This is a genomic window from Prescottella agglutinans, from assembly GCF_004011865.1.
Taxonomy (GTDB): Bacteria; Actinomycetota; Actinomycetes; order Mycobacteriales; family Mycobacteriaceae; genus Prescottella; species Prescottella agglutinans.
In genome coordinates, this window is the sequence record NZ_RKLP01000008.1 from 56,131 (window position 1) to 168,955 (window position 112,825).

107 protein-coding genes, 2 tRNA genes and 1 other RNA gene (2 of these 110 running past the window's edge) are annotated in these 112,825 nt (G+C 68.8%); 61 read left to right on the plus strand and 49 right to left on the minus strand.

Going from position 1 to position 112,825, the window contains the following annotated elements:
• Nucleotides 1-653: the 5' portion of a glycerophosphodiester phosphodiesterase family protein gene (locus tag EGT67_RS15845; protein WP_127917051.1), read on the minus strand. 448 nt of this gene lie to the left of the window's left edge; only the first 653 of its 1,101 coding nucleotides appear in the window; the start codon lies at nt 651-653; the stop codon falls past the left edge of the window.
• Between the two features lie 107 nt (nt 654-760).
• On the opposite strand from EGT67_RS15845, the gene EGT67_RS15850 reads away from it, so the two are divergent.
• The 5 genes from EGT67_RS15850 to EGT67_RS15870 all read left to right on the plus strand — a co-directional run bounded on the left by EGT67_RS15850 (nt 761) and on the right by EGT67_RS15870 (nt 4,904).
• Nucleotides 761-1,216 carry a hypothetical protein gene (locus EGT67_RS15850; protein ID WP_127917052.1) on the plus strand — a complete coding sequence of 152 codons (456 nt, stop codon included), beginning with the start codon at nt 761-763 and terminating at the stop codon, nt 1,214-1,216.
• A gap of 21 nt (nt 1,217-1,237) precedes the next feature.
• The gene (locus EGT67_RS15855) at nt 1,238-2,041 is read left to right on the plus strand and encodes an aldose epimerase family protein (RefSeq protein ID WP_127917053.1); all 804 of its coding nucleotides are present in this window, start codon (nt 1,238-1,240) and stop codon (nt 2,039-2,041) included.
• Between the two features lie 120 nt (nt 2,042-2,161).
• Entirely contained in the window at nt 2,162-3,034 is an 873-nt protein-coding gene (locus EGT67_RS15860) for a CPBP family intramembrane glutamic endopeptidase (protein ID WP_127917054.1), read from the plus strand.
• Nucleotides 3,031-4,242, plus strand: coding sequence for a sensor histidine kinase (locus EGT67_RS15865; RefSeq protein ID WP_127917055.1), 1,212 nt, complete (start codon nt 3,031-3,033; stop codon nt 4,240-4,242). Before EGT67_RS15860 ends, EGT67_RS15865 begins: the two co-directional genes overlap by 4 nt.
• A complete protein-coding gene (locus tag EGT67_RS15870; protein ID WP_127917056.1) occupies nt 4,239-4,904 on the plus strand; it encodes a response regulator in 666 nt (221 codons plus the stop codon). Before EGT67_RS15865 ends, EGT67_RS15870 begins: the two co-directional genes overlap by 4 nt.
• Before the next feature lie 22 nt (nt 4,905-4,926).
• Here the strand turns inward: EGT67_RS15870 and EGT67_RS15875 are convergent, their stop codons facing one another.
• The gene (locus EGT67_RS15875; protein WP_127917057.1) at nt 4,927-5,757 is read right to left on the minus strand and encodes an NAD-dependent epimerase/dehydratase family protein; all 831 of its coding nucleotides are present in this window, start codon (nt 5,755-5,757) and stop codon (nt 4,927-4,929) included.
• A gap of 170 nt (nt 5,758-5,927) precedes the next feature.
• On the opposite strand from EGT67_RS15875, the gene EGT67_RS15880 reads away from it, so the two are divergent.
• A complete protein-coding gene (locus EGT67_RS15880) occupies nt 5,928-6,917 on the plus strand; it encodes an esterase/lipase family protein (protein WP_421958138.1) in 990 nt (329 codons plus the stop codon).
• A gap of 579 nt (nt 6,918-7,496) precedes the next feature.
• Here EGT67_RS15880 and EGT67_RS15885 read toward each other — a convergent pair.
• From EGT67_RS15885 to EGT67_RS15900, 4 genes are all read right to left on the minus strand, one after another.
• Nucleotides 7,497-7,901 carry a very short patch repair endonuclease gene (locus EGT67_RS15885; protein ID WP_127917059.1) on the minus strand — a complete coding sequence of 135 codons (405 nt, stop codon included), beginning with the start codon at nt 7,899-7,901 and terminating at the stop codon, nt 7,497-7,499.
• Between the two features lie 48 nt (nt 7,902-7,949).
• Nucleotides 7,950-9,113, minus strand: a complete 1,164-nt coding sequence (locus EGT67_RS15890) for a DNA cytosine methyltransferase (protein ID WP_127917060.1) — start codon at nt 9,111-9,113, stop codon at nt 7,950-7,952.
• Between the two features lie 89 nt (nt 9,114-9,202).
• Nucleotides 9,203-9,721 (minus strand): hypothetical protein, encoded by a 519-nt coding sequence (locus tag EGT67_RS15895; RefSeq protein WP_127917061.1) that lies wholly within the window; start codon nt 9,719-9,721, stop codon nt 9,203-9,205.
• A gap of 91 nt (nt 9,722-9,812) precedes the next feature.
• A complete protein-coding gene (locus EGT67_RS15900) occupies nt 9,813-12,293 on the minus strand; it encodes an ATP-dependent Clp protease ATP-binding subunit (RefSeq protein WP_127917062.1) in 2,481 nt (826 codons plus the stop codon).
• Nucleotides 12,294-12,457: 164 nt separating this feature from the next.
• On the opposite strand from EGT67_RS15900, the gene EGT67_RS15905 reads away from it, so the two are divergent.
• Nucleotides 12,458-13,558 (plus strand): hypothetical protein, encoded by a 1,101-nt coding sequence (locus EGT67_RS15905; RefSeq protein ID WP_241566060.1) that lies wholly within the window; start codon nt 12,458-12,460, stop codon nt 13,556-13,558.
• 28 nt (nt 13,559-13,586) lie between these two features.
• A complete protein-coding gene (locus tag EGT67_RS15910; RefSeq protein ID WP_127917063.1) occupies nt 13,587-14,171 on the plus strand; it encodes a putative glycolipid-binding domain-containing protein in 585 nt (194 codons plus the stop codon).
• 6 nt (nt 14,172-14,177) lie between these two features.
• Here the strand turns inward: EGT67_RS15910 and EGT67_RS15915 are convergent, their stop codons facing one another.
• Both EGT67_RS15915 and EGT67_RS15920 read right to left on the minus strand, forming a co-directional pair.
• On the minus strand, nt 14,178-15,515 hold the full coding sequence (locus EGT67_RS15915; protein ID WP_127917064.1) for an amidase: 1,338 nt from the start codon (nt 15,513-15,515) through the stop codon (nt 14,178-14,180).
• The gene (locus EGT67_RS15920) at nt 15,512-16,477 is read right to left on the minus strand and encodes a prephenate dehydrogenase (RefSeq protein ID WP_127917065.1); all 966 of its coding nucleotides are present in this window, start codon (nt 16,475-16,477) and stop codon (nt 15,512-15,514) included. Before EGT67_RS15920 ends, EGT67_RS15915 begins: the two co-directional genes overlap by 4 nt.
• 49 nt (nt 16,478-16,526) lie before the next feature.
• Between EGT67_RS15920 and EGT67_RS15925 the strand changes: the two genes are divergently transcribed.
• The 16 genes from EGT67_RS15925 (at nt 16,527) to EGT67_RS16000 (ending at nt 27,167) form a co-directional block, all read left to right on the plus strand.
• The gene (locus EGT67_RS15925; protein ID WP_127917066.1) at nt 16,527-17,066 is read left to right on the plus strand and encodes a tRNA adenosine deaminase-associated protein; all 540 of its coding nucleotides are present in this window, start codon (nt 16,527-16,529) and stop codon (nt 17,064-17,066) included.
• Nucleotides 17,067-17,082: 16 nt separating this feature from the next.
• Entirely contained in the window at nt 17,083-17,541 is a 459-nt protein-coding gene (locus tag EGT67_RS15930) for a nucleoside deaminase (RefSeq protein ID WP_127917067.1), read from the plus strand.
• 149 nt (nt 17,542-17,690) lie between these two features.
• Nucleotides 17,691-17,888, plus strand: a complete 198-nt coding sequence (locus tag EGT67_RS15935) for a CsbD family protein (RefSeq protein WP_127917068.1) — start codon at nt 17,691-17,693, stop codon at nt 17,886-17,888.
• 51 nt (nt 17,889-17,939) lie between these two features.
• A tRNA-Ser gene (locus EGT67_RS15940) sits at nt 17,940-18,030 on the plus strand.
• Between the two features lie 378 nt (nt 18,031-18,408).
• Nucleotides 18,409-18,543 carry a hypothetical protein gene (locus tag EGT67_RS25475; RefSeq protein WP_277750156.1) on the plus strand — a complete coding sequence of 45 codons (135 nt, stop codon included), beginning with the start codon at nt 18,409-18,411 and terminating at the stop codon, nt 18,541-18,543.
• Between the two features lie 280 nt (nt 18,544-18,823).
• Nucleotides 18,824-19,231, plus strand: a complete 408-nt coding sequence (locus EGT67_RS15945) for a YciI family protein (protein ID WP_127917069.1) — start codon at nt 18,824-18,826, stop codon at nt 19,229-19,231.
• A gap of 8 nt (nt 19,232-19,239) precedes the next feature.
• The gene (locus EGT67_RS15950; protein ID WP_206612420.1) at nt 19,240-20,385 is read left to right on the plus strand and encodes an RNA polymerase sigma factor; all 1,146 of its coding nucleotides are present in this window, start codon (nt 19,240-19,242) and stop codon (nt 20,383-20,385) included.
• A gap of 52 nt (nt 20,386-20,437) precedes the next feature.
• Nucleotides 20,438-20,983, plus strand: coding sequence for a hypothetical protein (locus EGT67_RS15955; RefSeq protein ID WP_127917071.1), 546 nt, complete (start codon nt 20,438-20,440; stop codon nt 20,981-20,983).
• 85 nt (nt 20,984-21,068) lie between these two features.
• Entirely contained in the window at nt 21,069-21,803 is a 735-nt protein-coding gene (locus EGT67_RS15960; RefSeq protein WP_127917072.1) for an MBL fold metallo-hydrolase, read from the plus strand.
• Between the two features lie 76 nt (nt 21,804-21,879).
• Complete coding sequence (locus tag EGT67_RS15965; RefSeq protein ID WP_127917073.1) at nt 21,880-22,296, plus strand: GlcG/HbpS family heme-binding protein; 417 nt, start codon at nt 21,880-21,882, stop codon at nt 22,294-22,296.
• A gap of 145 nt (nt 22,297-22,441) precedes the next feature.
• Nucleotides 22,442-22,774, plus strand: coding sequence for a histone-like nucleoid-structuring protein Lsr2 (locus EGT67_RS15970; protein WP_127917074.1), 333 nt, complete (start codon nt 22,442-22,444; stop codon nt 22,772-22,774).
• A 2-nt stretch (nt 22,775-22,776) separates the two neighbouring features.
• Nucleotides 22,777-23,646, plus strand: a complete 870-nt coding sequence (locus EGT67_RS15980) for a hypothetical protein (protein ID WP_241566061.1) — start codon at nt 22,777-22,779, stop codon at nt 23,644-23,646.
• A 143-nt stretch (nt 23,647-23,789) separates the two neighbouring features.
• On the plus strand, nt 23,790-24,248 hold the full coding sequence (locus tag EGT67_RS15985; protein WP_127917075.1) for a MarR family winged helix-turn-helix transcriptional regulator: 459 nt from the start codon (nt 23,790-23,792) through the stop codon (nt 24,246-24,248).
• On the plus strand, nt 24,245-25,576 hold the full coding sequence (locus tag EGT67_RS15990; RefSeq protein WP_127917266.1) for an MFS transporter: 1,332 nt from the start codon (nt 24,245-24,247) through the stop codon (nt 25,574-25,576). Before EGT67_RS15985 ends, EGT67_RS15990 begins: the two co-directional genes overlap by 4 nt.
• A 33-nt stretch (nt 25,577-25,609) precedes the next feature.
• The gene (locus tag EGT67_RS15995) at nt 25,610-26,662 is read left to right on the plus strand and encodes a DNA polymerase III subunit beta family protein (RefSeq protein ID WP_127917076.1); all 1,053 of its coding nucleotides are present in this window, start codon (nt 25,610-25,612) and stop codon (nt 26,660-26,662) included.
• Nucleotides 26,663-26,681: 19 nt separating this feature from the next.
• Nucleotides 26,682-27,167, plus strand: a complete 486-nt coding sequence (locus tag EGT67_RS16000) for a hypothetical protein (RefSeq protein WP_421958143.1) — start codon at nt 26,682-26,684, stop codon at nt 27,165-27,167.
• 588 nt (nt 27,168-27,755) lie between these two features.
• Here EGT67_RS16000 and fumC read toward each other — a convergent pair.
• The 3 genes from fumC to mdlC form a co-directional block, all read right to left on the minus strand.
• Entirely contained in the window at nt 27,756-29,204 is a 1,449-nt protein-coding gene (fumC, locus tag EGT67_RS16005; protein ID WP_127917078.1) for a class II fumarate hydratase, read from the minus strand.
• Entirely contained in the window at nt 29,204-30,856 is a 1,653-nt protein-coding gene (locus EGT67_RS16010; protein ID WP_127917079.1) for an NAD-dependent malic enzyme, read from the minus strand. The genes fumC and EGT67_RS16010 overlap by 1 nt, the downstream gene beginning before the upstream one ends.
• 213 nt (nt 30,857-31,069) lie before the next feature.
• Nucleotides 31,070-32,689 carry a benzoylformate decarboxylase gene (gene mdlC / locus EGT67_RS16015; protein WP_206612410.1) on the minus strand — a complete coding sequence of 540 codons (1,620 nt, stop codon included), beginning with the start codon at nt 32,687-32,689 and terminating at the stop codon, nt 31,070-31,072.
• 252 nt (nt 32,690-32,941) lie between these two features.
• Between mdlC and EGT67_RS16020 the strand changes: the two genes are divergently transcribed.
• Nucleotides 32,942-33,628 carry a YceI family protein gene (locus EGT67_RS16020; RefSeq protein ID WP_127917080.1) on the plus strand — a complete coding sequence of 229 codons (687 nt, stop codon included), beginning with the start codon at nt 32,942-32,944 and terminating at the stop codon, nt 33,626-33,628.
• Here the strand turns inward: EGT67_RS16020 and EGT67_RS16025 are convergent.
• Nucleotides 33,560-34,522 (minus strand): sterol desaturase family protein, encoded by a 963-nt coding sequence (locus EGT67_RS16025; RefSeq protein WP_127917081.1) that lies wholly within the window; start codon nt 34,520-34,522, stop codon nt 33,560-33,562. The two genes, EGT67_RS16020 and EGT67_RS16025, sit on opposite strands and share 69 nt — an antisense overlap.
• Before the next feature lie 123 nt (nt 34,523-34,645).
• Between EGT67_RS16025 and EGT67_RS16030 the strand changes: the two genes are divergently transcribed.
• Nucleotides 34,646-35,101, plus strand: a complete 456-nt coding sequence (locus EGT67_RS16030) for an RrF2 family transcriptional regulator (protein ID WP_127917082.1) — start codon at nt 34,646-34,648, stop codon at nt 35,099-35,101.
• Between the two features lie 126 nt (nt 35,102-35,227).
• On the opposite strand, the gene EGT67_RS16035 is transcribed toward EGT67_RS16030, so the two are convergent.
• From EGT67_RS16035 to EGT67_RS16070, 9 genes are read right to left on the minus strand one after another with little or no spacing between them, the layout of a single operon-like run.
• Nucleotides 35,228-36,427: a cytochrome P450 gene (locus tag EGT67_RS16035; RefSeq protein WP_127917083.1), complete on the minus strand. Its 1,200-nt coding sequence runs from the start codon at nt 36,425-36,427 to the stop codon at nt 35,228-35,230.
• A 22-nt stretch (nt 36,428-36,449) separates the two neighbouring features.
• Entirely contained in the window at nt 36,450-37,442 is a 993-nt protein-coding gene (locus EGT67_RS16040) for a PDR/VanB family oxidoreductase (protein WP_421958139.1), read from the minus strand.
• Nucleotides 37,439-38,083 (minus strand): NAD(P)/FAD-dependent oxidoreductase, encoded by a 645-nt coding sequence (locus EGT67_RS25215; protein ID WP_206612411.1) that lies wholly within the window; start codon nt 38,081-38,083, stop codon nt 37,439-37,441. Before EGT67_RS25215 ends, EGT67_RS16040 begins: the two co-directional genes overlap by 4 nt.
• Nucleotides 38,080-39,429, minus strand: coding sequence for a flavin-containing monooxygenase (locus EGT67_RS16045; RefSeq protein WP_206612412.1), 1,350 nt, complete (start codon nt 39,427-39,429; stop codon nt 38,080-38,082). Before EGT67_RS16045 ends, EGT67_RS25215 begins: the two co-directional genes overlap by 4 nt.
• Complete coding sequence (locus EGT67_RS16050) at nt 39,426-40,256, minus strand: alpha/beta fold hydrolase (protein ID WP_127917084.1); 831 nt, start codon at nt 40,254-40,256, stop codon at nt 39,426-39,428. Before EGT67_RS16050 ends, EGT67_RS16045 begins: the two co-directional genes overlap by 4 nt.
• 46 nt (nt 40,257-40,302) lie before the next feature.
• Nucleotides 40,303-40,992 carry an SDR family NAD(P)-dependent oxidoreductase gene (locus EGT67_RS16055; RefSeq protein WP_164877584.1) on the minus strand — a complete coding sequence of 230 codons (690 nt, stop codon included), beginning with the start codon at nt 40,990-40,992 and terminating at the stop codon, nt 40,303-40,305.
• An 11-nt stretch (nt 40,993-41,003) separates the two neighbouring features.
• Nucleotides 41,004-41,768, minus strand: coding sequence for an alpha/beta fold hydrolase (locus EGT67_RS16060; RefSeq protein WP_164877585.1), 765 nt, complete (start codon nt 41,766-41,768; stop codon nt 41,004-41,006).
• A 43-nt stretch (nt 41,769-41,811) separates the two neighbouring features.
• Nucleotides 41,812-42,009, minus strand: coding sequence for a tautomerase family protein (locus EGT67_RS16065; RefSeq protein ID WP_127917087.1), 198 nt, complete (start codon nt 42,007-42,009; stop codon nt 41,812-41,814).
• Nucleotides 42,010-42,059: 50 nt separating this feature from the next.
• Nucleotides 42,060-43,421 (minus strand): MFS transporter, encoded by a 1,362-nt coding sequence (locus tag EGT67_RS16070; RefSeq protein ID WP_338324862.1) that lies wholly within the window; start codon nt 43,419-43,421, stop codon nt 42,060-42,062.
• A gap of 133 nt (nt 43,422-43,554) precedes the next feature.
• Here EGT67_RS16070 and EGT67_RS16075 point away from each other — a divergent pair, with 133 nt between their 5' ends.
• Nucleotides 43,555-44,328, plus strand: a complete 774-nt coding sequence (locus EGT67_RS16075) for an IclR family transcriptional regulator (RefSeq protein WP_127917089.1) — start codon at nt 43,555-43,557, stop codon at nt 44,326-44,328.
• A gap of 97 nt (nt 44,329-44,425) precedes the next feature.
• Nucleotides 44,426-45,304, plus strand: a complete 879-nt coding sequence (locus EGT67_RS16080) for an SDR family NAD(P)-dependent oxidoreductase (protein WP_241566062.1) — start codon at nt 44,426-44,428, stop codon at nt 45,302-45,304.
• On the opposite strand, the gene EGT67_RS16085 is transcribed toward EGT67_RS16080, so the two are convergent.
• Nucleotides 45,276-46,058, minus strand: a complete 783-nt coding sequence (locus tag EGT67_RS16085; RefSeq protein ID WP_127917090.1) for a class I SAM-dependent methyltransferase — start codon at nt 46,056-46,058, stop codon at nt 45,276-45,278. The two genes, EGT67_RS16080 and EGT67_RS16085, sit on opposite strands and share 29 nt — an antisense overlap.
• A gap of 131 nt (nt 46,059-46,189) precedes the next feature.
• On the opposite strand from EGT67_RS16085, the gene EGT67_RS16090 reads away from it, so the two are divergent.
• From EGT67_RS16090 to EGT67_RS16110, 5 genes are all read left to right on the plus strand, one after another.
• On the plus strand, nt 46,190-46,789 hold the full coding sequence (locus EGT67_RS16090) for a TetR/AcrR family transcriptional regulator (RefSeq protein WP_127917091.1): 600 nt from the start codon (nt 46,190-46,192) through the stop codon (nt 46,787-46,789).
• Between the two features lie 29 nt (nt 46,790-46,818).
• The gene (locus EGT67_RS16095) at nt 46,819-49,152 is read left to right on the plus strand and encodes an MMPL family transporter (RefSeq protein ID WP_127917092.1); all 2,334 of its coding nucleotides are present in this window, start codon (nt 46,819-46,821) and stop codon (nt 49,150-49,152) included.
• 100 nt (nt 49,153-49,252) lie between these two features.
• Nucleotides 49,253-50,986, plus strand: coding sequence for an ABC transporter ATP-binding protein (locus EGT67_RS16100; protein ID WP_127917093.1), 1,734 nt, complete (start codon nt 49,253-49,255; stop codon nt 50,984-50,986).
• 26 nt (nt 50,987-51,012) lie between these two features.
• Complete coding sequence (locus EGT67_RS16105; RefSeq protein ID WP_127917270.1) at nt 51,013-52,911, plus strand: ABC transporter ATP-binding protein; 1,899 nt, start codon at nt 51,013-51,015, stop codon at nt 52,909-52,911.
• A 1-nt stretch (nt 52,912) separates the two neighbouring features.
• Nucleotides 52,913-54,088 carry an acyl-CoA dehydrogenase family protein gene (locus tag EGT67_RS16110; RefSeq protein WP_127917094.1) on the plus strand — a complete coding sequence of 392 codons (1,176 nt, stop codon included), beginning with the start codon at nt 52,913-52,915 and terminating at the stop codon, nt 54,086-54,088.
• A 17-nt stretch (nt 54,089-54,105) separates the two neighbouring features.
• On the opposite strand, the gene EGT67_RS16115 is transcribed toward EGT67_RS16110, so the two are convergent.
• Entirely contained in the window at nt 54,106-55,272 is a 1,167-nt protein-coding gene (locus EGT67_RS16115) for a low temperature requirement protein A (protein WP_127917095.1), read from the minus strand.
• Between the two features lie 89 nt (nt 55,273-55,361).
• Here EGT67_RS16115 and EGT67_RS16120 point away from each other — a divergent pair, with 89 nt between their 5' ends.
• Complete coding sequence (locus EGT67_RS16120) at nt 55,362-55,823, plus strand: PPOX class F420-dependent oxidoreductase (protein ID WP_127917096.1); 462 nt, start codon at nt 55,362-55,364, stop codon at nt 55,821-55,823.
• 97 nt (nt 55,824-55,920) lie between these two features.
• Nucleotides 55,921-56,343 (plus strand): hypothetical protein, encoded by a 423-nt coding sequence (locus tag EGT67_RS16125; protein ID WP_127917271.1) that lies wholly within the window; start codon nt 55,921-55,923, stop codon nt 56,341-56,343.
• Nucleotides 56,344-56,347: 4 nt separating this feature from the next.
• On the opposite strand, the gene EGT67_RS16130 is transcribed toward EGT67_RS16125, so the two are convergent.
• On the minus strand, nt 56,348-57,526 hold the full coding sequence (locus EGT67_RS16130; protein ID WP_127917097.1) for an acyl-CoA dehydrogenase family protein: 1,179 nt from the start codon (nt 57,524-57,526) through the stop codon (nt 56,348-56,350).
• A 370-nt stretch (nt 57,527-57,896) separates the two neighbouring features.
• On the opposite strand from EGT67_RS16130, the gene EGT67_RS16135 reads away from it, so the two are divergent.
• Both EGT67_RS16135 and tgt read left to right on the plus strand, forming a co-directional pair.
• The gene (locus tag EGT67_RS16135) at nt 57,897-58,736 is read left to right on the plus strand and encodes a class I SAM-dependent methyltransferase (protein WP_127917098.1); all 840 of its coding nucleotides are present in this window, start codon (nt 57,897-57,899) and stop codon (nt 58,734-58,736) included.
• Between the two features lie 43 nt (nt 58,737-58,779).
• Complete coding sequence (tgt, locus tag EGT67_RS16140) at nt 58,780-60,045, plus strand: tRNA guanosine(34) transglycosylase Tgt (RefSeq protein ID WP_127917099.1); 1,266 nt, start codon at nt 58,780-58,782, stop codon at nt 60,043-60,045.
• Here the strand turns inward: tgt and EGT67_RS16145 are convergent.
• The 4 genes from EGT67_RS16145 to gluQRS all read right to left on the minus strand — a co-directional run bounded on the left by EGT67_RS16145 (nt 60,012) and on the right by gluQRS (nt 63,399).
• Nucleotides 60,012-60,764, minus strand: coding sequence for a queuosine precursor transporter (locus EGT67_RS16145; RefSeq protein WP_127917100.1), 753 nt, complete (start codon nt 60,762-60,764; stop codon nt 60,012-60,014). The two genes, tgt and EGT67_RS16145, sit on opposite strands and share 34 nt — an antisense overlap.
• Nucleotides 60,765-60,891: 127 nt before the next feature.
• Nucleotides 60,892-61,392 carry a DUF4282 domain-containing protein gene (locus tag EGT67_RS25220; protein WP_206612413.1) on the minus strand — a complete coding sequence of 167 codons (501 nt, stop codon included), beginning with the start codon at nt 61,390-61,392 and terminating at the stop codon, nt 60,892-60,894.
• A 75-nt stretch (nt 61,393-61,467) separates the two neighbouring features.
• Nucleotides 61,468-62,067, minus strand: a complete 600-nt coding sequence (locus EGT67_RS16160; protein WP_338324863.1) for a hypothetical protein — start codon at nt 62,065-62,067, stop codon at nt 61,468-61,470.
• Nucleotides 62,068-62,484: 417 nt separating this feature from the next.
• Nucleotides 62,485-63,399, minus strand: a complete 915-nt coding sequence (gluQRS, locus tag EGT67_RS16165) for a tRNA glutamyl-Q(34) synthetase GluQRS (RefSeq protein WP_127917104.1) — start codon at nt 63,397-63,399, stop codon at nt 62,485-62,487.
• A 210-nt stretch (nt 63,400-63,609) separates the two neighbouring features.
• Here gluQRS and ctaD point away from each other — a divergent pair, with 210 nt between their 5' ends.
• Entirely contained in the window at nt 63,610-65,400 is a 1,791-nt protein-coding gene (gene ctaD, locus EGT67_RS16170) for an aa3-type cytochrome oxidase subunit I (RefSeq protein WP_127917105.1), read from the plus strand.
• A 23-nt stretch (nt 65,401-65,423) separates the two neighbouring features.
• Here the strand turns inward: ctaD and EGT67_RS16175 are convergent, their stop codons facing one another.
• A complete protein-coding gene (locus tag EGT67_RS16175) occupies nt 65,424-65,981 on the minus strand; it encodes a TIGR03086 family metal-binding protein (protein ID WP_127917106.1) in 558 nt (185 codons plus the stop codon).
• Complete coding sequence (locus tag EGT67_RS16180) at nt 65,978-66,787, minus strand: helix-turn-helix domain-containing protein (RefSeq protein WP_127917107.1); 810 nt, start codon at nt 66,785-66,787, stop codon at nt 65,978-65,980. The genes EGT67_RS16175 and EGT67_RS16180 overlap by 4 nt, the downstream gene beginning before the upstream one ends.
• Nucleotides 66,788-66,865: 78 nt before the next feature.
• Here EGT67_RS16180 and EGT67_RS16185 point away from each other — a divergent pair, with 78 nt between their 5' ends.
• Entirely contained in the window at nt 66,866-67,360 is a 495-nt protein-coding gene (locus EGT67_RS16185) for a COG4315 family predicted lipoprotein (protein WP_127917108.1), read from the plus strand.
• Nucleotides 67,361-67,363: 3 nt separating this feature from the next.
• On the opposite strand, the gene EGT67_RS16190 is transcribed toward EGT67_RS16185, so the two are convergent.
• Nucleotides 67,364-67,759, minus strand: coding sequence for a DUF2510 domain-containing protein (locus EGT67_RS16190; protein ID WP_206612414.1), 396 nt, complete (start codon nt 67,757-67,759; stop codon nt 67,364-67,366).
• A 654-nt stretch (nt 67,760-68,413) separates the two neighbouring features.
• Nucleotides 68,414-68,501 (minus strand) — tRNA-Ser (locus tag EGT67_RS16195).
• Nucleotides 68,502-68,597: 96 nt separating this feature from the next.
• Here EGT67_RS16195 and ffs point away from each other — a divergent pair.
• Nucleotides 68,598-68,692, plus strand: an RNA gene (gene ffs, locus EGT67_RS16200) — signal recognition particle sRNA small type.
• A 41-nt stretch (nt 68,693-68,733) separates the two neighbouring features.
• The gene (locus EGT67_RS16205; RefSeq protein WP_127917109.1) at nt 68,734-70,026 is read left to right on the plus strand and encodes an aspartate aminotransferase type Ic; all 1,293 of its coding nucleotides are present in this window, start codon (nt 68,734-68,736) and stop codon (nt 70,024-70,026) included.
• A gap of 82 nt (nt 70,027-70,108) precedes the next feature.
• Here the strand turns inward: EGT67_RS16205 and fepB are convergent, their stop codons facing one another.
• Nucleotides 70,109-71,140, minus strand: a complete 1,032-nt coding sequence (gene fepB, locus EGT67_RS16210; RefSeq protein ID WP_127917110.1) for a Fe2+-enterobactin ABC transporter substrate-binding protein — start codon at nt 71,138-71,140, stop codon at nt 70,109-70,111.
• A 71-nt stretch (nt 71,141-71,211) separates the two neighbouring features.
• On the opposite strand from fepB, the gene fes reads away from it, so the two are divergent.
• The 5 genes from fes to EGT67_RS16235 all read left to right on the plus strand — a co-directional run bounded on the left by fes (nt 71,212) and on the right by EGT67_RS16235 (nt 75,818).
• Nucleotides 71,212-72,372, plus strand: coding sequence for an enterochelin esterase (gene fes, locus EGT67_RS16215; RefSeq protein WP_127917111.1), 1,161 nt, complete (start codon nt 71,212-71,214; stop codon nt 72,370-72,372).
• Between the two features lie 137 nt (nt 72,373-72,509).
• Nucleotides 72,510-73,838 carry a hypothetical protein gene (locus EGT67_RS16220; protein WP_127917112.1) on the plus strand — a complete coding sequence of 443 codons (1,329 nt, stop codon included), beginning with the start codon at nt 72,510-72,512 and terminating at the stop codon, nt 73,836-73,838.
• Nucleotides 73,839-73,884: 46 nt separating this feature from the next.
• Nucleotides 73,885-74,469: an HhH-GPD-type base excision DNA repair protein gene (locus tag EGT67_RS16225; protein ID WP_127917113.1), complete on the plus strand. Its 585-nt coding sequence runs from the start codon at nt 73,885-73,887 to the stop codon at nt 74,467-74,469.
• Between the two features lie 10 nt (nt 74,470-74,479).
• On the plus strand, nt 74,480-75,319 hold the full coding sequence (locus EGT67_RS16230) for an ankyrin repeat domain-containing protein (RefSeq protein WP_127917114.1): 840 nt from the start codon (nt 74,480-74,482) through the stop codon (nt 75,317-75,319).
• 58 nt (nt 75,320-75,377) lie between these two features.
• On the plus strand, nt 75,378-75,818 hold the full coding sequence (locus EGT67_RS16235) for a VOC family protein (RefSeq protein ID WP_127917115.1): 441 nt from the start codon (nt 75,378-75,380) through the stop codon (nt 75,816-75,818).
• 39 nt (nt 75,819-75,857) lie between these two features.
• Here the strand turns inward: EGT67_RS16235 and EGT67_RS16240 are convergent, their stop codons facing one another.
• The 4 genes from EGT67_RS16240 to EGT67_RS16255 form a co-directional block, all read right to left on the minus strand.
• Entirely contained in the window at nt 75,858-76,256 is a 399-nt protein-coding gene (locus EGT67_RS16240) for a VOC family protein (RefSeq protein WP_127917116.1), read from the minus strand.
• 141 nt (nt 76,257-76,397) lie between these two features.
• The gene (locus EGT67_RS16245; protein ID WP_206612415.1) at nt 76,398-76,694 is read right to left on the minus strand and encodes a MerR family transcriptional regulator; all 297 of its coding nucleotides are present in this window, start codon (nt 76,692-76,694) and stop codon (nt 76,398-76,400) included.
• Nucleotides 76,695-77,906: 1,212 nt separating this feature from the next.
• On the minus strand, nt 77,907-78,110 hold the full coding sequence (locus EGT67_RS16250; protein ID WP_127917118.1) for a cold-shock protein: 204 nt from the start codon (nt 78,108-78,110) through the stop codon (nt 77,907-77,909).
• A gap of 897 nt (nt 78,111-79,007) precedes the next feature.
• Nucleotides 79,008-80,324, minus strand: coding sequence for an ammonium transporter (locus tag EGT67_RS16255; protein ID WP_127917119.1), 1,317 nt, complete (start codon nt 80,322-80,324; stop codon nt 79,008-79,010).
• A 186-nt stretch (nt 80,325-80,510) separates the two neighbouring features.
• Here EGT67_RS16255 and EGT67_RS16260 point away from each other — a divergent pair, with 186 nt between their 5' ends.
• Both EGT67_RS16260 and EGT67_RS16265 read left to right on the plus strand, forming a co-directional pair.
• Nucleotides 80,511-82,739, plus strand: coding sequence for a DNA polymerase III subunit gamma and tau (locus EGT67_RS16260; RefSeq protein WP_127917120.1), 2,229 nt, complete (start codon nt 80,511-80,513; stop codon nt 82,737-82,739).
• Nucleotides 82,740-83,777: a DUF6670 family protein gene (locus EGT67_RS16265; protein ID WP_127917121.1), complete on the plus strand. Its 1,038-nt coding sequence runs from the start codon at nt 82,740-82,742 to the stop codon at nt 83,775-83,777.
• On the opposite strand, the gene EGT67_RS16270 is transcribed toward EGT67_RS16265, so the two are convergent.
• The gene (locus EGT67_RS16270) at nt 83,708-84,268 is read right to left on the minus strand and encodes a dioxygenase family protein (RefSeq protein WP_127917122.1); all 561 of its coding nucleotides are present in this window, start codon (nt 84,266-84,268) and stop codon (nt 83,708-83,710) included. The genes EGT67_RS16265 and EGT67_RS16270 overlap by 70 nt on opposite strands.
• Nucleotides 84,269-84,632: 364 nt before the next feature.
• On the opposite strand from EGT67_RS16270, the gene EGT67_RS16275 reads away from it, so the two are divergent.
• On the plus strand, nt 84,633-84,995 hold the full coding sequence (locus EGT67_RS16275; protein ID WP_127917123.1) for a YbjQ family protein: 363 nt from the start codon (nt 84,633-84,635) through the stop codon (nt 84,993-84,995).
• Between the two features lie 16 nt (nt 84,996-85,011).
• Here EGT67_RS16275 and EGT67_RS16280 read toward each other — a convergent pair whose 3' ends face one another.
• Nucleotides 85,012-86,163, minus strand: coding sequence for a site-2 protease family protein (locus EGT67_RS16280; protein WP_127917124.1), 1,152 nt, complete (start codon nt 86,161-86,163; stop codon nt 85,012-85,014).
• 233 nt (nt 86,164-86,396) lie between these two features.
• On the opposite strand from EGT67_RS16280, the gene EGT67_RS16285 reads away from it, so the two are divergent.
• Genes EGT67_RS16285 through EGT67_RS16295 form a run of 3 tightly spaced genes read left to right on the plus strand, consistent with a single transcriptional unit; the run spans nt 86,397 to nt 89,720 of the window.
• Nucleotides 86,397-87,086, plus strand: coding sequence for a hypothetical protein (locus EGT67_RS16285; RefSeq protein ID WP_127917125.1), 690 nt, complete (start codon nt 86,397-86,399; stop codon nt 87,084-87,086).
• 43 nt (nt 87,087-87,129) lie between these two features.
• Nucleotides 87,130-89,085 carry a sensor histidine kinase gene (locus EGT67_RS16290; RefSeq protein WP_127917126.1) on the plus strand — a complete coding sequence of 652 codons (1,956 nt, stop codon included), beginning with the start codon at nt 87,130-87,132 and terminating at the stop codon, nt 89,083-89,085.
• Nucleotides 89,082-89,720 carry a response regulator transcription factor gene (locus EGT67_RS16295; protein WP_127917127.1) on the plus strand — a complete coding sequence of 213 codons (639 nt, stop codon included), beginning with the start codon at nt 89,082-89,084 and terminating at the stop codon, nt 89,718-89,720. The genes EGT67_RS16290 and EGT67_RS16295 overlap by 4 nt, the downstream gene beginning before the upstream one ends.
• Nucleotides 89,721-89,723: 3 nt before the next feature.
• Here the strand turns inward: EGT67_RS16295 and EGT67_RS16300 are convergent, their stop codons facing one another.
• Nucleotides 89,724-91,430, minus strand: a complete 1,707-nt coding sequence (locus tag EGT67_RS16300; protein ID WP_127917128.1) for an amidase — start codon at nt 91,428-91,430, stop codon at nt 89,724-89,726.
• Between the two features lie 159 nt (nt 91,431-91,589).
• Nucleotides 91,590-92,873 (minus strand): trypsin-like serine peptidase, encoded by a 1,284-nt coding sequence (locus tag EGT67_RS16305; RefSeq protein WP_127917129.1) that lies wholly within the window; start codon nt 92,871-92,873, stop codon nt 91,590-91,592.
• 339 nt (nt 92,874-93,212) lie between these two features.
• Between EGT67_RS16305 and EGT67_RS16310 the strand changes: the two genes are divergently transcribed.
• The 4 genes from EGT67_RS16310 (at nt 93,213) to EGT67_RS16325 (ending at nt 98,365) form a co-directional block, all read left to right on the plus strand.
• Nucleotides 93,213-94,427 carry an acetyl-CoA C-acetyltransferase gene (locus tag EGT67_RS16310; RefSeq protein WP_127917130.1) on the plus strand — a complete coding sequence of 405 codons (1,215 nt, stop codon included), beginning with the start codon at nt 93,213-93,215 and terminating at the stop codon, nt 94,425-94,427.
• A gap of 31 nt (nt 94,428-94,458) precedes the next feature.
• Nucleotides 94,459-96,600, plus strand: coding sequence for a 3-hydroxyacyl-CoA dehydrogenase NAD-binding domain-containing protein (locus EGT67_RS16315; RefSeq protein WP_127917131.1), 2,142 nt, complete (start codon nt 94,459-94,461; stop codon nt 96,598-96,600).
• 207 nt (nt 96,601-96,807) lie between these two features.
• Nucleotides 96,808-97,572: an SDR family NAD(P)-dependent oxidoreductase gene (locus EGT67_RS16320; protein ID WP_241566064.1), complete on the plus strand. Its 765-nt coding sequence runs from the start codon at nt 96,808-96,810 to the stop codon at nt 97,570-97,572.
• Nucleotides 97,573-97,597: 25 nt separating this feature from the next.
• Nucleotides 97,598-98,365, plus strand: a complete 768-nt coding sequence (locus tag EGT67_RS16325) for an IclR family transcriptional regulator (protein WP_241566065.1) — start codon at nt 97,598-97,600, stop codon at nt 98,363-98,365.
• A 52-nt stretch (nt 98,366-98,417) separates the two neighbouring features.
• On the opposite strand, the gene EGT67_RS16330 is transcribed toward EGT67_RS16325, so the two are convergent.
• The 3 genes from EGT67_RS16330 to EGT67_RS16340 all read right to left on the minus strand — a co-directional run bounded on the left by EGT67_RS16330 (nt 98,418) and on the right by EGT67_RS16340 (nt 102,868).
• Nucleotides 98,418-99,719 carry a class I SAM-dependent methyltransferase gene (locus tag EGT67_RS16330; RefSeq protein WP_127917133.1) on the minus strand — a complete coding sequence of 434 codons (1,302 nt, stop codon included), beginning with the start codon at nt 99,717-99,719 and terminating at the stop codon, nt 98,418-98,420.
• Nucleotides 99,716-101,146 (minus strand): FAD-binding oxidoreductase, encoded by a 1,431-nt coding sequence (locus tag EGT67_RS16335; RefSeq protein ID WP_127917134.1) that lies wholly within the window; start codon nt 101,144-101,146, stop codon nt 99,716-99,718. The genes EGT67_RS16330 and EGT67_RS16335 overlap by 4 nt, the downstream gene beginning before the upstream one ends.
• 120 nt (nt 101,147-101,266) lie before the next feature.
• On the minus strand, nt 101,267-102,868 hold the full coding sequence (locus EGT67_RS16340; protein ID WP_127917135.1) for an ABC transporter substrate-binding protein: 1,602 nt from the start codon (nt 102,866-102,868) through the stop codon (nt 101,267-101,269).
• A gap of 173 nt (nt 102,869-103,041) precedes the next feature.
• Between EGT67_RS16340 and EGT67_RS16345 the strand changes: the two genes are divergently transcribed.
• The 3 genes from EGT67_RS16345 (at nt 103,042) to recR (ending at nt 104,469) form a co-directional block, all read left to right on the plus strand.
• Nucleotides 103,042-103,476, plus strand: a complete 435-nt coding sequence (locus EGT67_RS16345) for an SRPBCC family protein (RefSeq protein WP_127917136.1) — start codon at nt 103,042-103,044, stop codon at nt 103,474-103,476.
• A gap of 74 nt (nt 103,477-103,550) precedes the next feature.
• Nucleotides 103,551-103,850, plus strand: coding sequence for a YbaB/EbfC family nucleoid-associated protein (locus EGT67_RS16350; RefSeq protein ID WP_241566066.1), 300 nt, complete (start codon nt 103,551-103,553; stop codon nt 103,848-103,850).
• Nucleotides 103,851-103,860: 10 nt separating this feature from the next.
• Nucleotides 103,861-104,469 (plus strand): recombination mediator RecR, encoded by a 609-nt coding sequence (gene recR, locus EGT67_RS16355; RefSeq protein WP_127917138.1) that lies wholly within the window; start codon nt 103,861-103,863, stop codon nt 104,467-104,469.
• A gap of 10 nt (nt 104,470-104,479) precedes the next feature.
• Here recR and EGT67_RS16360 read toward each other — a convergent pair whose 3' ends face one another.
• On the minus strand, nt 104,480-105,418 hold the full coding sequence (locus EGT67_RS16360; RefSeq protein ID WP_127917139.1) for a LysR family transcriptional regulator: 939 nt from the start codon (nt 105,416-105,418) through the stop codon (nt 104,480-104,482).
• A gap of 155 nt (nt 105,419-105,573) precedes the next feature.
• On the opposite strand from EGT67_RS16360, the gene EGT67_RS16365 reads away from it, so the two are divergent.
• Nucleotides 105,574-106,899 carry an NAD(P)/FAD-dependent oxidoreductase gene (locus EGT67_RS16365; protein WP_241566083.1) on the plus strand — a complete coding sequence of 442 codons (1,326 nt, stop codon included), beginning with the start codon at nt 105,574-105,576 and terminating at the stop codon, nt 106,897-106,899.
• A 66-nt stretch (nt 106,900-106,965) separates the two neighbouring features.
• Here the strand turns inward: EGT67_RS16365 and EGT67_RS16370 are convergent, their stop codons facing one another.
• The gene (locus EGT67_RS16370) at nt 106,966-108,507 is read right to left on the minus strand and encodes an acyl-CoA synthetase (protein WP_127917140.1); all 1,542 of its coding nucleotides are present in this window, start codon (nt 108,505-108,507) and stop codon (nt 106,966-106,968) included.
• Nucleotides 108,508-108,601: 94 nt separating this feature from the next.
• Nucleotides 108,602-109,540, minus strand: a complete 939-nt coding sequence (locus EGT67_RS16375) for a DMT family transporter (RefSeq protein WP_241566067.1) — start codon at nt 109,538-109,540, stop codon at nt 108,602-108,604.
• 74 nt (nt 109,541-109,614) lie between these two features.
• On the opposite strand from EGT67_RS16375, the gene EGT67_RS16380 reads away from it, so the two are divergent.
• Complete coding sequence (locus EGT67_RS16380; RefSeq protein ID WP_127917142.1) at nt 109,615-110,529, plus strand: LysR family transcriptional regulator; 915 nt, start codon at nt 109,615-109,617, stop codon at nt 110,527-110,529.
• Here the strand turns inward: EGT67_RS16380 and EGT67_RS16385 are convergent.
• Together EGT67_RS16385 and EGT67_RS16390 are read right to left on the minus strand one after the other, a co-directional pair.
• Nucleotides 110,511-111,368, minus strand: coding sequence for an oxygenase MpaB family protein (locus EGT67_RS16385; protein ID WP_127917275.1), 858 nt, complete (start codon nt 111,366-111,368; stop codon nt 110,511-110,513). The two genes, EGT67_RS16380 and EGT67_RS16385, sit on opposite strands and share 19 nt — an antisense overlap.
• Nucleotides 111,369-111,447: 79 nt before the next feature.
• Nucleotides 111,448-112,825, minus strand: partial view of an aldehyde dehydrogenase family protein gene (locus EGT67_RS16390; RefSeq protein ID WP_127917143.1) — the 3' portion only. Its footprint extends 140 nt past the window's final position; 1,378 of the gene's 1,518 nt are visible here — the last part of the coding sequence; its start codon lies off the right edge, out of view — the gene reads right to left on this strand; it ends in the stop codon at nt 111,448-111,450.

A 112,825-nucleotide genomic window follows, 5' to 3' on the forward strand; every position in this document is an offset into this window, starting at 1 on the left:
ATCGTGACGCGGTCGAGCATGCCGGCGTCGCGGATGGTGCCGAGGACGACGCGGACGAACTGGTCCCGCGGTGCGGTCTCGGACGGCGCACCGGCCTCCACCTTCGTCTCGATGTTCATCTTCACGTTCGGGGCGTCGTACGACTTCACGAGGTCGAACACCTCGGTCAGTGTCTGCATCTTCGCGCCCGGAACGGTCTGCTGCTCGGGATGATCCGCGAGCCGCAGCGAACCGCAGTCCATCGTCTTCACCTGTTCGAGCGTCAGGTCCTTGATGTACTTGCCGACGTACGGGAACTCCGGGTCGCCCGGGGTTGCCGGGGCGGTGTCCTGACACTTCTTGTCGGAGATCTTGCGGTCGTGCGTGACGACGGCGATCCCGTCCTCGGTGATCTGGGTGTCGAGTTCGAGCGTGGTGACCCCCATTTCGAGGGCGTTGGCGAACGCCGCGAGGCTGCTCTCGATGTAGAGGCCCAGCCCGCCGCGGTGCGCCTGGACGTCGAAGGTGGGTTCGGTCAGCGACCCGGTGTCACCCAGCGAACCGGGCCAGTCGAGGCTTCCGGTCGCGGAGGCGGTGGCCGGGGTGAGGCCTGCGATCGGCACAGCGGCGAAGGAGGCAACGGCAAGAGCGGAAACGGCCCGACGGAAATTCATGTCCGGGACGGTAGGAGGCGGCGGTGGCCGGGCAGCCATCAGTAGGTAAATGAAAAGTAATGACTGAGACTATTCTCCGGGTGCTGCCGCCCCGGCATCATGGGTTCATGATCATCGAGAGGGCTTCCGTGGTCGACGGCCCGGCAGATCGGGTCTGGGCGCGGGTGGTGACTCCGGAGGGCATCAACGACGAGATGCGGCCGTGGATGACGATGAGCATCCCGCGCGGGCTGGGCGCGGTGAACATCGATACCGTCCCGGTCGCGGTGCCGCTCGGTCGGGCCTGGTTGCGTCTTCTCGGCGTCGTGCCGTTCGACTACGACGCCCTGACGATCGCCGAACTCGAACCGGGACAACGCTTCCACGAGAAGTCGACGATGATGAGCATGCGACGCTGGGAGCATGAACGCACCCTCACGCCCGTCGGCGCCGACCGCACCACCGTCCACGACCGGATCACGTTCGAGCCGCGACTCGCCGCCCTGACACCCGTGATGACGGTGATCGTTCGGTCCTTCTTCGCGCACCGGCACCGACGGCTGGCGCGCCACTTCGCGTCCTGAAATATCGAGGCTGAAATCGAGATGAACGAAAACGGCAACCTCACTCTGGAAGCCGGCGATGTCCGCGTCGGGATCTCGCCACGGCAGGGTGGCACGATCACGAGCCTCGTCGTCGGCGAGACCGAGGTACTCAGGCAAGGCGACCGATACGGGTGTTTCCCCATGGCGCCGTGGTGTGGGCGAATGGGCAATGGGCAGTTGTCCGTCGACTCGGTGACACATCACTTCCCGATCGATGCGGCTCCCCACGCCATCCACGGCACGGTACGTGACGGTGCTTGGGAAGTGGCCGACGTATCCGGCACACACGCGACGTTGTTGCAGGCGTTGGCCCCGCCTTGGCCGTTCGCGGGTCGGGTGGTCCAGAAGTTCAGCCTGACCGAGGACTTCCTCGATCTGTCCATGGAGGTGACGTCCGAAGCGGATCACTTTCCCGCCCAGGTCGGGTGGCACCCGTGGTTCACACGCCTCCTGCGTGGCGACACCGAGCCCGTACGGATCGATTTCGCACCTGACTGGCAAGAGCTGCGCGGGTCGGACTACCTTCCGTCGGGCACACGGATCCCCCCTCGAACGGGACCGTGGGACGACTGCTTCGGGATGGTCGACGGCGTGCGTGTGGTGCTGACGTGGCCGAGCGTGCTCCGGTTGGAAGTTCGGAGCCCCGAGCGGTGGGTGGTGGTCTACGACATGGAGGCCGACGCCGTCTGCGTCGAGCCGCAAACGGGGCCACCCAACGGGGTCAACACGATGCCGCGACTCGTGACGCCGGAATCCCCCCTCGTCGCCAACTGCCGGTGGACGTGGGAGCGTCTCCAGCGGTAGCCGTCGAGCATCGGCGCCGGCGATTGCGGCGGCACTTCGCGTCGGAGGTAGCGTGCACGCCACCCCGAGACGGTCGCGCGGGCTACTGCCCTTCCCGACGCGGTGCCGTGGAGTGGAGGCATGACAACTGCACCGTCCGTTCCGTCGCCGGCCGCCGTCCGCGACGATTCCGTGCGCAGGCGCGGAATCGGCTGGTTCCTCGTCCTCGCGTTCGGGGCGTCCTGGATTCCGTGGGTGATCGTCTGGGCCGCCGGATACTCGCTCGACGATCCCGTCGTCCAACTCCTCACCGCGGCGTTCGTGCCCGCCCTTGCCGCGATCGTGACGCGACGGTGGATCACCCGCGAGGGGTTCGCCGATGCGGGGCTGCGGCCCCGGCTGTCGACGGCGTGGTCGTCGTACCTGATCGCCGCGCTGCTGCCCGTCGGCGTCCTCGCTATCGCGTTGGCGGCGGCGGCGATGACGGGGATGTGGGACGTCGCCGCATGGCAATTCGGGCGGGACGACCTCGTGTTCGTGGCGATCGCGCTGGTGATCCCCGTGGTGGCCGCGCCCGTGTTCTGGGGCGAGGAGTTCGGCTGGACCGCCTATCTGCGGGATCGCCTCGTGCCGGGCCGGCCGGTCGCAACGACGTTCGCGACCGGCCTGATCTGGGGTGTGTGGCACTGGCCGCTGCCGTGGGTGGGCTACTTCGGTGCCGGTGGCACCGCCACCGACGCGGTCGTGGCGATGCTGATGTGGCTGCCGCTGTCGGTGCTGCTGGAATTCGTGATCGGCTGGCTGTGGACTCGCGGTGGTTCGGTGTGGCCGCCGGCGATCCTGCACGGCGGCAGCAACCTGGTGGTGGCCGTGGGTCTCGGGCGTTTCGTGGAACCGGGCGCCCACAGCAGTGCCGTTACCCTCCTCATGTGCGCTGCCTACCTTCCCGTCGTCGCCTGCATCGTGGCGGCGTCGACGGTGGCCGGGCGCAGGCAGACGGGGGCGCAGCGGTGACGGCGAGCGTGTCGGCGGCAATGCGGTCGGGCCCGCGATACCTCGGCACTCTGTGGCCCTGGCGGGCGCTCGCGTGCCTCGTCGTCGCGGGCATCCTCTCGTGCGCCACGGTGATCGGCATCGTCCCGATCCTGATGTTGGGGCTGACGCGCCGACTGCGGACGGCGCTGTGGGAGCCGATGCTGCGAGCGCACTGCGCACGGCTGAGCCTGATCGATCCGGCGGTCGCGGCAGCCGCGGACGCCGAGGTGCGGGCAGCCGCGGACGAGGAGCGCCTGCCCACCGTGCGGCACGTCGCGTACGTTCTGGGCGCGGCGATCTCCGGCGGCGTCGCCTCGCTCCTGGCGGTCTTCGGGGTCACCGTCGTCGGCATGCTTCTCGCCGCGCCCCTGGTCATCCGCGACGACTACTTCGACCTCGGCGCGTGGACCATCGAAACCAGTTCGGGTGCTTGGGGTCTGGCGCTGGCCGGCTTGGTGTTCGCGGTGCTGCTGCTGACGGTCGTCGGCGGTTGGGCGACGTGCGAGTCGTCGATGGCCCGACGCCTCCTCGGGTTCGGCGCCGACCCGTGGCGTCTCGAAGCGGCCCGTCTCGAGACGTCCCGGTCCGGGCTGCTCGACGCCGAGGGATCCGAGCGGGCGCTGCTCGAATCGGAACTGCACGACCGGGTCCAGCACCGGCTGGTAGCCCTGTCGATGACCCTCGGGTTGGCGGAAGCCTCCGACGCGGACGGTCCGACGGGCCGGTTGGCCGCCGACGCGCACCGTCAGGTGGACGAGACGCTCGCGGAACTGCGAGCCGTGCTGCGCGGGTACTCCCCGCGGGCGCTGATCGAACGCGGACTCGCGCCGGCCCTCGCGGATCTGGTCGCGGACGTCCCGCTCGACGTCGATGTCGCGCTCGACGGGGTGGCCGGACAAGAGGACCGACTGCCCGCGCCCGTCGAGCACATGTCGTACGTGCTCGTCTCGGAGGCGCTGACGAACGCCGTTCGGCACGCGCAGGCGCGGCACGTCACCGTGCGCGGCGATCGCGTCGGGGACATGTGGCTGCTGAGCGTCACCGACGACGGCGTGGGCGGCGCGCACCCGTCCGCCGGTGGCGGCCTCGACCGACTGCGCAGTCGCCTCGGCGCCCTGGATGGAACCCTCACTGTGACAAGCCCCGTCGGGGGCCCGACGACGATCGGAATGGAGTGCCCGGTGTGACGTCGACCGATCGGCCGCTCCGGATCGTGCTCGCGGAGGACAGCCCTCTGCTGCGCGTCGGCGTGGAGAGCGTGCTCGCCTCCGCCGGGCACGACGTGTGCGCCGCGGTCGGGGATGCCCCGACACTCCTGGACGCCTGGGATGCCTACCGGCCGGACCTGGTGGTCACCGACGTCAGGATGCCGCCGACCAACACGGACGACGGGCTGCGGGCCGCGGCCACCCTCCGGCAACGGGAGCCGACGCTGCCCATCGTCGTTCTGTCGCAGTACGTCTCGGTGGCGTATCTGGACGAGCTGTTGGGCGACGACACTGCGGGCGGGGTGGGATATCTGTTGAAGGAACGGGTCGGGCACGTCCGCCAGTTCCTCGAGGCAGTGGGCCGGGTGGCGCGGGGCGAGACGATCATCGACCCGGACGTCGTGCGGGCACTCGTCGCCGCGACGAGGAGTCGTGGACCGCTCGCGGCGCTCACGCCCCGCGAGCGGGAAGTTCTCGCGCTGGTCGCCGAGGGGTGCACCAACTCCGGTATCGCGCAGCGGCTGACGGTGTCCGAGGCCGCCGTGCGCAAGCACATCGGGTCCATCTTCTCGAAGCTGCCGCTGGAGGACGGCGATCGGCGCGTGCAGGCGACGCTCGTCTACCTGCGCTCACTCGGGTGACGGCCCGGCGTCCACCCGCTCGTCAGTCCGACATCCCCGTCCGCCACGACGGATGCTTCGGTACCCAACCGAGCTTGCGGGCCTTGGCATTCGACGCCCCGCGTCCGTGCCCGGGGCCGAGGCCGGTCGGCTCCTGCGCACCCACCCAGCGGCAGAACGTCGGCAGCCACTCGGCCGGTCCGGCCGGTTCGTCGTCGACGACGTTGACGATCCCGGCGGGCCAGTCGAGCGCGGCGGCGGTGGGCGCGACGGTGTCCGCGATGTGCAGGAAGCTCTCGATGCCGTTCCCGGCGAACACCCCGTCGCGGGCGGCGCGCCCGAACTCGCCGTCGGGCGAGTACCACGTGCCGGGGCCGTACAGCTTGCCGTAGCGCAGGATCACGTGATTCGGGATCTCCGTCGACGTGTGCTCCATCGCGACCACCCCCTCGACGGTGCGCGCGCCCGGTCCGGTGGCCTCGCGCAGCGGCACCGTCTCGTCGGCGAGACCCTCGCCGTCGGCGTACAGCCACGCGATGCTCTGGGTGACGATCCGCTCCACGCCGTACCGGTGCATCGCGTCGACGAGGTTGCGGGTGCCGACGATTCGCAGCTCCGCGTTGGCCTCGAGATCGACCCCGGCCAGGTCGGTGAGCTGGTGGATCACCGCGTCGGGCCGCGCCTCGGCCACCGCGTGCTCCACCGACGCGAGGTCGAACGCGTCCATCCGGACCACGGTGGCCCCGGCGTCGCGCAGTTCGGGACGCGAATCCGGGTTGCGTGAGGTGCCGACCACCTGGTGCCCCTGGGCGATCAGTTCGCGGGTGAGCGGCAGTCCGACGACGCCCCCGGCGCCGGCGACGAGGATCCTCATGCCCGGGAGCGTATCTGTAGCGGATCGCGGAATTGCCGATTCTTCTCGCAGCGATGTGATAACAATTGCGGCCGTACAGGTCTCTGTATTCCGAGAGTTTTTCACGCTGAGGAGTTCTCATTCTGAATCGTCGAGTCGGCGTAGCCATCAAGGGCTTCGCAACAGCCGCTTTGCTCATCGCCGGCGTGATCGCCGCTCCGGCGACCGCGTCCGCCCAGGAATCATCTCCGGCCGAGCCGGCAAGGAAGGTGAATGATTGGACGTGCAGTCTCACTCCGGAACACCCCCGCCCGGTTGTCCTCGCGCACGGCACGGGAATGAGCTGGACGGACGCCTTTGGCGAACCGGGTAGCGCGACTAACGACGCCGGACTTGCAAAGGAATTGTTGGCAGCCGGCTACTGCGTCTACGCCGAGAATTACGGCGGCACCAGCTATGCCGGTTTGCCCGGGATCACCGGGATCACATGGGGGAACGACAACATCGGCCGCTCGGCCAAGCAAGCGGCGACGTTCGTCGACACCGTCCTCGCCCGCACCAACAGCTCCCAGGTCGACATCGTGGCGCACTCGCAGGGCGGCACGATGGCCCGGCAGTACCTCCGCTTCGAAGGCGGAGCCAATCCGAACAATCCTGCGCTCAACAAGGTGCACACGCTGGTCATGGTCGCGCCCTCCACTCACGGCTCGACCCTCGAGGACTTTGAAGTCGTGGATCAGAATGGTCTTTTGGTAACGCTCGATGTACAGCAGGCGTTCGACACCCGGTATCCCACGTGGTTGGGGGAGACGGTCCGATACGCCGCCGCAGTGGCCGACCCGACGGTCGGCCCGGCCGTGTACCAGCAGTTCGTGGGCTCGAAGTTCCTCGCGACCCTCAACGCCGGCAGCGAGACGCTTCCGGGTGTCCATTACACCGTCATCGCATCCAATCTCTGGAAGGGCAAGCAAAACGATGGGATTATCACGCCGAAGTGGGACCAGTCGTTCCTGAAGGTCGCTGCCGGTGACCCGTTCGTAGAGAACATCACGGTCCAGGACGCGTGCCCTGGCCTCCCTCTCAGTCACACCAGTGGGCTGCTCAACCACCCGGCCCCGCAGTTCCTCGTCAAGAAGGCACTCGATCCGACCCTCGGAGGCACGCCGCCCTGCGCGGGCTGACGCCACTACGGACGCCGCCGCGACTGAGCGCGCGCTCCAACCGATTCGAGACCGCTGGGGTTCAAGGGCACTGCGACACATCCTCGACCGAGAGTGTTGCAGTGCCCTTGCCCGCGTTGCATTCGGTGTCATGTGCGTTCTGGAAGCTGGTCGCCGAGGGCACACCGCCCTCGGCGGCCGGACTCATTGTCGGTGTTTCGGACTCGACGGGGCCGCAGTGGTTCAGTGACGCCGGCGAGCTGCACGTGAGCGGGCCGCGTCGGCGATCCGCCGCGAGACAGCCGCTCAGGAATGGCGCAACACCCCGCATCGCGATGGACACCGGCCTCGAGGTCTACTTCTGCGACCCGCACTCGCGATGACAGCGAGGCTTCAACGAGACACCAACGGCATGATATGCCAAGGTTTTTCGAAAGGCACCGACCTATCGGTGTTCCCTTCCGGATGCTTCGACCACGTCGCCCTCGAACTGAACGCCCTCCTACACGCGCGCCACGGATTCATGCCACCCGCCCGAGTCCTCGACGAGCTCCTGTCACACTCGTCCGCTTTGCAGCGACTGGTTGAATCCGCCCTGCATCAGCCCCCGACCAGCGCCGCCTGCACCCGATCCGCCGCTTCCGTCGGATCTTCGTGCTCCCAGATCCGCACCACGCGCCAGCCGGCCGCCGCGAGCCGGGCGTCGGTGTCCCGGTCGCGAACGACGTTGGCGGCCAACTTGTCCGCCCACCACTGCGCGTTGTTCTTGGGGGACGTCGCGTGCTGCGGGCAGCTGTGCCAGAAGCAGCCGTCGACGTACACCGCGACCTTCTTGCGGGGGAACACCAGATCGGCCCGGCGGCGCAGGCCCCGCAGCGGCGCCCGGTCGACGAAGAACCGCGCCCCGCGGCGGTGCAGTTCGCGGCGCAGCGCCACCTCCGGCGCGGTGTCGCGCCGGCGCTGCGCCCGCATCCGGGCACTGGTCAGGGGATCAGTCGAGGGCATCGACACCATCCTCGCACCGGTGTCGGGCGCCTGCGCCTCGCGGCGGTGTCAGGCCACCGCTTCCGGGTAGCCGCCCATCCGGTCGAGGTGGTTCTCGACGTCGTCGAGGAAGCCGGGCACGAACCGCAGGCTGCCGGTGCGGGCCCGCTTGAGGAACCCGGCGGTGGCGCGGGCGGACAGCAGTTGCGAGTGCTCGAGGAAGCCGCTGAGGTCCTCGTACGGGTGCTGGACCGGCCAGTGCGACTCGTGCACGCGGAACGCCTGCCGGTCGCGGCCCCACGCGGCGCTGGGCCACGCGTCGCCGGGCTTCAGCGGGGTCTCGTGGTCCGTGCTGTAGGCGATGCGGTCGACGAGGCGCCCGCCCACCCACTCGGCCATCCGCACGCTCACGGCGTTGCCGACCAGGCGCCAGCGGTGCCCGTTGCGGATGCCCTTCACCTCGGTGGCCGGGGCCGTCCAGTCGGGGTCGAAGCCCTGCAGGCGTTCGGCGTCGATCAGGCCGGGCGTGACGATCTCACCCGACGGCAGGCGCACCGCCGGCGGCGACGCGATGCCCACCGTCGACCCGCCCTTGAGCGTGGGCACCGCGTTGACGGCCCACCCGAGCCCGCGGACGCCCTCGGTCCAGTAGAAGCCGCACGGGTACTGCGCCGGGTCGCCCTCGTCGGGGACTCCGGCATCCTGCCCGAACAGCACCTCGCGGGGATCGTCGGTGCGCGACGCCAGCATCAGCACGCGCTGCCGTCGCTGCGGCAGCCCGAACGCCCGCGCGTCCACCACCCGGTACGCCCACGTGTAGCCGAGGTCCTCGAGCGCGTCGGTGATGTGCCGCATCGCCGCGCCGCGGCCGAGATTGAGCATGAACGGGACGTTCTCGATCAGCAGCCAGCGCGGCCCCTTCTTGCGCTTGACCAGACGGAACACCTCGTCGACCAGGCCGGAGCGGGCGCCGGTGATGCCCGCCGTCCGCCCGGCCTGCGACAGGTCCTGGCACGGGAAACCCGCGGCCACCAGTTCGGTGTGCTGCGGCAGCGACCGCAGGCGGGTCACGTCACCGTGCAGTTCGACGCCGGCGAACCGGGTGCGCAGCACCTGCTGGGCGCCGGGATCGATCTCGCACAGCAGCTCGGTCTCCCAGCCGTGGCTGCGCAGGCCCAACTCCACCCCGCCGATGCCGGCGAACAGCCCCACCATGTTCCCGGTCGACGTCACGGCACCCTTCCTCACGCACAAATACCATGAGCAGGTTACTCGAGTCCTCGGACGTGGCCGCGTCACACCGCCGCGCGTGCGCCGGCTCTTCAGTTCTGCGCCCCGCCGGCCCGCGCAGGGAACAACAACGCGTCGACGACGGGGTGCAGGTCGGATCCGCGGGCGACCGCCTCCAACAGCGCGTCGAGGCTGTCGGCGACGGCGGTCGTCGCCTCGAACTCGGGCTCGACGCCGTGGACGATCGCGCCGTCGACACCGATCGCCAGGTACGAGTAGTCGCCGCGGACGGAGCACAGGATCGGGCAGTGCCGCCGCCAGAACTCCGCGACGGCGGCCGCGTCGTCGTCGCTCACGGCCGCCTCGCGGCCGAGGGTCTCGAACTCGTTCCACGCGAACGCGGCGTCCGCCGAATCCGTGTAGTCGTCGAGAGCCAGGAACCATACCGCGTCGTCCGGGCTCGACAACCGCGAGAACGACGACGCCCACGTCTGCTGGACGTCCGGGAACGAGGCCAGGACGTCGGGCACCGGGCGCGCACCCCGAGGGGCGGGCTCGTGAACCCAGCCCGCGGAGCGCAACGCGGCGACTGCCCGAGCGAACACGTCCATCGGCGACGACGATACTCGAGTCCGAGTCACACCCGGGGCACGCGAACGCCCCGGCCGAGGCGACCGGGGCGCTCGCGGCGACGGCCGGGGATCAGGTGTCCGACGACGCCTTCTCCGGCTCGGTCGGCAACGAGCCCTCACCCTTGCCGGGATGCACCACGCCGAGTTCGAGACCGCCGTTGGCGGACACCCGCACGATGTCCTCGGGCTCGAGTTCGCCGGACAGCAGCAGCCCGGCGAGCCGGTTGTCGAGCTCCTTCTGCACGGTCCGGCGCAGCGGTCGCGCGCCGAACTCCGGCTGGTAGCCCTTCTCGGCGAGCCAGTCGACGGCCTCCTCGGTGATGTCCAGCTCGACGTTCTGGGCGTGCAACTGGCGGCGGGTGCCGTCGAGGATGAGCTCGATGATCTGCCGCAGCTCGGTCTGGTCGAGCCGGTGGAACACGATCGTCTCGTCGATGCGGTTGAGGAACTCGGGCCGGAAGTGCGCCCGCAGCCGCTCCATCAGCGTCGGCACCAGCTCGTCGATGTCCTCGCTCTTGGCGCCGAGGATCAGGTCGGAGCCGATGTTGCTGGTGAGGATCACGATGGTGTTCTTGAAGTCGACGGTGCGGCCCTGGGCATCGGTGACCCGGCCGTCGTCGAGCAGCTGGAGCAGCACGTTGAACACGTCCGGGTGCGCCTTCTCGACCTCGTCGAACAGCACCACCGAATACGGCTGTCGCCGCACCTTGTCGGTGAGCTGTCCGGCCTCCTCGTAGCCGACATAGCCGGGCGGGGCGCCGACGAGCCGGGACACGGTGTGCTTCTCCTGGAACTCGCTCATGTCGAAGCGGATCATCCGGTCCTCGTCGCCGAACACGGCCTCCGCCAACGCCTTCGCGGTCTCCGTCTTCCCGACGCCGGTCGGTCCCAGGAACATGAACGAGCCGATGGGGCGGTTCGGGTCCGAGAGCCCGGCCCGCGACCGACGCACCGCCTCCGCGACCGCGGTGACCGCCTCGTTCTGGCCGATCACCCGGGCATGCAGGACGTCCTCGAGCTTCATGAGCCGCTCGCGCTCCTCGGACGTCAAGTCCGCCACCGGGATTCCGGTCTGCCGCGACACGACGTGCGCGATGTCGAGCACGGTCACCTCGGGCGTGCCCTCCTCGGCCTCCTCGCCGAGACGCTCCTCGGCCGCGGTGATCTGCCGCTTGAGTTCGTTGGCGCGCTCGTAGTCCTCCTGCCCGACAGCGGAATCCTTCTCCCGCTTGAGCCGGGCGAGCTCCTCCTCCGCGGAGCGGGTGTCGACGTCGGGGGTGCGGGTGCGCAGCCGCACCCGGGCACCGGCCTGGTCGACGAGGTCGATCGCCTTGTCGGGCATGAAGCGGTCGGTGATGTACCGGTCGGACAGTTCGGCTGCGGCGACGAGCGCCTCGTCGGAGTAGTGCACCTGGTGGTGCGCCTCGTAGCTGTCGACGAGGCCGCGCAGGATCTCGATGGTGTCGTCCACCGAGGGCTCCGCCACCAGCACCGGCTGGAAGCGGCGCTCGAGCGCGGCATCCTTCTCGATGTGCTTGCGGTACTCGTCGATCGTGGTCGCCCCGATCGCGTGCAGTTCGCCGCGGGCGAGGGCCGGCTTGAGCAGGTTGCCGGCATCCATCGCGCCCTCGCCACCGGCGCCCGCCCCGACGATGGTGTGCAGTTCGTCGATGAACAGCACGAGTTCGTCGGAATGCGCCTTCACCTCGTCGAGGATCTTCGTCAGCCGCTCCTCGAACTCGCCGCGATACTTGGTGCCCGCCACCAGCGAACCCACGTCGAGTGCGACGACGCGGCGGTCGGTGAGCGTCGACGGGACGTCGCCGTTGACGATGCGCTGCGCGAGACCCTCGACGATCGCGGTCTTGCCGACGCCCGGGTCGCCGATCAGGACCGGGTTGTTCTTGCGGCGGCGGGAGAGGATCTCGATGGTCTGCTCCACCTCCGTGGCGCGGCCGACCACCGGGTCGATGTTGCCCGCGCGGGCCTCGGCGGTGAGGTCGCGTCCGTACTCGTCGAGCGTGGGCGTCGAACTCGGTGGGGCCGACGTCTTCTCGCCCTCGATCGTCGCGCCCAGCAGGGCCTTGCCGGCGGGGCTCTCGGAGTTCGCGGCGATGCCGATCAGGATGTGTTCGGGACCGATGTAGCTGCTGCCGGACTCGCTGGCCTGCTGCTGCGCCGTCCGCAGCGCCAGCTTCGCGGCCGGGCTCAGACTCGGCGATCCGGCCTCGGTCTTCGGGGTGCCGTGCTTGTCCAGGTGTGCGGCCATCTTCGAGGCCAACTCGTCCGGATCCAGGTTGATGCTGCTGAGCACGCCGCGCGTGGGATCGTTCTGCGCCGCGGCGTAGAGCAGGTGCTCGGGGGTGATCTCGCTGTTGCCCCACTCGGTGGCCGCGTCGCGGGCCGTGGCGATCAGCCGACGGGCGCCGTCGTTGAGGAGCCTACCGAGGTCGACCCGCTGGACCGGGGGCTGGGACGACAACCCCGATCCGAAGAACCTCGCGAAAATGTCATCGAAGGGACTGTCCATACGACCCCAACCTTCGGTCATGTCCTAGCCTCCAAATCTCTGTTCTCAGCAATCTGGTTCGGACTCGTCCGCACTGCTCGGCCGGACCTCACTCAACCTTGCGACCGCAGCGTGGGAAAGTAAAGAGTCTTCCGGCCCGCGTCGCCGCGCGTGTCGTCGACGATCACCGAAAGGGTGTGTGCCACATGACGACCGCGCCTGTGTCCGCCGAACGCACGGTCGGATCGCGAAGTTCGAGGCTGTTGCGGGACGCGCACGCCGGTGCCCTCGTCGAGGCCTTCGTCGTGATCGGGATTCTCACGATCCTCGTCACCCGCGCCTACCTGCACGCCACCGGATACCCGCAGATCGGCGGTTCCACCCTGCACATCGCGCATGCGCTGTGGGGCGGGCTGGGGATGGTCGCCGCGCTGGTGGTCGTCTTCTCGTTCCTCGGCGACCTGCCGCGGATCGTGGCGGTGGTCGCCGGCGGCATCGGATTCGGCCTCTTCCTGGACGAGGTCGGCAAGTTCGTGACCCAGACGAACGACTATTTCTTCCAGCCGTCCGTGGCGATCATGTACGTCGTCGTGGTCGCGCTGCTGCTTCTCAACCGTTGGATGAACGACGTCCGGCAGCAGACCACCGCCGAGGCCCTCGTCAACGCCGCGAGCACCGCCGCCGACGGGTTGATCCACGGGCTGACCGCGTCGCGGCGGGCGGAGGCGCACCGGCAGTTGCGCCGCGCCGCCGACGCGGGCGTCGACCCCGCCGCGATCGCGTGCGTCGAGGAACTGCTGTCCCGGTGCGAGCCCCGATCCGCCGGACGGTCCGACGCCCTGCTGGCCCGGCTGCGCCGACCGCTGCCGCGGGCGCTGGACAGCGCCCGCGCCGTGTGGATCGCCGCGATCGCACTGACGCTGTTCTCCACCGCCGGGGTGGTGAACGCCGTGGCCACGCTGTCGGAGGACCTCTCCGGTGGCACCGGCACCGACATCACGACGATCGGGCAGATGTGCGGGTCGATCATCGCGTTCACGCTGTGCTGGGTGGCGATCGCCCGACTGCGGAGCGGCAGCATCTGGCCGGTGCGCCTGCTCCGCGCCGCGGCGCTGGTGACGATCCTGCTCACCGAGGTCTTCAACTTCGTCGCGGAGGAATTCGGTGCGCTGATCAACGTCGCCGTCGGCCTCACCGCCCTGGTGGTGTTCTCGCGGCGCATCACGCTGCTCGAGCGCGGCGAGCAGGCGACGAATCACCCGAACGGCGACCCGCGCGAACCGGTCCCGTCCGCACAGCCCACCTGACGGCCGTTCGTCGCATAACGTAGACACCGTGAGCATTTCGAGCACCGCGCGGTCCTGGCCTGCCGTTCTGACGTGGCGCGCCCACTCGGCGCCGCGCATGGAGTCCGTGCGCGTTCAGGTGAGCGGAAACCGGATCAAGGCGACCGGGCGCATCATCGGCGGCGAGTGCCCGGACCACCCCGCGTTCAGCGCGTCCTACGACCTCGTCACCGACGAGAACGGCGTCACCCGCCGGCTGTCGCTGCGCACCGCGCTCGCCTCGGGGGAGCGGCAGATGTCGATCAGCCGCGACGAGGAGGGCGTGTGGATGGTCGAGACCGGCACCACCCACCTGCGCTCCGCGTTCGCCGGCGCCAAGGACGTCGACGTCGTGCTCAGCCCGTTCTTCAACGCGCTGCCGATCCGCCGGTTCGGTATGCAGCACGAGTCCGAGGACATCCAGGTGCCCGTCGTGTACGTCAACCTGCCCGACCTCGCCGTGCAGGAGGCGTCGCTGACCTACAGCAGCGGCGCCGACGGCATCCACGTGCTCTCGCCGGTGTCGTCGTCGTCCGTCACCGTCGACGAGGACGGCTTCGTGCTCGACTACCCGGGGTTGGCCGAGCGGATCTGAGGCGTCTCAGCTCACGGCCAGCGCGCAGGCGAGCGCGACGGACTCCGCCGGATGTGACCCGTGTCCGCCCGCGGTGCTGGGCAGCCCGATCACCTGGACGCCCACCGGGGCGCCGTCGTCGACGGCGACGGGAACCGAGATCGCCGGGATCCCCAGCGCGTTGAACGGAATGCACATCCGCAGCAACGGGGTTCGGGCCACCGACGGATCCGGCGACAGCGCGTCCGCCCGGGTGACCGCACGCAGGGGAGTGGTGGCGGTGACCAGCGCGTCCAGGCGCAGGTCGCCGCGCAGCCGCGAGAGTGCCTGGCGGCGAAGGCGTTCGACGGTGCGGACGGCGTGCACGTACTCGACGGCGGGGCGGTCCCGCTGCGCGGCCAGCAGCGCGGCCGTGGGCGGCTGGTAGCGCTCGGGTGCGGCCTCGAACCACGGCCGGTGCGTCTCGTACGCCTCCGACCCGGTGATCACCGGATAGGCGGCGAGCAGGGACTCGGTCTCGGGAAGTTCGACGTCGATCACCTCGGCGCCCGCGTCGCCGAGGGCGCGGCAGGCCGCGTCGACGGCGGCCGCGATCGCGGGGTCGGCGACGTCCCAGTTGTCGCCGCGCAGCCGCCCCACCCGCAGGCCCGCGACCGGGGTGCGGACGTGCGCGATGCCGGGGAGCGCGCCCCACGCCAACGACACGTCGACCACCTCGGCGGCGAGCAGTCCGATGTGGTCGAACGTCGTCGACAGCGGGAACACCCCCGACGTCGGCAGCGCGTCGAAGCTCGGCTTCATCCCGACGATGCCGCACAGGGACGCGGGAGTGCGCGTGCTGCAGCCGGTGTCGGTGCCCAGCGCGAGCGGCAGCACGCCCTTGGCGACCAACCCGGCCGACCCCGACGAGGAGCCGCCGGTGACGAGCGTCGGATCGTGCGGGTGCGCGGCCGGGCCGGACGCGTTGACCGCGCCCGTCGGGCCGTACGCGAACTCGTGCAGGTGCGCCTTGGCGACGACGATCGCGCCGGCCTCCCGCAGCTTCCCGACGATCCGGGCGTCGGTGGCGGCGGGCGGGGCGTCCGCGAGCACCGCGCTGCCGCACCGCGTCGGCATCCCGGCGACGTCGATGTTGTCCTTCACCGCCACCGCGACCCCGTGCAGCGGGCCGATCCAGTCGCCGGCGGCGATCGCGGCGTCCGCGCGGGCCGCGGCCTCGAGCGCGGCGGCGTCGTCGCGGGCGGCCACCAGGTTCTCCCACGGCGTCCCGGACAGCGCGTCGAGGGCGTCGAGCGTCGCGCGCACGTGCTCGGTGGCCGTCGTCTCCCGCCTGGCCAGCTGCTGGGCGATGTCGCGCAGGGTCACGGCCGCAGCACCCCGCCGCGGCGTCCGGCGTCGCGCATCCGCTCGAGCCAGTTCTCGGAGCCGGGCTCGATGCCGGTGATGGTCCAGCGCTCCCGGTTCTCGTAGCGGCGGCGGGCCTCGAAACCGGGTTCGACGAGTCCGGCGAGGGTGCCCTCGTCGGACAGTTCGGCGCGGGCCCGGGCCAGCACGTCGAGGGTCTCGTCCAGGGCCGCCAGCAGCGCGTCCCGATTGCCCTCGCATATCGCCCGCACCAGGCCGGGCGCGCTGCCGGCCACGCGGGTGCCGTCGCGGAACGAGCCGGCCGCCAACCCCAGCGCCAGATCGCCGCCCGCCGCCCCGGACAGTGCCAGCGCCTCGGCGAGCACGTGCGGCAGATGCGAGATGCGGGCCGCGGCGGCGTCGTGCTCGACGGACTCGGCCGGCACCACCACCGCGCCGCAGTCCAGCGCCAGCCGGGCCACCTGCGTCCAGATCTCCGGGTCCACGCCGTCGTCGGCGCTGACCACCCAGACGGCGTCGCGGAACAGGTCGGCGTCGCCGGCCTCCCAGCCGGACTCGTTCGTCCCGGCCATCGGGTGCCCGCCGACGAACCGGTCCTGCAGACCGTGTCGGGCGACGGCCGCGGCCACCTCGGCCTTGACGCTGACGACGTCGGTGATCGGGCAGCCGGGGGCGTGCTCGGCGATCGCCGCGAGCGTCGCGTCGACGGCCGGCATCGGCACCGCGACCACCAGCAGGGCGCCCGCGTCGGCGGCGCGGCGCAGCACCGCGACCAGGTCGGTGTCGGCGTCGAATCCGTCGGCGCGGGCGGCGTCCACCGGCCCGGCGGAGCGGTTCCAGCCCCACCCGTCCCGGCCCGCGGCGACGGCCGCGCGAAGCAGGGATCCGCCGATCAGACCCAGGCCGAGAACGCAGACGGGAGGTGCGGAAACGGAGACAGCCACCCGAACAGGTTGGCACATTCGGCGGTGGACTTCTTATGGAGGCACTGCGCGGGCTACCGTTGCGCGCATGGGTGCACAGCGCGCGAACAACAACAGCGCCTCCGCGAGGTCGATGGAGGATCTGGACGGCTTCGGTATGGCCGTCGTCCGCGAGGAGGGCCGTTGGAAATGCACCCCGCTGACCGATGGCGCGCTGACGAGCCTGCGGTCCGCCGAGAAGGAACTGCTCGAGCTGCGTAGCTCCGGCGCCGTGTTCGGCCTGCTGGACGTCGACGAGGAGTTCTTCGTCATCGTGCGGCCCGCACCGACGGGCACCCGCCTGCTGATCTCCGACGCCACCGCGGCCATCGACTACGACATCGCGGCCGACGTCCTCGAGTCGCTCAACATCGAGATCCCCGACATCGACCCCGACGACCTCGACGACATCGAGCCGTGGGAGGAGGGCGACCTGGGTGTCCTCTCGGACCTGGGCCTGCCCGACGCCGTGCTGGGCGTGATCCTCGCGGAGACCGACCTGTATCCGGACGAGCAGCTGGCGATGATCGCGCAGCGCTGCGGATTCGAGGCGGAGCTGTCGACCGCGCTCGACAAGCTCCCGCGCTGACCCCCGGCAGCCGAGCGTGACCCTGCAGGACGACGAGCGGATGGTCCGTGCCGCTCTCGACGCCGCTGCTGCGGCCTCGGAGTTCGACGTGCCCGTCGGCGCCGTCGTGTTCGACGCGGACGGCGTCGAGTTGGCGCGTGCCGCGAACGCCCGCGAGGCCGCCGGCGATCCCACCGCGCACGCCGAGATCCTGGCCCTGCGCGAGGCGGCCCGGGTCCACGGCGACGGCTGGCGCCTCGAGGGCGCGACGCTCGCGGTGACGCTGGAGCCGTGCACGATGTGCGCGGGTGCGCTGGTGCTCGCCCGCGTCAAACGGGTCGTGTTCGGGGCGTGGGAGCCCAAGACCGGCGCGGTCGGTTCGCTGTGGGACGTGGTCCGCGACCGACGCCTCACCCACCGGCCCGAGGTGCGCGCCGGAGTCCTCGAGCACGCGTGCGCGGGGCTGCTCGAGAAATTTTTCGAGGACCAGCGCTGACGCGCTGACCAGTGCGGATGCGTCCGCGATCGCTCGTCGGGTCGGATGGTTCCCGGCGGAGTCTCCCGAATCGTGCTCTGGTGGAGGTAGGTGCTCGTGTGGCACCGGGACCGCCCCGGCGGTTCGAGGCAGATTCACGGAGGTGACTCGTGGGAATCGGAGACAAGGCCAAGAACAAGGCGGAGGACCTCGGCGGCAAGGCCAAGGAGGCCACCGGCAAGGCGACCGGCGATGACGAACTGAAGAACGAGGGCAAGGGCGACCAGGTCAAATCCGCCGCCAAGGACGTGGGCGAGAAGGTCAAGGACGCCGCCTCGACAACGAAGGACAAACTCACCGGAAAGTAGCTCTGACCAGCCGATTTCAGGCTGAGCGCCGACTCCGGTACAGTTCTCGGCGGTGGCGTGTCCGAGCGGCCGAAGGTGCAGCACTCGAAATGCTGTGTACGGTAACCCCGTACCGAGGGTTCAAATCCCTCCGCCACCGCCAAAGCCTCCCATCTGCTTGCAGGTGGGAGGCTTTTTTGTGCCCAAGCGCTGAACAAGAGTCCGCGGCACGCTTGAGGGCACCGACCGTGCCGGGAATTCCGTTCGACGCTTCCGGGTGGTCCTGTGGCCTCGACTTCGCGATGCACGAATTCACTCCGAGTCGAATATTGCAAGATGCGCATTTGAACGTTGATTTTGTTGAACTTGCAAATATCGGGCCTCATTTTCCATAGCGATTTCGGCATGTGTTGCAGATCACGCCATCGGGTATTGAGGTAGGCATTGAAACGCTTTTATGGTGCTGTCGGAAGAAATGCGGATGCGCATTTTTCCGTGACCCGCGTGGCGTTGCGCCACTTCTCGACGAGAAGGACATCTCATGGATTTCGATCAGATCATCGCCCTGCTCACGGCTCTGGGCGACTTCGGCGACCTGCTTTCCGGTGTGGGCGACGCGCTCAACGGCATCGTTGCATTCGGCGGTTCGGTCTCGAAGGTGGCGGGTCTGTCGTAGCGGGTCGACGACTCTGTCGCGCGTGGCGGGTACCTGGACGGTGCCCGCCGCGCGCATTTATGCGCACATTTCGCTGACGCCTGCCCCGTTCGACTCGATGAATCCGGATTCTCGCGGATCGACCGGGGTCGGTTCGTTCGGCTGATCGCATGATGGCTGGATGCCACTTCCGGCGTCCCGGCCGGCTTCGGGCCGGCCGGCGATGTCGAGAATCCTCGACGGGCTCCGTCCCTGCAGTGAATGCGACCAGAATGGGTCGCACCACACCGAGGAGAACACGATGGCCAAGTACTTGCTGTTGAAGCACTACCGCGGCGCCCCGGCTGCGGTCAACGACGTACCGATGGACCAGTGGACGCCGGAGGAGATCTCGGCCCATATCCAGTACATGCAGGACTTCGCGGACCGACTCGAGGGGACGGGGGAGTTCGTCGACGGTCAGGCGCTCGCCCCAGAGGGGATGTGGGTCCGGTACGACGGCGAGGGTCGCCCGCCGGTGACCGACGGTCCGTTCGCCGAGACGAAGGACCTCATCGCCGGCTGGATGGTGATCGACGTGGACAGCCGCGACCGCGCCCTCGAACTGGCCGGTGAGCTGTCCGCCGCGCCGGGGGCGGGCGGGAAGCCGATCCACGAGTGGCTCGAGGTGCGCCCGTTCCTGGCGCCGCCGCCCACGATCGTGGAGTGAGCGCCGAGGTGGACGAGGCCCTGCTCCGCAGCCTCACACCGAGCGTGCTCGGGATCCTCGTCCGCCGCGGAGCAGACTTCGCGGCGGCCGAGGATGCCGTGCAGGACGCGCTGGTCGAGGCGATCCGCGTCTGGCCGACCGACCCGCCCCGGGACCCGAAGGGGTGGCTGGTGACCGTGGCCTGGCGCCGGTTCCTCGACGCGACCCGCGCGGACGCGTCCCGCCGCCGGCGCGAGGATCTCGTGGACGAGGAGCCCGCGCCGGGGCCCGCGCCCGCGGTGGACGACACGCTCGCGCTCTACTTCCTGTGCGCCCACCCGTCGCTGACGCCGTCGTCCGCGGTCGCGCTCACGTTGCGCGCGGTCGGCGGGCTGACCACCCGTCAGATCGCCCAGGCGTACCTGGTTCCCGAGGCGACCATGGCGCAGCGCATAAGCCGGGCCAAGCGCACCGTCTCCGGTGTGCGGTTCGACCGGCCCGGTGACGTGGCCACCGTGCTGCGCGTCCTCTATCTGGTCTTCAACGAGGGCTACTCCGGCGACGTCGATCTCGCCGCCGAGGCCATCCGGCTCACCCGACAGCTCGCGGCCGCGATCGATCATCCCGAGGTGGCGGGGCTGCTCGCTCTCATGCTGCTCCACCATGCCCGGCGTGCCGCCCGGACCGCGCCCGACGGCGGCTTGGTACCGCTCGCCGAGCAGGATCGCGGCCGGTGGGACACCGGGGCGATCACCGAGGGCGTCGGGATCCTGCAGGCGGCTCTCGCCCGGGACCGGTTGGGCGAGTTCCAGGCCCAGGCGGCGATCGCGGCACTCCACGCCGACGCGCCCACCGCCGAGGAGACCGACTGGGTGCAGATCGTCGAGTGGTACGACGAGCTCACGCGCCTGACGGACAGCCCGGTTGTCCGGCTCAATCGCGCGGTGGCCGTCGGCGAGGCCGACGGTCCGCGCGCCGGCCTCGCGGCGCTCGCGGAGCTGCCCGACTCGCTGCCCCGCCACGCCGCGGTGGCGGCGTACCTGCACGAGCGCGCCGGCGACGCGGCGACGGCGGCGCGGCTCTACGCCGAGGCGGCCCTGGCCGCGCCGAACCTCGCCGAGCGGGACCACCTGACGCGCCAGGCCGCCCGGCTCAACGCGCACCGGGTGCGCTGACGGGTCGCGTTCTCCGACGTTCTGTCGGGTGCCGCCGATAGGCTGCGGAACCGTGCCGTCCCTCTTCGTCGATGACCGCGAGCGCGGAATCGCGCCCGCCACGAGTCATCCCGCGTTCGTCGCCCTCGCGCCCGAGTCGTTCTACGACCAGGGCGAGCAGTTCTCGCCCTTCGGCAACGACTCCGGGTACGACGCGCTGCGGGAACTCGAGGACTGGTACGCCGTCGGCGGCCGGGACGACGCACTGCCGGCGTTCGTGGAGGGGCTCATCGCCGCCTGGGACTTCGGCGTGCCCGACGACGTGTGGACGGCGGACCGGGAGGCCGTCTTCTCAGGCCTGTGCGACGGCTCGCTCGACGAGGTGACGCTCGCCGCCGAGGCGCAGGCCCAGCTGGCGATCGTGCTCGGCCAGTTGAAGATCCGCGGCGGCCTGACGCCCGCGGCGCGCAGCCTCGGCAACGCTGCCGTCGGTGTCCTGCTGGCGCTGGCCGACCACGCCCGCACCGCCTACCCGGACTGGCCGCACGCCGGCAGCAACCTCGCCGCGATCGCGGCGTCCGCCGAGGTCATCGATCGGGCGCCCACTCTGCAGGCCTGATCTCCTCCCGTTCGCTGTCGTCGAAATCTGTTCGCCGAGAACGAAACCGGGGGACGCCGCGGCGGTCGCCGCATAGCGTCGGGGTATGCCTGGTCCCGATCTGCAGCAGCTGACGCCGTCCCTGCATCGCCTTCGCATTCCGACGGGGCCCGCGCACCTGCTGAACTGCTACCTCTGGCTCGAACCGGACGGCGTCACCCTCGTCGACACCGGTTGGCCGGACAGCGCCGACCTGATCGCCGACGCACTCGCGGCGCTGGGCCGGCAGCGCGCCGACGTGCGGAGGATCGTGCTCACGCACTTCCACGAGGACCACACCGGGTCCGCGGCCGAGATCGCGAACTGGTCGACCGTCGAGGTGATCGCCGGGGCGGGCGACGCGCCCTTCGTGTCGGGCGCGCGGCGCGGTCCGCTTCCTCGGCTGACGGACCTGGAGAAGACGATCCATGCCGAGACCGACGAACCCTCCCACGGGCCGCCGTGCCGCGTGGACCGCGAGGTGGTCGACGGCGACGTCCTGGACTTCGCGGGCGGTGCGCGCGTCATCGGCGTCCCCGGCCACACGCCCGGCAGCATCGCGCTGTACCTGCCCGAGGCCGACGCGGTCCTCACCGGCGACGCGGTGGCCGAGTTCGACGGTGCGGTGATCCTCGGCGTCTTCGACACCGACCGGGAGGCGGCGACGCGGTCGCTCGCGAAGCTCGCCGCGACGCGCGCGGAGATCGCCGGCTTCGGTCACGGCGAGGCCGTGCGCGGGGGCGCGCACGAGCGGATCGCCACCGCCACCGACCCATTCGCGCCGTCCGCCGAGCCGCGCTGAGCGCCGCGGCGCAGCGTCGAGTAGTCATATGGGGGCTGTTTGCGACGAGAACGGCACCAGAGGGAGGAATTTCGGGATGGCAGGGAATCAGGCACGGTTCGATCTGGCGTCGGCCCGGCGGGCGGCGGACGCGGCGCTCGAGGCCGCGCGCGGCGACGGCAACCGGGTGAGCGTGACCGTGGTCGATGCGCGGGGACACGATCTGCTGGTCGTCCGCGACGACGGCGCCGCGTGGTTCACACCCGGTGTGGCCCGGGCCAAGGCCGTGACTGCCGCTCTGATCGGGATTCCCACGACCGCCTACTCGGGTCTTGCCGATGCGCATCCCGCGCTCGCCGACCTGATCGACGGCCAGGTCCGGCAGTCCCTGACCACCCTGCCCGGCGGCCTGCCGGTGACCGTCGACGGCGAGGTCGTCGGCGGTCTCGGTGTCAGCGGCGCGCAGCCGGAGCAGGACGTCGCGTACGCGCAGGCGGGCATCGCCGCCCGCTGAAAGTCGTCCGCCGATCTGCACCGATCGGTCCCGCGGGACGTCCCGTTACTCTCCGGCGTGAAAAACCCCGATCCGCGTCGGATTGTGCATGGTGTTGTCCCGTAGGCTTCCGATGCAGCTGGTTGGCAAACCTCGGGAGTGATACGTGGCACAGAAGGTAATTGTCGAGCTCATCGATGATCTTGATGGTGAGCCCATCGACTTCGGCGGCGAAACGATCAGCTTCGCGGTCAACGGCGTCGAGTACACGATCGACCTCAATGACAAGAACGCCACCGAGTTTCATCGCAAGCTGGACTACTACATCCGGCACGCGACCAAGGTCGGTGGCCGGCAGACCGCCCGTGCGGTGAAGCCTGTGGTCGACGGTCCGAGCACGCCGGAGATCCGCGACTGGGCCACCCGAAACGGCTACACCGTCTCGACGCGGGGTCGCATCGCGGCTGACATCGTCAAGGCGTACACGGCCGCGCACTAGCCATGGCGAAGGTCAGCAAGCGCACGGAGAGCAAGACCGCGTCCGAACCCGTCGTCGAGGCGACGGCGGAGGAGGTCGCGTCGGACGTCGACGCCCCGGAACTCGCTGTGGACGCCGACGCCGACGCCGACGTGGACGCCGCGGACGACGAGCAGGGCTCGGAGGTCTCCTTCTCCCACGGCGATCCGATCCGGGTGTTCCTGTACGACATCCCCAACGACGGCGGCGAGTGGACCGCGCGCTACGAGTACGGGATCAAGCGGATCCGGGCGAAGAAGGTGAGCCCGGTCGTCTATCTCGACCTGCTGCACCGCGTGTTCCCCAAGCACGAGGTCCTGGTCAAGGGGGAATTGCTCAGCGTCAAGAGCCGGCCGCACCCCGAGGACCCGAAGGTGCTCACCGAGGTGGCGCTGCTGGTCTACCTGGCCACCGAGGTGGCGCTGTTCAAGGCGTTCCTCGACTGGGCCGGCCAGGACATCAGCTCGATCCGGATCACACACGACAAGCTCGACGACGTGGCCCGCCGCATCCACAACGATCTGTACCGCATCCACCTGTTCAAGCAGCGTCTGGTGGCGGCGGGGATCGAGGATCCGGCGGAACTCGACGACGACGTCGTGCGGCCGATCGAGGTGATCAAGAGTGAGATCGACGCGATCCAGGACCTGCGGATCTCGGTCAAGCGGTACCGGGACCGGGTGGCGCAGGCCAAGCGGGATCGCGTCGTCAAGGAGAGCCAGAACCTCGTCGGCAACATCGAGATGGCCACGTGGGATTCGGTGCAGCGTCGCGAGGAGATGGTCGTGATGCGCGAGTGGGTGGACAACCAGCAGCGCGTCCTGCCGATCGTCAAGACCGCCAAGCAGGGCTGAAACCCCCGCCGACAACCCCCGCCGACCGAACCTAACGCAGGGCCCCTCCCCGAACCGATCGGGGAGGGGCCCTGCGTTAGGTTCGGGAAGTTCCGTACCGCACGGTGTATGCTTGCCGATAAGCAACTAAATTGGAGGTGGAAGTGACAAGCCTCTTCGACGACGACGAGGTGTCCCGGCTGCGGGTCGCGCTCGGTCGCATTTCTCGGCAGGTCGACCGGCAGACGTCGGGCGGCGAGCTCACCAAGACCCAGTTCTCGATCCTCACCACGGCGGTGCGGCGCGGCGCGATCCGGGCCAGCGAGATGGCCGAGATCGAGACGCTCAACCCGACGATGCTCTCGCGCATGATCGGCAAGATGGAGGCCGAGGGGCTGCTGATGCGTTCCGCGCACCCCGACGACGGCCGCGCCGTCGTCGTGGCCGCCACCCCCGAGGGGATCGCGTTGCACGCCCGGTTGCGCGACAAGCGGACCCGGCTGTTCGCCGAGTACCTCACCCAACTTCCCGAGACGAAGACCCAGGACCTGCGGGGCGCCCTTCCGGCCCTCGAGGCCCTCGCCGATCAGATGTGTCAGTCCCGGGCCGCGGCCCGCTCATGACGGCCGCGGGCAAACTCGGGCGGCAGACCTTCGCCGCGCTCGCCAACCGCAACTTCCGTCGCTTCATCAGCGGCCAGGCCGTCTCGCTCATCGGCACCTGGATGCAGCTCGTCGCCCAGTCGTGGCTCGTCCTCGAGCTCACAGGGTCGGGCACCGCGATCGGCGTCGTCGTGGCGCTGCAGACCCTGCCGATCCTGCTCCTCGGGCCGTACGGCGGCGTGATCGCCGACCGGGTGGACAAGCGCCGCTTGATGATCGCGCTGCAGTCGCTCATGGGAGTGCAGGCGCTCGTCCTGGGCCTGCTGACGATCACCGGCACTGTCGAGCTGTGGCACGTCTACGTGCTGGCGCTGCTGCTCGGGCTCAACCAGTGCTTCGAAAACCCTGCGCGGCAATCGTTCCTGCTGGAGATGGTCGGCCCGCAGGACCTGCGCAACGCGGTGAGCCTGCAGTCCACGCTGGTCAGCGCGTCACGCATCGTCGGGCCCGCGGTCGCGGGCGTCACGATCGCGGCGGGCGGCCTGGGTGTGTGCTTCCTGCTCAACGCCGCCAGCTTCGTCGCGGTGATCGCGTCGCTGGTGCGCCTGGATGTCTCTGCGCTGCATCGTTCCCCGCCGACCGAACGAGCACGCGGACAGCTGCGGGAGGGCCTGCGGTACGTGCGCGGCAACCGTAAACTCGCGGTGCCGCTGCTGATGATGGCGTTCATCGGCTGCCTGGCGTTCGAGTTCCAGGTGGTGCTGCCGATCGTCGCCGACCAGACCTTCGGTGCCGGGTCCGAGGCGTACGGATTCATGACGGCGGCGATGGGCATCGGCGCGGTGTGCGGCGGCCTGCTCGTCGCCACGTGGGGCCGCACCGGCACCCGGGTGCTGATCGTGGCCGCGGCGGCCTTCGGGTTCGCGCTGGTCGCGGCGGCCGCGGCACCGAACCTCGCCGTCGAACTGGTCGCGCTGGTGCTCGTCGGCGCGGTGAGCATCGCGTTCAACTCGACCACCAACAGCACCCTCCAGCTCGAGGCCGAACCGCAGATGCGCGGCCGCGTCATGGCCCTGTGGTCGACCGCGTTCCAGGGCTCGACCGCGATCGGCGGCCCGGTCGCCGGCTGGGTCAGCCAGGAATGGGGTGGGCGTGCCGGCCTGCTGCTCGGCGCGATCACGTGCCTGGTCGTGGCGCTGGTGGCCGCGATCGTCATCGGTCGGGGCAAGGAGGTCACCGCGCAGACCGATCCGATCACCGAGGACCCGGAGGAACTCACCGTGGAGAACCCGGCGGTGTCGGAGGACCCCGCGGTCACCGACGCGGACGCGCGCAGCAAGGCGGCTTGACCTTCGACCTGGTCGAGACTTCATGATGGCCGCGTGAGCGCATCCGGAACCGACGACCTCATCACGATCGGTGTATTCGCCAGGGCGAGTGGCCTGACCCCGAGCGCGCTGCGGTTCTACGACGACTGCGGCCTGCTCTCCCCGGCGTACACCGACCCGGCGACCGGGTACCGGTACTACTCCGGCGACCAGCGCGAGCGCGCGTCGACGATCCGCCGACTGCGGGAGATCGACGTCCCGCTCGAGGCGGTGACACGGATTCTCTCCGCCGGCGGGGACGAGGCGGTCCGCCTGCTGGACGAGCACGTCCGACTGCTCCGGGAGCGCGCCGACACGGCGGCCGCCGTCGCTGCGTCGCTCGGGGCGGCCCTGACGGCGGGGGAGTCCGGACGCCGCGTCGCGCTGCCGGGAAGGCTGTTCGGGGAAGCGGTCGACCAGGTGGTTCCGGCGGCGGCCACCGACGACCGCTTCCCGATCCTGACGGGGATTCTGATCGAGGTGGGCGACGGCGCCGTGGTTCTGACCGCGACCGACCGCTACCGGTTGTCGACCCGCAGTCTCGCCGCGCCGGTCTCCGGCGCGTCGTGGGCCGTCGTCGTCCCCGCGCGTGAACTCGCGGCGCTCACTCCGTGGCTGCGCGAACGCCGGGAGGTCGCGCTGCGTCGCACGCCCGACGGTGTCGTCGTCGCGGCCGACAACGGCGACAGGCGGCTCACCTCGATCGACGACGAGTTCCCCGACTACCGGGCGATGCTCGCCGCGCTGCCCGCGGCCGCCACGCGGGCGATCGTGTCCCGGGACGCGTTGCTCGCGGTCACCGAGGACGCGTCGGATGCGCGAGTCCACTGCGTGATCGCTGCCGGTGGCGTGCGAGTACTCACCGGCGACGGGGAGCGGCGGCTCGACGCCGACGTCACCGGACCCGCCGTCGAGCTGTGTTTCGCGTCGGGTGCACTGCACGCCGCGTTGGCGACCGCCGTGGGACCCGACGTCATGCTCGACCTCTCGCGCCCCGACATGCCCGTCGCCATCCGCTCCGCCACCGACGGCGACCTCACCACGCTCGCCATGCCTGTGGCGCCGTAACCCGCCCTGCAACAGAAGGATCGACATGACCGACGAGATCATGGATGCAATCACCCGAGCGGTCGTACTCGGACGGGAAGGGGACGTGGGCGCCGCGAGGTCCGCGCTCGTCGACCTGTGGGCCGCGATCGGTCCCGCGGGCGACGCCCTGCACCGCTGCACCCTCGCGCACTACCTCGCCGACCTGTACGACGACCCCGCGCAGGCGCTGGTGTGGGACGTCCGCGCCCTCGACGCCGCCGACGCCCTCACCGACGACCGCGTGCAGCAGCATCACACGAGCCTCGCCGTCCGCGGCTTCTACCCGTCGCTGCACCTCAACCTGGCCGACAACTTCCGTCGGCTCGGGTCGTTCGATCAGGCACAGGTGCACCTCGATGCGGCCGGCCGGTATCTCGACGCGCTCGGCGACGACGAGTACGGCGCGATGATCCGCACCGCTGTCGATGAGGTCGGCGCGGCCGTCGCGGCGCGGTCGGTCGAATCGAGGCCGTCGCACCCGTAGGTGCTCGATGTCGACGCTGTTGCTTCAGGAACTCATCGCCATTGAAGAGCCCCTCGTGTACGGCGTGCGGCCACGAGCCGGATGGACGCGACGGGAGGGCCGGTCCGGAAGATCTGCCCGTGCGGGTACCTGCTAGACCGGCCCCGGCCGATCCGACAGGTATCACCCGACGGACCCATGTTGTCCCGCAAAGACGTTAGGGAAACATGGAACAGGGCCGGCGCTGAAGGAGCGTGAGCGTTGTCGCGTGGGTGAGGGTGATGCAAGCGACGAAGTGCTTGTCGGTGAGAGTAGTGCCCGTCGGCGCCGAGGTAGCAGGTGGCGAGCGCGAGTCGGATCGGGATGCGTTGCGGGTCAGGTATATTCACCCGACAAGCGGACCGGCGCGATACGTCCCGCCAGGCTCACGGCCGGCGTGTCCGACCATGACCGGATCCACCGTTTTTCAGATAGCCCCCATCCGGCGGACGACAACGCAGGCGCGGGCGGTGCTGATCCCGGCTCGATGCCGGTGGCGCCCCGCCCGCGCGGTATTGGTCGGATTCGGGACGTTCATCCTCTCGTTTTCAGGGAGTCGACAATGTCCTGTCAGGGTGTGCCGACCATTTGCAGCGGGTCCACAACCTTGTCGAACTCGGCGGCGTCGATGTAGCCGGTCGCCAGGGCCGCCTCGCGCAGCGTGGTGCCCTCGTCGTTGGCCTTGTGGGCGATCGCCGACGCCTTGTCGTAGCCGATGACCGGCGACAACGCGGTGACCAGCATCAGCGAGTTGCCGACGTACTTGTCGATCTGCTCGCGGTTCAGATCGGCGCCCTCGATGCAGAACTCGCGGAACTTCACCGCGGCATCGCCCAGGATCCGTGCCGAGTGCAGCACATTGTTGATGATGATCGGACGCATGGCGTTGAGCTCGAAGTTGCCCTGCGTCCCGGCAAGGGCCACCGCCGAGTCCTCCGCCAGGACCTGGATGCAGACCATCACCAGTGCCTCGCACTGCGTCGGGTTGACCTTGCCGGGCATGATCGAGCTGCCGGGCTCGTTCGCCGGCAGCACCAGCTCGCCGATCCCGCACCGCGGTCCCGACGACAGCCAGCGGATGTCGTTGGCGATCTTCATCAGTGGCACCGCCAGCGCCCGCAGCCCGGAGCTGGCTCCGACCATCGCGTCCAACCCGCCCTGGGCCGAGAACTTGTTCTCTGCCGTCCGGAAGGCGTAGCCCGTGAGCTCGGCGATCTTCGCGGCCACTTCGGAGTCGAATCCGGGCGGAGCGTTGAGACCGGTGCCGACGGCGGTCCCGCCCATGGCGAGCTCGTAGAGCCCATCCATGTCGGCCTTCAGGCGCGCCAGTCCCTGCCGGATCTGCATCGCGTAGCCGGACCACTCCTGTCCAACGGTCAGCGGGGTCGCGTCCTCGAGATGGGTGCGACCGATCTTCACGACCTCGCGCCACTGGTCGGCCTTCGACTCGAAAGCCTCGAGCAGTGACTCGAGCGCGGGGACGAGCCGCTCGTTGAGCTCCTTGACGACGGCGATGTGCATTGCCGTCGGGAAGGTGTCGTTGGAGGACTGCCCCATGTTGACATGGTCGTTCGGATGCACCGGCGTCTTCGCCCCCAGCCCCCCACCCACCAACTGGATGGAGCGGTTGCTGATCACCTCGTTCACGTTCATGTTCGACTGCGTGCCGGAGCCGGTCTGCCACACGTAGAGGGGGAAGCTGTCGTCAAGGGCGCCCGAGATCACCTCATCGGCGACCTGCGCGATCAGGGTGGACTTCCACTTCGGCAGCCTTCCGGCGGCGCCGTTGACCAGTGCAGCGGCTTTCTTCACATAGCCGTAGGCGTGGTAGACCTCGTGCGGCATCCGATCGTTGCCGATGGAGAAGTGGACCAGGGAGCGCTGGGTTTGCGCGCCCCAGTACCGGTCGGCGGGGACGTCGATGCCGCCCATCGAGTCGGTCTCGTGGCGGGTGCCGCTGGCCTGCAGGCCGATCGGGAGGTCGAGGATCTTGGGCTGGTGGGTCGCGGGGGCGCTCATCAGACATCACCGTCCCGGTAGACCGGCTGCCACATCGCGTCCTCGACGGCCTGGACCAAGTTGGCAACGGGTTTGGTGGCGACGCCCTCGGCGATGGCCTGTTTTGCCACCGCCACCGCGACGGTCGCCGACGAGGCGCGCAGGTTGTCGACCGGAGGCAGCAGCGAGGCGCCGCGGGCGCTGGGGTCGACCTGGCCGGCGACGGCCTCGGCGGCGGCGAGCAGCATGCCGTCGGTGACCTGGGTGGCCCCGGAGACGATGGTGCCCAGCCCCAGGCCGGGGTAGAGCAGCGCGTTGTTGGCCTCGCCGATCACGTAGTCCACGCCCTCGAAGGGGACCGGGTCTACCGGGATCCCGGTAGCGACCAGGGCGTTGCCCTTCGACCACGCGATGGCGTCGACGGGCATGACCTCGATGCGCTCGGTCGGGTTCGACAGCGGAAGCAGGATCGGGCGCTCGGCCCCGGCGCACAACGCCTCCACCACGTCACGGGTGAACGCGTTGTGCGCGGTCGAGGTCCCGATCAGAATCGTGGGCTTGGCCTCCTTCACGACGGTGAGCAGGTCGATCTTGCCGTCGATGGTGCGCGCCCAACCGGCCACCTCGGCGACCGGCCGCGCGTATGGCGCTTGATAGTTCGGGAGGTCGGCCATGTCGTCGGTGACCAGGCCGTTGATGTCGACCAGCCACACCCGAGACTGGGCGTCTGCCAGGCTGAGGCCCTCGCGAACCATCGCCGCGGCGATCTGGTCGGCCATACCCGTGCCGGCCGTGCCTGCCCCGAAAACCACGAGACGCTGCTCGGCGAAGCTCTGCTTGGTCACCTTCAGGCCGGAGAACACCGAGGCCATCACAATTGCACCGGTGCCCTGATTGTCATCGTTGAAGATGCGGTACTTGTCGCGGTTCTTCTCCAGGATCCGCCGCGCGTTCGCCGGACCGAAGTCCTCGAAGTGCAGCAGCGCGTGTGGGAACAGGTCGGCGGCCGTCTTGAGATAGAGGTCGACGAAGTCGTCGTAGCGATCGCCGCTCACCCGGGCGTGCCTGTTTCCCAGGTACGCCGGGCTGTTCAGCAATGTCTCGTTGTCGGTGCCGACGTCCAGGTGCACCGCCAACACGCGCGCCGGATCGATTCCGGCCGCCGCGGTGTACACGGCCAGCTTGCCGACGGAGATCTCACTGCCGTTCACCCCCCAGTCGCCGATACCGAGGATCTCCTGCGCGTCCGTGACCACGATCAAGTCGATGTCGTCCGGTCCGAAGCCCAGGGTCTCGAAGGACGGTCGGACGTCCTGGGGCCGGTCCACAGAAAGGTAGACGGCCCGCGACTGACGGTAGTCGTGGCTCCAATTCTTGATCGCGTCGCCGACTACGGGATCGTAGATTATCGGCAGCATCTCGGCGAGGTGGTCGAGAATGACCCGGTAATAGAGAACCTCGTTACGGTTGTGCAGCGCGTTCAGGTAGTCGTACTTCTCGAGATCGGTCTCGAAGGAATTGATCTGGGTGTAGGCGCGCGCAGCTTGCTCATCGAGAGTCTCGACGGCTGCAGGGAGTCGTCCGATCAGCGCGAGCTTCTCACGCTGCCGATATGTGAAGGCGGTACCCCTGTTTCGCAACGGATCGGTGAGCACATCAGGCTTCTTCGACACGATTCCTCCTCGAGGGTTCGGATGAGATGTTCGGTGGACAATCGGCACCGGCTCGCCGCGCACCACAATGGCCGGAACGGCCACTTGTCTGGCGAAGTCGGGTCTATCGGATCAGGCCACCTCGAATGTTGAAGTGGCTGTGGGTCGCTGCTCACGGCAGTGCGTCAGGTAGTCGATCGGCGTCTGGTGGTCGATCGAGGAGTCCAGGCCGGGCTACAGCAGCGGCGGGACCGTCGCCGCGATCGGGACCTCCAGAACGGTAGGGCCGGAGCGTGCGAGCGCGGCCTTCACCGCGACCTGTACCTCGGCCATCGTCTCTGCTCGGTCGCCCGTGCATCCGTATCCCTCACCGAGGGAGACGAAGTCGAGGGACGGGATGTCGAGTCCCGGCACTCCCGGCGTCTCCTCGAGCTTGGCGAACGCCTTGAGGATGGCGTATTCCGCGTTCCGTGGAACCACGTACAGGATCGGCAATTCGTGGTCGGCGGCGGTCCACAGCGCCTGGAGGGCGTACTGGAACGAGCCGTCGCCGATCATCGCCACTACCGGACGGTTGCGGCCGGAATCGCGTTCCGCGAGTGCGACACCCACGCTGGCCGGCAGGGTCCAGCCGAGGCTGCCGCTCGCCGCGGTGTAGAACGAGTCGGGCTTCACGATCGGCCACGCGGTGTGCAGTTCCGCGAGGTTCGACGGCGACTCCTCCATCAGGACGGCGTCGTCGGGGGCGACGGATCGGATGGCCTCGAACAGTTCGAGCGCGGTCAGCACGTCGCCTGACGGCGCGACGAGCGGCGCCGGGTGCGGGGCCATGCGGTGCGGATTCATATCGACGGGACCGCTCGGTGCCTTCTCCTCGACGAGCTCGAGGAGTCCCTCGAGGGCCAGGACCGCGTCGCACAGCAGGCTGTCGCCGACCGGAGCCTTTCCCGCCTCAGTCGGATCGTCGGTGACGTGCAGCAGCGACATCCCCTCCGGCAGGTACTCGCCCGGAACGTACGGGTAGTAGCGGAACACCGGCGCCCCGACGACGATTCCGACGTCGTGGTTCTCCAGCCGCTCCGACAGGGGGCCGATGGCGAACGGTAGCCCGCCCCGGTACTGGGGGTGGTTCTCGGGGAACGGCGGGCGCTCCGAGGACGGCGCCGCCCACACCGGTGCGCCGAGCCTCTCCGCCAGCGCCACCGCCTGCGCCCAACCGTCACCGCGGGCGATCGAGGAGCCGTAGATGAGCACCGGGTTCTTCGCGGCGGACAGGCGACGGGCGAACTCTTCGAGCCGATCCGGATCCGGTCCTATCCGCGTCGCCACAGAACGAACCACCGGGGTGCTCGCCGCGGGCTTGTCCCAGTCGTCCAGCGGGATCGACAGGAAGACCGGACCGGCCGGGGGCTGCATCGCCATCGCGTAGGCGCGCATGAACGCCGCGGGCACGTCCTCGGCGCGCACCGGTTGGTAGCTCCACTTGGCCCAGGGCTTCGTCAGCATCTCGGGCTCGACGTTCGTCAGCCACGGTTCCATCAGGAGCATTTCCCTGGTCTGGTTTCCGGCGGTCACGATGAGAGGTGTGCGATTGAGCGCCGCAGTCATGACGTTGCTCATCGTGTTCGAGATTCCCGCCGACGTGTGCACGTTGACCAGCGCGGGGGAGCGGGTCGCCTGGGCGTAGCCGTCGGCGATGGCGATGGCCGAGGCCTCCTGCAACGCCAGGACGTACCTGAAGTCGCTCGGCAGGTCCTTCAGGAATGTCTCCTCGGTCGATCCGGGATTTCCGAACACCGTGGTAATTCCGAGTTTTCGCAGAAGATCGAATGTGACGTCGCGAATCGTTTCCATTGAGATCTGTCCTCCCCGTGACCGCCCCGCGGCGGGGTTCGGTGATTCCGGCTTGGTCTTTATGGGTTTTCGATCTGCAGTGCCTGTCGGTCTTGTCGAGTGAAGCATGTCCGGAGTGCTCCGATTCCGGAGTAGACGGATGATTCGACGGGTGATTTCGATGCGGCAAAGGTGCGCGATTCCGAATACGAGACCACACCGGTCGGCGGCGTAGCTGTGGCGCCAGGCCCGGCGTGCTCATACGCTGTGCCGGTGAAGAAATGGTGGCTCGTCGGTGGTGCGGTCGTCGTGGTGCTGCTTGCGGCCGTGCTCGCGGGACCGTGGATCTACGGCGAGTTCATCGCCGAGGACGACGCCCCGGCCGCCTCCGTTTCCACCGAGGGGGCGCAGGCCGCCTCAGGTCCGGTCGACGGCCAGTGGCTCGTCGGGGCGGGGGAGAGCGCCAACTCGACCGCGGCCGGGTACACGGTGTCCGAGATCCTCAACGGCGCGCGGGTCACCGTCGTGGGGACCACCGACCAGGTCACCGGCGCCGTCAGCATCTCGGATCAGAAGATGACCGCGGCCGAGGTGGTGGTGCAGGTCGCCGACATCGCCACCGACAACTCGCGCCGCGACGGCCAGTTCCGCGGCAACGTCATGGACGCCGCCGCGTATCCCACGGCCACGTTCGCGCTCGCCGCTCCGGTCGACCTCGCCGCGCTGCCCGCCGACGGCACCGCCGCGACGGTGCCGGTGACGGGGACGCTCACGCTCAAGGATCAGACCCGCCCGGTGACCGCCGACGTGAAGGTGCTGCATTCCGGGGACGCGCTCGTCGCGTCGGGCAATGTTCCGGTGACGTGGTCCGACTTCGGAATCACGCCGCCGTCACTGGGATTCGTGACCGTCGACGACCACGGCACGGTCGACTTCCTGGTGAGCCTGGCCCGCGCCTGACGGCGTCCACCCGGGCGGCCCGAACACGTAGCCGAGACGTTCGCGCCACGAGGTCGCGGCGCGGACGTCACGGCCGATCGAGGCGTACTCGTGTGTCTGCAGCTTCCAGATGTCGTAGGTGCCGACCGGTTTCGTCAACCCGTAGGTGGGGCGTTGCTTCTCGGGTCGGAAGGTGCCGAACAGTCGGTCCCACACGATGAGGATGCCGCCGTAGTTGCGGTCCAGGTACTCGGGATCGCACCCGTGGTGCACGCGGTGGTGCGACGGGGTGTTGAACACGAACTCGACCGGCCGCGGCAGCTTCCCGACCCGTTCGGTGTGCACGAAGAACTGGTACACCAGGCTCACCGAGAAGCCCACGAAGATCATCCACGGTGGAATGCCGATCAGCGGCAACGGAATCCACATCAGGATCTCGCCGCTGTTGTTCCACTTCTGCCGCAGGGCGGTCGCGAAGTTGAAGTACTCGCTCGAATGATGCGCCTGGTGCGTGGCCCAGATCAGTCGGATCCGGTGCGCCATGCGGTGATACGTGTAGTACAGCAGGTCGATGCCGACCAGCAGGATCACCCACGTGTACCAGGCGTTCGCGGGCAGGTGCCACGGCGCCGCGTAGACCCAGATCGCCGAGTAGCCGATCAGCGCCAGGAACTTCCAGAACGCGGTGGTCGCGATCGACACCAGCCCCATCGAGATCGACGCGCGCGCGTCCCGGAACTCGTAGCCGGCGGTCGGGGGGAAGGCGCGGCCGTCGCGGACGTCGGCCTCCTCGAGCTTGCGGGCCGCGAGCCACTCCAGCCCGAGGAACACGACGAACGCCGGTATCGCCAGGGTGACCGGGTCACCGAGCGGTTCGAGCAGCGATCCCCACGCTGCGGTGAGGGTCTCCCACATGTCTCCTCCAGGCGATCGAGGCACCTGACCGAGAATCTACTCGGCGGAGTGACCGGGGTCACCATCGAGGGCGCGGTGGGTAACGTCATCACGAGACTTCGACGGATTCGGTGAGGGGGCAGCGTGCACATCACGGCACGGGTCGATTGTGCGGTGCGTGCGCTGGTCGAACTGGCGGCCGCGGGCCCCGGCCCCGTCAAGGCCGACGCACTGTCGAGCGCGCAGTCGATTCCGTACAAGTTCCTCGAATCCGTCCTCGCCGACCTGCGCCGTGGCGGCCTCGTGAGCAGTAGGCGAGGGCCCGACGGCGGCTACTGGCTCACCCGTCCCGCCGACGAGATCACCGTCGCCGACGTCATCCGCACCGTGGAGGGCCCGCTCGCGTCGGTGCGGGGCGAGCGACCCGAGGACGTGACCTACGAGGGCCCGGCCGAATCGCTGCAACGGGTGTGGATCGCGGTCCGGGTCAACCTTCGCTCGGTCCTCGAAGGCGTCACCGTCGCCGACATCGCCGCCGGGGCGTTGCCGGAGTTCGTCGGCGAACTGACCGCCGATCCGGGGGCGTGGCGGCGGCGCTAGCCCGATCGGCCGGCGCTGCGGGGCACATCGACACGGACCATCCCGCGGCTCCGTGCAGGGGCGGGAATGGGGTACTCCAGCGCTGCCCGGCCCGGAGCCGCGGTCGACGCGGGGATGGTCCGTGGATCAGACGGAGAGCCGTACCGGGAGCGTCGTCCACGTTTGCAGGGTGTTGTTCACCCCTCTCTCGGGGATGCCGGCCAGTTCGATCGACTTGACCTTGTCGACCAGGACGGTCAGCAGCGCTTCCGCTTCGAGCCGGGCGACGTGCTGGCCGACGCACTGGTGAAGGCCCATCCCGAAGCCGACGTGTCCGGACGGGTCGCGGGTGAGCGTGAAACGGTCCCCGTCGTCCCATCGACGTGGGTCCCGGTTGCCCGCGCCGATCGCGAGCATGATCTTGCTGTGCTTTCCGAGTTCGACGCCTTCGAGTTCGACGGCCTCCGATGTCGTGTGGAAGACGAACTGGAGAGGTGACGCCCAGCGGACGGCCTCGTCGAACGCTCGTCGAACCAGTTGGGGATCACTACGCAACCGCTGCCACTCCTCGGGATGGGTGGCGAAGGCGTGCAGGATCGCGGCGACACCGTGGACGGTCGTGTCGATGCCGGCCGACAGGAGGGAGCGAACGACGAGTGGGGCCTGGTCCGCCGTGAGTTCTCCGCGGTCGGATGCCTCCCAGATCCGGGCACCGAATCCGTCGGGGCTCAGACTCTCGCGCTGGCACAGAGTGGTGACCCATTGCGACAGCTCGGACAGCCGCGCGGCCCCGCGATGGAAGTGCTCGTTCTGCGGGCCGAAGGCGTTGAAGACCAGATCGCCGTATGCGAGGAGGTTGTCCCGGTTCTCGGGGGGAAGACCGACGGCGTCGGGGAAGACCTTCAGCGGAAAGGCGGAAGCCAGGTCCGTCATGGCGTCGATCTCCGGGCCGCGCGCGAGAACCCGATCGACGACCTCTTCGGCCTCCGTGGTCCAGTGCTCCCGCAGCCGCCGCAGCGCCCTCATGCCGAGGACGTCGGTGAGCACCCTTCGGGGAGCGTCGTGCTCGGGAGGATCGGTCTCCGTCGGATTCGCCTTCGGGCGCCAGGGCACCTCGGTGTGAAAGTTGGAGAGGCCCACCCCGGCGCCCACCTGGTAGTGGGGCCAGTCGGCGAACACCTCCCGGATCGTGTCGTAGCGTCCGGTTGCGTAGACGCCGTAGGCGTTGAGGTAGACGACCGGCGCTGTCTCCCGGATCTCCTGCTGTACCCGTGATCGGTCGAGGAGGTGCTCGAGCGCGTAGGGGTCGATACCCAGTTCTGTAACGGGTGCAAGCTGTGCTGGCATCACATGGTCCGATCTACTGTGGTTACAAGTCGAGGACGAGGCGCTCGGTCTGCGCTCGCGAGACGCACGAGATCATGCAGTCGCCCGCTTGTCGGTCTACTTCGCTGAGCACGCTGTCGCGGTGATCGGGCACTCCGTCGACCACGGTGACCTCGCAGGTTCCGCACGTTCCCTGGCGGCAGGACGAGAGGATTCCGATTCCCGCGTCGGCGAGTGCGTCGAGAGCGGTTACCCCGGGCGGGACGTCGATGTCGGTGCCCGATCGCAGGAGTCGGAGTGTGAACGGTCGATCCTGTGACGATTCTGCTGCCGATGCCGTGAACCGCTCGGTGTGCAGTGTGTACGGCGGCAGGTGCCGGCAGGCAGCTTCGACTGCCTCCAGCAATCCCGTCGGCCCGCAGCAGTACACCTTGGTTCCCGGTTCCACATCGGCCAGGGCCACGTCGAGATCGAGCAGACCGACCTCGTCCTGCGGCGCACAGTGCACGTGGTCGCCGAACCTTTCGAGGTCGTCGAGGAATGCCATCGACTGCCGACTCCGGCCGCCGTACACCAGGCGCCACGGCCGCTCGGTCCGCACCGCCTGCTCGATCATCGGGATCATCGGCGTAATGCCGATGCCGCCGGCGATGAACACGTAGCGGTCTGCGGGAACCAAGGGGAATTGATTCCTCGGTCCACCGAAGCCGAGCACGTCACCCTCGCGGAGGTTCTCGTGAATCCACCGCGATCCACCGCGTCCGTTCGCCTCGTTCAGAACAGCGATCCGGTACCGGTAGGTGTCCCAGCGATCCCCGCAGAGAGAGTATTGGCGCGACATCCCGTTGGGCAGGATCAGATCGATGTGCGACCCGGGTGTCCATGGTGCAAGGCGCTGGCCGCGAGGATCGGCCAGCGTCAGCGCCACGACCTCGGCGGAAACCTGCTCGCGGGATTCCACGCGCAACGTGGCCGGCATCGGACCGGTCAGCAGGGCGGTCGTCTCGTCTGCGCTGCTCACGTTCGCCGTGGTCATCGGAACTCGCCCGTGAGGTCGAATGCGGACATGTCGGGGGTCCTCGTCCGCTGGTAGAACTCGAGCAGCGAGAACGGCCAGACCTGGGTGGCACGGCCGAATCGGTTGCGGTACCAGGTATGGACGTCGGCGATGCCCCACGCGCGGAGGCGATTTCCCGCGTCCACCCGTGCGCAGAATTCTTCCATCGCGTCGACATGCGGCTCGATGGTCTTCTTTCGCGCACGCAGGAGTTCACCGAGACACTCGACTGTGTATTCGGCTGCGCACTCGGCCATGTACAAGGAGCTGCCGTTGACGACGACGCCGGTGTTGGGCCCCATGAGCATGAAGAGGTTCGGGAAGGACGGGACCGTGACACCCATGTAGGCCTTGGCGTCGCCGGCCCACCACTCGTGGAGGTTCTTACCGTCGCGTCCGGTGATGGTGATCGGTTCCAGGTAGTCGGAAGCGCGGAATCCGGTTGCGAAGACAATGACGTCGACCTCGTGCAGGACGCCGTCGGCAGTGCGGATCCCCGTCGGGGTGATGGCCTCGATGCCGTCGGTGACGAGATCGACATGCGATTGCATGAGGGTTGCGCTCCACGCACCGTTGTCGCGGAGCATCCGCTTGGCACCCGGCGGGTAGGTGGGAGTCATCTTCTCCAGCAGGTCGGGATGACCCTCGAGCTGCCTGCCGAGATGAGCCAGCAGCTGCCGTCGTAGCTCCGCATTCTTCGCCGAGGTGCTCTCCTTCTCCGTCCACTCCGGATCGGCCTCGACGAACGGCAGACGTCCTTCGGCGGCAATCCAGAACTGCCAGAAGCGAAACCACCGGCCGTAGTGCGGGACGTGACGCAGCAGCCAGGCCATGCCGGCGGGGATATCCGCAAGGTGGGTGTGGGAAGCATCCACGGTGCGTTGCGCTGGAAGACACTCAGGTGCGCCACCGTGCCCGCGATCGACGGAACGATCTGGTACGCGCTCGCGCCGGTACCGACCACTGCCACCCGCAACCCACTCAGATCCACCGATGTGTCCCACTGCGACGAGTGGAACCAGCGTCCGGCGTAGGAGTCGAGTCCGGCGATCTCCGGGATGTTCGGCCGATTGAGCTGTCCGACAGCGGTAATGACCGCATTCACCTGCCGGGTTCGGCGAGTGCCGTCCACCGACTCGGTGGTGACGGTCCAGGTTCCGCTGCCGTCGTCGAACGACATCGAAGTCACTTCGGTCCCGAATTCGATGTTGGGTCGCAGGTCGAAGTTGGTCGCCACGTCCTGCAGGTAGTTCTCGATCTCGTCGCGGACCGAAAACTGCTGCGGCCAATCAGCTTTCTGTGCGAACGAGTAGCTGTAGGCGAAGTTCGGGGTGTCGAGTCGGCACCCGGGGTAGACGTTCTCCCACCAGGTTCCGCCGACCTCGGTGTTCTTCTCGAACACCGTGTAGTCGATCCCGGCCTGTTGCAATCGGTGTGCGGCGGCCATCCCGGAGATTCCGGCGCCGATGATCGCGACGCTGAAGTCGATGTCGGGGGCAACCTCCGACTTCTTCCAGGCCGGGGCGCCGTAGTCGTTCGGGATGCCCAGTTCGTGGCGCAGCAGTGGCAGGTAGTCGTCGCTGGCGTCCTTGGTCAGGAAGCGCATGATGCGTGCGAGGAATTCCTCGGACGGCGGCGCCGCCGGGGCGGAGCCTCGATCACGAAAGGCCTTGAGGGCGTCGACGGCGACCTTGCGGGCGAGCTGTTGGGCCTCGACGGACATCCCGCCTTGTGGCGCGATCACCGAGTCCATCGGCGGCAGCGGCGGCCGGAGTTCGTCGGCAAGCAGCGACGGGTCGGCGTTTACCAGCGCCAGGGCGGCGAGCAGAGCCGGCAGCTCTGCGTCCTGCACCGCCTGCTCGAGGAAGTCGTCGTCCTCGACGATCGGCAGGCAAGCGTCGTAGTGGCCGTGCTGAGCGACTTCGGGCGGGTGCACCTCGTTCGCGGCGAGTGTCGTGGGGGTCATGCCAGAGCTCCAGTGAGAAAGTTGACGATGAGGCTAGCGGTCTCTGCCGGCGCGTCGATGTTGGGCTCGTGCGCGTAGTCGATCTCGACCGCGTGGGCGTTCGGGGTGAGGTCCGCAAGCTTCTTCGACCACCCCGATTCGAGGAGCTCGTCCCGAGTGCCCTCGATGAGAAGCACGGGGATCTGTGTCCCTGCCCAGAGCTCGAGGAACGGGTCGGCGTTCTGGCCTCGCTCGACGGCCGGGTTGCTCAGTCGAGGCGCGGTCATCGCTTCCCAGTGCCCCGGAATGAGGCTGTTCTCGAACCGCTGTCGGATGTGCTCGTCCATTCCGTCCAGGCTGCGCACCATGTAACCCGTCATTCGGGCGGCATCCTCGAGGCTGGGCGTGTAGTCGGCCAGGGCGGCGATGCCCTCGGGCAGCCGGTACGGCCCGCCCGTGCCGGAGATGCTCACCGCGCGGTCGACCGGCCACGGGTCGGTCGGGTCGGAGACTGCGCGCATGACCATCGATCCACCGAAGGAGGCTCCGACAAAGTGCGCCCGCTCGACGCCGAGTTCCCGGCAGAAGGCCGCGATGTGCTTGACGCGGGGCGCGTACGGCGGCCGGTCGAGGAAGACGGCCTTGTCCGTGCCACCCCACCCGAGCAGGTCAGGGGCGAGAACGTGGAAACGATCGGTGAGGTGCGGGATCATCTCGGACCAACACAGTTCGGCGGTGGACCCGAAACCGCCGTCGTGGACGAGGACGATCGTGTCCTTGTCGGGCGTACCGGCCTCGATGTAGGTGGTGTGGAACCCGTCGGCGATGAGCGACTTCTTTTCGTACATGGTTGGTTTCCGTTCTCTGGCAAAGATCGCGAGTGTGCAGGGGCTGTCAGTTCTTGACCGAGCCGCCGTCGACGCAGAGGGTCTGACCGGTGACGAAGGCTGCGCCTGGGCTGAGCAGGAACTTCACCGGACCGACGATGTCCTCCGGGTAGGCCCGTCGCTTGATCGAGCGCCCGGCGATGTTGCTCTCTTCGGTGTGGGCCATGTCCGTGATCATGGGCGTGGCGGTGATGCCCGGGCTGACGACGTTGACCGTGATCTCGTCGTCGCCGAGTTCGTCTGCCAGGCAACGGGCGAAGCCGATGACACCGGCCTTCGACGCGACGTACGCGAAGAGGTTCCGAGGACCCTTGAAGACGGTGCCGGAGGCGAAGAGCACGATCCGCGATCCCCGCGGCATCAGCGGTACCACCGCCTGGGTGATGGCGATCGTTCCCTCGAGGTTCGTACGCAGGATTCGCTGCCAGACCTCTCGGGGGGTGTCGCGGAACGACGACCACTGTCCCATGGCGGCGCAGTGGACGAGGTTGTTCACCTCTTGCCCGGCAAGGGATTCGAGAACCGTGGCAATACCTTCATCGGTGCTCAGGTCGGCTCTGACATAGAGGTCGGCGAACTCCTCTGCGGGCGGTTGTGCGATGTCGATGACGATCGTGCGATGCCCGTCGTTGCGCAGTTCGTCGGCGACGGCCCGGCCGATGCCGCTGGCGCCCCCGGTGATGATCGTTGTGGTCATGCGCATGCTTTCTAGTCGATGGTGGCGCGGTCGTCGACACGCGCGAGGAACGACGCGATCACCGCGTTGAAGTGGGCGGGGTTCTCGATGCACGACAGGTGGCCGGCGCCGGGAACGACCTCGTGTCGCGCGTGGTCGAGGCCACCGACGATCTCGGCCGTACGTTCGCTCGGAATCTTGGCGTCGAGTTCGCCTGTGACGACGAGCGCGGGACAGGTGATCGCGCCCAGCAGGGGAACGACGTCGGCGCGGAACGTCGCCGTCGCGGACGCGAGGTAGGCGTCGGCGCTCATCGTGGAGATCGCGTCGTAGAGGGCCGCGTAGTCGGAGGTGTCGAGTGGTTGCGTCAGTGTCTGGTCGAGGTATTCCTTTGCGAAGGCGGCCATGCCGGCGCGGGTGATCGACTCCGCGAAGCCGTCGATGCGGGCGTCGGCGACCTCGATCGGGAGTCGCGCGAACGAGTTGGCGATAGTGACGCTACGGACCATTTCGGGGTGCTTCGCGGCAACGGCGATGGCCTGCAGCCCTCCCATGGACAACCCGATCAGGTGGACGGGGCCGTGTGCCTCGATCACTTCGTGGAGGTCGTCGGTCCAGGCGTCGATGCTCACCGCGCCCGTCCGCGGCGACTTGCCGTGTCCGCGGCTGTCCGGCGCAGATACATCGTAATGCGTTGTCAGGAAATCGATTTGATGACGCCAGAGGCGGTGATCCGTGCCGAGGCTGTGCAGCAGCACAACGGTCGGTCGTTCCGAGCGGGGTGCGGTGAGTTCCACGAGTTCTATCCCGTCCTTTCCTGGTGCAGCAGAACGGTGCTCGTCAAGACTGTGTGTGGCGCTTGGACAGGCTTTCGCCTCCGACGGCCCAGCGGTCCTTGGGGACCTGCTGGACAAGCACGTGGACGGCCGCGGGATTCGACTTGGTGACCGACGTGTAGACCTCGGTCAAGCCCTCCATCAGGGCCTCGATCTGCTCGGCAGTCAGTGGGCTGGCGTGGTTGACGTTGATGATGGGCATTTCGTGCTCCTGCACTTCGAAGGTGACGGTGGTGATGAAATCGGGGGGTGTCAGGCGCGGTCGCCGGCCACGACCGCGGCGGCTTCGGACGATTGGGCGTCATCCTGTTCGCCGAGGCCGAGATGTCGGGTCTCGCGCACACTCAGTGCCGCCACGAGGAAGACAACCGCGGCGACCGTGATGGCGATGGCAAGTCGGACGGGGATATCGCTGACGCTCGGGCTGACGGCCGTCACGATCGCGGGCATGACTCCACCGATCGCGAAGCCGATGTTCCAGCTCAGCCCGGTGCCCGTCGCGCGAATCTCGGTGGGGAAGCGCTCGTTGAGGAAGATCAGCACCGGCGCGGAGCCTGCCATGACGACGACGGCCATCGCTGTCGAGATGACGGTGACCAGTGCGAGCGAGCCCGAATTCAGCGACGCGAGCCACAGGTAGAGCAGGGGGAGGAGCACCACGTTGGGCACGCCGAACCACAGGAAGACCGCGCGCCGGCCGATTCGGTCACTGAGGTGCCCGCCCAGGGCTCCGCCCGCGATGACGCCCACATTGGCGATGATCAGGATCATGGCCGAGGTCGTCTTGGCGATACCCAGGTTCGCGCCGAAGAAGGTCGGGAAGAATCCAACCGTGAGGTAGTACGCGGTTGCTCCGCCTGCGGCGAGGGCGATGTTGAGCAGCGTCGTCTTGCGGTAGCGAGATCCGAAGATGACTCGAAGGGGCGACTTCCGGGCCGTCGGCGCCGCCGATTTCCCCTGCCACAAGGGCGATTCCTCGGTGCGTCGGTAGATGTAGAAGCTGAACGCCGCAGTCAGAAGGCCGGTGAAGAACATCACGCGCCATCCGTACACGGCGAAGTCCTCGCTGGGGACAACGGCCGAAACGATGAAGTACACGAGCGACGCGACCACGGCACCGGCACCGGCGCCGCCGCCGGCGACCAGGCCCGACATCAGTCCACGGTGTTCGGCTGCGACAGTTTCGGTTCCGAGTGTGTGCGTCGACGCGACAACGCCGCCGACGAACACTCCCTGCACGACGCGCAAGGCGAGGAAGAGGATCGGCGCAGCGAATCCGATGGTCGCGTACGTCGGAACCGCTCCCATGAATGCTGTCGACAACCCGACACCCAGAATCGCGAACATCATCGCCTGCTTGCGACCGTTGCGATCGGCATAGGCGCCGAACAGCGCAGAACCGAGGGGGCGGAAGAGGAGCGTTACTGCGAACGACGCGTAGACGAACGTCAATTGGAGCGTTGCGTTGTGTGCAGGGAACAGAAGCGGTCCGATTGTAGGGGCGAGGTAGAGGATGATCGTCAGATCGTAGAGATCCATCGCCCATCCGGTGATCGAAGCAATCCCCGCAGAGCGAACCTGCTTTCTGCGGGCACTGTCCTGGGAATTCTCCAAAGCTGTCTCCTGACCGAGTGGCCGTCACGGCTGTGACGTGATCTGCACCATAGGCAGTGGATTCCTGAATGCTCAACGGGTGTTCCTCATAGCGAAACGAATCTTCCGAGATTGGTTCCGTTATGGTGATTCCATGGTCGAATCGCGCGCATCGGACACGCTCGGCTCCGTCAATCGGGCGCTCTCGCTTCTGGAGCTCCTGGCGGAGAACAACGGACTCACTGTCACGCAACTGGCGGACCGCCTGGGGGTAGGTAAGACGACGGCATTCCGCCTGGCGAAGACGCTCGTCGAGCGTGGATGGGTCGAGAAGGACGACGAATTGAGGTATCGACTCGGGCCGGGGTTGTTGAGTCTCGCGCCGGGTCTGCAAGTCGGACAGGATATTCGGAGTAGGTTGCGGCCCATCATGGCCGAGCTTCACGACGAGACGCAGGAGACGATTCATCTCACCGTGCTCCAGGGGCGGCATGTCATCTATGTCGAGCAGCTCGTCTCGCCCAAGCCGGTCCACTCCGTGAGTACGCTCGGCAGCAGATCACCCGCGCACTGCGTGTCGCCGGGGCTTGCGCAACTGGCAGCCCTGCCCGACGACGCGATCGACTGGGTCCTCGCCGGTCCGCTGCGTCGGTACACCGAGCGGTCGCTGACCGATCCTGCGGATGTTCGCAAGGAACTGCAGCACGTCAGGTCGACCGGGTATGCGGTGAACCGTGGGGGCTTTCGCGCGGAGGTGGGCGGGGTTGGGGTGGCCGTTCTGGACGATCGCGGCAAGCCGATAGCGGCTCTGTCGGTCTGCATGCCCATCTACCGTATGCAGACCACCGATTTGGAAGCGGTTGGTGCACAGCTTATTTCCGCGTCTTCCGACGCTCATCGCGTACTCAAGGTTTCTCAGCTCTCGTAGGCTTCGAAGGTGCTGAGGGGGAGGGTGTTCCGCATATCGGAATCCAATTTTCCGCCGGTATGAGCTATCGGGGTGGAGGTCTTGTTAGCCTTCGGTCATGTCGGACATGCGCGAAAGTTACAGTGCTGCAAGCGGGCTGGAGATCGATGGTTCGACTTCAGGCCGGTTCGAGGGGGTTTACGGGGGAATCCTGCACGGTTCGGACGGCGTCGCGGGGCGCAGGTTCCTGGTCACAGGGGCGGCGTCCGGGATCGGCCGCGAGACCGCAATCCTGTTGGGCGCCCGAGGTGCACGAGTAGTCGTCGCCGATCGTGACTTCGAGCGAGTCTCCACGGTCGCCGGCGACATCGATGCCGCCGGCGGGCAAGCCGCCGCACTCGTCGCGGACATCTCCGACGAGGCGGAGGTCGAGCGCATGATCTCCGACGCGGTGTCGGCTTTCGGTGGTCTCGACGGAGCTTTCAACAACGCTGGAATTGCGGCCGCGGGGGCGTACTCGTTCGGTACTGCGCTCGCCGAAACGGATGTCGCAGACTTCCGTGTTCTCGTCGACGTCAACCTGGTGGGCATGTTTCTGTGCCTCAAGCACGAGCTGCGGCATCTGGAAGCAGGGGCGTCGATCGTGAACAACGCCTCGGCGGCCGGGTTGATCGGCGTCCCCAACGGTGCCGCATATGTCGCCTCCAAGCACGGTGCCGTCGGTCTGACGAAGGCCGCCGCGCTGGAGGGCGCGAACGCGGGGATTCGGGTGAACGCTACGTGTCCGGGGTTCGTCGAGACACCGATGCTGCTCGACAACGCAACGGACGAAGGCAAACTCGCGCGACAGGGCATGACGCCGATGGGGCGTCTCGCGCAGGCGTCGGAGGTCGCCCAACTGGTCGCGTGGTTGCTCTCGCCGGCGTCGTCGTTCGTCACCGGAGCGTGCATCCCGGTCGACGGAGGGCTTACGGTCGGAGGTCGTCGCTCGGCCTGAGTTCCGCCCGCATCTGCATGTATCGGAACAGCCCCGGTCGCCCCGCGACTTCCTCGTACGTGCGCACCCAGTCGTCGACGAAGCGCGGTCGGTCGGCGGGGGAGAGGCGTGCCGTCCAGGCGCCCGACCCGGCGGTGCACCATGCGGTGAACGCGTCCCGGGTTCCGAAGTCCCAGTTGACATCCTGCACGGACAGGTCGGTCACGGTCAGCCCGGCCGATGCCGCGAGGTCGGGGTAGGTGTCCGGGTCGACGTGGACGAACGGCGCGTCGAACCCGGTGAACCGGTCGGCCCAGCGCGGCGAGCGGGCGACGTCCATCGCGACGGCCTCGACGCTCGGGCGTTCGCCCGCGCACACCACCTGGACCAGCACCCGCCCGCCCGGCCGGGTCGTGGCCGCGATGGCGGCGAGCGCCTGCCGCTGCTCGGGTACCCAGTGCAGGGCGTTGAACGAGACGACGACGTCGAACCGACCCCGCAGCGGCAGGTGGCGGGCATCGGCCACCAGGAACCAGACCCGCCCGCCGGCCCCGGAGGTCGCCGCCTTCGCGATCATCCGCGGTGACGCGTCGACGCCGACCGCGTACCCGGCGGTCAACCGCGCGGCGAGCAGGTGCGTCACGTAGCCGTCGCCGCAGCCGACGTCGAGCAGTCGGTCGGTGGGCCGCAGCTCCAGGCCCGCCAGGGCGCGGGTGGCCATCGTCCGCTGCAGATCGCTCACTCGTGCGTACTGCTCGCCGTCCCAGTCGGCCATCGCATCAGCGTAGGCCCGCCACCGCCCGCGAGTGACGGCTATCACCCAACGGTCCTTTGTGTGCGCGAATCCACAAAAGTGCACTCGGCTGCAACATTGCAGAGATCTGCAACTTCGGTACTTTCGAAGGGGTGAGTGAAGCACTCGGTCTGCGGGACCGGAAGAAGGTGGCGACGCGCATCGCGCTCAGCGAGGCCGCCGCCCGCCTCGCCAAGGAGCGGGGCATCGAGCTCGTCACCGCGGACATGATCGCCTCCGAGGCGGGCGTGTCCACGCGCACGTTCCACAACTACTTCTCCTGCAAGGAAGAGGCGGTCCTCCACCACCTCGAGGCCCAGGTGTTCGAGTGGGCGGACTGGCTGCGTGAGCGCCCGGACAACGAGCCGATCCTCGACTCGCTCGAGTACATCGTCGTGCGGGCAACCACCGAGTCCGACGGCCAACTCGAGGAGATGAAGGCGCTCGCCGATGTCATCGACTCGAGCCCGACGCTGCTGGCCAAGAAGATGGAGATGCATCTGCGGCTGACGCCGATGCTCGACGAGGTCATCGCCGAGCGGACCGGCGCCTCCGGTCTCTACCCGAGTCTGCTGCAGGTGGTGGTCGGCGCCGCGTGCAAGGCATCGCTCGACCTGTGGATGAGCGGTCGGTCGTCGGCCGCGAACCCCGAACAACTCGTCCACGAGGCCTTCGACCACCTGCGTTCCGGCCTCGCGGTACCCCCGCGCTAGACCCCCACCCGATCACGAAGGAGCCGTGAATGGCCACCTATCTCTACCGGATCGGTCGATTCGCCTACCGGCGAAAAGGCACGGTCCTGTCCATCTGGCTGGCCATCCTGGTCCTGATGGGCGTCGGCGCGGCCACTCTGTCGGGTCCGACGAAGGACTCGTTCTCCATCCCGGGCACTCCCGCGCAGCAGGCGCAGGACCTTATGGCCGAGCGGTTCGGCGACCAGGGCAGCCCGATGGACTCGCTGTCGGCGCGCTTCGTCTTCGCCGCTCCCGAGGGGCAGACGCTCGACACCCCGGAGAACCAGGCCGCGATGGATTCCGTCATCGCGAAGTTGCGCGGCATCGACATGGTCAGCGCGAGCGCCAAGGGGGAGCCGGGCACACCGGGCGCGCTCACCGACCCGGTCGTCGCGGACGCCGGGTTGCAGCAGATGGCCGTCGCGTCCGCCGGTCAGCAGGGCATCCCCGAGGACGTCGCCGCCGCGAACGCGAAGGCGCTGTCGCCGCTGAGCGCCGACCGCACCGTCGGCTACATCGAGGTTCCGTTCGACGGCGAGTTCAGCGACGTGGACCAGGCGCTGCGGGATCAGATCGCGGCCGCCGCCGACGCCGGCCGCGACGCCGGACTCAACGTGCAGGTCAGCGGCTCCGCCGCGACCGAGGCGGAGATGCCGGGTGGCATCACCGAGCTCATCGGCATCGCCGTCGCCGCCATCGTCCTCGTCATCACGTTCGGCTCGCTCGTCGCCGCCGGACTGCCGCTGATCACGGCGATCATCGGCATCATGATCGGCAGCCTCGGCATCACCGTCGCGACCGGCTTCATGGACCTCAGCTCGATGACCCCGACGCTCGCGGTGATGATCGGTCTGGCCGTCGCAATCGACTACTCGCTGTTCATCGTCTCGCGCTTCAAGCACGAACTGACGCTCACCGACGACCGGTCCGAGGCCGCGGGCCGCGCGGTCGGCACCGCGGGTTCGGCGGTCGTGTTCGCCGGCCTGACGGTCATCATCGCGCTCGTCGCGCTGCGCGTCGTCGGCATCCCGTTCCTGTCCGACATGGGTGCGGCCGCCGCGTCGACGGTGTTCATCGCCGTGCTCATCGCGCTCACGCTGCTGCCGGCCATCCTCGGTCTGTTCGGCCGCAAGGCGTTCGCCGGCCGGATCCCCGGCCTGAGCCAGCGGGACTCGGAGGGCGACGACGGCAAGGTGACCTTCGCCCGCCGGTACGCCGGCGCGGTGGTCCGCCGTCCCGCGGTCGGGCTGATCGCCGGTGTGCTGCTGCTGGGTGCGCTCGCGCTCCCCGCCACCAAGCTGGAACTGGCGCTGCCCAACGAGGGCAGCGGCGACCCGGCGACCAGCGCCCGCCAGGCGTACGACCTGGTGAACGAGGGCTTCGGGCCCGGCAAGAACGGCCCGCTGCTGGTCGTCGTCGATGCGCAGGACGCGACCGTGCCGAAGGGTGAGGCGTTCGACGCCGTCGTCGAGAAGATCTCCGAGCAGCCCGACGTCCTCAACGCGCAGGTCGTCCCCGGCGGCGTCAACGAGGCCGGTGATACCGCGCAGATCCTGGTGACCCCGCGCAGCGGCCCGAGCGATCCGTCGACGATGGATCTGGTCGCCGACATCCGCGGCGCCGAATCCGACCTGCACGACAGCATCGGCGTCAGCTACGGCGTGACCGGTCAGACCGCGCTCGAGGGCGACATCTCCGAGCGGTTGCAGGACGCGCTGGTGCCCTACCTGGCGGTGGTCGTCGGACTCGCGTTCGTGCTGCTGATGCTGGTGTTCCGGTCGCTGCTGGTGCCGCTGACCGCGACCCTGGGCTTCCTGCTCAGCGTCCTCGCCACCTTCGGCGCCACCGTCGCGGTGTTCCAGGAGGGCTGGGGCGGACTGGCCGCCAACCCGCAGCCGATCGTCAGCTTCATGCCGATCTTCCTGGTCGGCGTGGTGTTCGGCCTCGCGATGGACTACCAGGTGTTCCTGGTGACCCGCATGCGCGAGGAGTACGTCCACGGCGCGTCCGCCAAGGACGCGGTGACCCTCGGCTTCAACCACGGTGCCCGCGTCGTGACGGCCGCGGCGATCATCATGATCTCCGTGTTCGCGGCCTTCATCGCGGAACCGAACTCGTTCATCAAGTCGATGGGCTTCGCGCTCGCGGCCGCCGTGTTCTTCGACGCGTTCGTGGTCCGCATGCTGGTCATCCCGTCGGTGATGGCGCTCATGGGCGACAAGGCGTGGTGGCTGCCGAAGTGGCTGGACAAGATCCTGCCGAACGTCGACATCGAGGGCGAGAAGCTGGCCCGCGCGCTGCCGCGGGAGAAGCGCGAACTCGAGGACGCCACGGTCTCCTGAAAGACACTGTGAACATTCGATGAAGAGGGAGGGATCGGACCCGAAGACGCGGGGCCGATCCCTCCTTTTTCGCCCTCTGGATTGGTAACCTTCGCAAACCATGCTGATCAGACTCCTCGGCACCTATCTGGGGCCATACAAGCGCGAACTCGCAGGCGTCGTCCTCCTCCAACTTGTCGCCACCGGCGCCGCGCTGTATCTCCCCAGCGTCAACGCCGACCTGATCGACAACGGAGTGGCCGCCGGCGACACCGGCTACATCATGTCGGCGGGCGCGAAGATGCTCCTCGTGACGTTGGTGCAGATCATCTGCTCCATCGGCTCGGTCTACTTCGGCGCCCGCGCCGCGATGGGCTTCGGCCGGGACGTGCGCCGCGCGGTCGTGAGCCGGGCACGGAACTTCTCGTCCCGCGAGTTCGGCCGCTTCGGGGCGCCGTCGCTCATCACCCGCAGCACCAACGACGTCCAGCAGGTGCAGATGATGGTCGTGCTGAGCGCGACCATCCTGGTGATGGCCCCGATCATGTGCGTCGGCGGCGTCATCATGGCCATCCGCGAGGACGCCGGGCTGTCGTGGATCCTCGCGATCAGCGTCCCGCTCCTCGCGTTGACGATGACCGTGATGATCACCAAGCTGGTGCCGGCGTTCCGGACGATGCAGACCCGCATCGACGCGGTGAACCGGGTGCTGCGCGAGCAGATCACCGGCATCCGCGTGGTGCGCGCGTTCGTGCGGGAGCGCTCGGAGGCGGAGCGGTTCGACGAGGCCAACGGTGCCCTGACCGACACCGCGCTGCGCGTCGGCCGCATGGCGGCACTGATGATCCCGATCGTGATGATGATCGCGAACGTCACCAGTGTCGCGGTCATCTGGTTCGGCGGCCACGAGATCGACAACGGCGGCATGGGTATCGGCTCGCTGACCGCGCTGCTCAGCTACATCATGCAGATCCTGATGTCGGTGATGATGGCGTCGATGATCGCGATGCTCGCCCCGCGCGCCGCGGTGTGTGCCGAGCGCATCACCGAGGTCCTCGACACCGAGCCGTCCGTCCTGCCGCCGGCCTCGCCGGTGACCGTGATGGACCGTCCGGCGCTGGTCGAACTGCGCAACGCGGAGTTCCAGTACCCGGGTGCCGACGAACCCGTGCTGCGCGGCATCAGCTTCACCGCCCAACCCGGCAAGACCACCGCGATCATCGGCGCCACCGGATCCGGCAAGACCACGCTCCTCGGCCTCATCCCGCGCCTGATCGACGTCACGTCCGGCGCGGTGACCGTGTCCGGGACCGACGTCCGTGAACTCGATCCGGAACTGCTGCGCGCGCAGATCGGGCTGGTGCCGCAGAAGCCGTACCTCTTCTCCGGCACCGTCGCCAGCAACCTGCGCTACGGCAAGCCGGACGCCACCGACGACGAACTGTGGCGCGCGCTCGAGATCGCGCAGGCCGCCGACTTCGTCCGCGCGATGCCGGAGGGCCTCGAGACCGCGGTCGCGCAGGGCGGCACGACGGTGTCCGGCGGTCAGCGGCAGCGTCTCGCGATCGCGCGGGCGCTCGTCCGCCGCCCGTCCGTCTACCTGTTCGACGACTCGTTCTCGGCGCTCGACCTGAGCACCGACGCCCGGCTGCGTGCGGCGCTGCGGCCCGAGACCAAGGATGCCTGCGTGATCATCGTGGCCCAGCGCGTGTCGACGATCGTCGACGCCGACCAGATCATCGTCCTCGAGGAGGGCGCGACGGTCGGGATCGGCACGCACGAGCAACTGCTCGAGACGTGTTCGACGTACGTCGAGATCGTCGAGTCCCAGCGTTCGGTCCAGGAGGCGCTGTGAGCACCTCGACCCAGTCCTCGCCCCCGATGCCGGGCGCCCCCGGGGCGCCGGCCGCCAAGGCGGAGAACTTCGGCGCGTCCATGAAGCGCCTGCTCGGACGGCTCGGCCCGCACCGGATCGCCGTCTCGGTCGTGCTGGTACTCGCGGTGATCAGCGTCGTGCTGTCGGTGATCGGTCCGCGCCTGCTCGGTCACGCCACCAACCTGATCTTCGACGGTGTCATCGGCCGGCAGCTGCCGGCGGGGCTCACCAAGGACCAGGCCGTCGAGGGCCTGCGCGCGTCGGGCCAGGACCAGTTCGCCGACATGGTCTCGGGCATGAACCTCGTGCCGGGCGTCGGAATCGACTTCTCCGCCGTCGGTCGGGTGCTGGCGCTGGTGCTGGCGCTGTACATCGCGTCGTCGCTGGTGTCCTGGGCGGCCGCGTACCTGCTCAACAACATCGTGCAGGGCGTCGTGCGGTCGCTGCGCAACGAAGTCGAACGCAAGCTCAACCGGCTCCCGCTGCGCTACTTCGACGCGACCTCGCGCGGCGACCTGCTCAGCCGCGTCACCAACGACATCGACAACGTCTCGCAGAGCCTGCAGCAGACGCTGAGTCAGCTGCTGATCTCGACGCTCACGGTGTTCGGCATCCTCGCGATGATGATCTCCATCTCGCCGCTGCTGGCGCTGATCGCGGTGCTCACGGTGCCGCTGTCCGCGATCGTCGCGGCCAAGATCGCCAAGCGCTCCAAGCCGCACTTCGCGGCGGTCTGGAAGACCACCGGCGAGCTCAACGGCCAGATCGAGGAGTCGCTCACCGGCCACGAACTGGTCACCGCCTACGGTCGCCACCGCGAGGTCGACGCCGCGTTCCAGGAGAAGAACGAGCAGCTGTACCAGTCGGGGTTCAAGGCGCAGTTCATCTCCGGCATGGTGATGCCGGCGATCATGTTCCTCGGCAACCTGAACTACGTCGCCATCGCCGTCATCGGCGGCATGCGGGTCGCGTCGGGCACGATGAGCCTGGGCGACGTGCAGGCGTTCATCCAGTACTCGCGCCAGTTCACGCAGCCGCTCACCCAGATCGGCTCGATGGTGAATCTGCTGCAGTCCGGCATCGCGTCGGCCGAGCGCGTGTTCGCGGTCCTCGACGAGGAGGAGGAGTCCGCGGATCCGGATCCCGCCGCCAGCCCGGTGGTTTCGCGCGGGCGCGTCGAGTTCGAGGACGTCCGGTTCAGCTACGACGAGGAGACCCCGCTCATCGAGGGCCTGTCGCTGACGGCGGAGCCGGGGCAGATGGTCGCGATCGTGGGTCCCACGGGCGCCGGCAAGACCACGCTGGTGAACCTGATCATGCGGTTCTACGAGGTCGACGGCGGGCGCATCACGCTCGACGGCACCGACACCTCGCTGATGACGCGCGACGACCTGCGCTCGCGGATCGGCATGGTGCTGCAGGACACGTGGCTGTTCGGCGGCACTATCCGCGACAACATCGCGTACGGCCACCCGAACGCCACCGAGGAGCAGATCCGCGAGGCCGCCCGGATGAGCTACGTCGACCGGTTCGTGCACATGCTGCCCGACGGCTACGACACGGTCATCGACGAAGAGGGCAGCAACATCAGCGCCGGCGAGAAGCAGCTGATCACCATCGCCCGCGCGTTCATCTCGCAGCCGTCGATCCTGATCCTCGACGAGGCCACCAGCTCCGTCGACACCCGCACCGAGCTGTTGGTGCAGCAGGCGACGGCGGTGCTGCGCAGCGACCGCACGAGCTTCGTGATCGCACACCGGCTGTCCACGATCCGCGACGCCGACCTGATCGTCGTCATGGAGAACGGCCGGATCGTCGAGCAGGGCGGCCACGACGAGTTGCTCGAGCGGCGCGGCGCGTACTTCGACCTGTACAACAGCCAATTCGCGGGGGCGGTGGACTGACATGACCATGGAGCCGTTGGACCTGTTCGGGATCGACTACCTGCTCGACGAGCAGGAACGCGACATCCAGGGCGCGGTCCGACGGCTCGTGGACCAGCGGCTGCGGCCGCAGCTGCCGGAGTGGTTCGAGTCGGGCACGCTGCAGCCGGAGGCGCTACGGGAGATCGCCCGCGACCTCGGCGGACTCGGGCTGTTCGGGATGCACCTGCGGGGCTACGGCTGCGCGGGCACCAACGCCGTCAGCTACGGGCTCGCCTGCCTCGAGCTCGAGGCCGGGGACAGCGGCCTGCGCAGCTTCGTGTCGGTGCAGGGCTCGCTGTCGATGTTCTCGATCCACCGGTATGGCTCGGAGGAGCAGAAGCAGGAGTGGCTGCCCCGCCTGGCGACCGGCGAGGCGCTCGGCTGCTTCGGGCTCACCGAACCGGACTTCGGCTCCAACCCGGCCGGCATGCGCACCCGTGCCCGCCGCGACGGCAGCGACTGGATCCTCGACGGCACCAAGATGTGGATCACCAACGGCAGCGTCGCCGACGTCGCGACCGTGTGGGCGCAGACCGACGACGGGGTTCGGGGCTTCCTCGTCCCCACGGACACAACGGGATTCACTGCGAACACCGTGCACAATAAGCTGTCGATGCGGGCGTCGGTGACATCGGAACTGGTGCTCGACGGCGTCCGGGTGCCGGCGTCGGCGCAGTTGCCGGAGGCCCGCGGGCTCGGTGCGCCGCTGTCGTGCCTCAACGAGGCCCGGTTCGGCATCGTGTTCGGCGCCCTCGGTGCGGCCCGGGACAGCCTCGAGACGGCGATCGAATACGCCGGTACCCGTGAGGTTTTCGACCGGCCGCTCGCCGGGTACCAGCTCACGCAGGAGAAGCTCGCCGACATGACCCTCGAACTGGGTAAGGGCGTGCTGCTGGCGATCCAGTTGGGCCGCATCAAGGACCGCGGCGAGATCACGCCCGACCAGATCAGCGTGGGCAAGCTCAACAACGTCCGCGAGGCCATCAAGATCGCCCGCGAGTGCCGGACGATCCTCGGCGCCAACGGCATCACGCTCGAGTACTCGCCGCTGCGCCACGCCAACAATCTCGAGTCGGTGCTCACCTACGAGGGCACCAGCGAGATGCACCTGCTGTCGATCGGGCGGGCGCTGACCGGGCACGCGGCGTTCCGCTGACGCGGCGTGTCGTTCCGCTACCCGGGTGAACCCGACACTTCGGAGGCCGCCCGGCGGCCGTCGGCGATCGCCACCGCGGCGATGACGAGCAGGGCGCCGACCGCCGCGGCGTAGAGCGGAAGCGGCAGGGTGGCCGCGCCGAGCACGACCAGCGCGATCATCGCCGCGGGTCGCGACGGCGGCAACTCGCCGATCGCCACCCGCATGTACCAGGACTGCGCGGCGAAGAAGAGCAGCGGACCCCCGAACAGCAGCGCATTCGTACTGAGGTCGGTGGCCCGGTCGGGGTGCGCGATCACGAGTTCGTCGCCCACCGCGATGGCCAGCAGTCCGGCGACCATCACCATCAGCGCGTACAGGGCGTACCGGCTGATCTTCACAGCGTCGGATCCGTCGGTGAGCTGTTGGCGCGCAATCCGTTCGGACCGCCGGAAATACACCCACCACAGCATGATCGTTCCGGTCAGCGCGACGGTGCCGACGAACAGCGTCATCGGCTCGAGCGGAGCGTGCGAGATCGCCAGTCCGGTGGTCAGGACGGTCTCGCCGAGCGCGATGATGAAGAACAGGCGCGTGCGCTCGAAGTAGTGCTCGGCCACGAACGCGACGCGCTCCGAATGTATTCGCCTGTGCGGCAGGGGGTGTGCTGTCAGCACGCCGACGACGTCGACCGTCGTGGCGATGCCCCACAGGATCAGCCGGGCATCGTGTCCCACCACGGCTCCGGCGATCCACAGCGGTGCGGTCGCCGCCAGCCAGGTGAGCGTGCGCTGGAAGTGCCGGTGCATCACCGGGTCGAGGCCGGCCGTCAGCAGCCAAGTCGTCCGGCCGATCTGGATGGTCAGATACGTGCTGGCGAACAGCCACCCCCAGCTGTCGAAGGCGGAGGGTATCGACGCATTCATGAACAACCCGACCAGCATGCCGAGCAAGGTGGTCATCTGGACGGATGGTTGCGTGGGATCGGTCAGGGTGCCCGCCCACGTCGTGTAGGCCCACGCCGTGAACACCGCGACGTAGAGCACGGCGGTCTCGGCGAGTCCGGGCCAGGTGAGGTTTCCGAGCAGGTGCGCCGACAGTTGCCCGATGGCGAACACGTAGACGAGATCGGAGAAGAGTTCGAGGGGGGTGACTTCTCGTTGGTCGGGCCTCCGACCCAATGATCGGCTTCGTCGAAATGTCATCGAGCCCTCCAGCGATCGGCCGCCGACTTCGATTGTCGCGCCGATAGGCTGGGAAAGCACACGGACCGAGCCGATCAGGAGAGTGCGCCATGGCCGTCGCCACCGCCGAACACGTCACCCGCGAACAGTTGCTCGACTTCATCAGACCACGTCATCGCAGTGTTCTCATTGCTCGCAAAAAGTCGGGCGGACTTCAGATTTCGCCGGTCACGTCGGGCCTCGACGCCGAGGGTCGGATCGTGGTCTCGACGTATCCGCAGCGGGCCAAGGCCGTCAACCTGCGCCACGACCCCAGCGTGAGTATCTGTGTGCTGTCCGACGAGTTCAACGGGGCGTACGTGCAGGTCGACGGCACCGCGGAGGTGCTCGACATGCCCGACGCGCTCGAACCGCTCGTCGAGTACTTCCGGTGCATCTCGGGTGAACACCCCGACTGGGACGAGTACCGCGACGCCATGCGCAAGCAGAACAAGAGTCTGATCCGCATCACGATCGACGCGTGGGGCCCGATCGCGACCGGCGGCTTCCCGCCGGATCTCGCCCGCGACTAGACGTCGGGTCCTGAAACGGGCATCGCGCTGCGGCGACCACAGCCTGGGAGCAGGATGGGCATCACGTCCGGAAGTCCGACTGCAGGAGGTTGCTGTGATGAATACCGTTCGCCGACTGGCCGTCTGCGCCGGATTCGCAGTCGGTTCGGTGCTGACGCCGGTAGCGATCGCCTCCGCGGCGGTGACCGTCCCGTTCCAGGTCGACCCGGCGCCGTTCGGGAATCCCAACGGCAGTTTCGACGCGCCCGCGGTCCGCTGTGTGGCCGTGGTCGGCGAACAACCGGGCACGGTGACCATCACCGGCGGCAAGGACGGCGGGTGGGGATGCCTGCTCTCGTCCGAGGTGCGCTGGCTGAATCTGTCGACCGGGGCGTCGGGCTCGTCCTGGCTGTCGGACGGGCTGAACGGTGTCCCGGCCGCGGCGACCCTGCAGACCGGCCCCGGGCAGATCGCCGTGGCCCTCCTGCCCGGAGTGGCCGGACCGATCACTCCGGGCGTCGCAACCTTCTCGGTGCCGTAGGAATTCAGATCATCGCGCGGTGGATGCCCTGTGGCTCGCCGCCGAGTTCGGTCAGCGCGGAGGCGTAGAAGATCGACCCGGGCACGTGGATCGCGTGCGACAGGCCGGCGTGGGCGTCCCGCCAGAACCGCTGCATCGGCGTCTTCATCTGCAGCGCACCGCCACCGGCTCGAGCGAAGACCTCGTCCACGGCGCGGACCGCGCGCCACGCGGCCGCGGTCTGGGTGCGCCGGCCGACGGCCCGCTCTTCGAAGGTGACCTCCTCGCCGCGCTCGGTCATGTCCCAGAAGCGGTCCACGGTAGACAGGAGCGCGGCCCGCGACGCCGCGATCTCTGCGGCCGCGTCACCGATGGCGAACAGCACGTGCGGGTCCTCCTTGGCGGCGGTGCCCGCGACCGTGATCCGGGTCCGCTGCGCCGCCATGTGGCAGGCCAGCGCACCCTCGGCCATGCCGATCAGGGACGACGTGATGCCGAGCGGGAAGATGCACGAGAACGGGAAGTTGTACAGCGTCTCGCTCCGGCCGGCCTCCTTCGGTGCGGTGCCGTCGAACACCTTCGACGCGTCCAGCGTGCGATGCGTCGGGATGAAGGCGTCCTCGACGATCAGGTCCTTGCTGCCGGTGCCGCGCAGGCCGACGACGTCCCAGCTCTCGTGGTCGATCTCGTAGTCGCTGCGGGGCAGCAGCACGTGCAGGATCTGCGGCGGCACCGATCGATTGCCGTCGCGATCGCCGACGGCCGCCCCGATCATGACCCACTGGCAGTGGTCGGTGCCCGACGAGAACGACCAGCGTCCGTTGAGGATGTAGCCGCCGTCGGTGGGCACTGCCACACCCATCGGTGCGTACGGCGATGCCATCCAGGTATCGGGGTCCTTGCCCCAGACCTCGTCCTGGGCCTTCGGGTCGAAGAAGGCGAGTTCCCAGGAGTGGACGCCGACGATGCCGCCGACCCAGCCGGTGGCGCCGTCCATCGCGCCGATCGCCATCGTGGTCTCGGCGAATTCTCGGGGATGCACCTCGAGGCCGCCGTGGCCCTTGGGCTGCAGCATCCGGATGACCCCGGCCTCCCGCAGTCGCTTGGCGTTGGCGTCGGTCAGACGCATCAGCTTGTCGCCCTCGACGCCGTCGACGCGAATCTCGTCGGCGTACTGCGCAATCCGATCCAGGACGTGTCCCATGGTTTCCCTCGTCTCGGTCCGTGGTTGATTCCTGCAACTACATCTCGATACTAGAACGTGTTCATCGTATCGGTTCGGGGAACTCGCCGATCGGAATCCGATGACGCAGACTGTGCGCCGGTTCAGGTTTTGCGATCGAGATACGGCGTTTACCTTTTTGTTTGCTGAAGCATCGGGCCTCGGCGATTCGCCCGATTCGGGTCGCGAGTGCCGAGTGGATGCCGCCCCGCTTGGGCGCGGCGACGGCAAAACTGCAACGTGTTCTAGCTATCCGGTGACCGGAAGTGGTAGCCGCGGCCGGTAGCGGGGTGGTCGCCGGCAACCCCTCGGGGGTCTTTCGATCGTTATCGGCTGGGCGCAGGCTCGGATCATGAGCGAATCACTTGTTGCGAAGGAAGCCGACCGCGCGCTCAAGGCCAAACATCGTGCGGTGTGGGCGTCGGGCGACTACCCGGCCGTCGCCGCCGACGTCATCCCGGACCTGGGCGGCGTGCTCGTCCGGGCATCGGGTGTGCACAGCGGGCAGCGGGTTCTCGACGTCGGTGCGGGGAGCGGTAACGCGGCGATCCCGGCCGCGTTGACCGGTGCCGCGGTCGTCGCGTCGGATCTCACGCCCGAACTGTTCGACGCCGGACGGCGACTCGCCGCCAAGCGCGGCGCCGAACTCGAATGGCAGGCCGCCGACGCGGAGGCGCTGCCGTTCGGCGACGCCGAGTTCGACGTCGTGATGTCGTGCCTGGGCGTGATGTTCGCGCCGCATCACCAGGCCGGCGCCGACGAGATGGTCCGCGTGTGCAAGCCCGGTGGCACCATCGGCCTGCTCAGTTGGACGCCGGACGGGTTCATCGGCCGGATGTTCGCGGTGATGAAGCCGTATGCGCCGCCGCCCCCGCCCGGTGCGCAGCCGCCACCGTTGTGGGGCGACGAGGCTCACGTCCGCGAACTGCTGGGGGACCGGGTCACCGATGTGGTCGCGCAGCGCGACACCGTCCGCGTCGACCACTTCGACAGTCCGGAGGCGTTCCGGGACTACTTCAAGGCCAACTACGGTCCGATGATTGCGGTGTACAAGGCGATATCCGACGATGCCGACAAGGTCGCGGCGCTCGACGCCGGGCTCGCCGACCTGGCCCGGCAGTTCGAGGTGGGCGACGGGTCGTTCGCGATGGACTGGGAGTACCTGCTGCTCACCGCCCGCAAGCGGGCGTAGCCGGAGTCGGGGTCGTCGACCTTCGCTGTGACACTATGGCCAGGTGAGTGATGTAGTGCCGACCCCGCCCGACCCGTTCTTCACGGTGGGCACCCGCCTGCCCGACCGTCTGGGCCGCACCGGCACCATCCACACGCCGCACGGCGACATCCAGACGCCCGCGTTCATCGCGGTCGGCACCAAGGCCACCGTCAAGGCGGTGCTGCCGGAGTCGATGAGGGACCTCGGCGCACAGGCCGTGCTCGCCAACGCGTACCACCTGTACCTGCAGCCCGGACCGGACATCGTCGACGAGGCCGGCGGGCTCGGCAAGTTCATGAACTGGGACGGCCCCACCTTCACGGACAGCGGCGGCTTTCAGGTGATGTCGCTCGGTGTCGGGTTCAAGAAGGTCCTCGCGATGGAGGCCGTCGGCGTCCAGTCCGACGACGTCATCGCCGAGGGCAAGCAGCGCCTCGCGCACGTCGACGACGACGGCGTCACGTTCAAGTCGCACCTCGACGGCTCGCCGCACCGGTTCACCCCGGAGGTGTCGATGCAGATCCAGCATCAGTTGGGCGCCGACATCATGTTCGCGTTCGACGAGCTGACCACGCTGCTCAACACTCGCGGCTACCAGGAGCAGTCCGTCGAGCGGACGCAGGCGTGGGCGGTGCGGTGCATCGCCGAGCACGAGAAGCTCACCGCCGAGCGCGCGCACCGTCCGTACCAGGCGCTGTTCGGTGTGGTGCAGGGCGCACAGTACGAGGACCTGCGGCGGCAGGCCGCCCGCGGACTCGAGTCCATCACCGGCGTCAGCGGTCGCGGCTTCGACGGCTACGGCATCGGCGGCGCGCTCGAGAAGCAGAACCTCGGCACCATCGTGCGGTGGGTCAACGAGGAGTTGCCCGAGCACAAGCCGCGGCACATGCTCGGCATCAGCGAGCCCGACGACATGTTCGTGGCGATCGAGAACGGCGCCGACACGTTCGACTGCGTCAACCCGTCGCGGGTGGCCCGCAACGCGGCGATCTACCACCCCGACGGCCGCTTCAACATCAACACCGCGCGGTTCCGTCGGGACTTCACCCCGATCGACGACGAGTGCGACTGCTACACGTGCGCCAACTACACGCGCGCGTACATCCACCACCTGTTCAAGGCGAAGGAGATGCTCGCCTCGACGCTCTGCACCATCCACAACGAGCGGTTCACCGTGCGTCTGGTGGACCGGATCCGGGAGAGCATCGAGGGCGGCTACTTCGAGGAGCTCAAGCGCGAGACCCTCGGCCGCTTCTACGGCAAGCGGCCGTCGTCCAACGGCGCGTAGCTGGGCTCGCGCTTCTTCACGTACGCGATCACCCGGTACGTCACCGGCATCACGAGGATCTCGACGAGGGTCTTCCACAGGAAGCCCACGATCAGGTAGTTGAGGAAGTCCTCCCACGTGGAGATGCCGATCGCGCCGGCGGCGATGGAGCAGAAGATCAGGGTGTCGGCGAACTCGCCGACGACGGTGGAACCGATCAGCCGCGCCCACAGGTGCTTCTCGCGGGTGCGTTCCTTGATGAGCACCAGGACGGCCGAGTTGAGCAACTGGCCGACCAGGTAGCCGGCGAGCCCGGCGATCAGCAGTCGCGGCACGACGCCGACGACGGCGTCGAAGGCGGCCTGGTTCTCGTAGAAGTCGGCGGGCGGCAATTCCTGGGTGATCCAGAAGGCCAGCGCCGCGAGCAGCAGCGACCCGAAACCGATGTAGATCGCGCGTCGCGTCGCCTTGAAGCCGTACACCTCGCTGAGCACGTCGCCGACGACGTAGGCGAGGGGGAAGAGGAAGAATCCGCCGTCGGTGATGATCGGCAGGATCTGGAACGGGCCGACCGAGACGTCCTGGTCGACGAAGAACGCCACCCCCTTGGTGGCGCAGATATTGGAGATCAGCAGCGTCGCCGTGAACAGGGCCACCATGGTGGCGTAGTAGCCGCGGCTGACGTGCGCAAAGGACGCCGGATCGGACGCGTGGGGCGGGGACTGTACTGACTCTGTCACCGCGCCATCCAAGCATCCGCCGCGGTGTGACGCAGACCCGCCCCGACCGCCGCCCGGTTTGCGCACTTATCGCTGGTCCCGGGTGGTCCAGGCAGCGATAAGTGCGCAAAACGCGGGACTCAGGGCGTCAGCGCCGCTTGAGTTCCTTCACGTCCTCGGAGATCTTGATGACCGCGACGTAGAACTCGAGACTGATGCGGACGAGCGCGAGCATCACGATGAAGAACAGCGCGCCCAGGACCAGCGTCAAGATCCCGAGAGCGGGGGCGTCGCCGGTGAAGCCCGACACACCGATCGACAACGCACCGAGACCCACGAAGATCGTCACGAGGATGTAGACGACCTTGACGACCTTCGGGGTGACGTAGCTGTCGAAGTTGTAGTCGAACAGCGCCGAGAAGAAGCTGCTCGGCGACTGCCCGGGCTGTCCGCCCATGGGGCCCGGGCCCATGGGACCGGGGGCCGGCGGGGCCGCGGTGAAGCCGCCGTACGGAGGGCCGGGCGGCGGCGGCACGGGCTGGCCCGGGCCGGGCGGCGGGAACCCGGGCGGGGGGAAACCGGGCGGAGGCGTCGCTGCGCCGCCGAAGGCCCCCGAGTTGCTCGGATCGTTGGTGTCGCCGGTATTCATCGTGTCCCCTCGTCTGTGCATGGTTAGGCAACGTGCGAGGACACAATACGGGTAAGTCGGTTTTGTGCGGGTCGGCTAAGGCTCCACGCGCCCTCCCGTGATGACCCGGTATGCGTAGGTCGACGCGATGATCGTCATCGGAACGGTGATGAACAGACCCAGTCCGAGGGGAATCAGGCCGAGGATGTTCAGGCCGATCATGGCGAGGGCGAGGAGCAGCAGCGTTCCCCAGTCCGAGGCGATCGCGCCGAAGCTGGACTTGATCGCCGTGATCGGGTCCTGGTTCCGGTCGATGACGAACTGCAGTGTCCACCACGTCATGAACATCACGATCAGGCCCGGGATGATCAACAGGATCAGGCCGACCGTCGTGAGCACCGCGACGAGGAAGCACGCCACGATGACGGCCCCGATGTTCCGGAGTCGGAAGAACGACCCGATGGACGGTTTGGTGCCGTCCGTCTCCTGCAGTGCGCCGGTCACGAATGCGGCCTGGAGCAGGTAGCCGACGATCGCGATGACCAAGGTTCCGATCACGTTCGTCGCGAACGAATCTCGATCGTTGAACGCCCAGTTCAGCAGGCCCTGGATGATCCCGGCGATGAGCATCAGCACCACCCAGGACAGGGCGTTGCCCGCGAACTTGCGCCACGCGTACGAGATCGCGTCACCCACGCGGAGCCCGCCTCCGGGGGGCGCCTGACCGTAGCCGGCGTCGAATGCCGGTGGGGGTGGCGGATAGCTCCCCGGCGGGGGCGGATAGCCGCCTTGCGGTGGCGGGTAACTGCCAGGTGGTGGAGGGTAATTGCCGGGCGGGGGAGGAGGTGGCGGCGGGGGATAGCCACCCTGTGGCGGCGGCGGGGGATAGCCGCCTTGTGGTGGTGGCGGCGGGGGGTAGTTGCCCGGCGGGGGCGGAGGGGCACCCCCGGGTTGCGGTTCGTTGTTGCCGTCTTCGGGATTCCGGTTCGGGTCTTGTCCACCAGTTGTCATGTGTGCACCTGGGTTTCGTCGCGGTCCTTTGCGGAAGATCGACGTTCTGGTCCCACACCCTACGTGGCGGATGGTTGGTTTGCGCGTTCTACGCGATCGAAATCAGCTGTCGAAGATCCACGGATCCGCAGGAACACTCTCAGGATCCCACCGATCGAGAAGCTGAGTGAGAGTAACGATCTCGCCGTCGGCGGCCATTCCCAGCGACCGCGCGAGCGCGGCCAGGACGTCGGTCGGGGTGCGCCCCAGCGCCTCCTGGTCCGCCAGGGTGACCGCGCCGTCGCGCTTGGCCAAACGTTTGCCCTCGGCGTTGAGTGCGAGTGGCACGTGCGCGTACGTCGGCGCCGGCAGCCCCAGCAGCCCGGCGAGGTAGGCCTGGCGGGGCGCCGACGACAGCAGGTCGTCGCCGCGGACCACCTGGTCGATGCCCTGCGCCGCATCGTCCACGACCACCGCGAGGTTGTAGGCGGGGGTCCCGTCGCCGCGTCGGAGCACCAGGTCGTCGACGGTGCCGGTGTAGCGGCCGCGCAACTCGTCCTCGACGGTGAACTTGTCCGTCCCCGCCCGCAGTCGCAGCGCCGGCGGGCGGCCGCTGTCCCGCCGTTCGGCGCGTTCGGCGTCGGTCAGATTGCGGCATGTGCCCGGGTACGCACCGGCCGGTGCGTGCGGAGCCGACGCCGCCTGGAGGATTTCCTTACGCGTACAAAAGCATTCGTACGTGAGCCCGGCGCGCCGCAACCGCGCGATCGCGGAGTCGTACAGCGGCAGCCGCGTCGACTGGTGGACCACGTCGCCGTCCCAGTCCAGTCCGAGCGCGGCGAGGTCGGCGAGTTGGCGTTCCTCGGCGCCGGGGCGGACCCGGTCCAGATCCTCGACGCGGACGAGGAAGCGGCGTCCGGTGGAGCGGGCGAACAGCCAGGCGAGCAGCGCCGTGCGCAGGTTGCCCAGATGCAGGTCGCCGGACGGGCTGGGAGCGAATCGTCCCGCATGGGTGGTTCCGTCGACCTGTTTCGGCATTGGTGCAGCTTATCGGGGTCGCTGACGGTGTCGGGGACCCGGTCCGCCCGGCCGAATCCGTAGCCAAACAGGCCTCGGAAGGCGTAGCGTCCACAGTGCTGAGTCTGTGCCGGCCGCCGCCCTGCCGATGGATGCTTCGGCAGATCGCGACCGGTGACGCCTTCGAGGGAGCGCGCACCCGTCGCCGGGACGTGCGGTCAGGAGGTCCCGGTGGCGACCGTCGCATCCAAACCCGTTGCCGTTCGGCCCTATCCGCCGCGCTGGGCCCGCAAGGGCGCATTCATCTATCGCGTGATCACGACGACGGATCCGAAGCTGCTCGGGATCATGTACCTGATCACGTCGTTCGCGTTCTTCATGTTCGGCGGTCTGCTGGCGCTGCTGATGCGCGCCGAACTCGCGGTCCCCGGTCTGCAGTTCCTGTCGAACGAGCAGTACAACCAGCTGTTCACGATGCACGGCACGATCATGCTGCTGCTGTATGCGACGCCGATCGTGTTCGGATTCGCGAACTACATCCTCCCGCTGCAGATCGGCGCCCCCGACGTGGCGTTCCCGCGGCTCAACGCCTTCAGCTACTGGGCGTACCTGTTCGGCGGGATCATCGCGTCGGCTGGGTTCATCACACCCGGCGGCGCGGCCGACTTCGGCTGGACCGCGTACTCGCCGTTGACGAGTGACCTGCACGCGCCGGGGATGGGGGCCAACCTGTGGATCATGGGGCTCGCGCTCAGCGGCCTCGGCACGATCCTGGGCGCGGTCAACATGATCACCACCGTGATCTGTCTGCGGGCACCCGGCATGACCATGTTCCGGATGCCGATCTTCACGTGGAACATCTTCATCACCAGCATCCTGATCCTGGTGGCGTTCCCGATCCTGACGTCGGCGCTGATGGGCCTGTTCGCCGAGCGGGTGGTCGGCGCGAACGTCTACGAGCCCGCGACGGGCGGAGTCCTTCTGTGGCAGCACTTGTTCTGGTTCTTCGGCCATCCCGAGGTGTACATCGTCGCGCTGCCGTTCTTCGGCATCATCTCGGAGATCCTCCCTGTGTTCTCCCGGAAGCCGATCTTCGGTTACACGGGTCTGGTGTACGCGACGATCGCGATCTCCGCGCTGTCCGTCGCGGTGTGGGCGCACCACATGTACGCGACGGGTGCCGTTCTGCTGCCGTTCTTCTCGTTCATGACATTCCTCATCGCGGTTCCGACCGGTGTGAAGTTCTTCAATTGGATAGGCACGCTGTGGCGCGGCCAGCTCACGTTCGAAACCGCGATGCTGTTCTCGATCGGGTTCATCGTCACGTTCCTCTTCGGTGGTCTGTCCGGTGTACTGCTGGCCAGCCCGCCGATCGACTTCCACGTCACCGACTCGTATTTCGTGATCGCGCACTTCCACTACGTGCTCTTCGGCACCATCGTCTTCGCCACCTACGCGGGCATCTACTTCTGGTTCCCGAAGATGACCGGCCGCATGCTCGACGAGCGGTTGGGCACGTGGCACTTCTGGATGACGTTCGTCGGCTTCCACACCACGTTCCTCGTCCAGCACTGGCTCGGTGCCGAAGGCATGCCGCGCCGCTACGCCGACTACCTGCCCACCGACGGGTTCACGACTCTCAACGAGGTATCCACCATCGGCTCGTTCATCCTGGGTGCCTCGACGCTGCCGTTCCTGTGGAACGTGTTCAAGAGCTACCGCTACGGGCAGGTCGTCACCGTGGACGACCCGTGGGGTTACGGCAACTCGCTCGAGTGGGCGACGACGTGTCCGCCGCCGCGGCACAACTTCACCGAGCTGCCCCGGATCCGTTCGGAGCGGCCGGCATTCGAACTGCACTACCCGCACATGGTGGAGCGGATACGGGCCGAGGCCCACGTGGGTCCCGGCAGTGCCGGTCGCCGGGTGACCGACTTGATCGAGAGCAGCGACCGCGAGGCGGACAGTGACCGCACGCCGTTGCCGGAGGAGGAGCATTACAAACCCGGCGACGACACATGACGTCGCCGCCGGGTGCGGTTCGATCAGGCGCGGCGGCCGAGCGCCGCGAGGGCCCTCGTACGGCGGTCGGCGTCCGGGGACACCGCGACCGCCGGCCCACACACGCCGTCCATGTGGAGCGAGTCGCCGAGCTGCGCGATGACGGCGTCGAGCATCTCCAGGTCACGGTCAGGGATCGTCTCGTCCAGGCCTGCGGCGCGGGCGATGTCCCAGCCGTGGACGATCAGGTCGAAGCAGTAGAAGGTGCGGATCGTCGACGCCAGGTCGGTGCGCCCGAAGTGGCCGTCGTACTCGCGTCCGGCCTTCGCCGGGTCGTCGAGGATTGCCTGGACCGCGTCCCGCGTGTGCCGCCACGCGCCGACCGGATCGGAAGCCACGGACGGGCCGTCGGGAACGGACAGGCCGACGACGTCCATCATCCGGGTCTGCGTCTCGACGACGTGGGCGAGCACGTCGAGGGTGCTCCATCCCGCGCACGGGGAGGGGCTGTCCCAACGATCGGCGGGGACGGCATCGACGATCTCGGTGAGGCTCGCGGCGAGGCGTCGGTACAGGTCGGGGGTCGATTCGGTGGTGATCATGCAGCCGATTCTCCGTTCTCGGCGGCGGCACGGTCTTGCATCGATCGGACATCGAGAACCGACGCCGCGCCGTGCCAGTCCGGGGCCTCCCCGGCGAGCAGTTCGGTGGGCGTGACCGTCGCGATGCGCCGGCACTCGCGGGACAGGTGCGCCTGGTCGCTGTACCCGGCGTCGGCGGCGAGCGCGGCGAGACCGCGGTCGCGGTCCGCTCGGGCCAGGTGCATGAAGCGTTGCAGTCGCAGGATCGAGCGCAGCGTCGACGGCCCGTACCCGAACGCGTCGTTGCAGCGGCGCTGCAGTTGGCGTCCGGTCATCGACGACGCGCCCGCCAGCGTGTCGACGCTCCAGGAGTGGGCGGACAGTGCCGAGGTGATCCGGGCCGCGAGCGGATCGGGGGTGGGCCGGGCGTCGAGCCAGCGCCGTCCGGCGGCCTGTAACACCGCCAGTCGGGCTGCGGCGCCGTCGGTGTGTTCGAGTCGGTCGACGAGGGAGCGCTCGGCTGCCGACCCCAGCACGTCGGAGAGGTCGACCCGGATGTCGCGGATCTGGGCCGCCGAGGTGCGCAGCACGTGCGGGGCCGATCCCGGGCGGAAGCGGATCCCGAACGATTCGGTGCCGGGTGGCAGCGTGAACGACCATGCGGTGGTCTCCGGTCCGCAGACCCGCACGCCCACACCGGGAATCCACAGCACGTCGATGCAGCCGTCGGGCACCAGTAGGTGCCGACCCTCCGCGCGTGCCGACCACGCGCACACGAGGGTCCCGGCAAGGTCCGGCGTCACCGCGGTCGGCGTGTACCACCCCATGCGGCCCAGGGTAGGTGCGGGCACCGACAGTCAGGGGCCGAACCGGGACGGCCCGAAGGTCAGGAGAGGAGCCCACGCATGAGGAGAATTCTTGCGATCCCGCTCACCGTGCTCGCGGCGGGCGCGGTGTTGGTCGGCTGCTCGAACGACGACGATTCCGGTCCGGCTCCGTCCACGACACCGATGCCGTCGACGGTGCCGGCGGCCGGTCCGGCACTGTCGACCGCCCAGACGAGCATCGGCGAGGTCGTGGTCGACGTGAACGGGATGACCGTCTACGCGTACGACCGGGACCGACCCGGCACCAACGCCAGCGCGTGCGACTCGAGGTGTCTCCAGATGTGGCCGCCCGTCACGAGTGACACCACCCGCCCCGAGGTGGCCGGTGTCGGCGGCGTCGTCGGCACGATTCCCGGGCCGCTCGGCGGCCACCAGGTCACCGTCAACGGCATGCCGTTGTACCTGTTCGCGGGCGATTCGCGGCCCGGTTCGGTGGCAGGTCAGGGCATGGACAACCTGTGGTGGGCGCTCAACCCGGCGGGGGAGAAGATCACGAACGCGCCGGGCGGGTGAGCGTCATCGCCGGGCGATGGCGACGATGATCCACACGATGAGCCATAGCCCGCCCGTGAGGATCGTCAGGATGAAGTGCAGTAGGTGGTTGACGGGCTTGCGGCCGCTGACCACGACGGTTGCCGCTGCCGACGCCGACGACGAATTGTTGATGATGATCGGAGCGGGCGGTGCGGCGACGGCGGGAGCATGCGCCTGAGGTGCGGTGTGTTCCGTCCACCGAACGCCGTCCCAGTACCGCTGAACCGGCTTTCCCTCCGGATCCGCGTACCAACCGGCGGGCATCGAGGGCGGCGGCGGAGTCGGGACCGGCGTCGAAGGAGCCACCTTCGGAAGGACGAGGGTGTCGGGGTTCGACGCAACCGGCGCGGGAACGAGCGGGCGATCGGGAGTGGTCATGGTTCCTCCGTGGGATTGGATTCGGTCTGTCGAAGCTTCGTGCCAGTTGGGCGAAGTCGTTCGAAGCGTGTGGGATCCGCGTGCCCGAGGCTTGGGCGACACGTTGACAGGCGGGGATGCCGGCGCAGTTGCGCCTGCGCCTTCGACCGCTCGGGCTGATTGCCGATTGCCGATTGCCGATTGCCGATTGCGGACGGCGGTGGTGAAGGTGGCTACCGTCGGGTTGGCGTCATCTGTCCGTCCGGTGCGCGGCGAGGTGTTCGCTGGGCACCGTCGGCGGTTCGAGAAGCGCGACGCGGATCGATCGATCTCGTGTGATGTGGTCGTGCTCCACGGGCACACAGATGTATTCGTCGTTGGACGCCATCATCCCCTCGGATTCGTCGTGCACTGTGCTTCACCTACCAGCACCCCCCAGTGAGCGCCGACGTGAGGACCCGTTCATCGCGGGAACTCGGCGAGGTAACGATACAAGTTACATTCGCGGCCGGACACGAAACGTGTCTTGTCCCGGTGTAGGGGACAACGGACGTGCTGGGGGTGACGTTCGGCGGCGTCGCACCGCGTCGGCGGAAATGCCCGGGCTTCGATGAGTACGCCGGGCACAACGAGAAAAGCCCCCGATCTGCGATGTCGCAGATCGGGGGCTTCCCGTGGCGGAGGATAGGGGATTTGAACCCCTGAGGGCGTTAACCCAACCCGCGTTCCAGGCGAGCGCCATAGGCCACTAGGCGAATCCTCCGTGGGGGAGCCTACCTGTTGGAGGGGTAGGAATGCCAAACGGGGTCCCCGGGAGGGGTGGATCACTGCGATTCCCGATCGTCCGGTTACACTCGTAGGCGGATCCCGCGCGGCGCGCATCCTGTGAACTCCCCCAGGGCCGGAAGGCAGCAAGGGTCAACGGGCTCTGCCGGGTGCGCGGGGTCCCCTATCTCTTCCCGTCCCCGACCAGTCGAGTCGGTGAAAGGCCGCCCATGCCTGTGCAGACCCAAATCGGGTTGATGAGCCATGAAGAACTTCGCGCCGAACTCGAGCGTCAGACGGCGAAGTACGAACAGCTCAAGGCGGAGAAGCTCAAGCTCGACCTCACCCGTGGCAAGCCGGCGCCGGAACAGTTGGATCTGTCGAACGGCCTGCTCGCGCTTCCGGGTGACGGCGACTTCCGGGACGGCGACGGCACCGACTGCCGCAACTACGGCGGCCTGACGGGCCTGCCGGAACTGCGCGCGATCTTCGGCGAACTGCTCGGCATCCCGACGGCGAACTTGATTGCCGGCAACAACGCGAGCCTCGAGATCATGCATGACACCATCGTGTTCTCGCTGCTGCACGGCACCCCGGACTCCCCGCGGCCGTGGTCGCAGGAGTCGGTGATCAAGTTCCTGTGCCCCGCGCCCGGCTACGACCGCCACTTCGCGATCACCGAGTCGTACGGCATCGAGATGATCGCGATCCCGATGCGCGACGACGGCCCGGACATGGCCGAGGTCACCGAACTGGTGACGTCGGATCCGCAGATCAAGGGCATCTGGTGCGTTCCCACGTACTCCAACCCCACCGGTGCGGTGTACTCCGAGGACGTCGCCCGGGCGCTGGCGTCGATGCCCGCAGCGGCCCCCGACTTCCGCATCTACTGGGACAACGCGTACGCCGTGCACCCGCTGGTCGAGGAGTGCGCGCCCGCGCTCGACATCCTCGGCATGGCCGCGGAGGCCGGGAACCCGAACCGTCCGCTGGTGTTCGCGTCCACGTCGAAGATCACCTTCGCCGGCGCGGGTGTCAGCTTCTTCGGCAGCTCCGAGGCGAACCAGGCCTGGTACCAGCAGCACCTCGGCAAGAAGAGCATCGGCCCGGACAAGGTCAACCAGCTGCGCCACCTGCGCTTCTTCGGTGATGCCGCCGGTGTCCGTGCCCACATGGACAAGCACCGCGAGATCCTGGCGCCCAAGTTCGCCAAGGTGCTCGAGATCCTCGAGGATCGCCTCGGCGCGACGAAGGTCGCGTCGTGGACCGAGCCCAAGGGCGGCTACTTCATCAGTCTCGACGTCGTCGACGGCACCGCAAAGCGCGTCATCGCGCTCGCGAAGGAAGCCGGCATCGCGCTCACCGCGGCCGGTTCCGCCTTCCCGTACAAGCAGGACCCCGAGGACAAGAACATCCGCCTCGCCCCGAGCTTCCCGTCGATGGACGAGCTCGCGAAGGCGATGGACGGCGTCGCGACCTGCGTCCTGCTGGCGGCCGCGGAGCACGCGCTCACCAAGCAGTAACCGACGAACACCACAGTGGCCGGTCACCTCGCGGTGACCGGCCACTGTCGTGTTCCCAAGCCCTGAACGGGAATTCGAGGGGCTAGGAGAGCGCCGCCACGATGCGGTCGACGACGTTGTTCGCGCTGTAGTAGTCCAGGCGGAAGCTGTCGTAGTCGAGCGCGAAGACGGCGCCGCGCTGCACCGACGGCACGGCGGCGAGCGTCGGGTCGGCCTTCAACCTGTCCGCACCCGGCTGCTGGGCGTTGATGACGAACGTCGTCGGACCGGTCAGCGCGCGCGGCAGGTTCTCCATGTTCACCGCGACGATGTCCGAGCGTCCGGCCGCCGCGCCCGTGCCGGCGATCTCGCTGGGCAGATCGGCGACGGTGAGGCCCAGTCGCGTGGCGAGACGTCCCTGCGCCGACTCGGCCGTGAAGATGCGCGAATCCTCCGGCGAGTTGTAGGTGAGGATGTTCACGGGTGCGGCGCCGTCCTCCAGGGCGGGCGCGATGGACTGCTTGGCGTCGTCGACCTTCGCGTCGAACTCGGCGAGCAGTTCCTTCGCCCGATCCTCCTTGCCGACCGCGGCGGCCAACTGGGTGGTCAGGTCCTGCCACGACTTGTCGGAGTAGTCGAACAGCAGCGTCGGGGCGATCTGCGACAGGGTCTCGACCTGCTGCGCGGCCGAGTCGGCGCCACTGGTGGAGACGACGATCAGATCGGGGGCGGCCGCGGTGATCTTCTCGACGTTCGGCGGGCCCTGGTACAGGACCTCGACGTCACGTTCGGCGGCGACGTCGGCCCACTGCGTGAACAGGCCCTGATCGTCGGTGACCGTGCTCTTGGGCTGCGCGCCCGTGCCGATCAGCGGCGCGTCGAGCGACAGCAGCGATCCGGTGAGGGTGACGCTGGTGGACACGATGCGCCGGGGCTGGGCGTCGAGCGTGACCGGGCCCGTGGCGGTCTCGACGGTGCGGGGCCACTCGCCGGACTGCGCGGTGGTGGGCGCCGCGGCGTCCGCGGACTCGTCGTCGGACGAGCAGGCGGCCGTCGTCAGCCCGATCGCGAGGGCGCCGAGGGCGACCGCGAAGCGGGTGCCGACCGGGCGTCGGCGAAGGGTTGTGGATGACAAGGGGGGGTCCTCCTGGGGGTGAGTAAGGTGACCCTACTATTAGGGAAGCATTACTTTAGTAAGGGGTACCTATGTCGGAGGTCGCGTCGGCCGACGTTCTCGAGCGGCGCCTGCGCGCGGAGGGCGGGCCGCTGATCGACCCGGGCCGGCCCGGATTCGTGACCGCGACGTTCGTGTGGCGGGCGCCGGCGGGATCGCCGGTCCGCCACGTCTACCTCGACGCCAACGGCGTCACCGACCGTCGGGACCCCGGCGGCAACGCGCTCCGGCGGGTGCCCGGCAGCGACCTGTGGATGCTCTCGCGGGAGGTGCCCGAGCAGTGGCGCGGCGGCTACGGCTTCCTGCCACGCGTCGAGCCGATCATCGAACCTGCTGCGGGGCAGACGGAATGGGAGTGGTGGCGCGGCGTGATCGCCGGTCTCGTCACCGACGAACTGAACCCGCTGCCGGTCGTGTCGTCGATGGGTCTGCCCGCGCGTTCGGAGGCGGTGATGCCGGGTGCGCCCACGCAGCGGTGGTGGGTGCACGGCGCGCCGGCGCGCGGCACCATGACGGAGGAGTCGAGGGTGCTCGCGGGGGTGCGCCGGAGCATCTGGTTCTACGAACCCCCGGGGCTCGCGCGGAGGGACCGCCCGGTGCTCGTCGTGTTCGACGGCCGGGTGGCGGCGGTCGAGATTCCGCTCGCGCCCGCCCTCGACCGGATCGGTGCGCGCGGCCACCGGGTTCCGCTGGTGGTGATGATCGACAGCATCGACCCCGGTCTGCGTTCGCGCGAACTGCCGTGCAGCCCGGAGTTTCTCGATGCACTCACCGGCGACCTGCTGCCGCATCTCCGTGAGCGGTGGGGTGCGACCGGCGATCCGGCGTCGGTGCTGGTCGGTGGTTCGAGCTACGGCGGACTCGCGGCCACCTTCGCGGCGTTGCACGCTCCCGACCACTTCGGTGGGGCGGTCAGCCTGTCGGGCTCGTTCTGGTGGCCGCGACCCGAGATGCGGGGACACTCGATCCAGAATCGGCTGGCGGGCCTCGAGGTGAGCGCGTCACGCTTCTGGATGGCCGCCGGACTGCTCGAGCCTCGACTGATCGGGGAGAACAGAGAGGTGCGGGACCTACTGCGGGCCAAAGGGTTCGAGGTGGACTACCGCGAATTCTGCGGCGGTCACGACTACATCCAGTGGCGGGATCTGCTGGTCGAGGGGGCGTCGGCGCTGCTGGGCCGCGCCGACGCCTGATTCGCGCTCAGTTCCCGGCGTGGTCCCCGGCATCGCTCGTCGCGGTCAGTCCGGGGTAGCCGTTCGGTCGGGAAAGCTGACATACTCCGGCCAGGGTCGCCGCGCCGGACGCGGCGGGTTCGAAAGTGGTGAGTGTCATGGCCACCCCGGCCACTGTCGACGGGCATCGAGTGCCGGCGTCGTCGACGCGTCGAGCAGGCAGCCTCGACGTCTTCCTGCTGGCTCTGAACATCCCGGGCAGGCCCGGCGACTGGGGCCAGGAATCCGAGCCGAGCCCGCGTCCGGGTTCCGCGCCGTTCCTGCCGGCGTCGAACGCCCACCCGGTGAGCGCGTCGCTGCCGGTGCATCTGGTCGCGGTGCGGGAGTGCATCGAGTGCACGAGCGGCGAGCTGGTACTCGGAACGTGCTCGGCGCCAATCCATGTCGGACCTCCTGCACACTGTCTGTCGCTGTGGGCGGTGCCGGGCCACGGGGCTGTGCTCGCGTGCGAGGCGTGGACCGCCGATCCGGTGGAGGGCCTGGCCGACTGGTGTGGGAGCGGCGTCGACGGGACGGTCGACCGGTTGCTCGCGCCGTTCGGGCTCACCGCGGACGCACGTCTGCACGAGGTCTTTCCGGACCTCGATCCCACGCTGCCGAACGTCCGCCTGTCCGAACTGGTCGCCGGTACCGGACACGAACGCGCCTCGGCCGCACTGGTCGTCGAGGTGAGCAGCGACGGTGGTGATCGCGTCCGGCAGCGGATGGACGGCGGCGGAACGGACGCCGCGGGGTGGAGTTGGGAGCGCATCGCGCTGGTCGATCGGCCGGCCCGGGCCGGTGCAGCGATCGCCGTCCGGGAGGACGCCGGGGCGATCCTGTTCGATCTCGACGCCACCGCCGCGGACCACGACCACGACGTGTTCGGTGTGAGCGAGATGATCCGTGCCCTCGTGCCGTGGGTTGCGGTCCGGTCGCGGCACGCCGCGGACTACCGCTTGGTGCTCGACCACCTGCGCGATCACGACGCATTGAAGGACGCCCGCCTGCTGGCCGCGCTCGACGACGTCGCCGCCGTGCAGGCGCGGCGCATGGAACGGGTCCTGCTGGTCACCGAGGCTCGGCACGACGGTGAGTCGCTGCCCCGGATGTCGCCCGCGCAGTTGCGCACGGTGATGGTGCGGCGGCTGTCGGCGGAGATGACGGCGCTCGACGCCGAACTGGGGGAGGCGACCCGGGTGATCGAGCGGGCACTGCTGCGCAGTGCCGAGCGCCGCGGGAACCGGCATTCCCGGATCGCGCAGGCGTGGTCGGTCGCGGCCGGTGTGATCGCGGTGGTCGCGGTGTTCGCCGCGCTCGCGGCCGTCCCCGCGGTGGACCAGCCGACGCTGTTCGGGCACTGGCTCGAGGCCCTCGCGGCCACGGTCGCGATCACCGCGGGTGTCATCGTCGTCGTGATCGCCTGGCGGCGCCCGCCGCGTCGGTAGCGGCGGATGGTGCCTGCGGCGTCCGGTCGGGTGGCAGGATCGGGGCATGGCACTCACGCTGAACCTCGTCGGTGACCCGGAAGCGGACGCCCTGCTGGCGTCGGACCCGCTCGCGCTGCTGATCGGCATGCTCCTCGACCAGCAGGTGCCGATGGAGACCGCGTTCGCCGGCCCGAAGAAGCTCGACGACCGCCTCGGCGGCCTCGACGTCCACAAGATCGCGGAGATGAGCCCGGACGACTTCATCGCGGTGTGCGCGCAGCCGCCGGCGGTGCACCGGTTCCCGAAGTCGATGGGGGAGCGGATCCAGTCGCTGTGCGCGTACATCGTCGAGCACTACGACGGTGACACCGCCGCGATCTGGACGTCCGGCGACCCGGACGGCAAGGAGGTGCTGAAGCGCCTCAAGGCGCTGCCCGGCTACGGCGACCAGAAGGCACGGATCTTCCTGGCGCTGCTGGGCAAGCAGATCGGCGTGCAGCCGACGGGCTGGCGGGAGGCCGCCGGGTCGTACGGCGACGACGGCTCCCGCCGCTCGATCGCCGACGTCGTCGACCGGCAGACGCTTCTCGAGGTGCGCGAGTTCAAGCAGGCCGCCAAGGCCGCGGCGAAGGCGGCGAAGGGGAAGTAGCGATGCCTGCATGAACGACGACGGGTCGCTGCTGTACGCGTGTGTCGCGAACGACACCGATCTGGTGCGGGAACGCATCGTGGGCGCGACTCCCGCCCAGCTGAAGAAGTCCACGCAGGAGCACGGGACACCGCTGCACGCGGCCGCGCTCTGCGGCAACACCGCTGCCGTTGATCTGCTGATCGCTGCCGGTGCAGATCTGGAGGCGGGCAACTTCGTCCGCAACAACCCGATGCTGGCCTGCATCGAGGCGGGCGAGCTCGACATGGCCCGCTGCCTGCTCGAGCGGGGCTCGTCGCCGACCCGGAAGGGGCTGCAGAATCGCGGCGCGCTAAGCCTGCTGATCCTGCATTCATGGGATCGCGACTTCGCGGAACGCCTGCTGTCGCTCGGCGTCGACGTGAACGCGACCGCTCTCGACAAGCAGAACCTGCTCGGCGACGCGGCCGGCATCGACAACGGCGACGCCATCGACTGGCTCCTCGGACACGGGATCGACGGGGCATTCCTCGTCGAGGCCCTGCGCGCGGCCCTCTGGCACAACGCGGTCGACGCCGTCACCCTGCTGCTCGACAGGGGCGCCGATCTCGACGAGATGTTCACGACGGCCAAGGGACTCGGCAAGAGCGTGTATCACTGGACGGCCACCGGCGACGGGCGGAAGCCGCTCCTGCGCCTCCTGCTGGCGCGCGGCGTCGACTTCACCCGGGCCCCGGCCCGGCAGATCTCGGTCACCACGGGAACGACGAAGCTCAGCCCCCTGGACTACGCGCGGGAGCGCCTCGAAATGTTCCCCGACGCAACGGAGATCGCCGAGAACATCGCCCTCATCGAGGGCACCGGCCGGTAGCGTCGGCTCCGTCCCCGCACCGAATCCGCAAGACGGCATCGCAGGATGGATGGTCTCCATGGCTCACGTGCAACGTTTCGACCACGTCGGCATCACCGTCGCGGACCTCGACGCGGCGACGGCGTTCTTCGTCGGACTCGGTCTCGAGGTGGAGGGCACCGGGTCCGTCGAGGGCGAGTTCGTGGAGACCGTGTGCGGCATTCCCGGCGCGCACTGCAACATCGTGATGCTGCGGCCGCCCGGCGGCGGGTCCAGGCTGGAACTCTCGGCCTTCGTCACGCCCGACCACGTGCCCGGATCGCCGACGGCGATGGCCAACGAGCTCGGGTTGCGCAACGTGTCCTTCGAGGTCGGCGATCTCCAGGCGGCCGTCGACGCGGTCGCGGCGGACGGGTACGGGCTCGTCGGCGGCATCGGCGAATACGAGAACAGTGTGCGCATGGCCTACGTGCGTGGGCCCGACGGGATCATCGTGTCCCTGTTCGAGCAGATCGGCTGACACCCGAGTCCGATCATCGCGATTCGGGAGCAGCCAGGTTCAGCCGGGCGGTGCGAAGAACTCGAGCGCGATGTTGTCCGGGTCGCGGAACGACAGCCCGGAACCGTAGGCGGCGGTCTTGATGCCGTCGTGCGCGATGCCGAGCTCGTCGAGACGGTCCCGCCAGAATGCGAGTTCCCCGGTGGTGCAGGCGAATGCGACGTGATCGAGCCCGATGCGTCGTTCGTCGAACTCCGTGTCCGGGCGCTCGCCGGTGTGGGTGTGCAGGCCGAACATCGTCCCGCCGCCGAGTACGAACACGGCGTGATGGAAGGCGCCGGATTCCTCGTCCTCGTCGAGCACCGGTGGCAACCCGAACAGGCGGGTGTACCACTCGGTGCTGACGGCCATGTCGGACACCGTGACCGCGATGTGGGTGAGAGCTGGGAACGGTGCCACGACGCACCTCTACTTCCTGAACGGCGACACACACCACGGTAGCGTCGTTCGCTGCTCCCGAGTGACGCTTCGGGGATCGTGACGATGTAGGTACGTGGCTGGGAGGCCTGCGGTGTGTCCGTCGTGTGCCGTCGGGAGCGCTCAGTCGGCGGTGCTGTCACGATCGATCGTCTCGCTCGCTTGCCGCTGTATCTCACGGAGTTCGGTATTGATGCGTTGGGCTTCGGCGAGTTGGTCTTCGAGAATGATGATGCGGCAGGCGGCATCGAGCGCGGTGCCCTGGTCTATCAGTTCGCGGGCGCGGGCGGCGATGCGGAGCTGGTACCGGGAGTAGCGGCGGTGACCGCCCTCGGATCGCATCGGGGTGACCAGGTTCGCGGTGTCGAGGCTCCGGAGGAAGGCTTGCGTGACGCCGAGGAGTTCGGCGGCACGTCCCATGCTGTACGCCGGGTAGTCCTCGTCGTCGAACCGGTCTCCCGGGCCGCTGATGTTCGGGCTGCTGCTATCTGGCTTCGGCGGAATGTGCGTGTCGCCTTTCGTATGCACGGACGGGGGCCCCGGCGCTTGTGCGGCGCCGGGGCCCGAGGGGATTCACTTACCTGTGCCGGCCATCAGGTCGGCATCCTTACCTGTTCCCCGCCTCGGCGGACGGGACGCGATCGTGTAACAGCTAACCGTGCACCACCTCCCAGTTGGGGATCTTCTTTCGACGTTCCAGGGCAGCGATCTCGCTACCGCCCCGGGCGCGGCACCCAACCGACCGGCGCCGCAAGTACTGCACTCCCTGTTCCCTGCACTTCTTTACCGGGCGGATCGTGCTGCCCGGTAGATGGCGGGACGCATCGAGTTCTTCCTGGACACATCAACACACCTCCTCGACGCGTCCCGCCCTACTCACCAGTTCTTTCCTTCATACAGGTAGTTCGTCCTCTACCTGCCTTCTCGGATCCTTCTGTATCGACGAGAGAAACAATACAGCGGTCACTTTCGATTGTCTACAGTCGCCACTGCAGAATTTTGGTGGCAGTCGTCACGCGCACGAATCTGCAGGGTGCAATCGAGGCGGTTGCGTCGGCGGTGCGTCCGCCGGCGGAGTACGGGCGGAGTGTGGGCTGTGGATGTCTTGGGCCGCCGCTGCGCTCTAGTGAACCGCTCGCTGGCAGAATGGAATCCATGTCCCTCACCCTCGACGCAGCGTTCTGGCGCCGCGTGTACGCGGATCGACAGCGCATGGAAGAGGGGAGGGAGTGGGCGGCCTGACCTGATCGGCGGCGACGGGTCGGCGATGTCGGGGTGCGAGCGGTCCCGCTCAGTCATTTCGCCGCGATGAAGTCCGCGCGGGCGGAACTGACTGTCGTGGCGCGGGCCGTGGAGAACCTGCACGGCGTCGTTCACCCCTGAACGACGCTTCGATTCAAAGGGTTCGGCGACGCGACGGTGGACCGAGTCGAAGTGACGACCCCGAACGTCCGTCGGCCCCGGCGTCAACGCCCCTACTCGGGGCTGACCCACTGCACGATGGTCTCGGATCAGTCTGCGCGGCTGGCGATTTTCTGATAGCGGCAAATACGTCGGGCCCCGCCCCCTTGCATAGGAGGGGCGGGGCCCGACGTGGCCTCACATTCCCGCGAGGGGGAAAGCGGGGGTGGATCAGATGACGGTGATACCGGTCGCCTGGGGGCCCTTGGCGCCCTGGCCGATCTCGAACCGCACGTGCTGGTTCTCTTCGAGGTTGCGGAATCCGCCGCTCTGGATCTCCGAGTAGTGCGCGAAGACGTCAGCGGAACCGTCCGAAGGTGCGATGAAGCCGAACCCCTTCTCGGAGTTGAACCACTTCACGGTGCCTTCTGCCATGTGTATTTCCTCTTCTCATGCTCTACAACTCTGCCGAAAATTGGGCAGGGTCAAGCCGGTATCGCACGACGAGAAGATTTCCGAAGAGGAGATCCGACCGCCCGCAACAAAGAATTTGCGAGCGCGGCAAAACGCGAACAAAAACTACGACCAAACACAGTCAACCACAGATTCGGCGGGAAGTCCCGAAACCGGTCTTTCGGCCCGCGCGGGCCAAGGCGGTGTGGAGCGCCACAAGTGTTGCCGCAGAAGGCTATCGGGCGCTGAAGAGGGCGCGATGTATCTCCTCGCTAGTTCGCGGCGCCGGCCGAGAGCTAGTGGGGGCGGGGGTGGTGAGCGCTTCGTCGGCGGTGCGGTTACTGCCGCCGTCGCCTTCGGCCCGTGGGGCGTAGAAGAGTTGTCCGTTGACCGAATCATGTGTGCTGTTCACGGCGTGTCCTTTGTGTCCGGCGGTGCCGCAGGGAGCGGACTCCCGGTCGACCGGGGTGCAGCTCTCTGTGGGATGTCGATGGCCCGTACCACCGACCCGGGTATGCCCTGCGGCCGACTCGTGTGCTCGATCACCCAGTCCGCTGTCCGGGGCATGAATAGGTCGGTGGGGAGAGTAAGTCTCCGGGCGCCTTCCCACACTGTACGGCTCGCCCGAGGAATCGGCAGTCGGCTACGAACTTCCGTCTTCCGTGTCTCCCCGGTGAAGGCCGGGAACCTCGCGGACCTGCCGACGCTTCCCGGTGCCTTCCGTGCGTGACCTCAGCCCCGGTTGCTCGCCGTCAGAAGTAATTGGTGCACAACAGCTTCGTATGCGCTGATGTGGCCATCGGCGCAAGGTGGCAGCGGAATTGCCGGATCATGACACCCACCACGAGGATCCGGGCGGCAAACCTGGGCGAGCTACCGTCAGACCGCGTCGGACTCCGGTTCCGGGCGCGGCCGCGTCCGCTCGTGTTCCCGCGCGAACGGTCCCGTGGGTGCGCCATGGGCGAGTACCGCGTGCTCGTAGGCCGATTCGGCGTGCAGCGCGAGGTCGATGCCCGACGTCTCCTGTTCGGCGGTCACGCGGAACCCGACGAACCGGTCGATCAGCTTGCCCAGGCCGTACGTGACACCGAACGCGTAGAGGCCGACAACGACGACCGCGAGGACCTGCTTGCCGAGTTGCGCGAACCCGCCGCCGTAGAACAGGCCTTCGACGCCGCCCGTCATGACCTCCGAGGCGAGCAGACCGATGAGGACGGTGCCGACGACGCCGCCGACCAGGTGGACGCCCACGACGTCGAGGGCGTCGTCGTAGCCGAAGCGGAACTTCCAGCCCACCGCGAACGAGCAGACGGCGCCGGCGACGACACCGACGATCGCGGCACCGACCATGCCGACCCACCCGCACGACGGGGTGATCGCGACCAGGCCGGCGACGACACCCGACGCGGCGCCGAACGTGGTGGGGTGGCCGTCCCGCTTCTGCTCGACGAACAGCCAGCCCAGCAGGCCGGTGCAGCCGGCGACGAGGGTGTTGAGGAACACCGCGGCGGCGGTGCCGTCGGCGGCCATCGCCGAACCGGCGTTGAACCCGAACCAGCCGAACCACAGCAGGCCGACACCGAGCAGGACCATCGGCAGGTTGTGTGGGCGCATCGGCTCGTTGCGGAACCCGATGCGCGGACCGAGGACGAGTGCCAGGGCCAGGGCCGACGCCCCGGAGACGATCTCGACGACCAGGCCGCCCGCGTAGTCGAGCACACCCAGCTTCGAGATCCAGCCGTCCGGTCCCCACACCCAGTGCGCGACCGGCACGTACACCAGCAGCGCCCACACCGGGACGAAGATCATCCACGACGAGAACTTGGCGCGGTCGGCGATCGCGCCGCTGATCAGCGCGGCGGTGAGGATCGCGAAGGTCAGCTGGAAGGTCGCGAACAGGAACTCGGGCACGCCGGACCGCGCGGTGTCCGGGGTGATGCCGGCCATGCCGAAGTGCTCGAGCCCGCCAATCAGTCCGCCGCCCACGTCGTCGCCGAAGGCCAGGCTGTAGCCGACGAACAGCCACACCACCGTGACCAGGGCAATCGAGATGAAACTCATCATGATCATGTTGAGCACGCCCTTGGAGCGGACCATGCCGCCGTAGAACAGGGCGAGACCGGGCGTCATCAGCAGGACCAGCGCGGTACTGATCAGCAGCCAGGCGGTCGTCGCGGGATCGATCGTCTCGAGCATGTGAACTTCTCCTCACCGGCGGGGTGTCACCGCACGCGAGAAACGACGATCGCGTCCCGCAGTTTCGGGGGCGGGGCGAGCGTGTTGCGTCTGTGTTTCGGAAATCTCTCGACACTCGCCGAGCGGAATTCGAGGGGGGTGTCACTCCTGCGACGAACTGTCGCCGGTCGCCGGTAGTCTTTCGCCGTGGCCCTGTACCGGAAATATCGACCAGCTTCGTTCGCGGAGGTGGTGGGTCAGGAGCACGTCACCGAGCCCCTGAGCACCGCACTCGACGCCGGACGCATCAACCACGCCTACCTGTTCTCGGGTCCGCGCGGCTGTGGCAAGACGTCGTCGGCCCGCATCCTGGCGCGCTCGCTCAACTGCGTGCAGGGACCCACGTCGAGGCCGTGCGGCGAGTGCTCGTCGTGCATCGCGCTAGGGCCGGGCGGCACCGGCAACCTCGACGTCATCGAGCTCGACGCCGCCAGCCACGGCGGCGTGGAGGACACCCGCGAGCTGCGCGACCGCGCGTTCTACGCGCCCGCCGAGTCGCGGTACCGGGTGTTCATCGTCGACGAGGCGCACATGGTCACCACGGCCGGCTTCAACGCGCTCCTCAAGATCGTCGAGGAGCCGCCGGAGCATCTGATCTTCATCTTCGCGACCACCGAGCCGGAGAAGGTGCTGCCGACCATCCGGTCCCGTACGCACCACTACCCGTTCCGGCTGCTGGCGCCGTCGACCATGCGCGGGCTGCTCGAGAAGATCTGCGCGCAGGAGCACGTGCCCGTCGAGGACGCGGTGTACCCGCTGGTCATCCGGGCCGGCGGCGGCTCGCCGCGTGACTCGCTGAGCGTGCTCGACCAGCTCCTCGCCGGTGCCGGGGAGGAGGGCGTCACGTACGCGCGGGCGCTGGCGCTGCTCGGTGTCACCGACGTTGCCCTCATCGACGAGGCCGTCGATGCGCTCGCCGCGAACGACGGCGCCGGACTGTTCGGCACCGTCGACAAGGTGATGGACGCCGGTCACGACCCGCGCCGCTTCGCCGTCGACCTGCTCGAGCGGTTGCGCGACCTGATCCTCATGCGGGCCGTGCCCGACGCCGCCGAGCGTGGCCTCGTCGACGCCCCGGGTGACGTGCTCGACCGGATGCGCGAGGAGGCCGATCGGATCGGCCCCGCCACCCTGGCCCGCTACGCCGATCTGGTGCACGCCGGTCTCGGCGAGATGCGTGGTGCGACGGCGCCGCGCCTGCTGCTCGAGGTGATGTGCGCCCGGATGCTGCTGCCGTCCGCATCGGACGCGGAATCGGCTGTCCTGCAACGGCTCGAGCGGATCGAACAGGGCGTCGTGATTCCCGCGGCGTCGTCGGCCGCCGCGCCGACCGCGCCCGCCCAGCCGGCCCCCGGGCCTGCCGCCGCCGAGTCGGCGACGTCGGGCCCGGTCTACCAGCGCCCGTCGCAGCGTCGTGCGGCCGCGCCGGCGCAGGACGCGCCGCGACCGGAACCTGCGGCCGCGCCGGCGCCGGAACCGGCCCCCGCTCCGCAGGCGGAGGCGCTGCGAGCGCCCGAACCGGCCCCCGGCCCGCAGGCGGAGGCGCCACGAGTGCCCGAACCGGTGCCCGCACCCCCGGCCGAGACGCCCCGCCCCGTCGAGGCGCCCCGGCCCGCGCCCGCGCCCGAGCCGACGCCGCGACCGGTCGAGCGCGCACCGCAGCCCGTGCCGGTCCCGCCGCCACCGGCCCCTGAGCCCGAGCCTGTTTCACAGGTGGAGCCGGAACCCACTCCGGTGCAGCAGAATCCGTCGTCCCGCCCCGACGCGGCCGCGATTCGTGCCGTGTGGTCGGAGGTGCGTGCGAAGGTGCGCGAGCGCAGCCGCACGGTCGAGGTCATGCTGTCGGGTGCGACAGTACGGTCCGTCGACGGCCCGCGTGTGGTGCTCGGCCACGACTCCGCACCGCTCGCGAAGCGACTGGTCGAGCCCCGCAACAGCGACGTCATCCGGGCGGCCCTGCACGACGTGTTCGGCGGCGACTGGGAGGTCACGTGCGAGCACGGTGCCGCGGCGCCGTCCGCCGCACCGGCGCGTGCTCCGCAGCCGCAGGCGAAAGCGCCTGCCGCGCCTCGCTTCTCCCGCCCGAGTCAGGGTCGTGCCGCCGCGGCGCCGCCCCCGCAGGCCGCGCCGCGCCCGTCGTCGTCGGAACTCGACGACATCCCGCCGCCCGAGGCCCCCGACTACCCGGACGATCCGGGCCCGCCGCCCGCCGACTACTACGACGACGCTCCGCCGCCGCCCACCACCCGGGAGGACGAGGAGGAGATGATGGCGGAGGCCGCCGTGCCCGTCGATCAGGCGGACCGGCGCGACCCCGAGGACATCGCGAACGAACTGCTCGTCGAGGTCCTGGGCGCGCGCAAGATCGACGGCTAGATGACGGCGCGGTCGCTCGCCGAGCGGGTCGTCGGCGTCGTCAACCGCGTCGGGTCCGGTCCGGAGCGGCCGCTGTCGGCGCCGCCGTCGATGCGACCGCCCACCGGGCGGTGGTTCAACTGGGCGCACTACGGGGTGATGGTGCCGAATCTTCCCGAACCGCATCGCTATTTCGGGATCATGGCGATCGTCGGCACACCCGAGGTCACGGTGTTCGCGAACAATCACGTCGTCGCGACCACCCCGCGGGACACCACGACGGTGGTGTCGTCCACGGCCGCAATGACGCACGGCCAGTTCCTGCACTACCGCACCGCTCGCGACTGCGACTTCGCGGTGGACGGTTCACGGCTGCGGTTCGGCGACGACATCGCGATCGACGGCCGGTACCCGACGTTCACCGTCGCGCGGCACCACCCCGAGGTGGGCGTCGAGTTGAGTCTGCGGGCCACCGGCACCATCACCCGCTTCTTCGACATCCCGGGGCTCTACCGGCACTGGAGTCTGCTGTGTGAGTACGACGGTGTCGTCGGCGACGCTCGGGTCTCGGGACTGTGCGCGCTCGAATACGCCTGTGGCGCTGGACCGCACAGTCTGCTCCCGCCGTCGCTCGCAACCCGGGCCAAGGTGCCGGCTCGCGTCTTCACCTATCAGATCGTCAACGTCGACGACCGCACCCAGGTGCTGCTCACCCACGTGAGTGGCCCGTTCGGGATCCCGGTGATCCGCACCGCGTACGTCCGGACGGTCGACGGCGGCAGTCGCGGCTACACGACGGGCTGCACGCTCACGGTGGATCGCTGTGCGGATCAGCGACTGCGGACCCCGGACGGTCGGACGATGGCCGTCCCGGATCGGTACCGATGGAGGCTCGTCGACGGGGCGGGTAGCGAGGTGTTGTTCCTCGAGTGCGAGGCGGCGGGCGACTGGGCCTACGGCCTCGGGGCCGGGTTCGTCGGCAGCTTCCGCTACGCGGGGACGTTCGGGGGCGACGCGATCGCTGGTGTGGGGTACGCGGAGTACGTCGACGTCGGTTGAGTCGCCGCCTCGAGCGTGAAGTGGTACTCGGCCCGGTCGGTGCCGTCGGCCCCCGGACGTGGGTCCAGGATCGACCGGGTGGGCGCACCGTGCCGGATCCAGTCGTCGCGGCGGAAGTACAGCCGGGTGCTCAGTGAATACATGCCGGGTGCGCGGACGATCACGTGCAGGTGCGCGGGTCGCCACGGATGCCAGCCTTCGTGCGCGATGAACCAGCCGGTCGGGCCGCCTCGCGGGATCCGATAGGGCGCGGGCTGCACGGTCGTGACGGCGAACCGGCCGTCGCGGTCCGCGGTGCCGGTGGCGGCGAGGCGCGTGCCGGCCCGGACGGTCCCGGTTCCGTCGCTGTGCCGGACGATCACGGTCGCGCCCGGCAGGGCCCGACCGGCGCAGTCCTCGATGCGGCCCTCCAGGACGAGCGGTCTGCTTGTCGGCGCCGTAGTGGTGGGCGCTGGTGGTGTGGTCCAGCGGAAGCGGACTGGGAAGAACACAGTGGTTCCCTTCGGTGGAGTGGGTTGGGGGACAGGAGAATCAGGCGCGTCGGAACGGGCGGAACGGAGGGATACGTCTGCGCCCCCAGTCGGTGGGGTGCGGGGTGACCCCGGGTCTGCTCCCGGTCCGTGTCCGACGAGGTGGACATGCCTTCGCTACCTCCTCACCCCGCATCTGCGTCCGCAGGGTGTACGAAGTGATTGAACCCTCGCCTCGGTGGCTTGCACCAGAGTCCGTCCGGTACGCAATCGTTCGGGTGCGCGATCCGGATGACGGCTGCGTTCTCCGGATATCGGCGCTGCCGGGGCGCGGGTGGTGCAAGCGATGCGACAAACACGTGCACACTGAAATAGGCTCGCTCTCATGCTTGTTGTGACAACGAACGACATTCCCGGGTGGGAGATCCAGCGCGTGATCGGTGAGGTCTTCGGACTGACCGTCCGGTCCAGGAACATCGGATCGCAGATCGGGGCCGGTCTCAAGTCGCTTGTCGGCGGCGAACTCCAGGGGATGACCAAGAACCTCACCGAGAGTCGCAACGAGGCGATGGGGCGGCTGATCAACGAGGCCGCCCAGCGTGGCGGAAACGTCATTGTCGCAATGCGATTCGAGACGTCGGACCTCGGCGGCAACTGGTCCGAGATCTGCGCGTACGGCACGGCCGCCTACGCGGTGCCGGTCACCGACGCCGCGCGGCAGACCGCCGCGGAACTCGGCTACCGGTAGTCCGGGCGACCCCCGCTCACTCGCGATGGTCCGGTGGCCGCCCGAGTGGGAGCCCCCGGGCCGCGCGCTCGCACACCCGCCGGAGATCGGTCGCCGTGGCGATGCCGATCAGGTGCCCGCCCGCGTCGACGACCGCGAGCAGGTCCAGTCCCGGACGGAGCACGGCGGTCGAGATCACCGTCTCGACCCGGGCGTCGGGGTGGACGAGAGCGGTGTCGGGTAGCGCGCGGGCGAGGCCGGCGACCGGCCCCACCCGTCCGCCCGTCCGGGTGAGGTCGCGAAGTGCGAGCACTCCGACGGGTCGGTAGCCGTCGTCGACCACAGGGAACGAGCGGTGGCGCAGTCGTGGCAGGACGCCGGTCGCGACCGTGCCGAGGTCGTCGTCGGCGTGGACGACGACCGGTGACGGTGTCATGATCTGCCGGATCTGCAGGTCTCCCAACCGGTGTCGCGCCGTGGCGGTCATCAGTTCGACGTCGGCGGCGCTGCGCAGGAACCCGCCGAGCAGTATCCACCACAGTCCGCCGAGGCTCTGCGCGAACACCGTCTGGACCCCGCCGAGACCGATCAGGATCAGCCCCAGGACGCGGCCGCATCGGGCGGCGCCCGCTGCCGCGGACAGGCGGTCGCCTCGGCGTCGCCACAGTACGGCGTGCAGCACGCGGCCGCCGTCGAGCGGCGCACCGGGCAGCAGATTGAACACGGCCAGAACCACGTTCGCGAGTCCGAGCCAGGACAGGGCCGCGGTCAGCACCGGGTCGGTGGCATCGGGGAGGGCGATGACGAGGAGCAGCGAGCCGACGCCGATGACGAGGCTGGTGAGCGGGCCGGCGAGGGTGATCCTGAGTTCGGTACGCGGATCCGCGGGCTCGCCCTGCAGTTCCGACACGCCGCCGAGCAGCCACAGGGTGATCCGCCGGACCGGCACGCCGTCGTGGACGGCCACCACCGAGTGTGCCATCTCGTGCGCGGTCAGCGACAGCACGAACACCGCCGCGGCCAGTGCTCCGAAGGTCCAGTACTCCGCCGGCGACCGACCCGCGTACTGGGCGGGGAGGGCCGACGTGGCCAGCACTGCGGTGACCAGACCGAGCGTCACCAGCAGCGACCAATGCAGGTACAGCCGGATTCCGAACACCCGGCCGATCGGTATCGACCATTTCAGCATCGGCCACCTCGACCCGCGCTCGGCTAGTGCTGTCACCTGTAATTCCACCGCCGTTCGGGACCGGGCGCAAAGGGGCGGGGCCCTACCCGGGCCGTGTCACGTCCCGAACGGTCGGGACGCCGGTCCCTGTCGGTCGGGACACCGGGCGGGCCAGCCTGAGCGGTGAACGCGGTCAACGCGTTCCGGTGGACGCCCGCCGCCCGGCCGGCGCAGCCGCGACCGAAGGAGTGCCCGTGAGTGCAGTCGAGGTGTCCCCGAACGAGACGGCGCCGGTGGCGTCGGAGCGTCGTTCCCGGGTGTGGGCGTACTGCGGTGTCGTCGCCGGAGTCGCCGGTGTCGTCGGCATCCAGGCGAGCGGCATGATCGATGCGGCGTACACCGAGAACGTCGCCGGCGACGCGGTCGCGATCGCGCACCGACTGTCCGACCAGCGGACGGCGATCGTCGTCATGCACACATCCCTGATGATCGCCTGCCTGCTGATGCTGGTCTTCGCCGCCGGCTTGGCCCGCCGGCTCGCCGACCGCCTGCCCGAGGGGACGCTGCTGCCGGCGGTGGCGGCCGGTGGCATGGTCCTGACCAGCGCGGCCTGCCTGCTCGGTACCGGATTCACCACCGAGTTGCTGTTCGGGCTCGGCCACCTCGACGAACTCGTCCCCGAGTACGCGGTGGTGGGCGCGCACTGGATGGGCACCATCCCGTGGCTGTGGGCGGGTGTCGGCGTCAGTGGGCTCGCGGTGGCGTCGGCGCTACTGCGGCACGGCGCCGGTCCGCGCTGGATCGGCTGGGTCTCGGTGGTCCTCGGCGGGCTGACGGCCCTGTTCGGGGTCTCCCCGGTGCAGTACATGGCGGGGTTCACCGGGCCCGTGTGGGTGCTGATCGCTGCGGCTGGATTCGCGTTCGGTGACCGGGTTCGCCTGTAGCGGTTCATACTGCTCGAGCAACGGACCGAGCGGCGGAGGGGACATGGCAGAGCGGGACACGGGGGGTGCTCCGATCGCCGCGGCGGTGGTGGCGGTGACCTGTTGGACGATCGTGGTCCTCGCCCTCGTCGTGTTCTTCGCCGCGGCGCCGTCGATCGACTCGAATCAACTGTTCTTCCTGGTCGACGTGGTCGGCGGCGCGGTGTACGGCACGGTGGCGGGGGTCGTGCTGGCTCGCCGCGTCCACCCGGTGCCGATCATCCTGGGGGCGGCGGCAATCGGGATCGCGCTCGCCGCCTTCGGCTACAGCTGGTCGCAGTGGGCGACGGTCCGGCCCGGGCTGCCGTGGGTGGACGTGTTGTCGCCGCTGCAGAACACCGCGTGGATCCCGGGCACGCTGGCGCTGTTCCTGGTCATCCCGTGGCTCGTCCGGGACCATCGGCTCGACGCCGTCGCGCGGGTCGGCGTGGGGGCCGGAATCGCGGTCACCGCGTGGTACTTCTGGGCCCGGACGTTCACTGACGTGCCCCCGGTGCCGTTGCTCGCGCCGGTGGTGATCGTCGGGCTCGCCGCCGCGGCCGACGCGACCCGGCGCTGGCGCCGCGGACCTGTCGACGAACGGGTGGGGCTGGGGTGGCTCGCTCTGGGGACGGCGCTGATGGCGCTGTCGTTCGTGCCGCTGATGATGCCGCCGGCGTGGCCCGGCCTGTGGATGTTCACGCCGGTGATGCACCTGGTGGTGCAGCCGTTCTTCCTCGCGGCCATCTTCGTGTCGATCCTGCGGCAACGCATGTGGGGACTGGACCTCGTCGTGAGCCGGGCCGTGGTGGCCGGCAGCCTGACGGCGCTGCTGATCGCGTTGTACGCGGCGGTCGCGACCGTCCTGGCCAGGCTGTTGCCGGCGGGCGCCTCCACCGGCGCCCAGGTGGTGGCGGCGGCGGTCGTCGCGGTCGCGGTGCAGCCGGCGAGAATCTGGTTGCAGCGCAGGGTTCATCGACTGATCTACGGGGTCGGTGCGGAACCCGGTCGCGCGGTCCGGGAACTGGGTCGACACTTCGGGAGCGCGGAGTCGCCCGCCGAACTGCTCGACGGGCTCGCGGCCGGGGTGGGGTTGGGGCTGCGGCTCGAATCGGTGACTGTGCTGCGGGCCGACGGCGCGATCGCCGCGAGCTGGGGCACCGCGACGGGGCCGGTCGAGTCCGTGGATCTGGCGCACCGGGGTGCGCCGGTCGGGCGGCTCGAGGTGACGGCGCCGCCGGGGGAGTCGCTCGGGATCCGATCCCGGAAATCGCTGGGGGAGTTGGCCTCGGTGGTCACCGCCGGACTGGTCGTGTTGCAGTCCTCCGAGGATCTCGCGGCCGCCCGGCAGCGGCTCGCCTCGGTGCGCGTCGAGGAGCGTCGCGTGATCCGCCGCGAACTGCACGACGGCCTCGGGCCGTCGCTCGCGGGGATACGGCTGGGGCTGCAGGGCGTTCGGAACCTCCTCCCGGAGGACCCGGTGGCGGCGTCGGCGCTGCTCGATTCGCTGCAGGAACAGCTCGACCACCAGGTCGACGGGGTGCGGTCGCTCTCCCGAAGCCTCTTCCCGCCGGTCCTCGACGAGCTGGGGCTGGCCGCGGCGTTCGACGAACTCGCGGCCGGACACGCGCGCAGCGGATTCGTGCTCGACGTCGCGGCCGACGTCCCGCCCGAGCTGAGCCGGCAGACCAGCGCCGCGGCGTACGGCATCGCGGTCGAGGCCGTCACCAACGCACGCCGGCACAGCGGGGCGTCCGGCTGTCGGATCGAGGCGTCGTGCGGCACCGACGCGGCGGGCGCGCCCGTGCTGACCGTCGTCGTCCGCGACGCCGGGCGGGGGTTCGACCCCGGCGAGACCGCCGGCGTCGGCACGCGTTCGATGCGCGAGCGCGCCGACGAACTCGGAGGCACCGTCGTCATCGAATCCGGTTGCCCCTCCGGCACCGTCGTCACGGCCCGGATACCGTTGGCGGCATCATGAGCCGCATCGCCGTCGCCGTCGTCGACGACCATCCCGTGTTCCGGCTGGGGATGGTCGCGCTGCTGTCCACCCTCGACGGGTTCGACGTCGTCGCACAGGCCAGTTCGGCGGCCGAGGCGCTCGAGGTCGTGACCGGCGACGTCGACGTGGTGCTGATGGACCTCGAGCTGGGCGACGGTTCGGGGATCGACGCGACGGCCGCGCTGCGCACCCGGCACCCCGGCGTCCGGGTGCTGGTCGTGACCATGCACGAGGACGAGGACTCCCTGCTGGCGTCCATCCGTGCCGGGGCCCGCGGCTATCTGGTCAAGGGTGCCGGCCCCGACGAGGTGGAGCGCGCGATCCGCGCCGTCGCGCACGGCGACATGATCGTCGGCGCCGCCGTCGCGGCGAAGGCGCTCACCGCGGTCGCCGCGCCGCGCCCGTCGAGCGCGGTGTTCCCGGAACTGACCGATCGCGAGCGTGAGGTGCTCGACCTGATCGCGCGCGGGCACGACAACGCGACGATCTCGCGGCGACTCGTGCTGAGCCCCAAGACCGTTCGCAACCACGTGTCGAACGTGCTCGCCAAGCTGGGGCTGCCGGACCGGTCCGCGGCGATCGTGCGGGCGCGGGAGGCCGGGCTCGGCGCGTGACGCTCAGATGGCGGCCGTCGACGTCGTCGGCAGGAACGTGAAGCCGAAGCCGACGTTCGTGGTGTTGGTGGGGTCGGGGCCCGCGCCGGGGGTGGTGACCCGAACCCGGGGGATGTCCCGCGGTGCGGGCGGCAGCGTCGGGCCGTCCTGCCAGTCCGGTTGGGCGGCCTGCAGTTCCAGCGCGATCTCGATGAGTGCTGCCTCGTCCCACGGCCGACCGCCGATCTGCACGCCGAAGGGCAGGCCCGTGGCCGCCGACCGTCCCGCGGGCGTGCAGATCACCGGAGCCCCGGTGTTGTTGGCCCAACTCACGTTCCCGGTCACGCCCTCGAACACCGAGACGCCCGCGATCTCGACCCGCTCGGAACCGTCGACCTTCGATCCGGGCACCAGGATCGCGTCGAGGTCGGCGTCGGCGAACATGCGGTTGTACTCGTGCTGGTAGATCAGCCGGTTCCGGGCGGCGGTCATGTAGTCGATCGACGGCACCGCCAGCGTCGCCAGGGCGCCCGTGACGAGTGCACCGTACTTGAGCCGGTAGGCGCCCAGTCGGTCCTGGAACTGGCTGTGATAGCTGCCCATCTCCGGCATGTCCCCGGTCGGCAGGCTCGGTCGGGCGACCGGCAGCGCGACGTCGACGGTGGTGCCGCCGAGACGACGGACGAGGTCGAGGTAGTTGTCGAACAGGTCCCGGAGCGGGTGGGGCAGTGCGTCGACGCTCGACCGCACCACGCCGAAACGCTTGCCGGACAGCGGTGCCGGTCCGCCCTTCGCGGTCAGGGGGTAGCCCCCGTCCGGCACCGCAGGGCCGATCGAGGTGGTCGGGTCCTCCGGGTCCGCGCCCGCCATGTAGCCGAGCAGCAGGGCGGCGTCGGCGACGCTGCGCCCCATCGGTCCGACGTGATCGCGGGTCCACGTCAACGGAATGACGCCGCGCGTGCTGCAGCGTCCGAATGTCGGCTTGATCGACGTGATTCCGCACGCGCTGGCCGGTAGACGCAGCGAGCCGCCGGTGTCGGTTCCGGTTGCGAGCGGTGCGAAGCGCGCCGCGAGGACGGCCGCGCTGCCGCCCGACGAGCCTCCGGGCGAGAACCGGGTGTTCCACGGGTTGCCGACCTGCTCGGTGGCGACGCCGAGTGCGAACTCGTCGGTGTGGGCGTGGCCGAGCAGCACCATGCCCGCGTCGCGCAACCGCCGCCACACGGTGGAGTCGCCGGCCGCGATGTTGCCCTCGAGGACCCGGCTCGACGCGGTCAGCGGCAGGCCGGACACCGCGAACAGGTCCTTGAGCGCGAGCGGGATCCCGCACACCAGCGGGGCGGGTCCGGCGGCGGCGCGGCCCTTCCCGGACAGGCGCTGCGCGGCGGCGTCGGCGGCCTCGTAGGCCATCTCCGGGTAGATCCGGATCCAGCCGCCGATCTCGCCGTCGAACCCGGCGCTGCGCTCGAGGCAGGCGTCGAGCAGTTCGCGCGGGTGCAGGGCGCCGGACTGCAGCAGCGTCGCAGCCTCAACCGCGCTGAGCAGGGCGGGATCGGTGACGGTGACCGAGTCGGGTGCGGGCAGATTGCGCGAGGCGCCCGAGCGTCGGGGCCGGGCCGTGGCGGGGCTGTTGGTCGCCAGGCTTGCCGCACCGGCGGCGCCCAGCGCGGCCGCTCCCAGAAATCCTCGTCGTGTCACGCCGAGCCGGCGCTCGCTCCCCGTATCGCTCATAGAGTTCGATCCTCCCAGTCGATTCCCCACCGAGGGGTATCGGCTCGGCGTGACCGGACGTTTCGGACCGTGGTGGCCGGGGAGTCGGATAGACGCGAACAGGGCCGCTCCCCTCGCGGGAAGCGGCCCTGTCGGGTGCGGATCGGTGCCCGACAACCGTCAGTTGGTGGAGGCTGCCTGGGCCTTCTGGTACATCTCCTGGGTTGCCGGGCCGAAGCCCTGGCTGACCAAGGCGGGACCCATCTGCCAGCTACCCGTAGGCGCGAAGGTGCCGCTCATATCGGAGAAGCGGGAGGTGACGCCGATCTGGACGCCGGTGCCGGTGGCCGGGTCGAAGTCCTTGAACCAGGGGCCGCCGCTGGAGCCGGGGGACATCGCGGACGGGATGCTGTTTCCGTAAGTGAGGTCGTCCTGGAAGCTGGTGCCGTGGGCGTACATCATGGTGCGGCCGGCGTAATCGCGCCAATCCGAGGGGGCGGCGCCGTTCGAGGCCTTGGTGCCGTCATTGTTCTTGTACCCGTACCAGTTACGGCTGTTGTTGGTGGGATAGCCGAACTGGTAGACGGTCTGGGGATTGCTGACCTGGTTGAAGCCGATGCGCTGCCCGCCGGTCACGTCGGCGATCGGACGACTGTCGTACGGATTGTCGACGACGGCCATGGCCACGTCCGAGCCGAGAATCCAGCTGGCGTTGTAGTACCAGTTGTAGGGCATCCATGCACGTGTCACCGCCCAGACGCCGTAGGGGGCGACGTCGGTTCCGGGCGGCTGGTCGAGTTCCGGGTCCTTGACCACGCCGTCGACGATCGGCTGGCCGCGCTTCAGGTTCGCGCCGTTGAAGCCGGGGATGAAGACGGCGTTCGTGGCGACCCAGTCGCCGGTGTTGCCCCCCATTAGGGCGCTCATCTTGAAGCAGTGGCCGGCCGCCGTGATGACACTCTTGTTTGCGCTTGTGACGACATTGGCGGAACAAGCGTCGACGAACGGTTTACCGTTGCCCCCGATGTTGGTGAACTGCATCAGGAGTTTTCCGACGGTCTTGGAGACCAGGCCCTGCCCCGTCCAGGGGGCGCTGAGGTTGTCCCAGCCCCCGGGGGGAGCGACCTCTTCCTGGCCGTAGTCGTTGTCGAGGGGGCCGCTGAGCCCCGCGGCGGCTATGTTCCTGAGGGTCCAGAAGCCGACCTCGGCGGTGAGGTTCGCCTCGTAGTTGCTTCCCGCCGTGACCAGTCGATCAATCTCGACCGGCCCGTTGAGTCCGGCGTTCGCCGGGGTTGAGGTGGCGAGGGCGATCCCGGTCAGTCCGAGTGCGCAGACGGCAAAAGATGCGGCTGGCTTGACCAGCCATTTCCTGATCTCCATTAAGGTGGGTTTCTCCGGTCGTTGGTGGATGGTACTGAAACGGCGGCAATACAATTCGTGGTTGTGCGGTCGTTCGAGATCCATGCGTGACGCGGTTGAGCAGGGTTGCAAGGTAGCAATGATCATCTACCTACCCGGCGGTACTAATGGTGATGCGTGTCACAAATAGCTGAGGGGTTGCGGACGGTGTCCGGACGCCGTGCCGGTCGCCGCGTCCGCCGGCGCCCGACCGCCATTCGGTGTGATCGGACGTTTCGGTCAGCGGTCGTCGGGGGAGCCGGTGATCGCCTCGGTCATGCGGCGGGATCGCTTCGGTCCTTCCCCGCTAACTGGAACACGTTCTAAGGTGGGATCAGCCGAGGTGTGTGCCGCGTATGGGCAGGTTGCCGCGACGGCATGCAGACGTGAACAGGAAGGAATACCGTGACCACAGAGGCATTCATCTATGAAGCCATCCGAACCCCGCGTGGCCGGGGCAAGCAGAGCGGCTCGCTGCACTCGGTCAAGCCGATCTCGTTGGTCACCGGCCTGATCGACGAACTGCGCACCCGCTTCCCGGATCTCGACGAGGACCGCATCTCCGACCTGATCCTCGGCGTCGTCAGCCCGCTCGGCGACCAGGGCATGGACATCGCGCGCATCGCGGCCACCGACGCGGGCCTGCCCGACACGGTCGGCGGCGTGCAGATCAACCGCTTCTGCGCGTCGGGCCTCGAGGCCGTGAACATGGCCGCGCAGAAGGTGCGCTCGGGCTGGGACGAGATGGTCATCGCCGGCGGCGTCGAGTCGATGTCGCGCGTCAAGATGGGCTCCGACGGCGGCCCCTGGGTCAACGACCCGGCCACCAACTACGACAACTACGTCGTCCCGCAGGGCATCGGCGCCGACCTGATCGCCTCCATCGAAGGGTTCACCCGCGACGACGTCGACGCGTACGCGGTGCGCTCGCAGGACCTGGCCGCGAAGGCCTGGGCCGGCGGCTACTTCGCCAAGTCCGTCGTCCCCGTCAAGGACATCAACGGCATCACGATCCTCGACAACGACGAGCACATGCGCCCCGGCACCACGGCCGAGAGCCTCGCAGGCCTCGCGCCGGCGTTCGCCGCGGTCGGCGAGATGGGCGGCTTCGACGCCGTCGCGCTGCAGAAGTACCACTGGGTCGAGAAGATCACCCACGTCCACCACGGCGGCAACAGCTCCGGCATCGTGGACGGCGCCGCGCTGCTGCTCGTCGGCAGCGAGGACGCCGGCAAGGCGATGGGTCTGACCCCGCGCGCCCGCATCGTCGCGACCGCGACCTCGGGTGCCGACTCGACGATCATGCTGACCGGTCCGACGCCGGCCACCAAGAAGGTGCTCGCGCAGGCCGGACTGACGATCGACGACATCGATCTGTTCGAGATCAACGAGGCGTTCGCGTCCGTCGTGCTCAAGTTCCAGAAGGACCTGAACATCCCGGACGAGAAGCTCAACGTCAACGGTGGCGCCATCGCGATGGGCCACCCGCTCGGCGCGACCGGCGCCATGATCACCGGAACCATGGTCGACGAGCTCGAGCGCCGCGGCGCCAAGCGGGCCCTCGTCACGCTGTGCATCGGCGGCGGCATGGGCGTTGCCACCATCATCGAGCGCGTCTGACGCTCACGAATCAACCAGGAGAGACGAAAAAGTGAGCGATCAGAACATCATCAACTGGGAGCAGGACGCCGACGGCATCGTCGTGCTGACCATCGACGACCCGAACCAGGGCGCGAACACCATGAACGACCGGTACATCTCGTCGATGCAGGCCACCGTGGACCGCCTCTACGCGGAGAAGGACTCGGTCACCGGCGTCGTGCTGACGTCGGGCAAGAAGACCTTCTTCGCGGGCGGCGACCTGAAGAACCTGATCCAGGTCGGCCCCGAGGACGCCGAGCACATCTACAAGCACAGCCTTACCCTCAAGGCCGACCTGCGTCGCCTCGAGACCCTCGGCAAGCCCGTCGTGACCTGCATCAACGGCGCAGCCCTCGGTGGCGGTCTGGAGATCGCGCTCGCGACCCACCACCGCATCGCGGCCGACGTCAAGGGCGTCAAGATCGGTCTGCCCGAGTCCACCCTCGGTCTGCTGCCGGGTGGCGGCGGCATCGTCCGCACCGTCCGCATGTTCGGCATCATGACGGCGCTGACCCAGTTCCTGCTCCAGGGTCAGCAGCGCGGCCCGCAGCAGGCCAAGGAGGTCGGCCTGATCGACGAGGTGGTCTCCTCCGTCGAGGAACTGGTCCCCGCCGCGAAGGCCTGGATCAAGGCCAACCCCGAGTCCGGCGTCCAGCCGTGGGATGTCAAGGGCTACAAGATCCCCGGTGGCACCCCCGCCACCCCGGCGTTCGCCGCCAACCTGCCGGCGTTCCCGGCGAACCTGCGCAAGCAGCTCAAGGGTGCCCCGATGGAGGCCCCGCGCGCGATCATGGCCGCGGCCGTCGAGGGCTCGCAGGTGGACGTGGACAACGCGCTGGTCATCGAGTCCCGCTACTTCACCAAGCTGGTCACCGGCCGCGTCGCGAAGAACATGATCCAGGCGTTCTTCTTCGACATGCAGGCCATCGGCTCGGGTGCGTCGCGTCCGAAGGACATCCCCAAGCGTGAGATCAAGAAGGTGGGCGTCCTCGGTGCGGGCATGATGGGCGCCGGCATCGCGTACGTGTGTGCCAAGGCCGGAATCCCGGTGGTGCTCAAGGACGTCACGATCGAGGCCGCGGAGAAGGGCAAGGCGTACTCCGAGAAGATCGAGGCCAAGGCGCTCTCGCGTGGCAAGACCACCGAGGAGAAGTCGAAGGCGCTGCTGTCGCTGATCACGCCGACCGCGGACCCGGCGGACTTCGCCGGCGTCGACTTCGTGGTCGAGGCCGTCTTCGAGTCGCCCGACCTGAAGAAGAAGGTGTTCCAGGAGATCGAGGACATCGTCGAGTCCGACGCTCTGCTCGGTTCGAACACCTCGACGCTGCCGATCACCGATCTCGCGACCGGCGTCAAGCGGGCCGAGGACTTCATCGGCATCCACTTCTTCTCGCCCGTCGACAAGATGCCCCTGGTGGAGATCATCCGCGGCGAGAAGACGTCGGACGAGACGCTGGCTCGCGTCTTCGACTTCGTGCAGGCGATCCGCAAGACCCCGATCGTCGTCAACGACTCGCGCGGCTTCTTCACCTCGCGTGTCATCGGCACCTTCGTCAACGAGGCCATCGGCATGGTCGCCGAGGGCATCGAGCCGGCCACCATCGAGCAGGCGGGCATGCAGGCCGGCTACCCGGCGGCGCCGCTGCAGCTGTCGGACGAGCTGAACCTCACGCTCATGCAGAAGATCCGCGCCGAGTCGAAGGCCGCCGCGCTGGCCGAGGGCAAGGAACTCCCGGCCGACCCGGCCGGCGACGTGATCAACTACCTCGTCGAGGGCAACGACCGCAAGGGCCGCCTCGGCGGCGCCGGGTTCTACGACTACACGGACGGCAAGCGCACCGGCCTGTGGCAGGGCCTGCGCGATCACTTCAAGTCCGGTTCGGTGACCCCGCCGATCCAGGACCTGATCGACCGCATGCTGTTCATCGAGGCCATCGAGACCCAGAAGTGCTTCGACGAGGGCGTCATCACGTCCACCGCCGACGCCAACATCGGCTCGATCATGGGCATCGGCTACCCGGCCTGGACCGGTGGCGTCAGCCAGTTCGTCGCCGGCTACCCGGGCGGTAAGGCCGGATTCGTCGCCCGCGCCGAGGAACTCGCCGCCAAGTACGGCGAGCGGTTCACCCCGCCGGCGTCGCTGAAGGGCTAGCGGAAGCCGCGTAGTTGGAGGGCGGATCCCGATCGGAACCCACGGTCGGGATCCGCCCTTTCGCGTTCGCTGGGGCCGACCTGCGTTTTTCCGCGAGGCGGGAAAGACCCTGGGCCCGAAACCCGGGTCTCGTTAGGTTCTCCCCAGTGTGGTCCGGGACACAGGGTCGCGGACCTGCCGAGCGAACGGAGAATCACCATGCTGGCGTTGACTTTCCCTGAGGGAGCGGCCCTGGTCTTCGGCGGTAGCGGCGGAATCGGACGTGGCGTCGCTCGCGAGTTCGCGCGCGCCGGGACGGCCGTCGCGGTCTGCTACAACTCCAAGCGCGACGTCGCCGAGGAGACCGTCGCCGAGTTGCGCGCGCTCGGGGTGAAGGCGAGTGCGCACCAGGTCGACGTCCGCGACGAGGCCGCCGTCACGCGCGTGATCGACGACGTCGTCGCCGAGCATTCCCGGATCCACACGCTCGTGTGGGGCGCCGGTCCGGTGGTCGACCAGATCACCGTCGCCGAGACCACTCCGGCGCAGTACCGCCGGTCCGTCGAGATCGAGACCCTCGGGATGTACACGGCCGTCCACGCCGTGCTTCCGCACTTCCGCGAGCACGGCGGAGGCTCGATCGTCCACCTCGGTTCGGCCGGTGACCACTGGTTCCCGACGCTCGACGGGCTCTCGGTGATCCCGAAGGCCGCCAACGAGGCGCTGGTCCGCGGCGTCGCGAAGGAGGAGGGCGCCCACAACGTCCGCGCCAACTCGGTGCTGGTCGGCGTGATCGAGGCTGGTATGTTCCTCGAACTCCAGGCGCAGGGCGTCTTCGACGAGGAGTGGACGCGGGAGGTGCACAAGCTGGTTCCGCTGAAGCGCTGGGGCAAGCCCGCGGACATCGGGGCGGCGGCCGTCTTCCTCGCCTCGGAGCAGGCCAACTATATTACGGGGCAGCAGATTTCAGTGTCAGGCGGATTTGGCGTCTGACCTGGCGTAGTGAGAGGACGTGGCCGTGCCGCGAATCAGCGAAGATGCCCCGGCCACGTCGATGCTCGACCGGATCGAGTTGGTGCTCGAGGCGCTGGACGACCACGGGTACCTGACCCTGAGCCAGACCACCCGGCTCACGGGAATCCCCAGCTCCTCGGCGCACCGACTGCTCGAGAAGATGGTCGCGATGCGCTGGCTCAATCGGGTCGGTTCCCGCTACGAGCTGGGAGTTCGTCTGTTCGAGTTGGGTTCGCGGGCGATCCGGAACCACTGGTTCCACCGGGTCTCGCTGCCGATCATGCAGGAGCTGCACCGCACGACCGGCGCGGTCGTCCATCTCGCGTTCCTCGACGGCGCCGACGGGATCTACTGGGAGAAGCTGTCGGGGTCGTTCGGGGCCAACGTGCCGTCGCGGATCGGGGGGCGCTACCCGGCGCACCGGTCCGCGGTCGGCAAGGCGCTGTTGACCCAGATCCCGTCCGAGGCACTGGACGATCCGATCTTCGACCACGTCGAGACCGGCGTCGTCGGGGGACGCAAGGCGCTGCGGGCGGAACTCGAGCGGGCCGCGTCAGAGGGCGTGACGTTCGACCGGGGCACGTTCTCGTCGTCGCTCGGTTGTGTCGGGGCACCGGTCTCCAAGGGGATCCCCAAGCCGGCCGCGATCTCGATCTGTGGTCCGGTCGACCGGGTGACCAAGGATCGGCGCATGATCGAGGCCGTCCAGCGCGCTGCCGCCGCGATCGAGCGGGCGGCCCGTCAGGTCGACGCCGACTCCCGCACCACGTGACGAAGGTGCCCGCCGTCCGCAGGGACGGCGGGCACCTTCCGTGTCTGTGCGATCAGCCCTTCCACCACGGGCGCAGCGGGACGTCCGCCTCGCCGTTCGGACCGAGCTTGACGGCCAGCACCTGGTGCAGCTGAACGACGTTGCGCTCGAACCCGAGTCGCGAGCCGGCCATGTACAGGCCCCACACCTTCGCGGTGCCTTCGCCGACCTCCGCGACGCAGGCGTCCCAGTTCTCGACGAGGTTCCGGCACCAGCCCGCCAGGGTCAACGCGTAGTGTTCGCGCAGGTTCTCCTCGTGGCGCACCTCCAGGCCCACGTTCTGGATCTCGCTGATGATCCGGCCCGAGCCGGTGAGCTCGCCGTCCGGGAAGATGTACCGGTCGATGAAGTAGCCGGCCTTGGCGCCACTGCGATTGTCGGGGCGGGTGATGCAGTGGTTGAGCAGGCGACCACCCTCGCGCAGCTTCTCATTCATGAACCCGAAGTACGACGGGTAGTTGTGCACGCCGATGTGCTCGGTGAGACCGATCGACGAGATGGCGTCGAAGCCGGTCTCCGGCACGTCCCGGTAGTCGGAGAACCGCACCTCGGCCAGTTCGGACAGGCCTTCCTCGGCGATCGCCTTCTGCGCCCACTCGGCCTGCTCGCGCGAGAGGGTGGCGCCGATGACCTTGACGCCGCGCCGCGCGGCGTAGCGGACCATGCCGCCCCAGCCGCAGCCGATGTCGAGCAGGCGGTCGCCCGCCTTCAGCCCGAGCTTGTCGAAGACCAGGCGGTACTTGTTCTCCTGCGCGCCCTCGAGGCTCTGATCCCGGGACTCGTAGGCGGCGCACGTGTAGGTCATCGACGGGCCGAGCACGTACTCGTAGAAGGTGTTCGAGACGTCGTAGTGGTGGTGGATCACCTCGGCGTCGCGAGTCTTCGAGTGCCGCAAGCCCTCCGCGAACCGGCGCCAGCGAGGCAGGTGCTCCTGCGGCGGGGGCGCGATGGGGCGGAGCTTGTCCCAGCCGATGGACCGGGTGATGGTCGCGAGTTCCTTCGCCGAGGGTCGATGGAAGTGCAGGTCGGTCATCGCGCGGAGGATCTCGTACGGATCGCCGGGGTGAACGCCGGTGGCCTCCAGGTCGCCCGAGACGTAAGCGCGCGCCATGCCCAGGTCGCCGGGGGCGGTGGCCAGGTAGGTGGTGCCACGCGTCGAGTTCAGGTGCAGTCCGTACGGCGCGTTCTCCGGCCCGGTGGCGCTGCCGTCGTACGCGGTGAAGCGCAGGGGGATCTCACCGTCGGACACGGTTTCGAGAATCTGCGCGAGATTGAGCTTCTTCACCGGATCGGACTTCGTTCCGAGGGTCGTCACTTTCGTTGCACCGCCTTCGAGTAGAGGTCGAGTAGACGTGAATCGGGGTCGTATCGCTTCTTGATCTGTTCGTAGTGGTCGCCGCCGTAGAGCAGCGCGAATTCGTCCTCGTCGTAGAACGATTCGGAGTAAAGGGACTTGTGGCCGTCGAGGTCGCTCACCTTCTTCTCGATCAGCCGGTTCGCTGCACCGACGGGCGCGCCCGGCACGATCGGCACCGACGACCAGAAGCCGATGTTGACGTACGAGCGGCCGGGTTCGAGCGGGTACAGCGGCCACGGCCGCGTGGTGTCCGCGGCGGGATGCGCGGGGTCGCGAAGACGCAACGGGCACAGCCACAGTGGCTCGATCGGGATCTCGTCGAGGAACCAGTGGAGGAATCGCGCGGTGTTCTCGATCGGCACCTCGACGTCCTGCACGACGCGCTCGCGCGGCGGCAGGCCCTTGCGCGCCTCGAGGCGGTCCCCGATGTCGTACTTCTGGTCCAGGCCGATCAGCTTCCAGTAGAAGCTGCTGCGCCGGTAGCGTTTCGGCCAGAACCGCCGGATCTTCGGGTTCTGGGTGCCGAACGCGCGCGAGCACCAGAACCAGTCGGTGTCCCAGCGCCACAGGTAGTCGTGGATGGTCAGCCGGTCGGTCTTGGGGTGGTTGATCGATTCGTGCTGGATGGACCGGTAGTAGATGTCCATGTCGGTGTAGTCGCTGACCGGTCCGGGCTCGTCGGTCTGCACGCCGAGCGTCAGGTACGCCTCGTCGGCGGTGAAGACCGTGCCGTCGAGGTAGTCGACGTCGACGCCGTCCCACGTCCGTTCGGTGACGATGCGGTCCATCGTCTCCTCGAGCCGATCCAGGTCGGTGAATCGCAGGTGCCGCAGCGCGACGTACCTCTTCACCGGCTCGAGCTCGATCCGAATTCGTGTCGAATAGCCCAAGGTGCCATATGAATTCGGGAACGACCGGAACAGGTCGGTGTGCTCGCCGTCCGGGGTTGCGGTGATGATGTCGCCGCTTCCGGTGAGGATGTCGATCTCGAGGACGGACTCGTGGGGGAGACCGTTGCGGAACGACGTGGACTCGATGCCGAGTCCGGTGACCGCACCGCCGAGGGTGATGGTTTTCAGCTGCGGCACCACCAGCGGGGCGAGCCCGTAGGGGAGTGTCGCGGCAACCAGGTTCTCGTAGGTGCACATCCCCTGGACGTCGGCCGTACGGGCCTCGGGGTCGACGGAGATGACGCCGTCGAGTCCGGACACGTCGAGGCCCGGCGCGGTGCTCTTCGCTCGCGCGCGGAACAGGTTGGACGTCTTCTTCGCCAGGCGCACATTCGCATCGGGGGGGATCGCCCGGTAGCTGGACAGCAGGCGCTGGACTCCCGCACGATGCGCGGCAAGCCCGATTTCGCGGATACCACTCTTGGAGTCGACCACCCCCTGACGCTATCGCTAGTCGGATCGGTCGGCCATCGATATCCCGGCGAGTCTTTAGATCTGTAGCTATGCTAACGGTCTTGCGGGGTGCCCCGGAATCGCCGGGGCGCCCCGCCGCGATCACTGCCCGATCCAGGCTCCGTCGAGCAGGAGGATGTTGTCCGCGGTGCGCTTGACGCCATGGACGTCGTCGTCCCAGACGGTGAGGACCCTGCTCGGACCCCACACCGCGTACGGGATCGTCTCGTTGGCCCGCGCCTGCACCTTGGCGATGGCGTTCTTCTTGGCCTCGTCGGTGGTCGCTGTCTTCACCTCGACCAGAAGCGCATCCATCTGCGGGTCGGCATATCCGGACGCGTTGTTGCGCGATTCGCTTCCCAGGCCGCCGTACAGGCGCAGGTAGGGGGATTCGTCCATGAACGCGAATGCCGAGCGCGTCATGTCGAAGTCGTGCTCGACGTAGAGCTTGCGCACCAGGTCGGTCACGCTGTTGACGTACTCGATCCGGACGTCGAAGCCGATGGAGTTCAGCGACGCCTGCACGGCCAGCGCGGCGGCCTCGGCGCTCTTCTCGGTGGGCGACAGGTACGTGAGCTTGCCGTCGTATCCGTCGGCCTTGGCCTCGTTCAGGAACTGCCGGGCCTTGTCGGGGTCGAACGGCACGCCCTCCGCGCCCGACGACCAGCGCGAGCTGTCCGGCACCAGCGTCGAGCCGGCGATGCCGAGGCCGTCGTTGGCGCGTTGGTTGATCGCCTGGGGATCGACGCCGTACGCGACCGCCTGCCGCACGCGCAGATCCGCGCCCGGCCGACCCTCGCGGGTGTTCATCATGCCGAGCGCGCCCAGCCCCTGGACGTCGAGGTAGCCGCCGTAGCCGGCGTTCAGGGCGTCCCGGATCGTCGCTTCGTCGCGGAGGATGTATGCCATGTCGAGCTGACCGCTCTGTAGCGATTCGAGCTGTCCGCGAGCGCCGTTCGTCGGCACGAACCGAACCTTGTCGAGGTTGGGGCGCCCGTTCCAGTAGTCCTCGCGTGCGGTGAGCACGATCTCCTCGTTCGGCGCGAACCGCGTCAGCGTGAACGGGCCGGCCCCGATCGGGGTGAACTTCCCGTCGGTGTCGGAGTTCTTGGAGACGACCATGCCCGGGCCCATCGCCAGCAGCACCGGGAAGCGGTCCCACGGCGCATTGAGCGTGAACGTCACCGTCTTCGCGTCCGGGGTGCCGATCGTGGTCACCGAGTTCGCCCACACCTGCGACACGTCCGCGCGCGCGGCGACGAAGCGGTCGATGCTCCACTTGACGGCGTCGGCGTCGACCGGCGAGCCGTCGCTGAACGTCGCGCCGTCTCGCAGCCTCACCGTGAACTCGGTGTAGTCGGCGTTGTGCTCGAGCGCCTCGGCGAGCTGCGGTTCGAACGTGCCCGACTCGGGATCGGTGCGGAGCAGGGTGTCGTAGATCGCTGCCATCTCGGTGCCGCCGGTCGAGCCCGCCGCCTGTGTCCTGGTCGGGTCGAGAGCGTTGGGGAACGAGTACGAACCGAATGTCACGGTGCCGCCGCGCACGGGATCGCCGGCGTCCTGCGCGACGTTGACCATCCCGGTGGTGACGGATGCGCCGTCGTTCGACTGGCCGTCGGCGGAGGCGCATCCGGCGACGAGTGTGGTTGCGGCCGCGACGAGTGCGGCAAGTCGAAGGCTCGACCGGCACCACGATTTGTTCATAGCTCACCTCACAGGTTGTCGTGTCCAGGCGGAGGGTAAGACAGGTTCTTAATCGGTGTGGTGTGGGTCTCATTCAGTGGAAGTGGCGCCACGGGTAACCCCGCGGGTCCTGGATGAGTCCTCGGGCGAGCAGGCAGGATGGAGGAAACCCGCCGAGCAAGGAGACGTATCCAGTGGCACAGGTCAGCGCCAGCAGTTCCATCACCATCACCGCGACACCCGAGCAGGCACTCGACGCGCTCACCGACTACGAGACGATGCGGCCGCGGATCCTGCCGCAGCAGTACCGGGACTACCAGGTGCTCGAGGGCGGCCAGGGCGACGGGACCGTCGCGAATTGGACGCTGCAGGCCACCGAGAAGCGCTCGCGCAACGTCAAGGCGTCGGTGACCGTCTCCGGCGCCACCGTCACCGAGCGCGACGCGAACTCGTCGATGGTCACGACGTGGGAGGTCACGCCCGCGGGAACCGGATCCACCATCACCACGACGACCGAGTGGAAGGGTGCCGGCGGCATCGGCGGCTTCTTCGAGCGCACCTTCGCTCCGCTGGGTCTGCGCAAGATCCAGGAGCAGACGCTCGCGAACCTGCAGCGCGAACTGGGATAAGGCCCGCGACGGACTACGCTGACGAAGCGACTTCAGAAAGGACCAGTCCAGTGCAACCAGGTGGACAGCCCGACATGCAGCAGCTCCTCGCGCAGGCGCAGCAGATGCAGCAGCAATTGATGGCGGCGCAGGCGGAGATGGCCCAGGCCGAGGTGACCGGTCAGGCCGGCGGCGGTCTGGTGACCGCGACGGTCAAGGGCACCGGTGAGGTCGTCGGCCTCACGATCGACCCCAAGGTCGTCGACCCGGAGGACATCGAGACGCTGCAGGACCTCGTGATCGGCGCGATCGCCGACGCGTCGAACAAGGCCCAGGAGATCGCGGCGAGCAAGCTCGGCCCGCTGGCCGGCGGCCTGCCCGGCCTCCCCTTCTAGGGGACACGCCTTGTACGAAGGTCCCGTCCAGGACTTGATCGACGAGCTGGGCAAACTGCCCGGTATCGGACCGAAGAGCGCCCAGCGCATCGCGTTCCACCTGCTGTCGGTCGAACCCCCGGAGATCGACCGACTCCAGGCGGTGTTGCAGAAGGTGCGCGACGGCGTCCAGTTCTGCGTCGTGTGCGGCACGGTCTCCGAGGAGGAGAAGTGCCGCATCTGTTCCGACCCGCGTCGGGACCGGACCATGGTGTGCGTCGTCGAGGAGCCCAAGGACGTCCAGGCGATCGAGCGCACCCGTGAGTTCAAGGGGCGCTATCACGTGCTCGGCGGCGCGCTCGATCCGCTGAGTGGCATCGGACCGGATCAGCTACGGATCCGGGAGTTGTTGACGCGCATCGGCAATCAGGAGGACGGCGTCGACGTCTCCGAGGTGATCATCGCGACCGACCCCAACACCGAGGGCGAGGCGACCGCGACGTATCTGGTGCGGATGCTGCGTGACTTCCCGGGGCTGACGGTGTCGCGGCTGGCGTCGGGGCTGCCGATGGGAGGCGACCTCGAGTTCGCCGACGAACTCACCCTCGGCCGCGCCCTGTCGGGCCGGCGCACGCTGTAGCCCGGTCCGGCTACCGCCCGTCCGCTGCGCCCCTGACCTGCTTGGTCAGGGGCGCGCCGTTTTCGGCGCCTTCCGTGGTCATCGTCTGCCGCAGCGAGCGGATCAGGCTCGCCATCCCGGCGGCGTCGGTCGCCCCGGTCCGGACGATCCCGCTGACGGGTACGCGCAGTCGGTTGTTCTTCTCGCGCATGACGCACAGCCCGGTGCGCGGAGCCTCGGCGGCGGTGCTCGCGTAGAGCACCGTCCACGCCCGCGGGTTGGTGATGACGTCGAGGATCGCCGCGTGGTCCCGGGCGATCGGCGGGCCGAGTCGCAGGCGGCGCCCGACGTCGACGAAGGCGTTCTCCACGACGGTGTGGATCAGCACCTGGCTCTGCCGCGGCGGCAGCAGCAGGGGATAGGGCGCGAGCTCGCTCAGCTCGACGGTCGAGAATGCCGACACCGGATGCTGGTTCGACGTCGCGATCATCAGGTCCTCGACGCCCAGTTCGACGGTCTCGAGCCCCGGCCGGTCCACCTCGCCGCGGATGAGCGCGATGTCGGCGTCGCCCGACGACACCGCCTCGATCCGGTCGGTGAAGTTCTTGATCACGAACTCGATGTCGAGGTCCGGGTGCTTCTCGCGGACGTGGGCGATCGCCGCCAGGCTCTGCGGCGCGAAGCTCATGCTGGCGGTGATCCGGATGCGGTCGCGTGGTTCCTTCGCGACGGCGAACGCCTTGGCCTCGAGGCTCAGCACCTCCTGTGCGATCGGAACCAGACGCGATCCGGCCGACGTGAGCCGGACGACCCGGGTGGAGCGTTCGAACAGCGAGGCCCCGAGTTCCTGCTCGAGCTTCGTGATCTGGTGGCTGATCGCGGACTGCGAGATGAAGCAGCGTTTCGCGGCATTGCTGAAGCTCAGTTCCTCGCTGACCGCGAGGAAGTACCGCAGCTGCCGGAAGTCCATGCCGACATACTACTTATGAGCGATCCAGATAACTGTTTTCCGAATATCCCTGATTACTGGCGCAAGTGTCGTTAGCGCTCCTACGGTGTCTCTCATACATCTCGACCAGGTCTCTCGAATATCTCGAGAAGGAGGCAACCGTGAGCGAAACTGCAATCGACCGGACCGAAGTTGTGATCGTCGGGTCCGGATTCGGTGCCCTCGCCACGGCGAAGAAGCTGGCCAAGGCCGGCAAGCCGTTCGTCCTCATCTCGGAGACCACCGAGCACCTCTTCCAGCCGCTGCTGTACCAGGTGGCCACCGGCGTCCTCGCCGCCGGTGAGATCGCCCCCTCGGTGCGCGCGATCCTCGCGAAGTACCCCAACGCCGACGTCCGCCTCGGCCGCGTCGTCGACGTGCACCCCGAGGAGAAGGAACTCGTCTACGAGGCCGCCGGCGAGCGCCACACCCTCGGCTACAACTCGCTCGTCGCCGCCACCGGTGCCCGGCAGAGCTACTTCGGACGCGACGAGTTCGCCAAGGTCACCTACGCGCTCAAGACGGTCGACGACGCCGAGCGGCTGCGCGCGCAGATCGTGCGCTGCTTCGAGGAGGCGCACACCACCACCGACCTCGAGCGTCGCAAGAACCTGCTCAGCTTCATCGTCATCGGTGCCGGTGCGACCGGCGTCGAGCTGGCCGGCCAGATCAAGGAACTCGCGGGCCGCTACTTCGAGCAGTCGATCCGCGGCGTCACCGCCGACGACGTCACCGTCACCCTCGTCGAGGGCGCGGGCGTCGCGATGCCGGCGTACGGCGGCAAGCTCAGCGAGTACACGAAGGAGTCGCTCGAGAAGTCGGGCGTCGAGGTGGTGCTGGGCACGCTGGTCACCGACATCGACGAGCACGGCGCCACCCTCAAGGCCCACGGCAGCGACACCGGTGAGCGTCGCACCGCCGAGACCATCATCTGGTCGGCCGGCGTGCAGGCCAACGACTTCGCGTCGGCGCTCGCCGAGCGCACCGGCTGCGAGACCGACCGCGCCGGACGTCTGCTCGTCAATCCCGACCTCACGGTCGGCGGCCGCGCCGACATCTTCGCGGTCGGCGACATGACGTCGCTGAACAACCTGCCCGGCCAGTCGCCCGTCGCGATGCAGGGCGGACGCCACGTGGCGGCCACCATCCTCGGAAAGACCAAGCGCGGCACGCCGTTCAAGTTCCGCGACAAGGGCTCGATGGCGATCATCAACCGCTTCCGTGCCGTCACCAAGGTCAAGAGCATCGAACTCACCGGCTTCGTCGCGTGGGTGCTGTGGCTCGCCGTCCACATGGTGTACCTGGTGGGCTTCCGCAATCGCTACGTCGCGGTGATGTCGTGGTTCGGTTCGTTCCTCGGCCACCGGCGCCCGCACTTCCACTACGCGCAGGAGGTCGGGCCGATCGAGGCGCCGGACGCGCGCGTCGCCGACGACGACGAACCCGCAAAGGTCGCCGCCTAGCTTCACGAACGACGGGCGGTTACTGCGACATCGGCCGAGAGCCGAGCGCAGTAACCGCCCGTTCGGCTACGCGAGGGTGCGCAGCGCCGCGTCGCGCAACTCGTGCTTCCGCACCTTGCCGGTGGCCAGGCGCGGCAGACGGTCGCAGAACTCGATCGTCTTCGGCACCTTGTAGCCGGCGAGGTGCTCGCGGACGTACGCGCGCAGGGTGTCCGCGGTGTCGTCGGCCGCCACCCCGGGATCGAGTTCGACGACGGCGTGCACGTACTCGCCCATCTCCGGGTCGGGGAGGCCGAACACCGCGACGTCGGCGACGTCCTCGTGCGCCGCGAGGCACGACTCGATCTCGGCCGGGTAGATGTTGACGCCCCCGGAGATGATCATGAACGACTTGCGGTCGGTCAGGAACAGGTAGCCGTCCTCGTCGACGTAGCCGACGTCGCCGACCGTGGACAGTCGCGGATTGGTGGGGTGCCGGGAGTCGGCGGTCTTGTCGGCGTCGTTGTGGTACTCGAACGGCACGACGTCGCGCTCGAAGTAGATGGTGCCGACCTCGCCGGCGGGCAGCGGTTGCCCCTCCTCGTCGCACACGACCGGGGTGCCGAGCACCGGGCGGCCGACGGAGCCGGGCCGTTCCAGCCACTCGCTCGCGGTCAGGAACGTCATGCCCATTCCTTCGGTGCCCGAGTACAACTCGCTGACGATCGGACCGAGCCAGTCGATGGTCGCGTGCTTGACGGCCGGCGGGCAGGGCGCCGCGGAGTGCAGGAAGTCCTGCAGCGACGACACGTCGAACGACGTGCGTTCGGCGGCGGGCAACTTGAGCAGGCGCACCATCATCGTCGGCACGACCTGCGTGTGTGTCACCGAGTACTTCTCGATCGTCGCCAGGAACTCGCGGGCGTCGAAGCGCTCCATCAGCACCACGGTGGCCCCGACCGCCTGCGCGCCGGCCGACCACTGCAGCGCAGCGGAGTGGTACATCGGCGCGGGGACGAGGTACGTCGACTGATCGGTCATCTTCAACAGCGTCTGTGCGAAGTAGCCGACGTTCATCCCGCGCGGGTCGTCGATCGTGATGCCGGTGAGGGGACGTCGAATGCCCTTGGGGCGACCCGTGGTTCCCGACGAGTACAGCATCATGTCGCCGCGGGGCTGTTCGGTGAGCGGCACCGGGTCGAACGCCGCCATCGACTCCTCGTACGACTCGAAGCCGCCGACGACGCCGTCCATCATGAACAGGTGGGGCCGGTCCTCCAGTTCGTCCACGATCGCGGACGCGAGATCGGCCAGTCGGTAGGTGGTGACGAGCAACCGCGCCTGGCAGTCGGTGACGATGTAGGCCGCCTCGTCGGCGGTGAGATGCCAGTTGACGGCCGTGATGTACAGCCCGGAACGCACGGCCGCCCAGTAGACCTCCAGGTACCGTGGATGGTTCTCCGCGAGGATCGCGATGTGGTCGCCCGTGCGGAGTCCCAGCGCGAACCACTGCTGCGCCAAGCGATTCGAACGGTCTTCGAGGTCGCGATAGGTCACCACCTCGCCGGTGCGGGCGAAGACGACCGCGGGGCGATCGGGAGCTGTCGCGGCATGGATACCGGGGTACATCAGTGGCTGCCTCCTGGCTGTCGAGGGGGAAACTGGCATGTGCTCGCCGTCGCAGACTCGCCGGTGCCGACGTGTCGTTGGGGCGTGGTCTCGCTCAGCGAGAACGGGCCGAACGGGCGGGCGGTCGGGACGTGACGAACCACGCGGTCGCGACGACGGTCGCGCAGCCGACCAGTTGCAGAGCGGTGGGTCGTTCGCCGAGCAGGATCACCGCGGCCGCGATCGCCAGCACCGGTTGCAGGAGCAGCAGTGTGGCGCCGACCTCGGGCGCGAGACGGGGGAGGGAACGGCCGAGCAGCATCCAGCCGAGGACCTGCGCCGACACGGCCAGTGCCGCGAGCCACGCGAACGAGGCCCATCCCGGCGTCGGGTCGACGGTGCCCCACACCGATCCGAGTGCCGAGCCGACGACGCCGGCCGCGGCGGTCGAGATCAGGACCTGCGTCCCGGCGGTGTCGGCGGATCCGCGCCCGCCGACGACGAAGATGTACCCCGCGTACGCGACTCCCGACAGCAGGGCCAGAACCGTTCCCCACAGCAGGTCCGGGCTCGTCGACGCGTCGTCCGCGACGCCGGCGGTGAGGGCGATCCCGGCGAACAGCGCGGGAATCGTCGCGACGAATCGGGCCGGAATCCGGGTGCCCAGGAACAGGAACGACAGCAGCGGCACCACGACGACCTGGACGTTCACGAGCACCGTGGAGATACCCGCGCCGACGAGCATGATGGCCTGTGACCACAGCGCGAAGTCGACGCCGAGCATGGCCCCTGCGACGGTGAACCGCACCGCGTCCCCCCGACTCGTTCGGTTGCCGCGGCGGTACTCCCGCCACGCGAGCGCGGCCAGCGGCGGAAGCGCGAGCGCGCATCGGAAGAACACCGACGTCGCGGGAGAGACCTCCGCCAGTCGGATGAACACCGCGGTCAGGGAGATCGCGACGGTACCGGCGACGGCGAGCGCTCGGGGATCGGTGAACGGGCCGGATACGCGCGCGGGCGCCGGCTGGGCGCGCTCCGATCCGATGGTCTGCACCTGTCCAATTCTGGGTTCTACCTGCAAGAACAACAAGTAAGAAACTCTTCTGGGCATTCGGTAGTGTTGCTGGCGTGTTGAGCCTCGAACGTATCCGCGCGCTCTGCGCGGTGGCCGAGACCGGATCGGTCGCCGCCGCCGCGAGGCGGCTGCACGTGACGCCGTCCGGAGTCTCACAGCAGTTGGCGAAACTCGAACGCGAGGTGGGGGCGACGCTACTCGAGCCGGACGGGCGGGGTGTCCGCCTGACCCCTGCCGGTGAGCTGCTGGCCCGGCGCGGCGCGGAACTGCTGGCGCGGGCGGCGGCGGTCGAGGCCGAGATCGATTCCATGCGGGACGAAGTCGTCGGACCGATCCGATTCGGGGCGTTCGTCGCCGCATCGCGGGTGGTGCTGCCTTCCGTCGTCACCGCCCTGCTGTCGCGCTATCCGGTGCAGGTGTCCGTGGCGGAGGCGGAGACCGAGGTGACCTTGGAGTCCCTCACCCGGCGACGCATCGACATCGGTGTGGTCGACAGTTGGGAGTCGGCGCCGGTGGATATCCCGATCGGGATGGAATCGAGACTGATACATCGTGATTCGGCAGGTGTGGCGCTGCCCGCGGATCATCCGCTGGTGGGCCGCGGCGCCGTTCCGCTCGGGGAACTCGCGGAGATGTCGTGGGTGGCGTGGGGTGCGGGCACGGCATTCCGGGACTGGCTCGTGAGAACGCTGCGCGGGCAGGGGTTCGAGCCCCGGGTCGACTTCGAGGCGTCCGACGTCTCGACGCATCTCGCCTTCGTCGCCGCGGGGCTCTCGGCGGCCCTCGTCCCGCATCTCGCGGTCGACGACCTGCCGGCCGGGGTGGCGCTCCTGCCGGCCGACCCACCGTTGCGGCGGGACATCCACGTGGTGTGGCGACCGGACAATGCCGGCCCGGCGGTGCGGGCCGGCATCGCTGCGGTCGAGGAGGCGTTCGCCCGCAGGCGGTCTCAGTCCCCCGGCGTCTGAACCTGCTCGACCCCGAGGTCTCGCGGACGGTAGCCGACGGGATAGCCGGGGTAGGTGCGGTTCCCCGGATCGCCGGATCCCGCGGACACCCGCCGCTTCGGGAGCAGGCGCACGACCCCCGACCGGGCCCGCAACCCGGCCTCCGCGACGGCCCGCACCCGTGCCGACCCCTTCGGAAACCCGAACGCGGTGGACATACGGTCGTCGATCAGCGCATACACCGCGGTGGCGACGGGACGTTCGAGGAGGCCCGGGTACCAGGACTGGAACAGCCGCAGGGTGTAGGTGCCGATGCGGTGGTTGTCGTCGCTGTAGACGAAGTGCTCGTGTTCGTACTCCGTCTTGAACCGATGGAACTCCTGGAACGAGTCGGGAATGTCCTTGATACCCATCCTCATTCCGACCTGACGGTAGAAGTGGTACGACGCGAGTCGCTCGTTCGGGTGCAGGCGACGCCACCCGTAACGGTCGATCCAGTCGATCGGGTCGTACACGAACGTCGACAGCACGTAGCGCATGTCGTCGTTCGAGATCGTGTACCGGCCGTGCATGCGGTTGACGTTGCGCAGCGACTCGCGCCCGCGCTCCGAGTCGTAGCCGTGTTCCACCAGTTCGCCCATCAGCAGCGCGGTGTCGTCGTAGCGCTTCTGCGGGCGGTGCTCGAACTCGCCGGTGCGGGCCAGCAGTGCGGAGATGGACGGCACGCAGTAGGTGCGGAACAGCGCGAACTCGAGCGAACGCTGGTAGTCCCAGGGGAACTCGTAGCCGGCGGTGATGCGGAGGATGTCCTGGTGTCTCGTCTCCGGGTCGAGTCCTTCGATCACCTTCACCCACCCCATCCGGCCCCGGCCGGGGCGCGGATCGGGGTCGGGTTCGGGGAGGCTGTGGGCGGGTCGTGAACTGGTCAGCGTCACGGCGTCACCGACCGTGCCGTGCCTTGAGCATCCACGCCGAGATCTTCATGTCCCGGGCGGACCGCTCGAGGGTGAGCAGATTCAGTGGGGCCGAGAACTTCTGGACGGTGACCGCCTTGGGGTGGCTGAACTCGCGGAGGCCGTCGGCGCCGTGGATGCGGCCGAATCCGGATTCGCCGATGCCGCCGAACGGCAGCGAGGGGATCCCGGCGAAGCCGAGCACCGAGTTGACCGAGACCATGCCGGCGCGTAACCGCCCGGCGATGTCCCGGCCGCGGGAGTGGTTGCGGGTGAACACCGACGCACCGAGGCCGTACGACGTCGCATTGGCCCGCTCGATGCCCTCGTCGACGTCGCGGACCTTGTTCACGACGACGGTGGGGCCGAACGTCTCCTCGCACACCGCCGACGATTCCTCCGGAACGTCGGTGAGGACCACCGGGTCGACGAATCGGTCATGGACGGAGTCGATTCCGCCGATCACCGCGCGGGCACCCTTACCGATCGCGTCGGCGATGTGGTTACGGACGACGTCCACCTGCCGGGGGAGGGTCATCGGGCCGTAGGTGTCCTCGTCCGACCCGCCCGGGGTGACCCGTTCGACCGCGGCGGTGAGCTTGTCGAGGAACTGCCGGTACACCGGTTCGGCCACGTAGATGCGCTCGACACCCGCGCACGTCTGCCCGGCGTTGCCGAATGCGCCGAACGCCGCGAACTCGACGGCCTTGTCCAGGTCGGCGTCCTCGGCGACCAGCATCGCGTCCTTGCCGCCGCACTCCGCGACCAGCGGGGTGAGGGTCTCGGCGCAGACCGCCATCACCTTCCGGGCGGTGGGCCCGGAACCGGTGAATGCGATCTTGTCGACGCCGGCCCGGCACAGCGCGGCGCCCGTCGCGCCGAGACCGGTGATCACCTGCAGGACAGGCTGGGTCGGGGCGAGCGAGGTCCACTTGGCCTCGAGCCACTTTCCGACGCCCGGGGTGAGTTCGCTGGGTTTGAAGACGATCGCGTTCCCGGCGGCGAGCGCATACGAGATGGAGCCCATCGGTGTGTACACCGGGTAGTTCCACGGGCCGATGACGCCGACGACGCCGAACGGCTGGTAGCCGAGGGTGGCCGACTGGTTGGCGCTGACGAGCCCGGACGGGACCCGTCGGGGCTTGAGCACCTTCTTCGCGTTGCGGGCGGCCCAGTCGAGATGCTCGATCGCGAGCATCACCTCGAGCAGGGCGTCGTCGTGGGGCTTGCCGGTCTCGGCGGAGACGACGCGGGCGAGGTCGTCGGCGTCCGACGCGATCGCCTTCTTGAACTCGAGCAACCAGTCGCGGCGCCCGCGGAATCCCTGTCCGGCCCACCACTGTGCTGCGCGGCGAGCCCGCTCC

What these genes read in the sequence shown, in the direction of transcription:
- EGT67_RS15850 (WP_127917052.1), top strand. Translation starts at nt 761, where the DNA reads ATGATCATCGAGAGGGCTTCCGTGGTCGACGGCCCGGCAGATCGGGTC.
- EGT67_RS15855 (WP_127917053.1), top strand. Translation starts at nt 1,238, where the DNA reads ATGAACGAAAACGGCAACCTCACTCTGGAAGCCGGCGATGTCCGCGTC.
- EGT67_RS15860 (WP_127917054.1), top strand. Translation starts at nt 2,162, where the DNA reads ATGACAACTGCACCGTCCGTTCCGTCGCCGGCCGCCGTCCGCGACGAT.
- EGT67_RS15875 (WP_127917057.1), bottom strand. Translation starts at nt 5,757, where the DNA reads ATGAGGATCCTCGTCGCCGGCGCCGGGGGCGTCGTCGGACTGCCGCTC.
- EGT67_RS15885 (WP_127917059.1), bottom strand. Translation starts at nt 7,901, where the DNA reads ATGCCCTCGACTGATCCCCTGACCAGTGCCCGGATGCGGGCGCAGCGC.
- EGT67_RS15895 (WP_127917061.1), bottom strand. Translation starts at nt 9,721, where the DNA reads ATGGACGTGTTCGCTCGGGCAGTCGCCGCGTTGCGCTCCGCGGGCTGG.
- EGT67_RS15900 (WP_127917062.1), bottom strand. Translation starts at nt 12,293, where the DNA reads ATGACCGAAGGTTGGGGTCGTATGGACAGTCCCTTCGATGACATTTTC.
- EGT67_RS15905 (WP_241566060.1), top strand. Translation starts at nt 12,458, where the DNA reads ATGACGACCGCGCCTGTGTCCGCCGAACGCACGGTCGGATCGCGAAGT.
- EGT67_RS15920 (WP_127917065.1), bottom strand. Translation starts at nt 16,477, where the DNA reads ATGTGCCAACCTGTTCGGGTGGCTGTCTCCGTTTCCGCACCTCCCGTC.
- EGT67_RS15925 (WP_127917066.1), top strand. Translation starts at nt 16,527, where the DNA reads ATGGGTGCACAGCGCGCGAACAACAACAGCGCCTCCGCGAGGTCGATG.
- EGT67_RS25475 (WP_277750156.1), top strand. Translation starts at nt 18,409, where the DNA reads ATGGATTTCGATCAGATCATCGCCCTGCTCACGGCTCTGGGCGACTTC.
- EGT67_RS15945 (WP_127917069.1), top strand. Translation starts at nt 18,824, where the DNA reads ATGGCCAAGTACTTGCTGTTGAAGCACTACCGCGGCGCCCCGGCTGCG.
- EGT67_RS15960 (WP_127917072.1), top strand. Translation starts at nt 21,069, where the DNA reads ATGCCTGGTCCCGATCTGCAGCAGCTGACGCCGTCCCTGCATCGCCTT.
- EGT67_RS15965 (WP_127917073.1), top strand. Translation starts at nt 21,880, where the DNA reads ATGGCAGGGAATCAGGCACGGTTCGATCTGGCGTCGGCCCGGCGGGCG.
- EGT67_RS15980 (WP_241566061.1), top strand. Translation starts at nt 22,777, where the DNA reads ATGGCGAAGGTCAGCAAGCGCACGGAGAGCAAGACCGCGTCCGAACCC.
- EGT67_RS15990 (WP_127917266.1), top strand. Translation starts at nt 24,245, where the DNA reads ATGACGGCCGCGGGCAAACTCGGGCGGCAGACCTTCGCCGCGCTCGCC.
- fumC (WP_127917078.1), bottom strand. Translation starts at nt 29,204, where the DNA reads ATGAGCGCCCCCGCGACCCACCAGCCCAAGATCCTCGACCTCCCGATC.
- mdlC (WP_206612410.1), bottom strand. Translation starts at nt 32,689, where the DNA reads ATGGAAACGATTCGCGACGTCACATTCGATCTTCTGCGAAAACTCGGA.
- EGT67_RS16025 (WP_127917081.1), bottom strand. Translation starts at nt 34,522, where the DNA reads ATGTGGGAGACCCTCACCGCAGCGTGGGGATCGCTGCTCGAACCGCTC.
- EGT67_RS16035 (WP_127917083.1), bottom strand. Translation starts at nt 36,427, where the DNA reads ATGCCAGCACAGCTTGCACCCGTTACAGAACTGGGTATCGACCCCTAC.
- EGT67_RS16040 (WP_421958139.1), bottom strand. Translation starts at nt 37,442, where the DNA reads ATGACCACGGCGAACGTGAGCAGCGCAGACGAGACGACCGCCCTGCTG.
- EGT67_RS25215 (WP_206612411.1), bottom strand. Translation starts at nt 38,083, where the DNA reads ATGACTCCCACCTACCCGCCGGGTGCCAAGCGGATGCTCCGCGACAAC.
- EGT67_RS16045 (WP_206612412.1), bottom strand. Translation starts at nt 39,429, where the DNA reads ATGACCCCCACGACACTCGCCGCGAACGAGGTGCACCCGCCCGAAGTC.
- EGT67_RS16050 (WP_127917084.1), bottom strand. Translation starts at nt 40,256, where the DNA reads ATGTACGAAAAGAAGTCGCTCATCGCCGACGGGTTCCACACCACCTAC.
- EGT67_RS16055 (WP_164877584.1), bottom strand. Translation starts at nt 40,992, where the DNA reads ATGACCACAACGATCATCACCGGGGGCGCCAGCGGCATCGGCCGGGCC.
- EGT67_RS16065 (WP_127917087.1), bottom strand. Translation starts at nt 42,009, where the DNA reads ATGCCCATCATCAACGTCAACCACGCCAGCCCACTGACTGCCGAGCAG.
- EGT67_RS16075 (WP_127917089.1), top strand. Translation starts at nt 43,555, where the DNA reads ATGGTCGAATCGCGCGCATCGGACACGCTCGGCTCCGTCAATCGGGCG.
- EGT67_RS16080 (WP_241566062.1), top strand. Translation starts at nt 44,426, where the DNA reads ATGTCGGACATGCGCGAAAGTTACAGTGCTGCAAGCGGGCTGGAGATC.
- EGT67_RS16085 (WP_127917090.1), bottom strand. Translation starts at nt 46,058, where the DNA reads ATGGCCGACTGGGACGGCGAGCAGTACGCACGAGTGAGCGATCTGCAG.
- EGT67_RS16095 (WP_127917092.1), top strand. Translation starts at nt 46,819, where the DNA reads ATGGCCACCTATCTCTACCGGATCGGTCGATTCGCCTACCGGCGAAAA.
- EGT67_RS16100 (WP_127917093.1), top strand. Translation starts at nt 49,253, where the DNA reads ATGCTGATCAGACTCCTCGGCACCTATCTGGGGCCATACAAGCGCGAA.
- EGT67_RS16105 (WP_127917270.1), top strand. Translation starts at nt 51,013, where the DNA reads ATGCCGGGCGCCCCCGGGGCGCCGGCCGCCAAGGCGGAGAACTTCGGC.
- EGT67_RS16110 (WP_127917094.1), top strand. Translation starts at nt 52,913, where the DNA reads ATGACCATGGAGCCGTTGGACCTGTTCGGGATCGACTACCTGCTCGAC.
- EGT67_RS16115 (WP_127917095.1), bottom strand. Translation starts at nt 55,272, where the DNA reads ATGACATTTCGACGAAGCCGATCATTGGGTCGGAGGCCCGACCAACGA.
- EGT67_RS16120 (WP_127917096.1), top strand. Translation starts at nt 55,362, where the DNA reads ATGGCCGTCGCCACCGCCGAACACGTCACCCGCGAACAGTTGCTCGAC.
- EGT67_RS16125 (WP_127917271.1), top strand. Translation starts at nt 55,921, where the DNA reads ATGAATACCGTTCGCCGACTGGCCGTCTGCGCCGGATTCGCAGTCGGT.
- EGT67_RS16130 (WP_127917097.1), bottom strand. Translation starts at nt 57,526, where the DNA reads ATGGGACACGTCCTGGATCGGATTGCGCAGTACGCCGACGAGATTCGC.
- EGT67_RS16135 (WP_127917098.1), top strand. Translation starts at nt 57,897, where the DNA reads ATGAGCGAATCACTTGTTGCGAAGGAAGCCGACCGCGCGCTCAAGGCC.
- EGT67_RS25220 (WP_206612413.1), bottom strand. Translation starts at nt 61,392, where the DNA reads ATGAATACCGGCGACACCAACGATCCGAGCAACTCGGGGGCCTTCGGC.
- gluQRS (WP_127917104.1), bottom strand. Translation starts at nt 63,399, where the DNA reads ATGCCGAAACAGGTCGACGGAACCACCCATGCGGGACGATTCGCTCCC.
- EGT67_RS16175 (WP_127917106.1), bottom strand. Translation starts at nt 65,981, where the DNA reads ATGATCACCACCGAATCGACCCCCGACCTGTACCGACGCCTCGCCGCG.
- EGT67_RS16180 (WP_127917107.1), bottom strand. Translation starts at nt 66,787, where the DNA reads ATGGGGTGGTACACGCCGACCGCGGTGACGCCGGACCTTGCCGGGACC.
- EGT67_RS16185 (WP_127917108.1), top strand. Translation starts at nt 66,866, where the DNA reads ATGAGGAGAATTCTTGCGATCCCGCTCACCGTGCTCGCGGCGGGCGCG.
- EGT67_RS16190 (WP_206612414.1), bottom strand. Translation starts at nt 67,759, where the DNA reads ATGACCACTCCCGATCGCCCGCTCGTTCCCGCGCCGGTTGCGTCGAAC.
- EGT67_RS16205 (WP_127917109.1), top strand. Translation starts at nt 68,734, where the DNA reads ATGCCTGTGCAGACCCAAATCGGGTTGATGAGCCATGAAGAACTTCGC.
- fes (WP_127917111.1), top strand. Translation starts at nt 71,212, where the DNA reads ATGTCGGAGGTCGCGTCGGCCGACGTTCTCGAGCGGCGCCTGCGCGCG.
- EGT67_RS16220 (WP_127917112.1), top strand. Translation starts at nt 72,510, where the DNA reads ATGGCCACCCCGGCCACTGTCGACGGGCATCGAGTGCCGGCGTCGTCG.
- EGT67_RS16225 (WP_127917113.1), top strand. Translation starts at nt 73,885, where the DNA reads ATGGCACTCACGCTGAACCTCGTCGGTGACCCGGAAGCGGACGCCCTG.
- EGT67_RS16230 (WP_127917114.1), top strand. Translation starts at nt 74,480, where the DNA reads ATGAACGACGACGGGTCGCTGCTGTACGCGTGTGTCGCGAACGACACC.
- EGT67_RS16235 (WP_127917115.1), top strand. Translation starts at nt 75,378, where the DNA reads ATGGCTCACGTGCAACGTTTCGACCACGTCGGCATCACCGTCGCGGAC.
- EGT67_RS16245 (WP_206612415.1), bottom strand. Translation starts at nt 76,694, where the DNA reads ATGGGACGTGCCGCCGAACTCCTCGGCGTCACGCAAGCCTTCCTCCGG.
- EGT67_RS16250 (WP_127917118.1), bottom strand. Translation starts at nt 78,110, where the DNA reads ATGGCAGAAGGCACCGTGAAGTGGTTCAACTCCGAGAAGGGGTTCGGC.
- EGT67_RS16255 (WP_127917119.1), bottom strand. Translation starts at nt 80,324, where the DNA reads ATGCTCGAGACGATCGATCCCGCGACGACCGCCTGGCTGCTGATCAGT.
- EGT67_RS16265 (WP_127917121.1), top strand. Translation starts at nt 82,740, where the DNA reads ATGACGGCGCGGTCGCTCGCCGAGCGGGTCGTCGGCGTCGTCAACCGC.
- EGT67_RS16275 (WP_127917123.1), top strand. Translation starts at nt 84,633, where the DNA reads ATGCTTGTTGTGACAACGAACGACATTCCCGGGTGGGAGATCCAGCGC.
- EGT67_RS16280 (WP_127917124.1), bottom strand. Translation starts at nt 86,163, where the DNA reads ATGCTGAAATGGTCGATACCGATCGGCCGGGTGTTCGGAATCCGGCTG.
- EGT67_RS16290 (WP_127917126.1), top strand. Translation starts at nt 87,130, where the DNA reads ATGGCAGAGCGGGACACGGGGGGTGCTCCGATCGCCGCGGCGGTGGTG.
- EGT67_RS16295 (WP_127917127.1), top strand. Translation starts at nt 89,082, where the DNA reads ATGAGCCGCATCGCCGTCGCCGTCGTCGACGACCATCCCGTGTTCCGG.
- EGT67_RS16300 (WP_127917128.1), bottom strand. Translation starts at nt 91,430, where the DNA reads ATGAGCGATACGGGGAGCGAGCGCCGGCTCGGCGTGACACGACGAGGA.
- EGT67_RS16305 (WP_127917129.1), bottom strand. Translation starts at nt 92,873, where the DNA reads ATGGATCTCGAACGACCGCACAACCACGAATTGTATTGCCGCCGTTTC.
- EGT67_RS16340 (WP_127917135.1), bottom strand. Translation starts at nt 102,868, where the DNA reads ATGAACAAATCGTGGTGCCGGTCGAGCCTTCGACTTGCCGCACTCGTC.
- EGT67_RS16350 (WP_241566066.1), top strand. Translation starts at nt 103,551, where the DNA reads ATGCAGCAGCTCCTCGCGCAGGCGCAGCAGATGCAGCAGCAATTGATG.
- EGT67_RS16360 (WP_127917139.1), bottom strand. Translation starts at nt 105,418, where the DNA reads ATGGACTTCCGGCAGCTGCGGTACTTCCTCGCGGTCAGCGAGGAACTG.
- EGT67_RS16370 (WP_127917140.1), bottom strand. Translation starts at nt 108,507, where the DNA reads ATGTACCCCGGTATCCATGCCGCGACAGCTCCCGATCGCCCCGCGGTC.
- EGT67_RS16385 (WP_127917275.1), bottom strand. Translation starts at nt 111,368, where the DNA reads ATGGGGTGGGTGAAGGTGATCGAAGGACTCGACCCGGAGACGAGACAC.